Origin of the sequence: Pisciglobus halotolerans, assembly GCF_900113675.1 — a bacterium.
Lineage (GTDB): Bacteria > Bacillota > Bacilli > Lactobacillales > Carnobacteriaceae > Pisciglobus > Pisciglobus halotolerans.
Genome location: NZ_FOQE01000005.1, coordinates 1 through 106,947, shown reverse-complemented (window position 1 = coordinate 106,947; position 106,947 = coordinate 1). Strand labels below are relative to the sequence as shown.

The following is a 106,947-nucleotide window of genomic DNA, read 5'->3' as shown; positions in this document are numbered from 1 at the left end:
TTTAATCAATGCAGGGGTAGTCAGTCCCAGTCGGTTGGCTGTTTCTCGATAGGTCAACTCTGTTCTTGAATACAACTCTACCGCATCTAATTTAAATTGAACAGTATAATCCCTGTTCGTTGTCCGTCTCTGTAACCCTTCTTCACCAAACTCTTGATAAACTTTCACCCAATCACGTACTTGGCCGTAGCTTTTAATGCCATGTTTTTCAGCTAGAGAGGCATATCCGCCAAAACCTTTGATGTACTCCTTCACGACCATTCTTTTAAATTCAAAGCTATATTTAGCCATAAAAAATGACCTCCAAATGTTAGATTTTTGGTCTAACATTTGGGGGTCAGTATACCCCACGCTTTGCTTTTTTGTTCACCGATGAAGAGTTTATTCCTCTTCATCCGCATTATTTTCGTCTTGCTCTTTGTTTTCCTCGGTATTTTCTTTGTGTTCAGATTTTTTAGACGCTTCTTCATCAGCTTGTTCTTCTTTAGAGCTGGCATTGCTGCTTGAGGATGAAGATTCTTCTTTTTCCTCTTCTTCAGAACTGCTTTCTTCATCAGAACTGTTAGAAGACGCTTCTGAACTTGAATCTTCAGAACTTTCTTTTTCTGATTCATTAGAAGAAGATGCCTCGGAGCTATCTTTTTCTTCATCAGAAGTAATGTTGACAGAAGTGGAGACAGATGGACTTGTTTGTCCTTGTGCTTTCACAGCTAAACTGATGGTTAACTTGCCTTCTGCTGGGTTTTGAACAACATATGATCGATCTTTTGTTGTATAGGATTGATTACCAACTTTTAAGAGATAAGTGACTTCTTTGTCACTGTTTGACAAGGTATATTTATTCCATTTTATTTGCACTTCATCTTTCTCTTTGTTGTAACTTGCTGTTAGACCAGATGGTGCTTTTAATTTTTTCGTATAGTGAGTCGATGTTTTGCTTGGCTGATTATCGCGAACAAACAATTCCGTTACGATTCTACTAGACGGAGTATTTGGACCAGGGAGAGCTGCAGGCATAGAGCCTTTTTCAACTTTTACTGGCACAACAGATTTCGGCATCTTCCAGTTGTTATTTTCAACGGATTGAGAAATGTGAGACATGATAGCTTGATAAACTTTTCTAGGGATTTGTCTCGTATTGTCTCCATTTGAAAGCCAATGTCCTTTTTCAAATCGTTTGTCGTAGCCTGCCCAGACAGAAACAGAATAATTGGTTGTGTATCCTACGTATGCAGTAGCAGGGACGGCATCTTTTGGAATGTTGTATTTTCGTTTATCTTCGCTTCGATAGTTTGGTGTACCTGTTTTACCAGCTTGCGGAACACCAGGAATATTGACTAATCGACCAGTGGTTCCAGTATTTGCAACATCTTTTAACATATCAGTGATCATATAAGCTGTGTAATCACTCATTGCTTTGTGTGATTGAGGAGCCAGATCAATTTCTTCTCCAGACTGTAAGACAACTTTAGAAACCGCATAAGGAGCAGTATACGTTCCGCCATTAGCGAATGAAGCATAAGCTGCTGACAAGTCGATCATTGATAATGCACCATTAAAGGCATTGGATTCGTGGAAGTCAGTATCGGATGCATCGCCATTTAAGGATTGGATACCGATATTATGCAAGAATTCTTGAATATCACTTGTGTCAATTTGCTGATTGATTTTGTAAGTTGGTACATTACGAGAGTTTACCAAAGCTCTGCGCATACTGATTTGGCCTTCATAACTGTTGTCGAAGTTATTGATTTTTTGTCCGCTCTTATAAGTCGTCGGTGCATCGATAACTTGTTCGTAAGTTGACATCTTCAAGTATTCAATAGCAGGAGCATAGGTAGCCAAAGGTTTAACTGTTGAACCGACTTCGGCTCTAGCCTTAGCTCTATTTAAAGCTCGAAGTTGATCTTGTTTTCTGCCGCCGCCTAATGCTTTTAATTGACCTGAATTGACATCAATGACTGAAACAGCAGCTTGCATTTCATCATTAGGGAAAATATTATATTCATCTGAGTTTAAAACATCATAAACTTGTTCTTGTGCATCTTTGTCTAAATTAGTATGAATCGTTTTGATATTAGATGTATAAGGGTCTAAATCAGTTTTTTCTTTGATTTCATCTAAAACTTGAGATACATAAGCATCATAAACCAAATCGTTGGTTTCATCATCATCTTTTTCGATCAAACCTTCTTGAACAGAAACAGCTTTTGCTTGTTCCATTTCTTCTTTACTGATTTTTTTATTTTCATACATCAATTGTAGAACAATGTTGCGTCGTTTTGTTGCATCTTCAGGGTTTGTACGAGGGTTATAAGCGTTAGGGGCTTTTGGCATTCCCGCAAGCAGGGCAGCTTCAGAAAGAGTCAATTCACTAATATCTTTGCCATAGTAATGATCTGCTGCTGTACCCATTCCGTATTGATTTTCAGACATGTAGACTTTATTGATATAGAGTGTCAAAATTTGCTGTTTTGATAGTTGACGTTCAAGCTTCAAAGCCAACCAAGCTTCTTGTGCTTTTCTTTCTAAGTTTTTGTCTTCCTCTTTGGTTGAAAATACAGAAAGTTTAACAAGTTGCTGGGTGATCGTACTACCACCGCCAATGATGTGACCTTTTGTTACGTATCCGACTGCTGCTCGAGTAATTCCGATCGGGTCTACTCCAATATGACTATAAAAGCGTTGGTCTTCTACTGAAACGATCGCATCAGCAAGAACTTGCGGAATATTTTCTGTTTTTACAGGTTCTCGTTCTTCAGCACCTAAGGTATAAAAAACCTCTCCCTTAGCATCTACTAAATCTTTAGAAACGATATCTGTTAAATCTTTTTCCGTCATTTCCGGAGCAGAAGAAGCGAAATAAGCAAATAATCCAACTCCGCCTAGAAAGGCGAGCACGATAAGTAAAAGAACACCGAATAACAGTTTCTTCCATAAGGGACTTTTTTGCTTTTTATTTTTCTTCTTACCTTTATTTTGTTTTTCAGCATTCTTTTTTTGAATGCGCGACATTTCTTTATTTTCTGGCATATTTATTTCTCCTTAACTAGTAATCGAAAGGGGTTCTCTTTTTTTTCAGTGACAGATCATCCTATTATCTTCGCTAAAAAACTCTTGCATCAGGCTACTCTATATTATGAACATCATCTTCTATCAATTGATCTACAACCTCCAGATAAGGAATCCGCGGTGAAAAATTATAATACATTTCGTGCGCATTTTTTTCAAGCTCTTTTAGAGAAATGGACTTTTTTTCCTTTTCTTGATACTGCCGATTCCAATAAACCAGCAAGTCAGCTGCCTCCAACAAAAAAAGACGATTCAAAGACGCAAAGCGCAAAATAACAAAACAGATTCCCTTTTGATTTAAGCAGGCACTCATATGATCGATCTGGTGCTGATGAAAGTTTTTTAAGGGGAAAGATTGTTTGTTTTTTGTTTCTTTTGCTTCAAAGTCTAAGTAATAACCGCGATAAACACCATTGTAATCGGTAGTGGAAGCCTGTTTAAAATAAGCTTCTTTGATTACTGCAGCGCTCCTTTTTGGATAATCCACTTGCACGATTTGAATGGGTGTCGGCTTTTTGTGGATAACTGCCCGTCCTTGCGTTAAGTACGTAATGTTGCTATCATTTAAGTCGTCTTCTAAAGACATTCCACGATTGCTAAAAGAAATATCTTTAGGGCGCTTTTTTTTCTGAGCTTGTTTTACCGGCGGAGTATAACTCTTGCCATTTGGATAATGAATAACCATTTTTAATCACACTCCTACGAAGCATTATAGCAAATTTATTGATCGAAAGAAAAGGTGGAGTCCAAACTCTTATGACAAATTTATATATTAGTGGCTATCGGTCATTTGAATTAGGCATTTTTCAAAAAAATGATCCTAAAATAGCGGTGATAAAAAATGCTATTAAAAGAGAATTGATCAGCTTGATCGAAGAAGGGGTAGAATGGATCATTACAAGCGGTCAACTAGGTGTGGAACAGTGGGCAGCAGAAGTTGTAGAAGAGATACGTTTGGATTATCCTGAGATTCAGCAAGCGCTCATTTTGCCTTTTGAAGGATTTGGATCAAATTGGAACGAACAAAATCAACTGTCATTACAGGAGACAAAATTATTGATGGATTTTATAGAATCAACTTCTCATCAAGCTTATGTCGATCCATCTCAACTGAAAAACCACCAACAATTTATTTTGCATCATACTGATGCCGCTTTATTGGTTTATGATCCTGAACACAAAGGGAAAACGGCTTTTTTATATGAAGCAATCAAATCGTATCAAGAACAAGAAGATTATGAATGCCGCTTGATTGATTTTGATCAATTAAATACTTTTGAAGGATGATAAAATTGCAGGAAGGCAAGATTGCTGTATAATATTTCAAAATCAGTTTTATTTTTATTGATTTGTTTGGTATAATGACCGTAGTAACATCCAACAGGTGGAATTTTCAATGTGAAAATGAGGTGACATCATGGCAGACAGAATCTTGACTACAAAAGATATCTTACAAAAAGAGTTTAAAACTGGAATGCGGGGCTATAACCCAACAGAAGTAGATGAATACTTAGATGAAATCATTCGCGACTATGAATCTTTCAGTAAAGAAATCAGCCAGTTAAAAGCTGAGAATGAACGGCTGCATAGCAAAGTAGACGAACTTACAAAACAAACGACTGTACAAAAACCAAGTCAATCCGGACAGTCCGGCAACACAGTGACCAACTTTGATATCTTAAAGCGTTTATCCAATCTTGAAAGACACGTTTTTGGTTCTAAATTGGATGAAGATGACGAGATGGGTCTTTAATCAGTAAAATCAATAACAAAATAGATTTGTAAATTTCGGGTAATCGCGGTCTAGCTAGACTAGGCTGAGGAAAGTCCATGCTCGCACAGGCTGAAACGTCTGTAGTGTTCGTGCTTAGTGAAACCATAAGCTAAGGCCTTCAGTTTATCTGAAGTGACGGCAGAAAAAAGGACTAAGGCGAAAGCTATGTCTGAGTATTCTTGAAAGTGCCACAGTGACGAAGCAATGTTGGAAACATCATTGGTGGAACGGGTAAACCCCTCGAGCGAGCAACCCAAACATTGGTAGGGGCACTTTTCCTAGGGAATAAAACTGATGGAAGAGGCGTAATCGCAGACAGATGATTACCTCCGGATAATGATATTCCTGGTCTTTATCCGAGACAGAACATGGCTTATAGAAATTTACAGATCAGGAAGGGGGCTGGGATATTATATCTTAGCCTCTTATTTTTTATTGCGTTCTTCTAAATAATAGTTCTACAATATTTAACGTTGGCCAATGAAAAATTATTTCTTTTATAGGTTAAATCCGTTAGAACCCCATTTATAGAAATTTCAGTAGCCCATCGACCGGCGGAAATTTCTTTACCAACCAACGTTAGAAGAGGAAGAGCCTTAATAATAGGGTTAAAACAAAAGTATTTTGAAAAAATGAATAAAAAGAAATGATTTTAAAACAAATAAAGATAATGAAAGAATAGAGGAGAAAAGAATGAAGACCTTTCAACTTGTTGCTACGGCTGCTAGCGGTATAGAAGCCTTAGTCGGAAAAGAATTAAGAAACTTAGGGTATGAATGTCAGGTAGAAAATGGGAAAGTCTATTTTAAGGGAGATCTCTCTGACATTGCCAGAACAAACTTATGGCTAAGAACAGCAGACCGCATTAAAATTATCATACGTGAATTTGAAGCGACTACCTTTGATGAACTTTTTGAACAAACAAAAGCATTACCATGGGAAGATTTTTTACCGATGGATGCAGCCTTTCCGGTTGCTGGAAAATCGATCAAATCGAAACTGTATAGCGTTTCTGATTGCCAAGCCATCACCAAAAAAGCAATCGTAGACAGATTAAGCAAAGTTTACCACCGAAGAACCAGATTACCCGAAACGGGTGCTACTTATTCCTTAGAAGTTGCTTTATTGAAAGACAAAGTCACGCTGACTTTAGATACAACGGGACCAAGTTTGTTTAAGCGCGGATATCGAACAGAAAAAGGCGGAGCACCTTTAAAAGAAAATATGGCCGCAGCTTTAGTATTGTTAACCAATTGGAGAAAAGATCGTCCTTTTGTGGATCCAACTTGCGGTTCTGGTACGATTCCAATTGAAGCTGCTTTGATTGGTCATAACATGGCACCTGGATTAAAACGATCTTTTGCTTGTGAAGATTGGGATTGGTTTGATGCATCGATCTGGGAAAACGAACGAACAAAAGCTGAAGCCGAAGCAGACCATACGATCGAGCTAGATATCAGTGGATCCGATGTTGATGGACAAATGATCGAAATTGCAAAAGCAAACGCTATTGCAGCCGGATTATCAGATAGTATTCAATTCAAACAATTGCAGTTAAAAGACTTTACTACAAGCAAAGAATATGGCGTAATCGTTTCAAATCCTCCTTATGGACAACGCCTAGGGGATGAGGAGAAAGTTCATCATCTTTATCGTCAAATGGGAGAAGTGTTTCGGCCAATGGAAACATGGAGCAAGTATATTTTGACGAGTGACTTATCCTTTGAAACTGAATATGGCGAGAAAGCAACGAAAAAACGCAAACTCTATAATGGTGCCATTCGGACTGATCTATTCCAATATTGGGGTAAAAGACCCCCAAGAAAGCAAAGCAATAGCAAACGTTCTTTAACCAAATAATTGAGAAGAAAGGGAAGACGGGACTCTTTCCGTTTTCCGTTTTTAAAATTTAACTAGTTTCGTTATGAAACTAATTTAAAAGCTATAATCTCCAGCTTTTTTCAACAATAAACGGGTAGTATTGCAAAAAAAATATCCGTTAGTTGCTATAGGCAACTTTATAGTTTATCCTTGAAATTTCGTTATCCGCTATACCCTAATTACACCTAGCTTGATTTTAGTCGTGTTCTGTTAATTTTTTTCTTAGTGCTTGCCTGGCCAAATGATCAGCTCCTTTATTTTGTGCTTCTGGTATCCACTCGACTAGGTAAAAAGGAAAGTAAACCAATAATTGTCTGATTTCTTGGAGCAAGGGTTGGAAAGATTTGTTTTTGACATAATTTTTTTGAATAGCAGAAACAACAATTTTACTATCAGAGTAAATGTAGAGGAGAGAATCAATAAGGTTTTCTGCAATGATGTATTCCAGTCCTTTTATCACTGCGATAAACTCTGCTTCATGATTGGAATACTCTTTTTGGAGAGGAATGGCTATTTGTCGATGGAGATCCTGACCGACTAAAAGCAGTCCTACGCCGCTTGGACCAGGGTTATGTTTAGTGGAAGCGTCGGTATAAAGTTTTAGCATTTTTTTGTTCTCCTTAAAAAATTCATTTTTTCTTTACTATTTGATGTTATGATAAGAAGCGATATGAATCAAGCAGAGTGTATAGAAGAAGAAAGGATCTCAAAAGATCTTTTTGTGAGAGGAGCAGGATTTTCTTGAAGGAGAAAAAAAAGGAGATAAAAATTTATCTCTCTTTTGAACCGGCTTACCAAGTGATATATTGGTCATTAATTTGGCTGACATTATTTATTGGATTGATCATTTGGCTGGAGTATACAAGATTTAATTGGATCAGCTTGGTAATGGGCGGAGTCGCTTTGCTGATGATTTTACCCTCTTTTAAGACTTATTTGTCAGTAAAAGATGAAAGCTTATTATTTTTTTATGGAGGAAGAGCAGTAAAAAAAGTTCCATTCGCAAGTATTCAAAAAATTGGCTATTCCACGGGTCGAAAAATCAATGTATATGGTAAAAATAATAGCATGATTTATTATTTTTACTTAAATCAGAAAAATAAAAAGAAGTTGCTTCAATATGTTAATCATTCCTACCCTAAAATTGAGCAACTGGATCTTGAGGATGTTAGAAAATTAGACAACAGTAACTAATAGAAAAACAAGTGCAAAGATCGTAAAAAAGGAAAGAGATGGTCATTTTAATGAGACCATTTTCTTTCCTTTTTTACTGTTTCAATTCATTTGTTCGTTGTTATTTCATTGGATTATTCTGCTGATGAGACGCGTGATGCTTGAGGACCTCTATTACCTTCTACAATATCAAATACGACATGTTGACCAGCTGTAAGTGATTTATATCCTTCAGCTTCAATAGCTGTAAAATGGACGAAGATATCTTCATGATCATTGTATTCAATGAATCCATATCCTTTTTCATTGCTGAACCATTTGACTATTCCATTTTGCATAATAGAATCCCCCTTAGACTTACCTATATCACTATCCAATAGATGCCTTTATTATAGAAATAAATTGGTTGAACGTCAACGAAAAAAGAAGAAAAGGCTTTCGCTATTTTTTTCAAGAGAACATTACGGTATACTGAACAGGAAGAAAAAGATAATTGCGCATGAGAAGAGAGGATGGTCCGCTATATTAACAGATATTCAAATCGCTCAGCAAAGCAAATTGATGGAGATACAATCCATTGCTGATAAAATCCATTTAACGAAAGATGATCTTGAGCTTTATGGAAACTATAAAGCAAAGATCCATCTTGATAAAATCGAACATTTAAAAAATGAAAAAAATGGACATTTGATCCTCGTTACATCCATCAATCCAACCCCTGCAGGTGAAGGAAAGTCGACCGTTTCAGTAGGACTAGCAGATGCACTGACCCATATTGGCAAATCGACGATCCTTGCACTGCGGGAGCCTTCACTCGGTCCTACAATGGGAATGAAAGGCGGAGCAGCGGGCGGCGGGTATGCTCAAGTCGTACCAATGGAAGATATCAATCTTCATTTTACTGGAGATTTACATGCACTGACTACTGCTAATAATGCATTAGCTGCTTTTATTGATAATCATATGTATCAAGGAAATGAACTGCAGATCGATCCGGACAACGTTAGCTGGAAGCGAGCGTTAGACCTGAATGACAGAGCTTTAAGGCAAGTTAAAGTAGGTCTAGGTGGAAAAACCAATGGGATCCCTCGAGAAGATGGCTTTGATATTACTGTAGCTAGTGAAATGATGGCTGTTTTATGTTTATCTGCCAGCATTGAAGACTTAAAGGCTCGATTACGCCAAATCGTTGTAGCTGAAAATACCAAAGGAGAGCCTGTAACTGTTGAAGATTTAAAAGTTGAAGGCGCCCTAGCTTTACTATTAAAAGACGCGCTTCAACCCAATCTCGTGCAAACGATAGAGCACACACCTGTTTTTGTGCATGGCGGTCCCTTCGCTAATATCGCTCATGGTTGCAATAGTTTATTGGCAACCAGCACTGCACTCAAACTGGCAGATTATACTGTTACAGAAGCAGGATTTGGTGCCGATTTAGGTGCTGAGAAATTTCTGGATATTAAAGTTCCTCATTTGAAAAAAGCTCCTGATGCTGTAGTGATCGTTGTCACGATTCGTGCTTTGAAAATGCATGGCGGGGTAGCGTTGAAAGATCTACAAAAAGAAAATGTAGAAGCTGTAAAAAGAGGGTTTGTTCATTTAGAAAAACACCTTCAAAATATGCAGAGGTATGGTTTGCCTGCTATTGTTGCGATCAATGAATTTTCTTCGGATACCAAGAACGAAGAAGCCTTATTGAGCCAATTACTGAAAGAGAAAGGCGTTCCTGCTGCACGGACGTCTGTTTGGCAGAATGGAAGTCAAGGAGGAATTGAGTTGGCTGAAAAAGTTGTCGACTTGATTGAAACCACTGAACCTTCTTTTATGCCCTTATATCCGGCATCCTTTACGATCGAAGAAAAAATCAACAAAATTGTCAAAGAAATATATGGAGGAGCTGGAGTATCTTTTTCAAAAAAAGCACGTCAGCAAATGAACCAATTCGCTAAGAGGGGTTGGGACCATCTTCCAATTTGTATAGCAAAAACGCAATATTCATTATCAGATGATCCTGAAAAATTAGGCTGTCCAAAAGATTTTACTATTTCTGTACGAGAGTTCGTACCTAAACTTGGTGCGGGGTTCATCGTGGCTCTAACTGGTAAGGTACTCACGATGCCTGGATTGCCAAAACAGCCAGCGGCCTTAAAAATGGATATTTTAGAAACTGGAGAAATCACTGGGTTATTTTAACGAATTTCTACCTTTCCTCTATCTGAGATGTTAGAATAAAAGACGGAAAAGTACAGGATTAAAAACTCCATGTATCAAGGAATTAAAGGATGATATCAAATGAAAGAATTAAAAGCTGAACAATTGACAAAAACTTACGGAGAAAAAGTCTTATTTAAAGAGATTGATTTCTCCATTATGGAAGGTGACCGTATTGGTTTGATTGGGGTCAATGGTTCTGGAAAAACCAGCTTGTTAAATGCCATCACTGAAATAGATAAAGCAGAAAAAGGAAACATTACGAAACCAAAAGATTATCGGATCAGTTATCTTACACAAAATCCTGATCTTAATGAGGAGCAAACTGTCTTTGATGCTGTTTTTGAAGGTGAGACGCCCATTTTAAGAGCTGTACGTTATTATGAAAAAGCATTAAGTTCCTTGACAGCAGATCCTGAAAATAAGGATTTTCAGCAAGAATTTGCTAAAGCAGAACAAAAAATGACACAAGAAGACGCTTGGATAGCTGATACAAATGCTAAAATGATCTTGAACAAACTTGGTTTGGAAAATCTGAATGCGTCCATTTCTGCTTTATCAGGCGGGCAAAGAAAGAGAGTGGGCTTGGCACAAGTCCTGATCCAAGAACCGGATCTGCTGATTTTGGATGAACCAACCAATCATTTAGATTTTGAAACCATCACTTGGTTGGAAAAAGAGCTGAGCCGTTATAAAGGAGCTCTTTTGCTTGTTACCCATGACCGGTACTTCTTAGATCGAGTAGTGAATCGAATCGTTGAGCTTTCACATGGGTCATTGAATTTTTATACAGGCAATTATCAACAATATGTTCAAGAAAGAGCACAGCGTCAAGAAGCAGCAGTGCAAGCCGAACATAAAAGAAAACAATTATATAAAAAAGAGCTCGCTTGGATGCGAACTGGAGCAAAAGCACGTTCGACCAAACAGCAAGCACGTATTGACCGCTTCCATGATTTAGAAGACCATTTATATCAAGTTAAAAATGATGATGCAATTGAAATGAACTTAGAAGGAAGCCGGTTAGGAAAACGTGTATTTGAAACGAAACAAGCAAATCTTACACTGAATCATACCGTTATTTTTGATAATTTTGATCTATTGGTTCAAGCCAAAGATCGAATAGGGATCACTGGAGAAAATGGAACGGGAAAGTCAACACTATTAAATGTCTTAGCTGGCCGTTTGCCCCTAGATTCTGGCATTTTGACGGTTGGAGAAACGGTAAAAGTAGCTTATTTTACTCAAACGATCGAAAAAATGGATCCAAACAAACGTATGATCGCTTATTTACAAGAAGCAGGAGAAGAAGTTGAAACAAGCAGCGGTGAAAAGATCAGTGTCACAAACTTGCTCGAACAATTTCTATTTGAGCGCTATATGCACGGGACGTTGATCGGCAAATTATCAGGTGGCGAGAAAAAACGTCTTTATTTACTGAAACTGTTGATGCAAAAGCCGAATGTCCTGCTTTTAGATGAACCTACAAATGACTTAGATATCGATACATTAACAGTTTTAGAAGATTATATCGCTTCTTTTCCAGGAGCAGTTTTAGCTGTTTCTCATGATCGCTATTTCCTAGATAAAATTTCAGAAAAAACATTGTACTTCCAAGGTGATGGCCTCATTGATCTTCACTATGGTTCGATTTCTTCTTACATGGATAGGGAAAAAGAAGATAAGACAGAACCTGCTGTAGATAAAAAAATAACACAAGCAGCTAAATCTGAAGTCGAAGATGTCAAGAAAGAAAAAGTCAAATTAACTTATAAAGAACAAAAAGAGTGGGAAACGATTGAAGATGAGATTGCTGAGATGGAAGAGCATGTTGAACAAATCAAGCAAGAGATGAATGAAACAACGCATCATGATTTTACGGTTTTACAAGAATTACAAGAAAAGTTAACTGAACTCGAAAAAGAATTAGCGCAAAAAATGGATCGCTGGGAGTATTTGGCACAGTTTGCTTAATACACTCCCTAATGAAGGAGGAAGAAAGTTGGAAGAAGCGTATTTAGCTTTAGGTAAGAAAGTGTTGGAAGAAGGAAACTTTAAAAACGATCGAACGGGTACCGGGACAAAAAGTATATTTGGTCATCAGATACGCTTTGATCTGCAAAAAGGGTTTCCGCTTTTAACAACAAAAAAGATACCTTTTCGTTTGATCAAAAGTGAATTGTTATGGTTTATCAAGGGAGATACCAATATTCGTTACTTGCTAGAGCAAAACAATCATATTTGGGATGAGTGGGCATTCGAACGCTATGTTAACAGTGATCGTTATAATGGTCCGGACATGACGGACTTTGGCCGACGTGCATTAAAAGATGAAGCATTTTATCTCACTTATCAAAAGGAGATGCATACTTTCCAAAAACGCATCCTAGAAGAAAAAGAATTTGCTGCTGAATTTGGCGACTTAGGAAACGTTTATGGCGCTCAATGGCGGAGGTGGAAAACTTCCCAAAACGAAACGATCGATCAATTAAAAGATGTGATCGAAAGCATCAAAACGTCTCCAAATTCTAGAAGGCTCATTGTTTCTGCATGGAACCCTGAAGATGTTCCTCATATGGCATTACCGCCTTGTCATACTTTGTTTCAATTCTATATAGCAGATGGGAAATTGAGTTGTCAGTTATACCAACGTAGTGCAGATATCTTCCTAGGCGTTCCGTTTAATATCGCCAGCTATGCTTTGCTCACTCATTTGATTGCACATGAAACAGGACTAGAAGTAGGAGAATTTATCCATACGTTTGGGGATGCTCATTTATATCAAAATCACATCGATCAAATGAATGAACAACTTTTACGACAACCTCGTCCTTTTCCAGCGTTAAGATTAAATTCAGAAAAAACCAGCATCTTTGATTTTGAGATGGAAGATATTCAGCTTGAAGGTTATCAACCACATCCTGGTATCAAAGCACCTGTTGCAGTTTAACAATAAAAAGTATGATAGATGAATGAGGAAGTGAATAAATGATTGCATTTTTATGGGCAGAAGACCGCAATGGCGTTATCGGTCATAATGGTATCCTGCCATGGCGCTTACCGAATGACATGAAATTTTTTAAACAAATGACAACCAATCAAGTTGTTGTAATGGGGCGTAAGACATTTGAAGGAATGGGGAAAAAAGCTCTACCCAATCGAATGAATATCGTCATCACTAGTGATCCTTCTTACGAAGCAGAAGGCGTTGAAGTCATGCACAATCATCAAGCAGTCATGGACTTTATCAATAAAATAGATAAAGATATTTTTATTATCGGCGGAGCGATCGTTTTTGCTTCTTTTATAAAAGAAGTCAACCTTTTATACCGAACCGTTATCGATGAATCTTTTGCTGGCGATACCTATATGATTCCCATTGATTGGGAACAGTGGGAATTAATTGAAGCCACTGAAGGAAAAGTAGATGAACAAAATATTTACTTCCATCGTTTTGAAACGTATGCTAGAAAATAAAGAAAAGGAGCAAAGACAGAAGTGTCCGAGCTCTTTTTCACTACTGTTGCAGGATAGATGCTTGATGCTATAGTCCGTTAGACTATCGTTCAGCATGTTGTAAGTTTTAGTCATGAAAGGAAATAATGAATGAAAAAAGTACGATCTTTTGTCAGCGGCCTTTTGTTTTTATTGATAGGTGTTGTGATCGTCGTGTTTGTTTTGAATCTATTCGTCAAGCAACAACCGCAACCAAAACCGCAATCTGAAAAAGTTGAAGAAAAGCAGGCGATTCATCTTGTAGCCATTGGAGATTCTTTGACAAAAGGCGTTGGAGATAGCCAGCGGAATGGAGGATATGTTTCTCGTATTCGTTCAAAATTGACGACGCTAGATACTGTCAAGAATGTGACTACTGAAAACTTCGGCGTGCCCGGGGAACGAAGTGATGAGATCCTTGACCGCATCAAAACTGATTCAGAGATAAAAAAAGAGGTAACAGCTGCCGATATGGTTATTTTAACAGCAGGCGGAAATGATATTGTACAAACAATAAAAAAAGAAAAGCTTTCCATTTCAGAAAAAAGCTTTGATCATGCTTTAGAAGCTTATCGAGAAAATTTGAAGGAGATGTTGCAGCAAATCAGTGTATATAATCCAAAAGCTCACATTTACGTTTATGGATTGTATAATCCTTATGCAGCTTATTTCCCTGATTTGAAGGAGATGCAGACGTTGTTAATTGAATGGAACACCAGCACAGAAACGATCATCAAACATCAACCGTTAGCAACTTTCTTACCTATTGATATTATTTTTAACGGCACCGATCGATTGAACAACCAGTCAACTACAACTGACGCTGATGACGCTGAAACAGTGGTCGAAAATCCTTATCTCTATGAAGAAGACCTGTTCCATCCTAACGATGCAGGATATGAAAAAATGGCAGAAGTACTTTTTCAAGCGATCCAAAAGAATGAATAAAGTAAAGTAAGGGAAGTGTTATCAATGGAAGAAAAGCAAAGAAGGAATATAAACAATAAACGGCAGCAAACCAATGGATGGAAATGGGCTTTTCTGACACTTTTGGCTGTCGTCCTAGGCATCATGATCTGGTTGATCTTGCAATTATCTGGGCCTTCGCCTGTTCAACAACAAAGCGCAAATCAGGAAGATCTTAATCAAATCAATGATACAGCAACCTTTCAAGTAACTGCAGAAAAAAAACAGATCAATCAATTGATCAATCAATATCTTGCTGAAGAAACACATAATAAAAGCGTTCAGTATCAATTTCAGCTGGCCGACCAAGCGCAATTAGCAGGAACATTTCGTGTTTTTGGAGTAGATGTACCTTTCCAGCTAGATTTAGATCCATTTGTGATGGAAAACGGCAATGTTCAGTTAAAAGCCAAACAAATCTCTTTGGGTAAACTTAACTTACCGATTCCTTTTGCAATGAAACAAATCGGTCAACAGTTAGCTTTACCAAACTGGGTAGAGATCCATCACAAAGAAGAAACCATTATCTTAAGATTAGATACTTTTTCTTTAAAAAGTGGTGTTTTCTTTTCAGCGGATCGGATCGATCTGGCCAATGATGATATTCGTTTGAATGTCTTTGTACCAAATAAAAAAAGTAGTGAAAGAGAGGAAGAAACCAATTGATCGAAACAGCCATATTTGCAGGCGGATGCTTTTGGTGTATGGTTTCGCCGTTTGATCAGCGACCAGGCATCAAAAAGGTCATCTCAGGCTATACTGGTGGGATAACAGAAAATCCAACTTACGAACAAGTAAAGACACAAGCGACTGGGCATACAGAAGCGGTAGAAATTACTTTTGATTCTACCATCATTTCTTATGCAGAATTGGTTGAGATTTATTGGCAACAGACAGACCCGACTGATGCAATGGGACAGTTCCAAGACCGAGGCAGCAACTATCGACCTGTGATTTTTGTTCAAAACAAAGAACAACGCAGTGTAGCAGAAATGTCCAAACGTCAATTGGAGCAAAGCGGAAAATTTAAGCAACCTATTGTCACAATGATCGAAGCAGCTGAGCCTTTTTATCCAGCTGAAGAAGAACACCAAGACTTTCATAGAAAAAATCCTGAACGCTACCAACAGGAAAAAGAAGAAAGAGCTGTCTATCTAAGTAAAGAAAGCCACTCATCTCCTATTCAAGAAATATAATAAGGATAGGAAACAGCTATTTATGCAGAAAGTAAATCAAAAAAGGAGTTGAAAGCAAATGAAACGTTCTTTTTACCATTACTTAATGACCGAAAGAGATCCGCACAAAAAAGATGCGGTGACATTGTTCGCTAATGATGCTTATTTGGACGATAGTTTTCCAAAACAATCAGAAAATTACCAAGAGATCAGTCAGTACCTAGAATTAAATGGCAGCTACCTCAGCAGTATGACAATTTTTGATGAAGCTTGGGAAAGATACCAACAGCAAGAAATATAAGAAAAACTTTTTTCTTGATAGTTGGAAAGGTTTTTCGTCCTTTGGGATCGTCTATGTTATACTACTGAAGAAGGAAAAAGACAATTAGGAGGAAAGAAAGATGAGTACACATATTGGTGCTAAAGAAGGACAGATCGCTGAAACTGTTTTGCTGCCTGGAGATCCATTGCGAGCGAAGTACATTGCTGATACTTTTTTAGAAGATGTAGAGCAGTATAATACAGTGAGAAATATGCTTGGATATACTGGAACTTATAAAGGGCAACGCATCTCAGTCCAAGGAACTGGAATGGGGATTCCTTCCATAATGATCTATGCCGAAGAATTAATACAAGCTTATCAAGTTCAAAACTTGATCCGTGTTGGAACAGCAGGCGGGATGAAGCCGGATATCCACGTCCGCGACGTTGTATTGGCTCAAGCAGCGACAACAGATTCCAGCATTATTGAAAATACCTTTAAAGGCCAAGTCCATTTCGCTCCGATCGCCGACTTTGATCTTTTGAAAGCTGCGTATGAAACAGGTATGGAAAAAGGTATGCACATCCGTGTTGGCAACGTTCTTTCGGCTGACCGCTTTTATAACGAAGAATTGGATAAAAAGAAATTAGCTGATTATGGTGTGATGGCAGTTGAAATGGAAGCCGCTGGATTATATACTCTAGCAGCCAAATATAATCGCAGAGCACTAGCCGTATTAACGATCAGCGATCATTTATTGACAGGAGAAGAAACGACCGCAGAAGAGCGTCAAACAACTTTTAATGATATGATGGTCATTGCTTTAGAAGCAGCTCTAAAGATGAATAAATAACCGAATAATGCTACTGGTTAAACAGGATAAAAATGAAAGGAGAATCTGATGAAAGACGAGCCTGAAAAAAAGCAGCAAAAAAAAGTCCCGATTTCTCTTTATCTTCTTTCGCTTATTGTAGTGGCTTTACTTTCTATCGGAGGTACGATTTGGCTATCTTCTAATGGAAAGGCAAAAGTAGATGAAGCAGCTATTCAGCAAGAAAATGCTACCTCTCAAACTAAAAATGACGAGTTTGCTAAGCTTGAATCAGTTTATCAAACCATTTTGTCAAGGTACTACCAAAAAGTTGACGGAGATCAGTTGATCGAAGGTGCATTGAGTGGAATGACAAAAGCTTTGGGAGATCCTTATACAGATTATATGAACGTTTCTGAAACAAGTGACTTAAACGAAAGCATCAACGCTTCGTTTGAAGGCATCGGTGCAGAAGTGATGAAACAGGGTGACTTTGTTCAAATCGTTTCGCCAATCGCTGGTTCTCCAGCTGAAAAAGCTGGTTTACAACCGAATGATATTATTTTGAAGGTAGATGATACAGAGCTGACTGGGATGACGTTGAACGAAGCTGTTTCACATATCAGGGGTGAGAAAGGCACGAGCGTTACTTTAACCATTCAAAGAAACGGTCAAACCTTTGAAGTTAAAGTAGTTCGAGATACCATTCCGATCGAAACAGTCAATGGAACATTAGATAAAAAAGACGCAACAATCGGTCATATTACGATTACGAATTTTTCTGATCCAACTTATGATGAACTTGTTCAGACAGTAACCGACTTAAGAAGCCAAGGCGCAAAAGCTTTTGTTTTTGATGTACGTTCCAATCCAGGCGGGTTATTGCAAACAGCTCTCATGATCTCTAACATGTTCTTAGAAGATGGAGATACCATTGTTCAGACACAAGAAAAAGGTGAAAAGCCAGTTGCAACCCTTGCAGATGATGAAACTTATGGCGACTTCAAAATCAACGAACCTTCTGTTTTGCTTGTCAATGAAGGTAGTGCCAGCGCATCTGAGATTTTAGCAGGAGCTTTAAAAGAATCTGCGGGAATCCCGATCATCGGAACCAAAACTTTTGGTAAAGGAACTGTCCAATCTGTTTTGAGCTTTGAAGATGAAAGTGAATTAAAACTGACCATTGGTAAGTGGCTGACACCAAAAGGCGAATGGATCAACGAAAAAGGCGTTGAACCAGATCAGACAGTGAAATTGCCTGATTATGCAGAATTGATGGTCATCAACCCTGCTGAAACCTACCAAAAAGGTGATCTATCTGATGAAGTCAAGAATCTCGAATCTGTCATGAAGGCTTTGGGATATACTACTACGGCAGATGGCAGCTATGATGGAGAAACTGTTGCTGCTGTAAAACAATTCCAAAGTGATCATAAATTGAAAGAAGACGGTATCGTAACGGGGGAAACAGCTTCTGCTCTAGTGAATGACTTGCGCAAGAAGATCGAAGAAAATGATACGCAATACGAAGCAGCGATGCTTTACCTCCAAGAACATTAATAAAAACCGTCATTAGAAATGGACTGGAAGAGACTTTCTGCACAGGATGGATGTGAAAGAAAGTCTCTTTTTTCGTCTATTGATAGGCGTACAGGTTGTCAAAAAGTGGTTCTTCCTCTTTTAACGTTGGTAAAGAAATTTCTTACGGTCGATGGGCTAGTGATGGAAAGCCATGAGAACACATTGAGCCGAAAATCGCGTCTCAATGCTTGCAAGCTTCAAACTTAGTGTTAACGGCTAAAGCCTAACACTAAGTGATTCACATTGCATCTTTTTCCATGGCTATCAGTAGCCCTATGCGCCTCCTGAAATTTCTAGAAATTGGTTTCTAACGAGCTTAGCATTAAAAAAATGATTTTTTACAGACCAACGTTAAATATTGTAGAACCCAAAAAGTCCTAAAAAACGGTATCAAAAAATAAAAAAATAGTTATTCTGATCATTTTTTAGTATGATAAATAAAAAGATGTGTTTGGAGAGATCAGAATGCAGGAGAAATGGAAGGAAAAGTTAAAAGTTTGGCTGAAAGCGGCTATCATCGCTGGATTGCTGACACTGATTTTGAGAAATTTTATCTTCCTACCAATTTCTGTTAGTGGTTCATCAATGATTCCGACCATTGATGAAAGCGATCAGCTGATCGTAGAGACCGTTTCTTCTATTGAACGGTTTGATGTCGTGGTTTTCCGTGATGAAACAGGTCGTCCGCTTGTAAAAAGGGTGATCGGTCTTCCAGGAGAACATCTGCGGTTTGAAAATGACCAGCTTTATATTGATGAGCGGCCGATAGACGAGCCATTTTTGGATAATGCTTTTGTGAAAGAAGCGGGAGGAATCTGGACCTCAGATTTTACTCTTGAAAGTTTGACGGGCAAAATGACCATTCCAAAAGGAGAATACTTTGTTATGGGAGACAATCGACGACTGAGCAATGATAGTCGTTATTTTGGTCCCATCAAAGCCGATGCAATCATTGGAGAAGTGATCATGGTTTATTATCCATTCGATCAAATCCGAATCATAAAATAGATGGGAAGAAAGCAGGGAAATCAATTGAATGAGACAAATGAAGCAAAGAAAAACACTTATGAACCTAGAAGAGATAAACACGATCCAAAAAATAAGCAGCCGCAAAGTTCAAGGGGAAATGAGTGGTTAAGTACCCTTTTGTATATTGGTGCTGCTGTCCTTGTTTTTTTTCTTATTCGTCATTTTGTATTTGCACCAGTTAGCGTAGATGGCGATTCTATGGTTCCTACTCTGCATCATCAAGATCGCTTGATCCTAAATAAGATGTCTTCGATCGATCGCTTTGATATCGTAGTATTTGATGCACCAGATGATCCTGGTAAACAGTACATCAAACGAGTCATTGGACTTCCAGGAGACACAGTAGAAGTTCGTGATGATGTCTTATATATTAATGGAAAAGCCTATTCTGAAGATTACTTAGATCCTAGTCAGTATCATTTAGAAGAATGGGAAAATTTCACAGAAGATTTTTCCTTGAGTTTGCTGACGGGCATTCAAGAAGTTCCAAAAGATGACTATTTTGTAATGGGAGACAACCGTTTGAATTCTAAAGATAGTCGTTCATTTGGTTTTGTTTCCGCAGATGAATTAGTTGGTACGACTAACTTTCGCATTTGGCCATTAGGTGATTTTGGGAAGATCGATCAATAAAAAATGAAAAGTTTAAATAGAAAAAGGACGTGAACAAATGCCGATTCAATGGTACCCGGGACATATGGCGAAAGCCCGGAGAGAAGTAACAGAAAAATTAAAAATGGTGGATATTGTATTTGAACTGGTAGATGCTCGTATTCCAGCTTCAAGCAGAAATCCTATATTGGATGAGATCATTCAACAAAAGCCTCGCATATTGATTTTAAATAAAAGTGATCTAGCAGATAGCTATAAAACAAAACAATGGGTAACTTATTTTGAACAACAAGGAATTCCAGCTGTGCCTATCGTTGCTCAAGAGGGAAAAGGAATCAAAGAGATCACTCAAGTTGCAAAAAAATTAATGGAGCCTAAGTTTGAGCGTATGGCGGAAAAAGGAATGAAACCACGTGCGATTCGAGCGATGAGTATAGGTATCCCGAATGTCGGCAAATCTACCGTGATCAACCGATTGGTCAAAAAAAATATTGCAAAAACAGGGAACAAACCTGGCGTAACAAAAGCACAACAATGGTTAAAATTTGGCAAAGAAATCGAATTGCTAGATACCCCAGGAATCTTATGGCCAAAATTTGAAGATCCTTTAGTCGGAGAAAAATTAGCCTTAACTGGCGCAATCAAAGATTCGCTGCTCCATATGGATAATATCGCCCTGTATGGTATTAAAGAGCTCAAAGCGTCTTATCCTCATGCATTGATCGAGCGTTATGGATTATCAGAAGAGGACCTGACTTTAGACGATCCATCATTGTTGATGCTAATTTCTGAGAAACGTGGTTTTAAAGATGATTATGACCGTGCTAGTGAAATGATCGTCAATGAAATACGCAGTGGAAAATTGGGACGATTTACATTAGATGATGTACCAGCAAAAGAAGGGGCTTTAGATGACGAACGAACAACAAAAGAAAATGACAATAGCTGAAGTGAAGCAATTATTAGGAACTTTGACGGATCCATCAGATGCACATTTTTCACTCCTACGTTCGGATACGCGTAAAGGTGTGATCCAAGCTATTTCACAATGGGAAAAAAAACTGCAAAGAAAACAATTGGCTGAAGAACAGTTTCAAGAAAGATTACAGTATGAAAAAAAGATCTGGGATACTGGCAAAATGCATGTTGCTGGTATAGATGAAGTTGGGCGCGGTCCACTTGCTGGACCAGTTGTTGCGGCAGCTATCGTTTTACCGTCTGATTTTCATGTCCTTGGTGTGAATGACTCTAAACAGTTGTCAGCGGTCAAACGAGAGGAATTATTCCAAGAAATAAAAGAAGCAGCAATTGCTATCGGAATCGGAGTTGTCTCGGCAGGGGTTATTGACCAAATCAATATCTATGAAGCTTCTAAAAAAGCAATGATCCAAGCCGTTGAAGAGCTAACCATTACGCCAGATCATTTGCTCATTGATGCTATGCGTTTACCGCTGTCTATTCCTCAAGAAAAAATCATTAAAGGGGATGCACATAGCATTTCTATTGGTGCTGCCAGTATCATTGCAAAAGTCACGCGAGACAGAATGATGATGGATTATGACAAAGCTTATCCTGGTTATGGTTTTACCAAAAATGCCGGTTATGGAACAAAAGAACATTTAGCTGGATTAAAGCAACAAGGACCTTCTCCTATCCATCGCCTAAGTTTTGCTCCTGTGCGTGAAGCTCAGCACTCCTTATTGTTTTAGCCATTCCTATCAAAGACAAAAAAGAGTTGAGAGGATGTTCTCGACTCTTTTTTGTGATGGCTTTTTCTTTTTTGCACACATTTTTTATGCTAACAGCATCAAAACAGATTTGAAGACAATGTAAAGCAAAAGACAATCATTTAAAAAATGAAAATCCTTTTTCTTGCGTAAACTATTCTTTAGAAGAATATGTTTAAGAAAGAGGGCTTAATATGTTATTAGAAAATTTAAGAGAAGACATTTTTCACTTGGCGATGTGCAAAGGTGTACGCTCAGGCCAGCTTCTTCAGATGGTAGCGATTAAAATAGATGATCCTTACTGTTCATTGACAGATCTTTGTCAAAAAGCTGGTTTAACAAGGAAAAACCGTGAATTATTTATAAACAGTTATCAAATCTTTCCGCTTGAAGAGAAACTAAAAGAACATCAAGAAAAGCGCATTGGATGGCTAACGATTTTAGACCCAGCATATCCTCAGTATCTAAAACAGATCTATGATCCGCCAGTTATTTTATTTTATCAAGGACAGCTCTCTTTACTCCAAAATGATTTACTTTCTGTTGTCGGAGCAAGAGAGCATAGCACTTATGGGACCTCAGTTGTAAAAGCATTAGTCCCTGAGTTGGTCCAGAATCATCTGACGCTTGTCAGCGGATTAGCAAAAGGAATTGATCAACTCGTCCATCAGCAAACGATCGTTCATGCTGGTCATACGATTGCTGTGATCGGTACAGGATTGGATTGCTACTATCCATTTGAAAATCGTTCACTTCAAAAAGAAATCGCCCAACATCAGCTACTGCTTTCAGAATATCCAGCAGGAACCAAACCTAGAAGAGCGCATTTCCCAATGCGAAACCGAATTATTGCCGGTCTGTCTTTAGGCACACTTGTCATTGAAGCAAAGTACCGCAGCGGCAGTTTGATTACTGCTCAATCTGCTTTAAATGAGGGAAGAGAAGTATTTGCCATTCCAGGAGATATTTTCAATCCTTTTGCTGTTGGAACAAATGATCTCATTCAACATGGTGCAGTTTGTGTAACAACTGTAAATGACATTCTTCAAAATCTTTCAAAAGAAAGTTAAATCTACGAAAAAATAAAAAACTTTCGTTTGCTTAAATCATACACTCAGCGAACATGTGAGATAGCAAACAAACGTGCATTTTATCAGCTTCGGCACCGAATAAAGCGGCCTGTTTTTCAGTTCTTTTTCTAGCCATCAATAAAAAAAGAGAAAACAGAGCGGTTGACAAACCCTATTCAAATGGCATAATATGATTTACGATTCCGTCATTGAAAGAAAGAAGGACCAAAAAGCTCATTTGAAAGGGGCACTTTTTATTGGCTTATAAATATTTAGTAATTGTAGAATCTCCAGCCAAAGCAAAAACGATTGAAAAGTATTTAGGTAGAAATTACAAAGTAGTCGCAAGTTTAGGGCACATTCGTGATTTGCCAAAAAGTCGCATGGCAATCGATACAGAAAATGACTACCAACCAGACTATATCTCGATTAGAGGAAAAGGTCCATTAATTAAAGAATTAAAAAAATATGCAAAAAAAGCGGATAAAGTTTATTTGGCAGCCGACCCGGATAGAGAAGGGGAAGCCATCGCTTGGCATTTATGTTACTTGCTTGGACTCGATACCCAAGATAAAAATCGAGTTGTTTTTAATGAAATTACAAAAGAGGCTGTCAAAGGAGCCTTTAAAGAACCGCGTACGATCAACATGGATCTTGTTGATGCGCAACAAGCTAGACGGATTCTTGATCGATTGGTAGGATATACCATCAGTCCTATTTTATGGAAGAAAGTAAAAAAAGGTCTAAGTGCAGGTCGTGTACAATCAACTGCACTTAAGCTCGTTTGTGACCGTGAACAAGAAATCAAAGCTTTCAAACCAGAAGAATACTGGACGATCGACGGTAATTTCAAAAAAGGAACGAAAAAATTTAAAGCTTCATTTTACAAATTGAATGGAAAGAAAGCATCATTAAAAGATGCTCAGGCTGCTCAGCAAGTGCTGCAACAATTAGATGGTGATGAATTTGATGTCGTGAAAGTTTCTAAAAAAGAAAGAAAACGAAATCCTTCCCTGCCGTTCACCACAAGTTCTATGCAACAGGAAGCAGCACGCAAAATCAACTTTAAAACCCGTAAAACGATGATGATCGCTCAACAATTGTATGAAGGGATCTCACTTGGACGCGGTGGGTCAGTAGGTTTGATCACCTATATGAGAACGGACTCTACGCGAATCGCAGACAGTGCTAAAAAAGATGTGCATCAATATATTACCGATACATTTGGAGAAAATTTTGCAAATGCTGCTCCACGCAAAGGTAAAAAAGCTGAAAATGCGCAAGATGCCCATGAAGCGATACGGCCGTCCAGTGTGTTTAGAACGCCAGAAGAGATCAAACAATATTTGAGCAAAGATCAGTTTAAGCTATACCAATTGATTTGGTCCCGTTTTGTTGCCAGCCAAATGAAGCCGGCTGTTTTTGACACGATGACGGTTGACTTAGAACGAAACCAAGTTTTGTTTAGAGCAAATGGACAGAAATTAAAATTTGCCGGCTATCAAAAAGTTTATATAGAAGGAACAGATAACGGAAAAACAGAAAAAGAAAATATGCTGCCAGAAATGGAAAAAGGAGATACAGTAAAATCTGTTGACATTGAACCTAAACAGCACTTTACGCAGCCTCCAGCTCGTTTTTCAGAAGCCACGCTGATCCGTACGTTAGAAGAAAATGGTGTTGGAAGACCTTCAACGTATGCACCAACGATCGATACCATCCAAAGAAGATATTATGTCAAACTTCAAAGCAAGCGTTTTGAACCAACTGAATTGGGTGAGATCGTTAACCAAATGGTCAGTGATTTCTTCCCACAAATCGTTGATGTTCACTTTACTGCCGAAATGGAAAAAGACTTAGATGAAGTTGAAGCAGGTAAAGAAGATTGGGTCAAAGTTATCGACGAGTTTTACAAACCTTTTGAAAAAACGGTAGCCATCGCAGAAGAAAAAATGGAAAAAATCCAGATCAAAGATGAGCCAGCTGGTTTTGATTGTGATGTTTGCGGGCATCCAATGGTGATCAAAATGGGAAGATACGGTAAATTTTATGCTTGCAGCAATTTCCCTGAATGTCGTAATACTAAAGCAATCGTCAAAGAAATCGGCGTAACTTGCCCAACTTGCGGCAAAGGACAAGTGATTGAACGAAAATCTAAAAAGGGCCGAATTTTCTATGGCTGTGACCGCTATCCTGAATGTGAGTTCATTTCATGGGACAAACCAATTGGCCGTAACTGTCCTAAATGTGATCACTATTTGGTAGAGAAAAAAGCAAAAGGCGGAAAACAAGTGGTTTGCAGCAACTGTGAATATAAGGAAGCTGTTCAGAAATAAATAGAGTCAAACCCTTGAAGTGATGCACCTTTTAAGAATTGGTTAAACTTGGTCAAATGATTGTAATCCCTTTGCTGATATGATAAAGTTATTTTGTCGTATGAGTGGAGGGGTTTTTTTGAACAATCAAGAGTTGATGACTTTTTTCTTAAACTATCTTATTTCTGAACGTGATTATTCAATATTGACCAAAAAAGCATATGAAGAAGACATCTTATATTTTGCCTCTTTTTTAAAGCGCACAGGGGAAGAATCTTTTACAGCTGTTACTGTCCAAGATGTCCGTATTTATTTAGGAGAGCTGAATGAACAACAATTGAGCCGCAACTCTGTTTCTAGAAAAATTTCAAGTTTGCGGGCTTTTTATCAATTTTTATTAAGAAACCAAATCGTCGAAAGCAATCCATTTTCTTATGTCCAAATGAAAAAGAAAACGCTTCGTCTACCGAAGTTTTTCTATGAAAAAGAACTTGATGCATTATTTGAAGCTGTCGAGGGTGATTCTCCTTTAGACCATCGTAATGCTGCTTTGCTTGAGATTTTATATGGTACGGGTATTCGCGTTAGTGAATGTCGTAACATAGAAATGAATGATATTGATTTTGATATGAGTGTCCTGTTGATTCACGGTAAGGGAAATAAAGAACGCTATGTGCCATTTGGTCATTATGCAACAGAAGCGTTAAGAACTTACCTAGAAAAAGGACGTACACTATTGATGAAAAAGCACCATAAAGAACATCCTTTTTTATTTGTCAATCATTATGGTGATCCTATCACTTCTGCTGGTATTGAATATGTTTTGAATCAGATCATTAAGAAAAGCAGTTTGACTTCTGATATCCATCCTCATATGCTGCGGCACACGTTCGCTACGCACTTGTTGAATAATGGGGCTGATATGCGAACGGTACAAGAACTGCTTGGACATGCTAGTTTGTCTTCCACACAGATTTATGCGCATGTCACGAAAGAACATTTACAAAAAGATTACCGGCATTTTCATCCCCGTGCTTGAAACGGGAAAGACAAATAGCCGAATGGAGGAAAGAACATGACAGAATTTCATTCTACAACAATATTTGCTATCCAACATAATGGAAAAAGTGCAATGGCTGGAGACGGTCAAGTCACGATGGGTGAACAAGTGATTATGAAAGGCACCGCTAAGAAAGTACGCCGCATCTATAATGATGAAGTCATCGTAGGCTTTGCCGGTAGCGTGGCTGATGCTTTTACATTGGAAGAAAAATTTGAAGGTAAATTGAATCAATATAAAGGTAATTTGACACGAGCTGCAGTTGAACTCGCTCAAGAATGGCGCACAGACAGAGCCATGCAGAAGTTAGAAGCGTTATTGATCGTTATGAATAAAGACGAAATGTTGCTCGTTTCTGGTAATGGTGAGGTCATTCAACCAGATGATGGCATCCTCGCAATTGGTTCAGGCGGAAACTTCGCCTTATCAGCAGGTCGTGCCCTTAAAAGACATGGTGAAAATTTGTCAGCAACTCAAATTGCTAGAGAAAGTTTAGAAATTGCTGCTGATATTTGCGTATTCACTAACCACAACATCATCGTAGAGGAATTTTAAAAGATTTATTGGAAAGTTTTTCTCAAAGTATAAACAAGGACGTGAAAAGATGAAAACTCAAGGAAATATGAAACCAAGAGAAATCGTTTCGGAATTAGACAAATATATCATCGGACAGGACGCAGCTAAAAAATCTGTTGCCGTGGCCCTTAGAAATCGGTATCGCCGGTTGCAGCTCGATGATGAAATGCAAGAAGAGATCACACCAAAAAATATTTTGATGATTGGACCAACTGGTGTAGGGAAAACAGAAATTGCGCGTCGTTTGGCAACGATCGTTCACTCACCTTTTATAAAGGTCGAAGCAACAAAATTTACTGAAGTTGGTTACATCGGTCGTGATGTAGAATCCATGGTCAGAGACCTAGTAGAATCTGCCATTCAATTGGTTAAAAAACAGCAATACGCTCGTGTTTATACACAAGCTGAGAAAAAAGCGATCGATCGCGTCGCTAAGATTTTAATACCAGGCATCAAAAAAGAAAAAAGACAAAGTAATGCGGCAAATAACCCATTTGGCGCAATGTTCCAAAATATGGGGATCAACCCTAATCAATTGTCGGGCGAAGAACCAGAAGAGGAAGAAGAAGTGACAGCTGAAATTTCAGCTGACCGTGATCGAATCAAACAACAGATTCGTGATGGACTTCTAGATAACCGGGAAGTAACGATCAAAGTCGTTGAACAGAAGAAACCTGTAAACACTCCTATGAATGCGGGTATGGAACAGATGGGAATCGATTTATCTGAAACATTAGGGGCTTTGTCTCCTAAGAAAAAAGTTGAGCGGAACGTTACAGTCAGAGAAGCGATTGATGTGTTTGTCCAAGAAGAATCTGAAAAATTAGTAAATAACGAAGACATTCATGCAGAAGCTCTTGATCTAGCTCAAAGTGCCGGCATTATTTTTATCGACGAAATCGACAAAATCACTTCTAAAGGACAAAATGATGGGACAGTTTCTCGTGAAGGGGTACAAAGAGATATCTTGCCAATCGTTGAAGGTTCTCAAGTCAATACAAAATATGGTTCAATCCATACAGATCATATCTTATTCATTGCCTCAGGAGCTTTCCATGTGTCTAAACCAAGCGACTTGATTCCAGAGCTGCAAGGACGGTTCCCGATTCGTGTTGAATTAGAAGATTTGACAAAAGATGACTTTGTCAAGATCTTAACTGAGCCAAATAACGCCTTGATCAAACAATACCGTGAAATGCTCAAAACTGAAAACATTGATATGACCTTTACGTATGAATCGATTGAACGAATCGCAGAGATTGCGTATGAAGTGAATAGCGAGACAGATAACATTGGTGCTCGACGCTTACACACGATCTTAGAAAAAGTTCTAGAAGATCTGCTATTCGAAGCACCTGATATGCAAATGGGTGAAATCACCATTACAGAAAATTATGTAGACGACAAATTGAAGCACATTGCTTCTGATAAAGACTTAAGTCGCTATATTCTTTAGGAATAAGCAGGTTGGAGGAAAAAGATGAATGAAGGTTTGCTTGAAAAAATAAGAAAAATGAATCGAGTACTACAAACCTCTGGCGGGATCGTTGAAACAAATCTTGAAGTGGAAGATTTGCCTTTCACAGAAATGATGAATATCTTAGGAGATATTTTGAATGCCAATACCTATTTGATTGATGCGACTGGCAAGTTGCTTGGTTATTACGAAAAGCATCATATCAATAATGAACGAGTCAAGCAAATGCTGAACAATAAACAATTTCCTGCTGCTTATGCTTCTAGTATGCTGGAGATTACTCGTACTTCTTCAAATATCGGTATTGAAAGTGAATATACAGTTTTCCCAACTGAATCACGCGACTTATTTGCCAATGGATTGACGACGATTATTCCGATATTCGCAGCTGGTGACAGACTGGGTACATTGTTGCTGGCTCGAATGGAACCTGAATTCAATAATGATGACTTGATCTTAGCAGAACACGCTTCTGCTTTGACTGGCATCGAAGTATTAAATAAGAAAAATAATGAGATCGAAAAAGCGACTCGAGATGAAGCTATGATCAATATGGCTTTAAATACCCTCTCCTATAGTGAATTAAAGGCTTTAAAAGCTGTTTTTGAACAATTAGACGGGTTAGAAGGCAGGTTAACGGCCTCTAATGTAGCTGATCGTATAGGTGTCACTCGTTCTGTCATTGTAAATGCTTTAAGAAAAATAGAATCAGCCGGTATTGTTGAATCGCGTTCTTTAGGAATGAAAGGAACCTTTATTCATATCAATAATCCTAACATCTTAAAAGCTTTAGGGATCGACAGATAACAACACGCTTATTTTCCCAAAATGGGTTTCACAAGCAATTTAAAATTTTTGTGGAGCCTGTTTTTTTATTTGAACGCTCAAAGGAGGATCATGATGGCAATTTATCTTAAATCAGACCAATTAACTGTGACCATTACGGAACAAGGTGCTTAATTGACTAGTATCAAGCATCGTAAAACAGGAATAGAGTACTTATGGCAAGGAGACCCTGACTATTGGGGCCGACATGCTCCTGTTTTATTCCCCATTGTGGGTCGTTTAAAAAATAACCAATATACTTATCAAGGAAAGACCTATTCACTCAATCAGCATGGTTTTGCTCGCGATCAAGTCTTTCAAGTCGTATCGCAAAATGAAAATGAAGCCACGCTCCAACTAACAGCGACAGAAGAAACAAAAAGCCGTTATCCATTTGATTTTTCTTTGCTGATTCGATATGTTGTGTCTGAAAATTCAGTACAAGTAACCTATGCAGTGGAAAATCGTGACACAGAAGAAAAGATGTACTTCTCGATCGGAGCGCATCCAGGATTCAATGTGCCATTAACTGATACGACTTCTTTTGAAGATTATTACCTTAGTTTCCTGCCAAGAGAAACTAGAAAGTTGATTCCATTAGAAGGTCTCTTTGTTGATACAGCTAATAAAACCATCGGACAAACAAATACACCGATGGCCTTATCCAGAAAACTTTTTGAACACGATGCTTTGATTTACGAAACAGCTGGCACAAATACATTCTCGATCGAGTCAGATAAGACAACACACAAAGTAAGTGTCACATTCGAAGATTTTCCTTATACCGGAATTTGGTCTGTTGCCCAAAAAGAAGCTCCTTTTGTATGTATCGAGCCTTGGTTCGGCATTGCAGATACCACCGATGCAAGCGGGAAATTAGAAGAGAAAACCGGGATTCAGAGTTTAGAGCCTCAACAAAATTTTGAAGCTCATTATCAAATTACTGTTGATTGATGGAAGTGAATGATTGAATTGCTGATCAATTATGGGTAAACAAAAACACTTTAAAGGTTTGAACCCTTAAAGTGTTTTTTCATTGTTCTTTTTATTTATTCTCTTTTTTATAACCGTATCCGAAAGGCACTTTGCTTTCTGTTCCATTTTTGATGCGCTGAATATTGGCTCGATGACGATAAATGATAAAGATAGCCAAAACAAAGGCAATCAGCGTGAGGATCCAATCATGGATAAACAATGTCGTGATCGCAATTAAAACAAGGGATAACATGCTTGAAAAGCTCACCATTCTAGAAAAGTATAAAATCACCAAAAATAAGGCTGCACAGAACAGGAAAAATGGCGGGTTATAAGCCAACAGAACACCTGCACTAGTTGCAACAGCTTTTCCACCCTTAAACTGAGCAAAGATAGGATAAGTATGTCCTAAAATAGCGCCTAATCCAACCACCATTGGATTTAGACTAGAATGAAAAAAATAAGGCAAACTAGCTGCTAAAGTTCCTTTTAAAACATCGGCTAATAGTACAGCAATCCCTGCTTTGACACCAAGGACGCGAAAGGTGTTCGTCGTACCTGTATTTCCGCTACCATGTTTACGAATGTCTGTATGGTAGAATTTTTTTCCGATCCATACACCTGAAGGGATCGAACCGAGAAAATAAGAAAGAACAAATAGAATAATCGATGTCACGAAATCTTTTCTCTCCTTCATTGAACCGTTTCTTTTGACGTCTTATTTTAACACTTATTTGTTGTAATTGCTATCTTCTCAGGGAAATATAGTGTAATTCATTGGATTGTTTGCTATAATAAAGGGAACACTTATTCGCATCGCCAGACTGATTTTTAGAGGAAAGTCCTTTTTGATTCAATTGTTTGTCACCTCATCATTCTTTAAAGCAGTCTGCGACTGTTTTATTTTTCTTTTTTTTTAAAAGAGATTAGCGTATGATAGAATAGGTGTTTCTCGGGAAAGATGACAGAAACGATAATACAGTAAAATGGTATAAGGAGTTTTGCAAGTATGCCAAAGAAAAAATATGAATATAATGATGCTTCTATCCAAGTTCTAGAAGGATTAGAAGCAGTGAGAAAAAGACCTGGTATGTATATTGGGTCTACAGATACACGTGGTTTGCATCACCTTGTTTATGAAATCGTCGATAACTCAGTAGATGAAATTTTATCCGGTTTCGGTAATGAGATCACTGTGACGATCCACAAAGACAATAGCATCTCTGTCCGCGACAATGGGCGAGGAATGCCAGTTGGTATGCATGCTTCAGGAATTCCAACGATTCAAGTTATTTTTACCGTTTTGCATGCCGGTGGTAAATTCGGTCAAGGCGGATATAAAACATCAGGCGGACTGCATGGTGTAGGAGCCAGTGTGGTTAATGCCTTGTCTGAAAAGCTGTCCGTTTCCGTTATTCGAGACGGTTTTAAATATACTCAGCAATTTATAAATGGCGGAAAACCAAAAGGCGGTTTAAAAAAAGAAAAGACAAGCAGTAAGAAAAATGGTACGCTCGTTCACTTTAAACCTGACCAAACCATCTTCTCTACCTCTCAATTCTCTTATGATACGTTATCTGAACGTTTAAGAGAATCTGCTTTTCTATTAAAAGATGTTCGAATCGAGTTGATCGATGAACGAACAGACAAATCGGATGTTTTTCACTATGAAGAAGGAATCAAAGAATTTGTTGACTATTTGAATGAAGACAAAGATACGTTAATACCTGTTGCCTATTTTTCAGGATCCAACAATGGCATCGAAGTTGAATTTGCTTTTCAATATAATGACGGCTATTCAGAAAATGTGTTGTCATTTGTGAATAATGTGCGGACAAAAGATGGCGGGACACATGAGGCAGGGATGAAAACCTCTATGACGAAATCTTTTAACGAATATGCCCGTAAAGTCAATTTGTTGAAAGAAAAAGATAAAAACCTAGAAGGCAGCGATGTACGTGAAGGGCTGACGGCTATCATCTCTGTGCGGATCCCTGAAGATCAATTGCAATTTGAAGGCCAAACGAAAAGTAAATTAGGGACTCCTCAAGCTCGCTCAGCAGTAGATAATGTGCTAGGAGAAAAACTGAGCTATTATTTAATTGAAAATGGCGATCAGAGCCGGCAACTGGTACGTAAATCGATCAAAGCGAGAGAAGCTAGAAATGCTGCGCGAAAAGCACGCGATGAAAGCCGTAACGGCAAGAAACGCCGCAAAGGAGAATCTTTGTTGTCAGGAAAGCTAACACCTGCTCAAAGTAAAAATGCAAAGAAAAATGAATTATATCTGGTAGAAGGAGATTCTGCTGGCGGTTCAGCAAAACAAGGACGAGACCGCAAGTTTCAAGCCATCTTGCCTTTGCGAGGGAAAGTCATCAATACGGAAAAAGCCAATATTCAAGACATTTTAAAAAATGAAGAAATCAACACCATGATCTATACGATCGGTGCCGGTGTGGGACCTGAATTTGACTTGAATGATTGCAACTATGACAAAATCATTATTATGACTGATGCAGATACAGACGGTGCTCATATTCAAGTTCTACTCTTAACTTTCTTTTATCGGTATATGAAACCATTGATTGAAGCTGGCAAAATTTATTTAGCTTTGCCGCCTTTATATAAACTATCAAGAGGCAGCGGAAAAAAAGAAAAAATCACCTATGCTTGGACCGATGAAGAATTAGCAAAAGTGTCTAAAACGTTTGGGAAAAATTATACGTTGCAACGCTATAAAGGGTTAGGGGAAATGAATGCAGAACAATTATGGGAAACAACGATGGACCCAGAGACAAGAACATTGATCCGTGTGCGCATCGATGATGCAGCTCAAGCAGAACGCCGTGTTTCTGTTTTGATGGGGAACAAAGTTGAACCTAGAAGAAAGTGGATCGAATCTCATGTAGAATTCTCGCTTGAAGAAGATGGTAGTATTTTAGAAAACAGCCAAATCATGAACGATTCTGAATTAGTGAACGAAGGAAGTGCAATCAGTGGAGAATAGAGCTGAAATTCAAGAATTAACATTAGAAGAAGTGATGGGGGATCGCTTTGGACGTTATTCGAAATATATTATCCAAGAGCGAGCACTCCCAGATATCCGCGATGGTTTGAAACCAGTTCAAAGACGTATTTTATTCGCCATGAACCAAGATGGAAATACGGCAGACAAGGGATTTCGTAAATCAGCTAAAACAGTCGGAAATGTCATCGGGAATTATCACCCACATGGCGATTCAAGTGTGTACGAAGCGATGGTCCGTTTAAGCCAAGACTGGAAACAACGTGAAGCGCTGATTGAAATGCATGGAAACAACGGAAGTATGGATGGAGATCCACCAGCAGCCATGCGTTATACAGAAGCCAGATTATCGCCAATTTCAGCAGAGTTGTTAAAAGATATTGAAAAAGAAACGGTCGACTTCGTTCTAAACTTCGATGATACGACAGAAGAGCCTATGGTTTTACCAGCCGGTTATCCCAATCTTTTGGTAAATGGTGCCACAGGCATCTCGGCTGGTTATGCAACAGATATCCCGACACACAACCTTGGGGAAGTGATTGATGCGACTGTGTACTTAGTTGACCACCCTGAGGCTGAATTGCCCAAATTGATGCAGTTTATCAAAGGACCGGATTTTCCTACAGGTGGGATTATTCAAGGTCTAGAAGGCATCAAAAAAGCTTATCGATCAGGAAAAGGAAAAATTATTGTTCGTTCGAAAACAGAGATCGAAGACTTGCGCGGCGGGAAACAGCAAATTGCTATTTCTGAGATTCCGTATGAAGTGAATAAAGCTGCATTGGTACGTAAGATGGATGAAGTCCGCTTAAACAAGAAAATTGAAGGTATTGCTGAAGTAAGAGATGAAACAGACCGCAATGGACTTCGCATCGTGATTGAACTGAAAAAAGAAGTGAATGCAGAAGGAATTTTAACGTATTTACTAAAAAATACTGATCTGCAGATCACTTACAACTTCAATATGGTTGCGATCGATGATAAGCGTCCTACATTAGTAGGTTTAAAACAGATGATCACCGCTTATTTAGAACATAAAACAGATATCGTCACAAGAAGAACCAAATATAATTTGCGTAAAGCCAATCATAGACAAGAAATCGTAGATGGTTTGATCAAAGCAATCTCTATATTAGATGATGTGATCAAAACGATCAGAGAAAGCAAAGATAAAAAGAATGCTAAGCAAAATATTATGACTGCCTTTGGTTTTACTGAAATTCAAGCGGAAGCGATCGTCTCTTTACAACTGTATCGTTTGACCAATACCGATATTACTGCTTTACAGAAAGAAGCAGAAGAGTTGAAAAAGCAGATCAAGAAGTACCATAAGATTCTAACTGATCCTTCTGAAATGGGGAAAGTCATTAAAAAAGAATTGAATGACGTGAAAAAAAGATATGCTAAACCCAGAATGACAGTGATCGAAGAAGAAATCGAGGAATTAAAAGTAGAAAAAGAAGTTTTAGTTCCAGAGGAAGATACAGTGGTATCTGTAACGAGTGAAGGCTATATCAAACGGACGAGTCTAAGATCTTACAGCGCCTCGCCTGCTGAAGAAATTGGATTAAAAGAAGGCGACTATCAAATTTTTGTACAGCAGATGACGACATTGGAACATGTCTTGATGTTTACAAACAAAGGGAATTTGATTTATCGGCCTGTTCATGAAATCACCGACTTAAGATGGAAAGATATGGGTGAACACTTATCTCAAACTGTGCGCTTAGAGACAGATGAAAGAGTATTGAAAGTATTTGGATTAGCAGAGTTTTCAGACAATGATGCTTTTGTGTTGATGACCCAAGAAGGGTATATCAAACAATCAGCTGCCGACCAATTTACTCCCACAAGAAGTTATAAAACCAAAAGCTCTGTCGCCATTAAATTAAAGACAGATACCGACCGAGTGCTCAATGTCATCAAAACTAATCCAAATGAAAAACAAGATATTTTCCTTGTATCTTATTTAGGTTTCGGGCTTAGATATGCTCTAGAGGAAGTACCAGTAGTTGGCGCTAAAGCTGCAGGTGTAAAGGCAATGAATTTGAAAAAAGAGGACCGTGTGATCAACGGCGCATTATTCAATACGTCTTCTGAAAAAGCTGAAGTGATGCTGCTGACTGAACGCGGAACCATTAAAAAAATGGATCTTAAAGCGTTTGATGTCTTGAGCAGAGCCAAACGAGGTTTACAAGTCTTAAGAGAACTGAAAAAGAATGCCCACCGTGTAGCTGATTTGATCGATGTACAGGAAAGCAATGAAAATACTTTTACGATCATGACCGATCAACAAAAAGAAATTTCTTTTGTGCCGAAAAAATTTGCGATTAGTGATCGCTACAGTAATGGATCCTTTATCCTAGATGAAAAAACAGATGGAAAACCAGTAAATATTAGAAAAGACGATCTTGTCTACATTGATCAAGAGGAAGAACATTAGTCAAAAAAAGAAGCTGACGCTTAATAGCGAACTCAGCTTCTTTTTTTGTCTTTTGATACCAAAGAAAGGATCAACTAGTTTCGTTATCAAAAAAGTTTTATTGTTCACAAGTGTTTCCTTATATTCTTTATTTAATTTTTTTATACTTAAATGTAATCGCAAACAAATTGATTATAAAAAGCTTTTAGATAAATGTAATGAAAGGATTGTCTTTAAAAAAATATGTGCTATAATGAGCATGTGAAAGCAATTACAATCAGCTTGATTCGATGGAGGGAAAAGCATGAAAGCATGGCAAGGATTTAAAGGAAGTAAATGGAAAGACAATGTAGACGTTCGGGATTTTATTCAACAAAACTATCAACCTTATAATGGCGATCAATCTTTTCTAGAAGGACCAACAGAACGCACTTCAGCGCTATGGGACCAAGTTTCAGCTTTAAACAAAGAAGAACGTGAAGCTGGCGGCGTACTAGATATGGACACAAAAATCGTTTCAACGATCACTTCTCATGAAGCTGGCTATTTGAATAAAGAATTAGAACAAATTGTCGGTTTCCAAACAGACAAACCATTTAAACGCAGCTTGCAGCCTTTTGGCGGAATCCGCATGAGCGAACAATCAGCTGAAGCTTACGGTTATGAAATCGACCCTGAAATTTCTCATATTTTCCGTCAATATCGTAAAACACATAATGATGGTGTATTCGACGTTTATACGCCAGAAATGAGAGCTGCACGTCGAACTGGAGTTATCACAGGGCTTCCAGATGCTTACGGTAGAGGCCGGATCATCGGAGACTATCGTCGAGTCGCACTTTATGGCCTCGATGCTTTGATCAAAGAAAAAGAAGCAGACAAAGCAAATAAAGGCTATGGCACTATGTCAAATGACGTTATTCGCGACCGTGAAGAAATCAGCGAACAAATTCGTGCCTTAAATGAATTAAAAGAACTTGGAACGATATATGGATTTGACTTAGCTAGACCTGCTGAAAATGCTAAAGAAGCTTTCCAATGGCTATACTTAGGTTACTTGGCAGCCGTTAAAGAACAAAACGGTGCCGCAATGTCACTTGGAAGAACATCAACTTTCTTAGATATCTATATTGAAAGAGATTTGAAAAATGGTCTATTAACTGAAACAGAAGCACAAGAAATTGTTGATCACTTTATTATGAAATTGCGTTTGGTTAAATTTGCGCGTACACCTGAATATAATGACCTATTTTCAGGCGACCCAACATGGGTAACAGAAGCAATCGGCGGTGTGGGAGAAGATGGCCGTCACATGGTAACAAAAAGCAGCTACCGTTTCTTGCACACTCTTTCAAACTTAGGACCAGCACCAGAACCAAACTTAACAGTTCTTTGGTCCACTCGTTTGCCAGAAAACTTTAAACGTTACTGCGCAGATGTTTCCATCCAGTCTAGTGCTGTTCAATACGAAAATGATGATATTATGCGTCCAGAGTGGGGAGACGACTATGGTATCGCTTGTTGTGTGTCTGCTATGCGGATCGGTAAGCAAATGCAGTTCTTTGGTGCGCGTGCAAATTTGGCGAAAGCTCTTTTATATGCAATCAATGGCGGAATAGATGAAAAAACCAAAGTTCAAACTGGACCAAAATTCCAACCGATCACTGCTGAATATTTAGATTATGATGAAGTGCTTGCTAAGTATGATGATATGCTTGAATGGCTAGCTGGTTTATATCTAAACACATTAAACGTGATTCATTATATGCATGATAAATACGCTTATGAAAGAATTGAAATGGCCTTACATGATTCAGAAATCATGCGGACAATGGCGACAGGAATTGCTGGATTCTCCGTTGCGATCGACTCTTTATCTGCGATCAAATATGCCAAAGTAAAAGTATTGCGGGATGAAGATGGATTAGCAGTAGATTATGAGATTGAAGGAGATTATCCAAAATACGGAAACAATGATGATCGTGCCGATCAAATCGGTGTCAACTTATTGAAATCCTTCATGACAAAAGTGAAAAAACATCCAGCTTATCGTGATGCACGTCATACTACTTCTATTTTGACGATTACATCAAATGTAGTATACGGTAAGAAAACAGGGAATACGCCTGATGGAAGAAGAGCTGGTGAACCATTTGCCCCAGGAGCAAACCCAATGCACGGACGCGACACTCATGGTGCTCTAGCAAGCTTGAGTTCTGTAGCTAAGATCCCTTATGAATACTCTTTAGATGGTATTTCAAATACTTTCTCAATTATTCCTAAAGCATTAGGAAAAGAAGACCAAGTTCAACAAGAAAACTTATCCAGCATGTTAGATGGATATGCTACGAAAGGCGGACACCATGTCAATATCAACGTGTTCAACAGAGAAACGTTGATCGATGCAATGGATCATCCAGAAAACTATCCTCAATTGACGATTCGTGTATCAGGATATGCTGTCAACTTTATTAAACTAACGCGTGAACAACAATTAGAAGTCATCAATCGTACAATGCACGAAAGCTTCTAAGCGACGTTTACACATCAAACACATAGGTAGGTAGAAAAAGGAGAGCAGAAATAAAATGTCAAAGCCAGTGATCGGATATGTTCATTCAACTGAAAGCTTTGGTTCAGTCGACGGGCCGGGCATTCGTTTTATCACTTTTATGCAAGGTTGCCGCATGCGGTGTGAGTTCTGCCATAACCCAGATACATGGAATATGGGCGGAGGCACGCCTTATACAGCTGATGAGTTGTTAGACGAGGCTTTGCAGTATCGTGACTTTTGGGGAGCGAAAGGCGGCATTACAGTCAGCGGAGGCGAACCACTACTGCATATTGATTTTTTGATCGAGTATTTCAAAAAAGCTAAAGAAGAAGGTGTTCATACAACTTTAGATACGTGTGGCCAACCATTCACTTATGACGAACCTTTCTTTAGCCGTTTTGAAGAATTGATGCAGTATACTGACTTATTGTTGTTTGATATCAAACATATTGATGCTGAAAAACACAAACAACTGACCATGCACTCTAATGAAAATATCCTTAACATGGCACGCTACTTGTCAGAAATTAAGAAGCCGGTATGGATCCGACATGTTTTGGTTCCAGAAAGAAGCGACTTTGATGAAGATTTGATTCGACTTGATGCTTTCATCCAATCACTTGATAATGTAGATAAGGTTGAAATCCTTCCTTATCATAAATTAGGCGTTTACAAATATGCTGCTCTGAATATCCCTTATAAGTTAGAAGGAATTGAACCGCCGACACAAGAAAGAGTAGAAAATGCGCAACGTTTATTGCACATTGATCGATATCAAAATTTTCAACGATCTTAAATGTTCATACAGATTAAGAAAAAAGAGCAATTTTCAGTTGCTCTTTTTTTTCTGTTTAGATATGATGATAAGTATATATAAGGGATAGGTTATCTTATTGTCAAAAGAGGTTGCTTTTCCCTTATAAAATAATACTGCAAAGAGGAGGAGAAGAATGGTAAAAGAAAAAAAGAATTTATTTTCTTCCAAAACTTTAGATTATTTTCTTTGTTTAACAGAAACCATGAACTACACCAAGTCTGCTCAAAAACTGGGAATTTCCCAGCCAGCTTTGACGCAGCAAATCAAAAAAATCGAAAAAACAATCGGAACACCTTTATTCTATACAGTTGGAAAGAAACTGCATTTGACAGAAGCCGGACAAACGATGATTCGCTTGACACATGGGGTATATGATCTCTTGAGCGACGCGAATGATGAAATTCAACAAATCACGAAATCTAATGAAGGTACCATTAGCATCGGCTTTCTTTCTTCCATAGAAGATAAAGTTTTTATCGATTTTATAAGTCATTATTATTTACTATATCCTGGAATAAAAGTTGCGTTAGCTATGCTTTCACGTGAAGAAATCTGGGAACAATTGGAGAATAATGAAATTGATCTAGCCATTATGTATCTTCCGGATGATCGCATCAAGAACTGGAAAATCTATGAAAAAAGAGAAATTGTTACTGAAGAACTGCTATTTCTCCATCAAAATGAACAATTGAAAAATAAGCCAGCTGTTAGTTTGAAAGAAACGACTGATCATCGCTGGACAATGTATCCTAATCATTACTACATTACTGATATTTTAAAAAACGAATTTAGTTCTCAACTATTAGATTCCCCAGCTGTTGCAGGCTATTTCTCAACACCTCAGCAGTTACACAGATTCAGCGGGAGCACTGGAAGCTATACTGCGCTGCCTAAGTCATACGTAGAAGCCAATCCGTTACAGAAAGGTCACTTTGCTGTTCCATTCGATCCGCAGATTCATTACCAGTTGGCTTTTGTTTACCGTAAAGATAAAGAATTGATTCCACGTATGAAAAACTTTTTAGATGATTTTGATGCTTATTTAAAAGAGCAGAATTATGCTGAAAGGTTAAAAAGGTAGGGCATAGAACTTTTTCTTTAAAGTAGAACAGAAACGGTTGATTTAAAATTCAATATATCCTACTATTATAAATGAAAGTTAAAAATAAAGGGGCGTTTTAAATGAGTAAAATTTTAGTATTCGGACATAAAAATCCTGATACAGATGCCATTACATCAGCAATTTCTTTTTCTTACTTAAAAAATCAATTGGGTGAAAAAACAGAAGCTGTTGCATTAGGAGAATTAAACGAAGAAACAGCTTACGCTTTAAACTACTTTAATGTTGCTGCACCACGTGTGGTTGAAACCGTTGCTAATGAAACGGACACAGTTTATTTAGTAGACCACAATGAAGCACAACAAAGTGTAGCAGATATCGCAGAGGTGGAAGTGGCTTCCGTTGTAGATCACCACCGTATCGCAAATTTTGAAACAACAAATCCATTGTATTACCGTGCAGAACCAGTGGGCTGTACAAACACCATTATTTTGAAGCTGTTTAAAGAGAATGATGTCGTGATTCCTAAAAACATCGCCGGATTAATGTTATCTGCTATTGTATCTGATACTTTATTGTTTAAATCACCAACATGTACTTCTGAAGATGAAGCTGCAGCAAAAGAACTTGCTGAACTAGCAGAAGTTGACTTGGAATCATATGGTCTAGATCTGTTGAAAGCAGGAACGAATATGGGAGATAAATCAGCTGAAGAACTAATCGATTTAGACGCAAAGAGCTTCTCAATGGGAGATAAAAACGTAAGGATCGCTCAAATCAATGTAGTTGATGTCGATGACGTTTTCTCTAAGCAAGAAGCTATCGTTGAAGCGATTGAACAAACAAACTTAAATAACAACTATGATTTGTTCTTACTAGTTGTCACAAATATCTTAGATAGCGACTCAATTGTCTTAGCATACGGTAATCCAGTACAAGCAGTTGAAAATGCATTTGGAATAGAATTGAAAGATCACAAGGCTTTATTAAAAGGCGTTGTATCACGTAAAAAACAAGTGGTGCCACAATTGACAGAAGAATTAACGAAATAAGAAATAGACATACGATAAAAAATCATCCATAAACGAATGGGTGTTTTTTTATGTTTAAAAATTGAAAGAAGCCAAATCAATAACAAGCACAATCAAAGCCAATCATCATTAAAATCAAACAGATCAAGAATAAAAATCAACAAACACCAAATACCGAACTGTATAAAAATAACTCAAAAAAGAATCAGCAAAAAGAAAAAATCATCTGTCTTAAGAGATTTTACAAATAAGACAATAAACACAGGCAAAAGTTAAGCACAAAGGAACAGAGAAATAAAAAGTTCTGGCCGAGAGATAGCATAAAAAGGTAAAGAGAAAAAAATCGGTTTAAATAAGATAAAAAATCCTATTTTTTGATATTAACTACTTTGTATAATATATATTATGTAAACTAGAAAAAAAGAACAAATCATAGATTGCTCCATTATTCATCGCCTCTTCTTTTAACAGCTTAAAAAAGTTTTTTAGGCATTGTTATTTGTTACTTAACAATTTCTGTTTAAGACAGGTTTTATATATTTTTTAGCTGTTTTTATCTTTCAGATAGATTAACAAGAATATATTCCTTTTGGCTTTCTGATTAATTTAAGAATGATTCTATTCGCAAATGATTTAACTGTTTCTACGTCGCTTCCTATAGTGATTAAAATTGTTTATTTTACGTCCATATAGCCACTTAAAAAGCTTTAGTTAACAACTCTTTATAGTTTAGCTGATAAACACGTTACAGCAAGCATTTATTCAAATTTTGAGACCATTTTGGCATATCTATGACTGTTTCATCTGATTTTTTCTTGTCATTGCTCAAAATTCTCAATAAATGGCTTAATAAATAAACTATAATGTCATAAAAAAAGTCTTTATTGAAGTTTGTTTCAGCGTTTTTTGCCATGAAATTCCTACCAGTGATCAATATCCGTTTACGACATGCTGAAGCCACGGTAGACATTTTGAATGAATGCTAGTCCAGATACATCGATGCAAACCATATTTTTTTGAATATTACCCATCTTCTTCCTCTTTGCAAAACCTCTTGTCTCCTCCTCTTCTTCACTTCTCTTTCAGAAAACTATCTTATACCCAAGAAGTTTCAGGAACGAGGGACTTTTTTATTTGTTGAAGTACGGTTTAATGGACAACAATTCTGTGTAAGTCAAAGGGCGGTATTCTCCTATAGATAATTTTTTATCTAAAAAAAGAGGTCCCATAGAAATTCTTTTTAAATAGACGACTTTTTTTCCGACAGCTAGGAACATCTTTTTTACTTGGTGCAATTGACCTTCAGTAATGGAAACTTCTACGATGCTATTTCCCTCTTGGTAGCCTTTGATGATCAGTTTTGCTGGTTTACAGATGAAACCACCTTCAAATATGATTCCTTCAGAAAATATTTTTTGGTCTTCTTCAGTAACGATTTCATTCACGATAGCTTCATAGCACTTCATTACCTTCTTCTGGGGTTGCAGCAACTGATGAGCCAACTGTCCATTATTTGTTAACAGCTGCAGCCCTTCTGTATCTCTATCTAGCCGCCCAACTGGAAAAAGACCAGCTGCCTGATCTTTTTGTTTGATCAAATCAGTAACCGTTTGAAAGGTTGAATCTCGCACAGCACTAACTGCCCCGTTTGGTTTATTGAGCATATAGTAAACGTGTGCTGGTTCTTTGAGTTCTTTTCCTGCAATTAATACCTGTTGTATAGCTGGTTCAACATTGTATCCTTCATTCAAAATCACTTGGCTATCAATGATTACTTTCTTTTGCTGAACCAACCGTTTAACTTGTTTTCTAGAACCGTAACCATTTATTGACATCAGTTTATCTAAACGCATTTAAAATCTCCTATTTTTTAATTCAAAAACAGTATACCAGATTTTTGTCTATTGATAGATGTTTTATTTTATTTCGTTGTTTGCACGCGTCTAGTTTTTAAAAAATGTTATTTTCAAATGATAAGTACAATAAATCATCCCGCTCGTATCGCTTAATATAAGTTTATATTTAAATAACAAAAGTGATTCTTTCTTTATAAAAAAACCATGTTCTTATCAACATGGTTTTTTGTTTTTAGATTTTTATTGATATGCCACTGCTTTGACTGCAACGTCAATATTGTTTCGAGTAGCTTTTGAGTAAGGACAAAATGCATGAGCTTCATCTGCCAACTTTTGTGTTTCTTCTAAGTCTTTTCCTTCAATAGCAACTTCCATGACAACTGAGATTTTAAACCCGTCGTCTGTTGGGTCTGTATTTAAAGTAACTTCTGCTGATACTTGAGATTTCGCTTCAATTTTTGCTTGTTGCATTTTAATTTCTAGAGCTGAATTGAAACATGCGCTATACCCAAGAGCAAATAGTTGTTCAGGATTGCTCCCTTGTCCCACTCCACCCATACTTTTTGGTGTAGAGACTCTGACTGAAAACGAACCATCTGCTAATTTGCTTTCTCCATCGCGTCCACCTGTGTTAACAGCTTTTGTTTGATACATTACTTTTGATTCTGCCATCATTCATTCCTCCTAAGCTTTTTGTTAAATGATCGATCCTTGCAAGTAAATCAAAGTACTCTTTTTCTTCGATATCGAGAAGGTCCAGACATCCAGAAACTTTTTCCAGCAGCTCTTGCTTGATTCCGTTTGCTTTATCAGTTACTTGGATCATTACTTTTCGTTCGTCATCCGGATTGCGAACACGAGTAACATATCCCGCCGCTTCCATGCGTTTCAGCATAGGCGTTAAAGTACCACTGTCTAAATTCAATTGTTTCCCCAATTCTTGAACATTCATATGAGCGTTTTCCCACAGGACTAGCAATGTGACACATTGCGGATAATTTAGTTAACTCGCTTACTAATGCGATAACAAGCCTAAAAAAGCTCTTTTTTATTCCCCTTTTTTATATACCCTATAAAAAAAGTGAAAATGTGAATAGATTAACGATCCATTTTCTGGTATGCTATAGGTGTCAGAAATAAGTAAAACTAGATACTTTCATCTTAAATTGACGCAAGAAAGAATAGAAAGGATGTTTCATTTGAATAGCCGCATGATGAGATATTTTATTGCTCTTTGTGAAGAAATGAACTATAATTTAGCTGCTGATCGTTTAGGTATCAGTCAACCTTCTTTAAGCTATAATATCCATTCCTTAGAGAAAGAATTAAATGTCAAGTTGTTTACCACTATTAAGCAACGTATCCACTTAACGAAACAAGGGGAATTCTTTTTAGAATACTGTTACCACATTATGCATCAATTAGAGGAAGCAAAAACTAAAATCCAGTATATTAACGAAGATGAGAAAAAAAATCTGCGAATCGGTACTTCCGGACTTTATTTGGTCTCAACAGCTTTAGAAGAGACCGTTCATGAACACCCATCCTTAAACTTTTCTATTGAAGCTTCTGCGCCTTGTAAAATTGCGGATATGATTCGTTCAGAAGAGATAGACATGGGCATCGTGCATGGTGATCATTTTGGGAAAGGAATCGATGAACACTTTTTATTTCACGATGAATGGGTCTTGGTCAGCCAGGAATCAAATGAGCTTGGGAATAAAAAACAAGTTACTTTCGATTCTTTGCACCAACAAAAGCTCATTGTAAGTAAAAAAGAAGACTCGATTCGGGAACAGCTAGAAAAAATGTTTCGCGAGCATAAAAAGATTTTTTCACCCTTTATTGAAGTAGCTTCTTTAGAGCAGTGTATTTTTCTAGTAAAACAAGGACTAGGCGTTTCGGTTCTGCCTAAATCTTTTGTTGAACAACAACCTTTTGATGGATTACAAATGACTAAGCTCGACATTCTGCCGCCTCAAAGCGTTTCTATTATTTACCAAACAAATGCTTCATTGGAACAACCAGCATCTGACTTTAAAGAAAATTTAAGCACTCATTACAAAACAAAAGCTAAAAAAAGAAAATTTAACACCATTTAGGCTTTATCATCTTCCTATTTGTTTCTAATTCAGAACAACTGATTTTCTTTCAAAAATAAGCTCAATTGAGAGGTAAAAGAAGCTGTATACCCCCAAAGAAAGTGATCTTTGAGCTCATAAAATGGAATGAGATGCTGAGCTTTTCTCCAAGGGTATTGTTTCCCATTTGGGATTTGGTCAAAAGGAAAATCTTGTGGATGGCGTATGGATAGATCAAGCGAATGATAGACGGGCTCGTGTTGTAAGATGTAACGAAGAGGGATTGTAAATAATTGATCCACCTCTTCGTTAACATCAATATCTTCTATAGCGACATGTGGCAAATAAGCAACGAAGGAACGGATCAAAACTTGCTCAGTTGCAATATAATCCAATTCTCCTAAAACTTTTATCGATTGACGCGAAAGATTCAGTTCTTCCATCGTTTCTCGAACTGCTGCTTGCCGAAAAGTCTCTCCTTTTTCTACTGCACCACCAGGAAAAGATGTGTCACCAGGTTGCGAGATATTTTGACTTCTTACCTCATATAGCAAATGAGGTTCTTGATCAATTAGAATGATCGGGATCAATACTGAAAAGTGGCGTTGTTGTCCAATAAGCTGAGGTACATAACTTGAAAGTGCATGTTCAATCGATTCAAACACAGTATTCCGTCTCCTTTTTTTACAATTGATTTTGCAAATCTTTTTGTAAAACAGGAAGGTAAGCTAGCCTTCCGTTTACTCTAGTCGATTCGAACAAAGTGATATTTTCTGCTGTAAAATGATGAGCGGATTGCTCCAATATTTTAGTATGTTGTGCTTCTTCTTTTAAAACGATCCCTCTTCCTAATGTTATATGAGGAATATAAGATTTATTTTCTATGAGTCTATTTGTTTGCTTTGCTATTTCTTTGATTACCAAATCATGGAGTTGAAACAAAGCAGGTTGCATCTTTAAGCCAATCCACATGACCTTTTTCCCTTTTTTATCAAACTGTCCCATTTGATCGAATTGAAGATCAAATGGGTCTATTTTTTTTGAAACCATCGTAATATTTTCTTTCAGCTGTCGCACTTCTTCTGAACTTACCTCGCCGATAAATTGAAGGGTCAAATGAAAATTATTTAAATCTGTAAAGCGTCCCTTTTCTGTTTTTTGTTTCAATTGGTTTTGCAATTGAAACAGTTTTTCTTTCTCTTTTTCTTTTAGCGCGATCCCAACAAAGACACGCATGGTTCTCACTCCTTGTCCTGCCTCTTTCGTTGCCACCATTTTCTTTTATTCTCAGAAGTTTTTTCTGTTTTACTTTCTTCCATAAGTTCTTCATTAGATTTAGATATCTTGCCTTTTTTTAAACGTTCTTCAAGCTTTTCTCTCATCAAGAATTCAATATTTTTTAAATCAGGATATTTTCCTTCTTTCTCACCTTTTGCAATGATCGATAACACTTCTATATAACTCATAGCAAGCGCACTTGTCATAACGGAAGCAGTTGCCCCGCTAATGACTCCTCCTGCTATGGTCCCTGCTCCCGGAATCAGTTTGATCATATTAGAGACAATGTAACGTCCAAGATAAGTCGCTCCTCCAGTGCCGCCCACTGCTGCTACAATACTAGCAACTGTAGCTTTATCGATCGATATGCCAAAAATGGCTGTAATATGTGCTAATAACCCTATCTGCATCGGAACCAATACCGAAGCATCAGAAAAGGGGATGGGCGCGAAGCCAACGCCAAACGATGTTGCAATATACTTTGTCGCCCAGCTGCGAGCTGATTGTACTTTTCGTTGGATATCTGCCTGCTGGGCATTGTTAAAAGCTTGATGGGTTGCTTCTGGAAGAACAGCGAAAGTCAGCTCGATGAGTTCCTTTAATCCATAAGCTGGAATCGTATAATCAGCAGTAATCACAAACGGTGCTGCCATCACATTGATTATTCCTTGAACGGATAAGTTAAGGTCTTCAATATATGCTTTTAAGGCAAGTGCAGGTTCGCCAATAGATTGAGTTAAGACAATAATCACCGGAAGCTTTTCGCTTAAAGCTTTGATCATCTCTATTTCCATTTGTTCAATGCGAGAAGAATTCGCATTGATACAGTAATAGGCAATATGAATCGCCTCTTCTTCTCCTAAACTTGCTTGTTTTTGTAATGTATCAAAAATTTCTTTTTTAACAGCTGTTTGAGTAGCAGACTCAAGCTCTAACCCCTTTGTATCATACAATACCAAAGGGATGCTTTCTTTTGATATTTTACGCAAATGCTCAGTGATGGGTTTTCCAATCCCTGTAGCTGCCAGATTTTCTCTAAAGAGGTTGTTGATCAATGTACTCTTACCTACACCTGTTTTACCTGCAACTAATATATTAACAGGGTGAATGTTGGCAATTTCTTCTTTTGTTTTATTTAAAACTTCCTCAACGATATTCAAATGGTCTGTTGTTTTTTTCATTATATCCTCCGATCAAAAATGATAGGCTTTTTTCAATCATCATTCAGCTTTATTTTATCACGTCTACCGGCCAAGCCAAAAGAAATCGATTAATAGCTAATGTTCCTCTTGGTTTTCAAAAAGGAACGTTAACTGAAATAAATCACAAAAAAAACATGCAAGTTTTTTTGCAACCTGCATGTCTCTCGTTAACTAATTTAATTATAAGGATTGTTGGATAATGTCTCAACTAAAACTGGCTGCCAGCCTTTGCCGTCTACCCATTTTAGAGAAACACGGTAGGTTTTTGTTTGTTCTTTATTGGAAACAGTAGCTTGTACTTGTTGTTTTCCATCATTACCGACCCACCATTCGATCATGTCGCTTTCGCTCAAACCAGTAGCTGTCGAAACGGCTTTTTTGATTTCTTTTCTGTCTTTTGAGCCATCAGAGTAATCTGTTGTGTGCTTACCTTCTTGATCCGTTCCAGAAGGTTCCCAGTCACCTGTATAGGCTTCTTCAACATTTTCATCATTTGTTTCGGCTGGTTCTTTTTCTGCAGATGACGAACTTTCGCTTGATTCTTCAGAAGAACTCTCACTTGATGCTTCTTTTGAAGAAGATGATTCTTCATCATTCGAACTACTGTCATTCGTGTTGCTGCTTTGGCTAGATGACATTGAACTAGTTTGGGATTGACCTAAAAACTGTTCCTCATCATTATTGCCTCCGTTGCCTCCAAATAGGGTATAAGCTAGAAAAAGAAGTGATAAAATCAAAATCACTACTAAAACAAGTGTGATATTTTTTGTCATATTCTTTTCTTTATTTTTATCCGATCTCGTAGGATGTTGATTCGGGTTCTTCATTACCTTTATCTCTCCATTCTTTTCTTTCTTCATGAAGAAGGAACTTTTTTCATGAACAAGGTTTATTATAGCACTTTTTTATTTGTCACAATTAACGATGTTTTTACTTTTAAATGTCGGACGTTAAGTTTCGATTAAAGAACATTTGATCTTAATAGATTTTTTATTGTCGCTTAGTCATTTTTAACAATGGACGAGAAATCAGAGGTGCTAGAATTCCAGCTGCAACAGCTTCAGCTATACCGTTCGTCAATACTACTCCGCCTAACACTAACAGTAAATTAGAAATATCAACATCGATCGCAGCCGCATATGCTTCTCCATAAAATAAATAAATAAAGCTCAAAACAAGCACAGTATTCGTCAAGGAAGCAAAGACAGCACCTAAGACCATACCCAAAGTACGTCTTTTTCTAAAGGCAGTAAACAACACTCCCGCTACTAAACCAACCAAAATCCGTGGAACGACGGAAATGAGAGGGTTTGTAAAAATCAAAGGATCAAGTGGAGATGCAGGTGCTGTAAAAGCTCTTATCAGGCGAATCACTCCCCATATTCCACCGATGACCATTCCTTCTTTTGTTCCAAGTGTATAAGCAGCAACAATTACAGTAATATGGATAATGGTCGGGTTAAGTGGCGGTATCGGGATATTGCCTAAAAAGGGAACAAAACTTTGAATAAAAATAATAGCGGTAAAAATACCCATAATTGCTATGCGATAAGCTTTTCGGTTATCTTTTTTCATTATTATGACCTTCTTTCATCATGAACAGAAACGTTTACTATTTTTTAAACTTTACCTTAATTTTGCGTAAAACTCAATGACTTTTAGATGGCAGCATTCTTTTTCTAACGGTAAAAACAAATCCTGTTTTTTGTGATCCGTTTTAGAAGTTTAAATAAACATAAACGATCTTGTTGTTTTTTCCAGCTATGTCGTTCCTTTTTATTTAAATATGGTCATCCATGTAGGCATCTAATAATGAAATAACTGCTTCTCGGCCATAATCTTGAACAAAATCATTGAATAGTCCTAAAAAAATACTACCTTTTTTAGCTGTTCCTTGGCTTTCATCTTCAAAATATCGAATAAAATAGGCAGAGTAATCCTGATAACCTTCCACAAAACCTAAGCTTTTTAAAAACCGATTTTCTTCAAGCTCAGCATCAACCTGATTTTCTAATTTTTTGATTTCTTGAGATTGAGACAATAAAAGCCGAATGAGATCCTCTTTTGATAAATGAGCCAAACTGTTCTCATCCATTTTTTTGTTCCTCTCCTTTCTTTTGCTCTTCGTAAGTGCGCATACTTCTACCCACTCTGCCCAATAAAACAAGCAGTAGTTGTTTTTCTTCATCAGGCCATCCTCTTAGAATAAACTCAATTGTTTCTTCTAATTCTTCCAAGATTTGATTGGTCAAAGCCAGCGTTTCTTTCGAGAGACTCAAATTGTAATACCGCTTATCTTTTCCAGGTTCTTTAATAATTTGCTTTTTCTTTTCAAGCGCATTAACTTGTCGACTCAATGTCGACTTATCCAATGAAGATAAAGCTGTCAATTCTTTTAGCGTCATTTTAGAATCTAAAATGATTTTCATAATGAAAAAAGCTGATCGATTGACATGATGTTTTTTTAATACGTTATTTTGCAAGCCCTGATATAATTTTTGAAACTCTTCCATTCTCTCAACCAAATCATGACTTGAAACATAGTTCCCCATCTTTGATTCATTCTCTCCTTTTAATCTAAAGCTTAATAGCTATATAATTAGTTGTGTAAAACAACTATAACGAAAAACGAATGTTTCTGCAACAAGCACCCTCTTTTTCATTTATTAAAAGAACCTTGAGTTAGAAGGGACTCTATGCGATCCCTCTTTAAGATGAAAGATCAAAACCTAAAGAATGTTGTTGAAACAAAAGAATCAACGATTCAGCGGTCAAGCTTTCTTTTTCCTCCTGAGAGAGATCCATTACTATTTTTCCGCTGTCCAACATCAATAATCGATTGCCGTATGTCAAAGCATCTTGCATATTGTGAGTGATCATTAAGGCGGTCAGTTTTTCCTCTTTGATACGCTGGCTTGTCAAACTTAAGATCGTTTGAGCAGTTTTGGGATCTAGAGCAGCTGTATGTTCATCCAATAAAAGAATAGCAGGCTTTTTCATTGTCGCCATTAGTAAGGTGATAGCTTGTCTTTGGCCGCCCGACAGTAAACCCATTTCTGAATCTAAGCGTCTCTCAAGACCTAACCCCAGCTTCGCCAATAAATCCATATAAAGTTCCTTTTCATTCGCTGTTATGCCTCGTCTAAATCTCCTTTTCTTTCCTCTGCGAAATGCAATAGCCAAATTTTCTGCTACGGTCATTCTTGGCGCTGTGCCCATTAAGGGATCCTGAAAGACTCTTCCAATTTGATCTGCTCGCTGTTCTTCTTTTAAGCGCGTGATGTCTTTTCCAGAAAGTAGGATTTTGCCTTTATCGGGTATGCTGCTGCCGGCTATTGCGTTCAATAAAGATGACTTTCCCGAACCATTACCGCCAATGACAGTAATGAAGTCTCCTTTGTTTACTTGAAAAGATAGTTCTTTTAATACTTGATGTTCATTTAATGTTTTCTGTTGATAAGTTTTCGATAACCCTTGGATATCTAAAATCGTATTTACACTCATCGCTCATTTTGCTCCTTTCTGTCAAAAAAATGGAGGTGCATTGATTTGCGCAAAGATGGTAAAGCTAAACAAAAAGCTAAAATAACGGCTGAAATCAATTTTAAATCATTTGGCTCCAATCCAATGAGAAGGACAAATAAAATAATCAAGCGATAAATGATCGCGCCTAAAATGACACAGATCAGACGATGAGTAAAACTTAAGTTTCCAAAAACTACTTCACCGATAATCACTGCTGCCAGACCGATCACAATTGTACCGATCCCCATACTGATATCAGCATAGCCATTATCTTGGGCAATCATAGCCCCAGCCATTGCTACTAAACCATTGGAAAGCATTAGTCCTACTGCTTTCATTCTGCTTGTGGAGATCCCCATTGATCGCGCCATTCTTTCATTATCTCCTGTAGCAATAACGGCTTGTCCAATCTCAGTTTTAAAAAATGAGACTAGCAGAAAAATAAGTACCGTGCAAATCATGAACCCTGTAAACAAAGTATCAAATGAGCTGGGAAGATGAAGACCACTGAGAAAATCAGTCAGCCTCTCTTCTCCTAATAGACTAAGGTTTGCCCTTGTCAAGATGCGAAGATTGATTGAATAGAGTCCTGTCATGGTCAATATACCTGCCAGCAAGTCTGGAACGTTTCCTTTAGTGATCAGCCATGCGGTTATTGCACCTGCTAACATCCCTATAACAAAACTGATAGCTGTCGCCAAGACGGGGGAAACCCCATGTAAAATCAGCTGAGCAGCCACAGCTCCCCCTAATGGAAAAGCACCTTCAGCTGTCATATCTGGTAAGTTCAAAATACGATACGTCATAAAGATTCCTAAAGCCATGATCCCCCATAAAAAACCTTGCGAGGTAGCCGTTACAATCAAATCCATCTCATGTCCTCCTTTATTTAATGAAAAAGTACAGCTTGTTCTTTTAGCTCACTGGGTATATGGATACCCAGCTGTTTTGCTTTTTGCTGATTCATATAAATGTTTGTGTGTATCGGTGATTGAATAGGTGTATTTGCTGGAATTTCTTCTCCATCAAGAATGGCAGCTGCCATCTTTCCAGCTTGCTTACCCATTTCATATTGGTTGACCCCTACTGTTGCAAGACCACCTTGCTTGACCATGGTATCAACAGGCGGAAAAACAGGTATTCCCTTCTCGTCCGTTACTTGCAATAACGTATTCAATGCACTGGCAATCGTATTGTCTGATGGTACCCAAATCGCATCTACTTGATCAGCAAGAGCTGATCCAGCCTGTGCAACATCGTTTGTAGAAGACACCGTCATTGTTTTGACTTTAAACCCTGACTGTTCCGCGATTTTTTCAGCTTCTTTTGCGTTTATGATGGAATTGTCTTCACTCGATGAATATAGAATGCCGATATTTTTTGCAGCGGGCATCAGTTCTTTCATTAGTGAAATTTGTTCTTTTATTGGCAGCTGATCCGCTACTCCTGTGATATTTCCCCCAGGTTCCTTATTGGACTTCACTAGATTTGAGCTTTCAGGATCTGTAACGCCTGCCAAAATGATAGGAATATCCTCCGTTGCATTTGCTAAAGCTTGAGCTGATGGTGTAGCAATGGCTGCTAGAATATCGACATCTTTGCTGACAAGACGCTGACTCATCGTATTCAAATTGCTTTGATCCCCTTGTGGATTCTGATCTTCAACTTTGATCGTCTCTCCATTCTGATACCCTTCCTCGCTCAGCCCATCTATGATGCCTTTATGAATGGCGTCCAAAGCAGGATGACTGGTGATCTGCAATATGCCGATGACAGGTACATCATGGTTTCTTTCTTCATTTGTTTCTTTTTTTGCAGAAACAAATGCAATGATCAACAAGACTGTTAACAGGGCAATGAAACCATACATCTTTTTCATTATTTTCTCCTCCCTTATGTAAATGCGTTATGAAAATAAAAAGAGCCGCCTGATCAACACCAGCGACTTTTTTTTTGGAATACAAAAAAGCCGCACAGAACAAGGGATGTCCCCTTTTATTCTATGCGGCTGCAACATGTTTATAGGATAATAAAGCCAACATAGAAACGTTCTCAGTAAACACACTGAGGGTCGTTTCTATGAGCTGGACTCATCAAACAACCCTTCTATGTCGGCTTTGCCAACGATGATTCATTTTTACTTGAATGGAATAGAAAAGTTGTATCATGTGTCTTCGCTCCTTCTTACGTCAAATATTGATTTTTATCATACCTGTTGCATAAATATCTGTCAAGCTTTTTATTCAGTGTCCGAGTAAAGATGCACCGAGCGATCTTGAATCGGCTGCAAAGGGCGATTGGTTTTGCCAAGCTGTTGTTGCATGTCGTTTAACAAGGATGCATCTAAAGAAATAGGCTCTTTAAAAACCAACCAGTTAACGGGTCCCTTGGTGGGCGGTGTCGTTAATGAGCCGCTATAATAAAAAAAGGAACTACTTTGAGGCGTCCAATCAGGTAAAACCAATGTACACTGCGTTTGGTCTTTGATGTGATCAAGAGAAAAAGTCTGATTTGATTTCTCCTGCATTGATTTTTCTGCCATAACAGCTACTACTAGAATCTCTTGCTGCGCTGAGCGATGAACGAAATGAATCTCCATTGCAAAGGTATGTTCATCAATTTGATGTTCACTCGGTAAATGCACATGAATATCATCTAAAAAGAAAGGTGTATCATCAAATAAAATCTTATTTTGTTTCTCTTTTTCTAATGGTGCCAAGTGAACCGTATGATTATAAAAAGAAGTTGAAAAACGTGTAGTCTCATAAAAAAATCGTGCCTTTTTTTGCTGGTCCGCTTTAGTTGCTGTCTTTTCACTTAGCATAATAGGAGACTGCAAAGAACCTTCTTCTGCCTCAAAAAATGCAGGACACAACTGTTTCCAGTGTTCAGGTCCTCTTTCTCCATCGTAATCCCAATCCATAAAAAAACTCCTTTTTATTTGAGGCCCATAAAAAGATTCCAACTATTGATAAGTCATCTGACCCACTTATTGCCTCTCTCTTATTTTTTTGCTTTTTTATTTTAGCGCTTTTTCTTGGTCAACTCAACTATGAAGAAATTGACTTTCCCTTTTTTAAAGAGAAAAGTATGATACAATGTAAAGCGCAGAAAGAGAAAGAAATCAGTAAATGCTTTAAAGGAAAGAAGGGATATTGATGTCTTTTGATGGTATTTTTACTCATGCTATGGTCAATGAACTGGCCACATTGCTCAATAACGGACGCGTGTCCAAAATCCATCAGCCTTATCAAAATGAAATCGTGATCGTCATGAGAGCAAATGGAAAAAATCATCGACTGCTGTTATCGGCTCACCCTAGTTACGCACGCATTCAGTTGACGGAAATTCCATATGAGAATCCTTCAACTCCTCCAAATTTTTGTATGGTAATGCGAAAACAATTAGAAGGCGCCATTTTAGAAGATATCCAGCAAACTGGGAATGACCGCATTGTTCATTTCCTATTCAAAAGCAGAGATGAACTTGGCGACGTTCAAAATGTCATATTGATCGTTGAGTTAATGGGACGCCATAGCAATATTTTCTTAGTAGAACAAGATTCGCTTCGAATTCTGGACGCTATCAAACATGTACCGACCAGTCAGAACTCCTATCGTTCGATTATGCCAGGTGCGCAATATATCGTACCGCCGCATCAAAATAAATGGAATCCATTTGATTTTCCAAAAAACAAGCTTTTTGAAGCCATGATTGATTTAACAGATAAATCGCTTCAAAAAAGAATCCAAACTGTTTTTCAAGGTATTGGGAGCGATACAGCTAAAGAACTGCAGTTTCAAGCTGACAATCAATCAGAGCGGCTAGCAGAAGTCATGGTTGCTTTCACAGATCAAGTTTCTTTACGCGTACGCCCTACCTTGACGAAAACAGGTAAAAAAGAACTATTTACTCCTGTTCCTTATCAAAGTTTGGATGGAGAATTGACCCATTATAATACCTTGAGTCAGCTTTTAGATGCCTTTTACATCAACAAAGCTGAGAAAGACCGCGTCAAACAGCAAGCAGCCTCTTTGATCCACCTGATTCAGACAGAACAGCAGCGGAACAAAAAAAAGCTGAAAAAATTGCAACGTACTTTAGAAGAAACCGAGCAAGCTGATGATTATCGCATTCAAGGTGAAATTTTAACAGCTTATTTGCATGAAGTGCAAAAAGGTCAACATGCTGTAACCTTACCTAATTTCTATGATGATAATAAATCTTTATCTATCACCTTAGACCCAAGAAAAACACCTTCTCAAAATGCTCAAAGTTTCTTTTCAAAATATCAAAAACTTAAAAATGCTGTAGCTTATGTCAACGAACAAATAGCTATTACAAAAGATGAACTGACCTATTTAGATTCTGTGTCAACTCAATTATCGCTAGCTAAACCAAAAGATGTTGAAGACATTAAAGAAGAGCTGATCCAGGAAGGTTATATTAAAAAGAAAAAGACAACGAAAAAAAGCAAAAAAAGAAAAACTGCCAGTCCGGATCGTTATACTGCTTCTGACGGCACATCGATCTTAGTGGGAAAAAATAATATCCAAAATGACCAATTAACCATGAAAACAGCTCGTAAATCAGATATTTGGCTCCATACAAAAAATATTCCCGGTTCGCATGTCATCATCGAAAGTCCAGATCCTTCAGATGAGACTCTCTTAGAAGCGGCAAATATTGCAGCTTACTATTCAAAATCACGTCTTTCTGCTCAAGTACCGGTCGACTATGTCGAAGTGAAAAAAGTAAAAAAACCAAACGGAGCAAAGCCAGGGTTTGTGATTTATGAAGGACAGCAAACCGTATACGTCACTCCAGACCAAGCACTTGTGGAAAGATTAAAACATTCCGATTAAGCTGATCAAACAAAAAAGACTTCAGAAAGTATGCTGAAGTCTTTTTTTCGGTTCTACAATATTTAACGTTGGTCTGTAAAAAATCAATTTTTTTAATGCTAAACTCTTTAGAATCCTATTTCTAGAAATTTCCTACGGTTGATGGGCTACTGAAATTTCTTTACCAACGTTAAAAGAGGAAGAACCTTTTTTTTGTGCAAAGATTGTTTCTGAAGTCATTATTTCAACTTTTGAATCAATACATGATCCATTCCATCCACTTCAGACACAGCTACTTTGATTTGTTCTTCAAAAGAGGTTGGGATATTCTTACCTACGTAATCTGCACGGATCGGCAATTCACGATGACCGCGATCAATCAACACCGCAAGAGAGATCTTGCTTGGTCGTCCAAGGTCCATCAAAGCATCTAAAGCGGCACGAACAGTTCGGCCAGTGAAAAGAACATCATCAATCAAAATCACTTGTTTACCTTCGATCTCAGTTGGCAAATCAGAACCTTTGACTTCTGGATCATCATGCACATTTGTATGCACATCATCTCGGTAAAGCGAGATATCCAACTCGCCAACTGGTACGTTGATCCCTTCTAATTGTTCTAATCTTTCTGCAATGCGGTTTGCCAGATAAATCCCTCTCGTTTTGATCCCTACTAAAACGATATTTTTGATTCCCTTATTGCGTTCGATGATTTCGTAAGAAATACGGGTCAATGCTCTCTTCATTGCTGCTGCATCTACAACCTCTACTTCAGATTGAATAGTCAATGTCAATTCCTCCTTATTGAATTTCTTCTCCTAACAAAAAATGAATGTCCTAAACAGATTGGCTGATCAACTGATTTCATTAGGAATTTTTTTCCATTTATTATTTTAATGCTGATGTTTTAGTTTTTCGATTGTTTGTTCAAAGATCTCTGGTAATGGCGCTTCAAACATCATCCATTCATTCGTTGTTGGATGAACAAATCCTAATTTACCTGCATGCAGAAATTGCCCTTTGCCTTTTAATGTTTTTCTTGGCCCGTAGACAGGATCACCTGCAATTGGATAACCGATATATTTCATATGTGTTCGTATTTGATGTGTCCGCCCTGTTTCCAACTGTAAAGAAAGCAATGTAAATTTCGGAAAACGTTCCAACACTTGAAAATGAGTCACGGCCTGTCTTCCTTCTTCCACGATTGCCATCATTTTGCGGTTCGTTTTTGACCGCCCAATCGGTGCATCAACTGTTCCTTTTTCATGTGGAATGACGCCGTGGACAAGTGCAGTATATTCTCGAAAAGAAGATTTATCTTTCAGTTGAGCTGCTAATTTTTCATGAGCATGATCATTTTTAGCAATCATCAATAATCCTGAAGTATCTTTATCGATCCGGTGAACAATGCCTGGACGAATCACCCCATTGATCCCTGACAAATCATCGATATGAAAAAGTAGTGCATTCACTAATGTTCCATCAGGATGTCCTGCAGATGGATGAACAACCATCCCTTGTGGCTTGTTAATAACAGCTACATCTTTATCTTCATAGACGATTTCAAGCGGAATCTCTTCTGCTTGGACATCTAACGGAACAGCTTCAGGTTCTGCTAGATAAATTTTGTCCCCTTTTTGAACCATATAGTTGCTTTTTACAGTTTGTTCATTGACAAGAAGATTTCTTTCTTTGATCCATTGCTGAACAGCTGAACGTGACTTCTCAGGCATCAACTCAGTCATTACCTTATCGATTCGTCCCTTTTGCTGTTCGATTGTGAAATGATATTCTTTAGCCATTTTTGTGCTCCTTTTTTCTTAACCTGTTAATCAATTTTTCTTTTTTGACTTTTTTTCTTCTTTTTCATCTAAAAATACATACAGAAGCAATAATAGAACGCCAATCGTTAAAGCAGAATCCGCGACATTAAAAATAGGAAAATGAACAAAATCTAACCGGATCATATCTACTACATATTGCAAGTGCAATCGATCAATAAAATTTCCTAAAGTACCCCCTAGTATAAAAGCCAATGAAATGGCAAATAGAGGTTCTCCTTTTGCATATTGATGCAAGTAATAAATGACGACTCCTGTAACGATAGCGGTAATGATATAAAAGAAGACCATCTTCCCTTCTAAGATACTCCAAGCTGCGCCATCATTTTGAATATAGGTCCATGAAACAACACCAGGAATAAATTCGATCGTTTCATATAAAGGGATATGCTGAACAGTCAAATACTTTGTGATCTGGTCGATTCCCACGATGACTGCTGCTATCAAGTAATAAACAAACATTTTTTTCCTCTCTCTCTTTCCGTTTCGTTCTCTATTTATTTTACACGATTCGTTCCTCAATAAACAGGGAAAGTTCATTTCCTGTTTTATCCTTGATTTTGCTATTCAAAACGAAATTGATTTAAAACAACTAAAAAGTAAAATTTCTATGTGAAAAGAGTGTTGTATTTGAGCCTGTTTATACATCTTTGTTATACTGATAGCAGTTTATGAATTATTGTTATTCATTAAACAATCAAAAATATGAACAAAAAAAGGAGTTTGTTTATGAAAAAAATAAGCGTTCCTCTAAGTTTGCTTGGTGTTTCCTTCCTGTTGGCTGGATGTGACACAAGCGCAAAAGATACTTTAGCTGTAACCGATACATTAGAGGAGAAAGAAAAAGGCATCGTTGAACAAATCAATGCTGTCACTGCTCAAGAAAGTCAGCTGCAAAAACAGTTTTCAGAAACATTGAAAAATGATAAAGAACTGAAAACTTTTAAAGATGATAGTTCAAAAGTCTTTGAGAATATCCAAAATCGTAAAGATGCTCTTGACACAATAGAAGAAGATGCTTCTGAGCTGTCGGATCAATCAGATAAGCTTAAAGACATCAAAGGCGAAGAACTTCCTAAACAAGACATGACCAATTTAGAAGAGAAATTAGATTCTGCTTCTGGCACATTAGATGAATGGTTGAAAACCTATAAAAAAGACTTGGATCAAGAAGAAAAATATTTCAAGTCCTTATCTAAAGAGGATGCTACTTACGAAACATTCACAAATGGTATTGATACACTGAATGGACAACACCAAAAATCAAACGAAACGTTAACACAACTCGACAAGCAGTTATCTGAATTAACAACTGCACGTTCTACTGTTGCAGAGAAAGTCCAAGAACAGGAAAACAAAAAATAGGAGTGAACAGTAATGAGAAAAATGATTTATGGCATGGCTTTATTTAGCACGGTTTTATTAGCTGGCTGCCAAACTTCTGATCAAGATGCTGCAGAACAATCAGCTTCAACGAAAAGCGAAACAGCCATGGAAACCAGTGCGTCAGACGCCTCTTCTGAAAATCAAGCAGATAGCTCTTCGGAAGAAGCAAAAGAACAAACTTTTCTTTATGAAGTAAACCCTGACAATAACCATTGATGATGCACCAGATAAACATGCAGTTGAAATGGCACAAAAATTAAAAGATATCAATGCACCAGCTGTTTTCTTTATCAACGGAATGTACATAGAGTCTGATGAAGGAAAAGAAGATTTAAAGAAAATTTATGACATGGGATTCGAAATCGGAAACCATACGCAAACCCATGCGAATTTAAAAGAAATTTCTGAAGAAAAGCAAAAAGAAGAAATCTTAAGAACGAGTGAATTGATTGAAGAAGTGACGGATGAAAAACCTCGCTTTTTCCGCGCACCTTTTGGAAGTAACACAGACTTTTCTCGCTCTCTAGCCAAACAAGAAAAAATGACATTGATGAATTGGACTTATGGCTATGACTGGGAGAAAAAATATCAAGATAGCGCAGCACTGAAAGACATCATGCTAAACACCGAATACTTGCGTGATGGTGCCAATCTTTTGATGCATGACCGGGATTGGACAAACGATGCTATCGTAGACATTGCTGAAGGACTTCGTGACAAAGGTTATACCCTTGTCGATCCAGCAACGATCATTTCTGAAGGAAGCGAGGACGGCCAAAATGAATAAAACTTTCAAACAACTTTCTTTCTTTGCAGCTGCTGCCTTTTTTATGCTGCCACTTCATGCGAATGCTGAAGAAAATGAAAAAGGAACCTTGCTGCAACTTCATCAAGGCGATTTACTAGAAACACCAGAAAAATTCCCTTCACAATTTACTTATGATAGTGGAATCAATATTGAATACCCTAAAGACGGAGTAAAAGGAATTTATGTCACTGGGCATTCAGCTGGTGGCGCAAAAATGAACCAATTAACAGATTTTGTTAATAAAACTTCTCTAAATGCAATGGTCGTCGATATCAAAGATGATTTTGGTGATTTAACATTTGATCTTCAGTCTGATGATCCATTGGTTCAAAAAAATACCAAAGATTATGTAAAAGACCCGAAAAAAATGATGAAATCATTCGAAGACAATCAAATCTATCCTATTGCTCGAATCGTTGTATTCAAAGATACACGTTTAGCGGAAGCAAAACCTGAGCTCACTTACACAAACAGTGATGGGTCTATCTGGAAAAATGGACGCGGCGAAGCTTTTGTCAACCCCTTCTCCGAAGAAGTATGGACGTACAATGTCGAAGTAGCGAAACAAGCTGCTAAATTAGGGTTCAAAGAGATCCAATTTGACTATGTCCGCTTCCCTGAAGGTTTTGAAACACGTTCAGATAATCTGCAATACACACAAGGAAAATATAAAGATATGGATTTAGATGACGTTCAAAAACGAGTAGAAGCTGTTACGGACTTTGTCAAATATGCACGCAAAGAATTAAAACCTTACGGCGTTGATGTCGGCGTTGATATTTTTGGCTACTCAGCAACGGTACCTGAAGCTCCAGGAATCGGCCAAAACTTTTCTAAAATCTCTGACAATGTAGATGTTATTTCTTCTATGATCTATCCAAGTCACTGGGGTTCTTACTTTGGCATTGCTAAACCAGATTTAGAACCATACAAATTAGTCACAGAGTATATGAAAGCTGAAAATAAAGTATTAGACGGCTTGAAAACACCACCTCAATCACGTCCATGGTTGCAAGACTTTACCGCTTCTTATCTAGGTGCTGGAAATTACCAACAATATGGTGCTCCGCAAGTTGAAGCACAAATCAAAGCACTGTCTGAAGCAGGTGTCAATGAATTCTTGTTATGGGACGCAGCGAATACCTATTCAACTGGCGTAAACTATGATATAAAATAAAACAAAAAAGCTGAGATGATAGCATTTTGCAACGCTTGCTCGTTAGATTCGTTTATCTAATAAGCAAGCGTTGTTTTGTCATCTCAACTCTTTTATATTGTTCATAAGATTCTTCATCTTTTAACGTTGGTAAAAAACATTTCTAACCAATAGGGTTTCAAATGGAAAGTCAAATATGTTGCCAGCGGTGAAAAAAGCTTATCTAACCTTCCAACAGTTTCTAATCATTTCTTTTAGTCCAACATCAAGATAAAAAGCATCTATTTATCTTATTCTACAGTAACGATTTCTCCATTATCTAATAAACATAGATAAGTATGTGTAACGGGCTTATTTAAAATTCTTTCTAAAGCTGTTCGATAAAGGCCCATTTGTCCTCGATACTTTTCAAGCATCTTCTCTCTTGCCTGTTCTCCGAGGTGTTGAACACGATCCGTTTTGTAATCAAACAAAATAGCATCCTCTTTATATTCAATAAATCCATCCATTATCCCATGGATCAAAATTTTATCTCCAGCCTTCTCTTCCATATCTGTGAAAATCAAACCAGCATCCATTAACAAAGAAAAAGGACGTTCTCGATAAACCAATTCATGGTCGCGCAAAATTTGTTGACCAAAAGTTGTATCAAAGAAGCGCTGAATCGTCTCTCTCCTGATTCTTTTTGCCACATCTTTTGTTAAGAGTCCTTTTTGGACCAGTGTCTGTATAGTTTTTTCAATTTGTTCTTCTGTCTGCTCTTGAGATAGGTCAATGGATTGCATAACCAAGTGAGTAGCTGTTCCGACCTCTGCACTGGTTGGTGCAGTGATCTGAGTCATGAAAGCAGGTCGTTCCAATCGATCTTGTGTATACCGATTTGAAAGCCGTGGCGCATTGATGTCGATTTTTGCCATTCGACCAGAATCATCCGGTTCTTCAAATAGACGTTTGACTTCAGAAACCGATTGATAACTTGTCGTACGTGTTGCTGCTTCATAATCGTATGTTGCTTCGATGAGGTGCATCGCTTCGTTTAAGGAACGAATATGAGCGTCATCTGTTAATTTGACCGTCTCCGTTTGATCTAATCTTTCTAACCATTGCTCATCGTCTACCGTTGATTCTTCTTTCATATTTGCTTTGAGTTCTTCTTCATTAACAAACGTGATCGAGAACGTTGCTTGATGATGACGGATCTCACCGTTGACAGCAGTTGCTGGCAGGTAATCATTTTTTGCTTGCGGATGTCTAACCATTGCTTGTCCGATCCACTGCATCAAACTATTAGCCGTCAAACGCATATCAGCGGGAAGAACGGTTGGCTGATGACTAGAGACAAGCCCCCATTCTTTCCAAGCAGCTGCTTCATTTTTATAGGAGCCTACTAAGAAGAGTTTTTCTTCTGCACGAGTCAACGCAACATAAAGCTTACGCATCTCTTCTGCCAGTAACAGCTTCTTCTTTTCTGCCTTTAATGCAATCTCTGGTAAAGTGGTATAACGTAATCGATAACGCAAATCTTTAAAATCTGTTCCCACGCCATAGCGTTCATTAAAAACATAAGCTTGCTGGGTATCTTGCAAATTAAAACGTTTTGAAAGATCTAAAACAAAAACGACAGGAAATTCCAATCCTTTGCTGGCATGGATCGTCATCACTCTTACAGCATTCTCATCTTCAGAGATCGCAGTAGGCTCTGCCAAATCCTTGTCTTTCTTTTGCATACGCTCAATAAAACGAACAAACTGAAACAAACCTTTAAAACTGGTTTTTTCATAGCTAGATGCCCGTTCATATAGCGCATGCAAATTGGCTTTTCGTTGGCGACCAGAACTCATCCCTCCGACATAATCCAAAAATCCAGTGTCTTCGTAGATTGTCCAGATCAGCTCGACGATTGATTCTCGACGGGCTTCTTCACGCCATTTTGTCAATTGACTCAAAAACTGTTCAATCTTAAGATAAAGCTGCTGATTGAAACGACCTCCCCGCTGCTCATTTCGATATTCATCATAAAAAGCTTTCACAGCATCAAAATAATCGCCCGTTTTTTTAGTGATGCGAATAGCGGCCAATTCATTTTCATCCAAGCCTACGAGTGGTGAACGCAGTACGCTGGCCAATGGAATATCTTGATACGGGTTGTCAATCACTTTGAGCAATGACATCATGATCGTGATTTCAGTTGTCTGGAAATAGTTTTGCGTATCGTTTACCAATAACGGAATGTCAAGTTGTTTAAATAGGCTTTGAATATCTGCATTATTTTTTTTCGTCGGCGTCAATAAAACAATATCGGCATAACGAATCGCTCGATTCCGTTTTAGCTGCTTATCATAAACTTGAAAGCCGGACTGTATCAGCTCATTGATTTTCTGTCCAACCATTGTTAATTCGCCTTCTGTTTTTGTATCGATCGAAAAATCTATCGGATCTTCCTCATCTATATCTTCCACTTCTTTTTCATAGATAAGGATTTCTGGTTGGTGGTCATCCGTTTTAGGGAAAGCAGTAAAGCCTTGAACGAGTTGAGCTGCATCGTCATAAGCCATTTGTCCCACCGAACGATCCATCAATTGAATAAAGAGCAAATTAATGAAATCTAAGACTTCTCCTCTGGAACGAAAATTGTCTGCTAAAATGATACGTTCACCTTTGTGATGATCACGATACTGTTCATACTTTTGCAAAAACAAACCAGGATCAGCTAAACGAAAAGAATAAATAGATTGCTTCACATCTCCAACCATAAATAAGTTGCCATCTTCCTCATTAGGGTGAGTCAACCAAAACAAAATATTTTCCTGCAATTGATTGATATCTTGGTATTCATCTACCATCACTTCTTTAAATTTTTCGCGGTAATGAAGACTAGCTTCTGTCCCTTGCCATTTTTCATCTTGGAATTGCGCCAGAATATTTAATGTCAAATGCTCTAAATCGTTAAAATCTAATACATGGCGTTCTCTTTTTCTTTCTGTATAAGCTTGGGTGAAAAGTCTTGTTACCCGAGCCATCTCTTGAATAAGCGGCAAGGTCTTTTTCATTCGTTCAACTTGATCAGCGGCAGAAGCTGAAAAATAATGTTCTTTCATTTCTTGGAAACGATTTTTGTATTGATCACGAAAAACTTTCATTTCGCCTGCTGCTTCTTTTATATCTTCATCTGCAGATCGCTTTGCTGCCTTCCATCTGTCAAAAACAAAAGAGCGGCACTGTTCAAAAACTTGTTCATATTGATCGGCTCGTATTCCTTCCAGTAACTGATTAAATAAGCTTGCTTCCTGAGTAGCGATTTCTCGTTGCTTATCAAGTTCGTCACTGCTTTCACCGATCTTTACTGCCGCAAGTGCTAACTCTGCTAAATTTTCTAAAATATCTATCAGCTGAGGCTTCAGTAAGTGCTGATATAATGTTCCATGTGTCAGTTGATCATCTTCCACCATATACAAATCGCCCAACTGGTTCAACCATGTGTCAGGATGTGGATTAGCACGTGCAAAATCATATAACGAAAAGATCAAGTCTGTTAAACCTGCATCAGAACGATCATTTGAATAAGAAGCGGTCAATTCTTTAAACAGACTGTTTTCTTCTCCATAAAGCTCTTCTCTCACTTCATTCCAAACATCTTCTTGAAGTAATGCAATCTCAGTATCATCTGTCAAAAGTCGAAAAACTGGATCAAGATCAATGAGATAGTAATACCGACGAATCACTTGCAGACAGAAAGAATGAATCGTGCTGATCGACGCCTGTGGCAGCAAAGCGATTTGTCTGATCAAGTGTCGTTTTTGTTCGAGATTATTTTCCTGTGTAATGGCCTGCTGAAGAGCAGACTGGATGCGTTCTTTCATTTCTCGAGCAGCTGCATCGGTATATGTCACGATCAGTAATTCATCAACATTTGTTCCTCGTTTGATTTTTTCAATGACCCGCTCGACTAAGACCGTTGTTTTCCCAGAACCGGCAGAGGCAGAAACAAGCAAATTATGACCTGACTCATACACTGCTAACCACTGGTCATCTGTGAAGCGGCTATTTTCTGGTTTTAAAGGAATCTTCATTCTTCCACCTCATTTTCGTCTTCTTTCATTTTTTCAAGAAACTGTTTATTCGGTAATTTTTCTAAACGATAGTAATTATTTTCCGGCAACATGGCATCAAATAACGAAACAGCTCGTAAAGGTCCATTAACAGAGGCAATAAATTGTCGTTTTTCATAAACAGGACGCAGCGTTGTTTCCCCATTCAAAATGCGATTTCCTGCATCTACAATGAGTTTTTCATTATGCCGACGCAAAGTCTGCATTTCGTCTAAAGTAACAAAATGTGCTGATTTGACATCGCCATTTTTATTTTGTCTAAAAGGAAAGAGCAATGAAGATTGACTTGGTTCAATTGACTTATCCAGCGCCAGCAAGACATCTGGATCATCCAACAGCAATCCTTCCATTTTATACAACTTCAGCAATGCTTCCCGATAAGCCTCTTCATTTTCCACATCAGCTGCCTTGAGGAAAGGATTTTTGACATGCAGATAAAAAGCTCCTGCCGGTAAAGATTCGTAACCTGTCAGATCTTTTGCGTGTCTTAGCGCAATATCGAGATATGTCAGCATCTGCATGGCTAATCCATAGTATGCTTCCTGATAATTGAAGGTGTGTTTACTAGATTTGTAGTCGATGATGTTTAGATAATGCTGATCTTTTACAGTCATTTGATCGACCCGATCGATTTTTCCTCTTACATATAAGTGGTTGCCATTGTTTAGAGCATAGTCTAATCCCGGCACCCCCTTCTGCATGCCGATACGACCAAACAAGACTTCTGTTTGGACATTTTGCATGTTAGAACGTCGACTTTGATTGGATAGCGCCCAAGCCATTTGTTTCACCGTTTCTTCAAGTTGTTCGCGGATGTAGGCCATCCGATGAGAAGCTGTTAAGATAAGGTACTTGTCTTTTCCTTTTAACGTTTCAAAGAGGTTATCCGTGAGCTGGTCTAATGTTCGCTGATCAAGCTGTTCCAAAGAAAGATCTTGATTGATCAACGACTTAAACAGCAAATCCAATGCATCATGGAAAAACTCTCCTGTTCCTGCAGAAGTTAATTCAAACTGATCTCTTTCCTGCAGTTTTAATCCGTAACGAAGAAAATGTGCATAAGGATCTTGATAGAATGATTCCAGTTGAGATACAGACAAATACAAGTCTTTTCCGTATAGCTTTTCAGCAATCTCTGTCTTAAGCGGCTTGGGGATGTTCTTTCTAGTTAAGCTATCCAACAAACGATAGAATTTTTTTGAAGTCTCTTTATTTCGTTTAAAATATTGGTATAAGGATACCCAGACAGGATGCAACTGCCCTTTTTCATCTTGTTCTTTCCTCATCACCATTAATAACTGTCCCATAGTACTGTCTTTTGAACCAATAAAAGAAAAAATATCCTTTTTATTAGGTGCAGGTAATGAGACGATATCAGCAGCTTTCGTTTCGATAGGCAATCCAAAGTAACGAACAATACGTTCAATATAAGGAGAGATTTTTGGTCCTTCTTTTGCATCATCGCTGGTTGGATAAGTGAGATAGAGCTGATCTGAAGAATCTAATAATGCCTGATATGCAATAAACGGCTCTGAAGCCATCTGAGATTCAGCAGAAGGCCTTAAGTACTTATCATCTTCCAGCTGACGATCTAACAACATACGGTCTTCTTCTGTTAAAATACTCGTGTTTTCAATTTGAGCGGGCATTTTTGTATTGGTTACGCCTAGTAAAAAGGTTACTTTGGCCGTTCCCACACGTGTACCCGTAAAACTTGAATAAATCACTTGATCGATGCTTGGCGGAACGATGCTATAGGAAGCATTTTCAAATCCGGCTTGGATAATATCTTGAAAACTCGTTATTTCAAAAGATTGATCACCTAAAACCTCTACAAATTCATCTACAAGCTGAATAAAAACTTGCCAAATCTGTTCGTGTCTCCTTGCTGTCTCTAAGTCATCTTGTTCAATCGACTCATCGCGCCAAAACAAAAGCTGATCTGGAACACCATTTTTTTCTAAAAATTGATACAGTACTTTTGCTGCTTCTAATCCATTTTTTGCTTTATCTAGCTTATTAAAAAAAGGCGTCAATAAATGATTGAGAAAATCCTTTACTTGATTAGCTGTTTCTTGAATCACAAGATCAGCGTCTGATTGAAAATCATCTTCATCATAATGAAAACGCGTGTAATGCCAAGGTTCTTTTTTCGTCCAATGATATCCCTCATAGCCGTAAGCCAATACGACATTCTCAGTTTGATCGATTTTTTCACGAAAATTGGCTGCCTGTTGCTGCTGAAGACGAATGCGTTCCCCACGCTCGATCGGCAAATCAGCAGAAGCTTGAGGGATCAGCAATTCTGTTCTTAACAGGCGCAGTACATCGCCATAGCGCCAATTGTTTTTTTTGATCAAAAATAACGCTTCAAGCAGTTCACTAAAAGGATGATTCGACATCACATCTGCACTGTCAATAAAGGTCGGGATTTGATTTTGACTAAAAGTGGGCTGTAAAAGAGTCAGGTACTCTTGAGGATCACGAGTCAAAACTAAAATGTCTTTATATCGATAAGTTCCGCTTGTAACCAATCGATGGATTTCATTTGCAACATGGGTAACTTCGGCCTGTTTGTTTTCGGCAGCCCAAACATGAATACATCCATTCATCTGATCCGCTTGTTCTTTGTCAAAAGCTGAAACAGGTGACAAGGCGTTGCTCTTTACCCAATATTCTTCCAATAAATTCAATTCTAAACAGTAATCGGTGTCTATTGCTTGGATGACCCGATCTGTGTGCACCTTGATTTGATGCTGACGTGCTAAGTGATAGAGTTTGTAGTAAGTTTCCCCTGTCATTTGAAATAATTCATACATTTCAGGTCTTTCATGAACATAACCTTTATCTAACGTCAGCGAAATGGTTACTTTTTTCGTCTGATTCATTAATGCAAGGATCAAATCTTGTTCTTGAGCAGTAAATTGGACAAAGTTGTCAATATAAACGGTTGTATGTGACAAATCTAATGTGTAAATTTTTTCTGTCAAAGCTTCCAAAATATCTTCTGTCTCAATAAACTTACCTGTTAAAGCTTCTTCAAACGCATGATAAATCAAAGCAATATCTTTTAGCTTCAATTTAAAGTCTGTTTCTTGAGGACTCTCTCCCAACATTTGGATAGTTTGGTATAAGTCGTCTTCTTGTACTCGTCCGCTGCGCAGCTCCAAAAAGAGGTCTGTCAGTTTCTGAATAAAACCATTTTTTTGTGCTTCTCCTCTAAAAATCGTTAATTCTTCTTCATAATCGATCAACAATTTTCGGACAAGCATGGCTAATCCTGTATTTGTCAGCTGAGGCTTCGCATACAGATCACTATCTTTTAACAAATACCAAGCCAGCCGGCTGAAGCTGAATACTTGCAACCGCATCATTCCAATGATCGATTGTTGTTGCTGGTTTTCTTGCCCACCAACTTTTTCGATCACATTCATTTCTGCTTGGAATTTGATATGTTCAGGAACTAAGTAAAAGATTTCTGCTGTTGTATCATTTTTTAATTCATCTGCAATTTCATCTAACATCGTTTGTCGTTTATTTGTGTTTGCTCTTCCTAGTACAAACTGTAATCCCATAATGCTCCCACCTACTTTTCATGGTTTAAACATGCTACGTCTATTTTATCATACTCCTTCTAAAAGAAGAGCTGAATGAGCAAAAAAGCCTTGGCCTGAAAAGAAACTTGATCAGGCTAAGACTTCCTTATAAGAAAGAGGTTAACTTTTTTATTTATTCGTTATCAAAAGAATGACAAGCAAGAAACAGCCTATCCAAAAAGAAAAGTGAAATATTTTCTTTCGTGTTTTATGGTGAAACAACTTCATGGCCAATAGCCCACCGAAGCCGCCGCCAGCTATTCCTGCTCCCAAAAGATACTTTTCAGGAATCCGCCATGCTCCTTTTCTAGCTCTTTTTTTATCACTGCCCATTAAACAAAAAAGCAATACATTGATAAAAAGTGCATAACTTACTTGCAGCATCAGAATTATCCTTCTTTTTCAGCATTTAAACGTGCAATTTCGACAATAACCGCTGTTGCTTTTTCCATACTTTCAACAGCTACAAACTCGTACCGTCCATGGAAGTTTTCTCCGCCGGCAAAAATATTCGGCGTAGGCAGACCCATAAATGAAATTTTTGATCCATCTGTACCGCCGCGGATAGGTTCAATGATTGGCTTGATCGCCAAGTTTTCCATTGCCTCTTTGGCTATGTTTATTGGACGCATATCTTTTTCAATGATTTCGCCCATATTATAATATTGATCTTTCAATATCACTTTAACGCGTTCTTCTCCAAGTTCCTTATTCATTTTTTCAGCGATCGATAACATTTTTTCCTTGCGTGCTTCAAATGTATCACGGTCATGATCGCGAATAATATAGGACATTTTAGCTTCCTCTACTTCTCCGCTTAAGCCTAGCAAATGATAGAAACCTTCTCTGCCTTCCGTTTTTTCCGGAACTTCGCCTTCAGGTAATTGTCCATCGAATTGCATGGCTAAGGACAAAGCATTTACCATAGTATTTTTGGCCGTTCCAGGATGAACATTTTTCCCTTGAATGAAAATATTTGCTGAAGCTGCATTAAAACTTTCATATTCAAGCTCTCCTACAGGTCCTCCGTCCATTGTATATGCATAGTCTGCGGCAAATTCTTTTACATCAAAAAGATCAGCACCGATCCCGATTTCTTCATCTGGTCCGAAACCAACTCGAATGTCACCATGAGGAATAGTTTGGTCTTTTAAAAGGATTTCCATCGCTGTCATGATTTCTGCAATACCTGCTTTATCATCGGCTCCCAACAAAGTTGTTCCATCAGTTGTAATCAATGTTTGACCGATATATTGCTTCAAATTGGGAAAATCAGTTGGAGATAAAATGACCGAACCATCTTTATTCAAAGAAATATCAGAGCCGTCATAATTTTCATGAAATTGCGGCTGAACATTTTCAGCATTGAAATCAGCTGTATCCATATGAGAAATAAAACCGATTGTAGGCACTTTTTTATCGGTATTGCTAGGAAGCGTTGCGGTCACATATCCATTCGTTGTATTATAATGAATATCTTTTAAACCAATTTCTTCCAGTTCTTTCATCAGCGATTTAGCAAAGTCTACTTGACTTTGTGTTGATGGAACGGTGGTGCTTGTCTCATCTGAACGTGTTTCTGTTTTGACATAACGGACAAAACGAGGGACTAAATTTTGGTATTTACTTTCTGACATTTTCTACTCTTCCTTCCATTATCTTGAATAAATGCATAGTTTTTCTATCATTTTTTTCCAATCATTTTACTAAGCGAATAAATATTAAATGAATTTATTTTTTTTGAAACGGTCATCATCTAATGAAAAATTGGTTATGAAAACCGGAAAGGATCTGTATTTAGTTCAGATGAAACGATATCCAGATGCCAATTGTTTTCCGTACACCATTGTTCAAATAACTCTTTCAGTTTTGGCTTACAAATCTGTTCAATATGATGTCCTGGGTCGATTACTGACAACCCATCCGCCAGCATATCATGTCCGGTATGATAATAAACATCCCCTGTAATATAGACATCTGCACCTTTCTTTAAGGCATCTTGATAAAACTTTCCACCGTCGCCTCCGCAAACAGCAACACGTTGAATCAGTTTATCTGGATTTGTTGTGATGTAACGCAAACCCGATACGCCAAACGTTTCCTTTAGTTGTGTCACAAAATCTTGCAGTTTTATTGGTTCCGCTAAGTCCCCAACTCTTCCTAGTCCGAACTCTTCAGACAAGTTTTCAATTGTATATACGTCATAAACGGGCACTTCGTATGGATGAGCTTCAAGCAAAGCATGAACGACTTTTGGCAAATCTTGCTCAGAAACGGCGAATTCTATTTTAACTTCATGTGTTTCTTCACTTTTTCCGATGTCACCGATCGTTGGGTGAGCTCCTTCTACAGGTTTGAATCTTCCTATTCCTTCCAGCGTATAGCTGCAATCTTTGTATGTTGATCCCATATTTCCTGCGCCTGCCTGAGTCAAAGCTTCTCGTACTTCTGTTTCATTTTCTTTAGGAACCATCACAGCTAGTTTTTTATAAGGACGGCTTTTCGTCACTGTCATCGTTTCTGCATGGTGCAAATCGATAAGATCTGCTAGCCAATCATTCATACCTCCAGGAGCAACGTCTAGGTTCGTATGCGCTGCATAAACAGCGATGTCATGCTTAATAAGCTCAAAATACATTTCATTCTGAGGATCATCACTGATTAAGTTTTTTGCTGGTTTAAACATTGGCGGATGATGAGCAAAAATAAAATCAATCTGCTTTTCAATGGCTTCTTGAACGACTTCTGGTCTAACGTCTAACGTAACCATGACCCGTTGGATCGGTTTATTTAACGTACCGATCGCTAAACCGATCGGGTCTCCTGTTTCTGCTAATGTTGGAGGTGCAAATTGTTCAAAACGTTCAATCAAATCATAACCAGTCACATTCATTTCTTCAACAACTCCTTGATTTCAGAAATTTGGATATTAAATGAAACAATTTTTTCTGATTGAGGAATAGCCGCTTTTTTTAGATTTTCAACGACTTGTTCCCTTTTTTTGAGTTCTTTCTCCCATTTTTTCCTAAAAATAGGATCTTGTTGTTCTTTTAAAAAAAAGCCATACGTTAAATCTTTTTCTGTCACCGCGATAGGCAACGCTTCTTCTTTTTCTGCTACAATGATCTCGTAAAATTTTCCTTTTTCTTCAAGAATTTCTTCCGCTGTTACAGCATATTGATTTTCAACCAGCCATTTTCGCAAAATGTATTCATCGACGTTCGGCTGCAAGATCAAACGTTCTTGCCCATTAAGTTTCTTTTGCTGTGTAGCTCTTTCTAAGATCGATGCGATCAAATGGCCGCCCATTCCGCAAATCGTGATCACTGTTAGTTGGTCCTCTTCAGAAACGACATCTAATCCATCACCCAATCTTACTTGAATGTTTTCTTTCAAGTTTAAGCTTTCTACTTGTTTTTTAGCCGATTGAAACGGACCGGGAACCACTTCACCTGCTACAGCAAAAGAAATAACATGGTCTAGGACTAAAGCGCAGGGCAAATAGGCGTGATCTGAACCAATATCAGCTAAACGATCTCCTGGCCGAACATAAGCAGCTGCACGAGCCAAACGCTTTGAAAGGTGTTTTTCATCCATCTTTTTTTCTCCTTCTCACCGTTTTATTTGATTGCAGCTTCAAAAAAACCTTCATCCATTAAGTAACCTTCTGCTGCCTCTTTTGTTTTAAAAACAGTTTCGATTTGATTGTTTTCTAAAACAATCAGCCACATTGGATTATCATATCGCAAAAAAAGTTTTTCTCCTTTTTCACTGATCCAAAGCTCTTGATAACCCTCTTCATATCCATCTTTTGTTTTTCTTAAATGAGCAATTGCTTTATCAACTAACTGTTTGATTTCTTCTGCTGAAGCTTCCCTCACTGATACATAACCGTCTTTCGTTTCTTCTTTCGGCAAGTAACCAGCATAAACAAAAGCATTTCCATTTGGGTGTAAGTACCGAACGACGATTGTTTTTTCAACAGCACTTTCATCGAAATGATAATTGATACGTTGTAACGATACGGGCACAGCTCTTAATTCAGAGAATCCATCAAATACAGCTTTCTTTTCTTCAAATGTTAACATTATTCTCTCCTTTCAAAACGTTCTATTTTATTATAACAGTTTTTGGCTTGCTTGAAATCTTTCTCAGACTAAAAAGCTGATTTCTATATTTTTTTCCTGCTCATTTATAACTTTTCATCTTCGGTTCTACAAGATTTAAAGTTGGCTAGCAAACAATCAATTCTTTTTCATGCTAAGGTCTTTAGAAACAGCTGTCTAGAAATTTCATGAGGCGTATAGGGCTACTGATAGCCATGAAAAAAGATGTAATGTGAATGAACTTAGTGTTAGGCTTTAGCCGTTACACTAAGTTTGAAACTTACAAACCTTGAGATACGGCTTTGGCTCAAGGCGTTCTCATGAGTTTCCATCAGTAGCAACACCGCTCAGATTAAATTTCATTACCAACGTTAGAAGATGAAGAACTCATATTCAATAACAAAAAGCCGAAACAAGGGGAATTGTTTCGGCTTTTTGATCTTTATCTCAACATTATTTTAATGGGAAAGCTTTGACTATTTATTCTAAAAAGTCTTTTAATTGTTTTGATCTGCTTGGATGACGTAATTTCCGCAAAGCTTTTGCTTCGATTTGACGAATCCGTTCGCGTGTAACGCCAAACACTTTTCCAACTTCTTCTAAAGTGCGTGTCCGTCCATCATCAAGACCGAAACGCAAACGCAGAACGTTTTCTTCACGGTCTGTCAATGTATCCAACACATCTTCCAATTGTTCTTTCAGCAATTCATAGGCAGCATTATCAGCTGGACTCGTTGCTTCATGATCTTCAATAAAGTCCCCAAGATGAGAATCATCTTCTTCGCCGATCGGTGTTTCTAAAGAAACCGGCTCTTGAGAAATTTTTAAAATTTCACGTACTTTTTCTGTCGGCAAGTCCATTTCTGCTCCAATTTCTTCTGGTGTCGGTTCTCTACCTAAGTCTTGCAGCAACTGACGTTGAATCCGGACGAGTTTATTAATGGTTTCTACCATGTGAACCGGTATACGAATCGTTCTTGCTTGGTCAGCAATGGCACGAGTGATGGCTTGACGAATCCACCAAGTAGCATAAGTTGAAAACTTAAAACCTTTTTTATAATCGAATTTTTCAACAGCTTTCATTAAGCCCATATTCCCTTCTTGGATAAGATCCAAGAACTGCATGCCTCGACCGACATAACGTTTAGCGATACTAACCACCAAACGTAAATTAGCCTCAGCTAAGCGTTGTTTAGCCTCTTGGCTGCCTTCTTCGATTTGATGTGCAAGTTGAACTTCTTCTTCTGCAGTTAATAAATCGACTCTTCCGATTTCTTTAAGATACATGCGAACAGGGTCATTGATTTTAACACCTGGAGGAGCTGTCAAATCTTCTGGCTTTTCAACTTTTTCTTCTTTTTCTTCTCTTTCCATCTGTTTAGCAGTTGGGTCGCCATCGTCTCCAACAACACCAATACCTGCATCTTCTACTTCTTGGATCAGACTATCCATTTGATCAGCATCTAACGCATAGGGCGTTGCAATTTGTTTTGTTAATTCATCATAATTGACGGTACCCTTTTGTTTATAATCTTGAATTAGCTGTTTAACGGCTGTTTCATATGATGATGCTTCTTGTGTTTGTTTGTTAGCCATAAAAATGCCTCCCCTTTTCTTTCAACTACTTAAACCTTTTTATCATTCTTACACTGGTTTTGTTTTCAACTCGCGCGAGAGCTCTACGATTTCAGCCATCAATGAACGAAGCTGCTCTTGATCGCCATGATGGGATGCTTCTTTTATCGCCTGTTGTTTCTCTTTAATTTTTTCTTCTAACACAGACTTGCGAGAAATAACATCCATACAATCTTGAATTTCTCGAATAGAAAAATCTTCACTCATGGTCATCAATTCGATTTCCACTAAGATGTTCTTCAAGTCCGGTTCTTTAACAAAGTCAATAAATGCATCCATCGTACCTTGATGATCCGTTTGCTCTAAAAAGCTTTCGTATAATAGATACAGCATTTGATACTCGTCATGAACAAAATGAAAGATGTCCGAAAAGTTTTTCACTTCAAGTCGGGCTTCATCAAAATGAAACACACGATTTAATAATTGCCGTTCTGTTCTTTCAACAGACGAAAGCTTTCTGCGTTGTTGTTGAACTTGCGGAAAAAATATTTCTTTACGAGGCTCAACCTTTTTCTCTTGATGTCTTCTATCTGACTGACTTTTTCGGGAATGAAAGATTTGCTGGAACTGTTCTTCCAGAGCGGCCAAAGAAAGATCAAACTCCTCAGAAAGTTGTTTAAAATAGTGTTCTCTTTCAATGGCAGAAGGGACATTCAGCATTTCTGTCAAAATCTTATCAATATAATTGAGCCGCTCGTTTTCATTATTTAAATGAATGTTTCGACGATAATATTGCATGATAAAATTAAAGTGTGTTGCTCTGCCATGACGAATCAGTTCATTAAAAGATGCTTCACCCTTTTTCTTAATGAACTCATCTGGATCCATTCCGTCGGCAAATTGAACAATTTCAATATCAAAATGGGTCTCTTCGGCAAAAGTATCTGCTGCACGTTTTGTCGCTTCTATACCAGCTTGGTCTCCATCATAAGCGATGACGACTTTATCTACCACCTTGTCTAACAAATGAATATGCTCGTTTGTCAAACTTGTTCCCATCGAAGCGACGCCATGTTGAACACCTGCTTGGTAAGCTGCGATCACATCCATAAAACCTTCAAATAAAATGACCTCAGATTCTTTTCGAATCGTTGGACGAGCGCGATGAAAATTAAACAATACTCTCCTTTTATTGAATAAATAAGTTTCAGGGCTATTCAAATATTTAGGTTCATGTCGTCCAGTAGAAAGCTCTGGTTGTTCTTCAAACAATCTTCCTGAAAAAGCAATGATTTTTCCTTGATGATCTTCTATCGGGAACAAGATCCGGCCATGAAAACGATCTTGCAGTTCACCGCTCTCTCTTTTAATGAATAATCCAGATTCTTCCAGTTGTTCATCTGTATAGCCTTTCCCCTGAAGATACTGAACCAAAACTGTTCTCTCTTTAGGCGCAAAGCCAATGCTGAAGGCTTCAATCGTTTCTTTTGATAAGCCTCTATTTTGCAAATAGCTTAAAGCTGCTTCACCTGTCTGTGTGTTCATTAAGATGTGTTGGAATAGTTCAGCACTTTCTTCATGGAGTTTCAACAATGTTGCTTTTTTTGTGTCTTTTTCTGTACCGGCCCCTTGTTGAAGCTGAGTAAAACGACTGTCGATTGGTATATCACTTAATTCAGCTGTTTTAATAACTGCTTCTGGAAAAGATAAACCTTCTATCTCCATTAGAAAAGAATAGACATTTCCACCACGTCCGCAACTAAAACAATGGAAGATTTGTTTTTCTTCCGTGACGGAAAATGAAGGCGTTCGCTCATCATGAAAAGGACAGAAACCAAATAGGTTTTTACCGCTTTTTTTCAGCTGCACATATTGACTGACAACATCTGCAATATTGGTACGTTCGCGGATCTCATTAACGGTTTCTTCCGGAATTCTAACGGCCAAATTGGTCACCTCACTACATCATTCAGACCAAAAGTATCTAAGAGTCGCACTCAAAAATAAAGTGCGACTCGGTTTTCATTTACTATTTATCTACACAAAAGTACATAGTGTATTATAGCATGAGACTATGATAAAGACAAACTTTAGCGCCAAACTGATAGTGTCAATTAATTGTTGGAAAAAAGTTTTCGCACTTATGCCGACAATGTTTTCTATTTTTGATTCTTTTTTATTTTTTTAAAGCAAGCATTGATACATGCAGGGCAGACACTTCGCTTTCCGCGGGCGAACCGCGAGCCTCCTCGAACGGCACTGCGTTTCGTTCTGTGGGGTCTCACTTGGTCCGCTGTTCCCGCAGTAGTCTACATGTCGTGCACCTGCTTATTTAGAGAGGCTATTTTAATGAGTGCCACGAAAAATCACCTCTAATCCAGTTCTTTATGCGCCACATTCATAACGGTTGACCTGCTAGAAGTCCCGCTATGCAGGAAGCTGTCGATCGTTTTTTGATACGATACATCTTTCGCTTTTTCCAGAAGAGCTGCCTTGAACCCCAGATCCATACGAGTATGAGGCGCCAGTTTCAAAACACCATCCAGCAGATAGGCGAAGGTTCGATTTTCTTTATGATAATAATGGCGGGCCAAACGGATATCGCCTAAAGTTGTAGAAATTACTTTTTCATCTGCTTTCCTTTGTACATGCCAATCATTCTTGCGCTGTGTACTTTCATTGATCGTCTCATCTAAAAGAGAAAACAAGTCTTCTGCCAGTTCTACACCTGATTTTCTTATCAACTCTTGGATATCGAAAATAACATCATTAAAAGCTGATTCTCCTGACACCGCTTGATCAAAATAAGTTTCATTTCTTTCGTGATTGTTTCCATCATTTCTTGTATAATAGACATAAGGGCAGCTCCTTCTTGATGGGTTTGGGTTAACATCATCATAACATAAGGAGCTGTCCCTTTTTTGGGTTCTACAATATTTAACGTTGGTCTGTAAAAAATCAATTTTTTTAATGCTAAGCTCGTTAGAATCCTATTTCTAGAAATTTCAGTAGCCCATCGATCGGAGGAAATTTCTTTACCAACGTTAAAAGAGAAAGAACCTTTTTTTGTACTTTCCAACAATAATTTTACACTAACCATCAAACTGACAAAAAAGAACCCGTTTCAAAGAAAAAGGTTCTAAATCGTATTTTCGCAAAAAATAGGGTGCGTTAAAAGCTAATCAAAGAGAATACGATCTCTTTTTTCTTTTACATTTTTCTTTAAGGATTCCCAAAGCACTTGAGAGATAAAAAAATCAACCATGCTGTGAATGATTGTTCCCACTCCCACTAGAATGAAAACAGTCGTAAGGAAGCCTTTTGCATAATAAGCAGATGTCATCTCGCCGCCAAAGTAAAACAGAGAGACTACAGCTACTTCTCCAATTGCATGAACCACTCCGATCAACAGCGCGAAAAGAAAAGAAGTTTTTTTATTTTCTATCCATTGCGGCTTTTTTTCGAGCATCCATCCGCCAAGAAAAGCGAATGCCGCATGTGTGAAAGCTCGTAGCACAATAATAAGCGGAAAACCGCCGATAAAAAAACCGGCAGTTGTTCCTAACGCGACAGCCAATCCTACAGTAGGAGAAATAAACATACCAATAAATATTGGGACATGACTAGCTAGTGTAAAGGAAGCCGGTTCTAAAATAATTTTCAACGGAGAAAGAACTGGAATCAACAGGCCAATAGCAATTAAAACAGCCGATAAAGTCACTTGTTGGGTAGATCGTCTTACTTTCATATTGCACACCTCATAAACTATTATTTACAGGTGTCTTGACACCTGTAAATAATAGTTTAAAGAGAATGAAAAAATAAGTCAAGAAACTTTTACTCTTGATATAAAATGTTTCTTTGTTTTAAAGCCGATTTGATTCGTTCAAAAGACAACTGGTCCTCACACGCTATGGTATGCAAGTGGATTCCTTTTGTTAATTCAGATAATAATCCAGCTTTTGTTTCGGATGTTTTTTTCAAGAAAACATCCGCTTCTGCTTTATTTGAAATATTTAATCTGCCAGTCAATTCTCCATAAAATGGATGGTCTATAATAACATCCATTAGTTCTCCTCCATTTTCAAGAATCGTATAAATTTCTTCTTTTGTTTGATCTAAAGTGTGTTGGCAAACGACTTTTCCAATATAATGATTCCCTGACAGATTCAGTTGTTTCATGTAGCCTTTCGGGGTTGATAAGATATCAATACCTGCCGCTCGAATCAATGCAATATCCCCCACGATTACTTGTCGACTAACCCCAAACTGATTAGCCAGTGTCGAGGCACTAATGGGATGGTTTTCCTTACCTAGTTGTTCCAAGACTTTTTCTCTTCTTTCAGCGGCTTGCATATCCGTTCCTCCTTGTTTCTCATTCTAAGCTGTCATTCCAAATTGATAGAGAGATTTGACGATCAACCCTTCATTTTCTCTTTTACATAATCAATCAAAATGACGACATGATTGTACTCTTTATCTTTAGCTGCATAAACAAACGTAACCGTCTCTTTACTCAATTGCTGTGAAACCTTTTTTATAAAAGCATCTGTTTCCTCGTTTTGATCCAGTTCATCAATATATTCCCGTTTAAATGTATCAAATCTTTCAGGTTTATGATCAAAAGCTTTTCGTATCTTAGTAGAAGGTGTGATTTCTTTATACCATTCATCAATTGCTGCCTTTTCTTTAGCCACTCCTCTAGGCCAGATACGATCTACTAAAATTCGATAGCCGTCGTCTTTTTCCGCTTCTTCATAAACTCTCTTCATCTTTAACTCTTTCTTCATCGTGTTTCTCCTCCACTCCTGATCGTAATTTCAAAAGTTGATTTATTTGCGACTCTATTTGATCGCGATGCTTCAAGTGAATGCTTTAAAAGAAAATCTATTAGAATATTGAAAGAACCCCATTAGAGGAAAAAGCTCTAACGGAGTTCTAATCAAGATACATCATGATAAAGATACAGTATTCAGGGGGGATAAAGTAATGTATCTTGGGTAAATGTTATTTTACCACTAAGTCTTTTACGTTTGCAAAAGATAAGACTAGTTGCGAGATAGCTGCTAACATTGCTAAACGATTAGAGCGAATAGCTGCATCGTCAGCCATTACCATATTTTCATCAAAGAAAGTATCGATCGTTGGCCGCAACGCTGTCAAAGCATGGAATTTTTCTTCTGTAGATAAAGTAGGGAATGCTTCTTCCAATTCTTTAAATTTTTCATATAGTGCCCATTCAGATGGTTTTTCAAACAAATCTGTATGAATTGGTTTTTCTCCTACATTTGCATCCTCTTCATTTGCCTTAATAGCAAGATTTAGAATTCGAGAAACGGATTCTATCGTTGACTTGAACACACTGTCACTGAGATGCTTTTCTAACGTTTGAGCCGTATCGATAATGGTTAAGACATCTTGTTGGGTAGAACCTAAGGCAGCATCCATTGTATCGTAACGTAATTGTTTGTTGCTCAAGAGTTGACGAATACGACCTTTCATAAATCCTAAAATATCTTCTTGGCGCTCTTGATATTTTTCCAAAAGATTTGTATCTGTGCTTGGAAGCGAAGAAATAATCTCTGAAAAGATTGTTCTTAACTGGAACGACCAGTTTTTATCGACGATCATCCGAATCACACCAAATGCTTGGCGACGCAAAGCAAAAGGATCATTTGAACCAGTAGGAATCAAGCCAGCTGCAAACAAACTAAAAATGCTGTCTAACTTGTCAGCAATTGCTAGCACTGTCCCTACAGAAGATTCTGGCAATTCTCCGTCACTTGATGTCGGCATATAATGCTCACGAATAGCTTGTGCAACTGCTGGTTTTTCTCCTTGTAAAAGAGCATATTTTTCGCCCATGATCCCTTGGAGTTCCGGAAACTCATCAACCATGTTGGTAACAAGGTCAAACTTATAAATTTGAGCAGCACGGTCTAGATCAGCCATTTCTTCTGCTGAAAGACCAACTTTTTCTCCAATCACTTGACTGGCTCTTTGCACTCGTTGCATCTTTTCATACATGCTTCCGATTTTTTCATGGAATGTGACTTGTTTCAATCGCTCAACACAACTATTGATGGTTAGATTTTTGTCTTCATTGTAAAAGAACATTGCGTCGTCCAGTCTTGCAACCAACACTTTTTCGTTCCCTTTAGCCACATTTTCAATAAACTGACTATTCCCATTTCGAACTGAAATAAAATAAGGAAGCAGTTGATCTTGTTGATCTTTCACATAGAAATAACGTTGATGGTCACGCATCGAAGTGATGAGCACTTCTTTTGGAATCGTTAGGTATTGTGCATCAAAATTTCCGTAAAAAGCAGTTGGGTATTCGATTAAGTTGGCTACTTCTTCTAAAAGATCTGCATCAATATCAACGACCCAGTTATTTTCAGAAGCAATAGCATGAATTTGTGACACGATCATTTTTTTTCGCTCTGTTTCATCAGCAATAACATATTCGCCTTTAAGCGCTTCTTCATAATTTAAAGCGTGATCGATCGTTACTTCATGTCCAAGGAAGCGGTGTCCTCTGCTTTGGTTTCCAGTTTGAATATCCAGCACACTAAACGGAATAATTTGGTTATCCATCAAAGCTACGATCCAATGAATCGGACGGATATATTTAAATGTATAATCAGCCCAATGCATGCTGACTGGGAAAGTCATTGCTGTAATGACTTCATTTAGCCCTTTCAATACTTCCATAGCTGTTTTTCCTGGAACAAATTTTTCAACGTGCACATACTCCGCGCCTTTAATATCTTTGAAAAAGATATCCTCTGTCGTCATTCCTTGTCCCCTGACAAATCCTTGTGCAGCTTTTGTCCATTCGCCATTCTCATTCATTGCAATCCGTTTAGCCGGTCCTTTAGCGATCACTTTTTCATCTTCTTGCTTATCAGCAACTTCTCTTATCAAAACAGCCAATCTTCTAGGCGTTGAAAAAGCTTGTACTTCTCCAAAAGACAAGTGATTTTTTTGCAAAAAGTCCTTTGTCCTTTCTGCCAATTGCTGTTGGCTTGGCGACACGATATGAGCTGGCATTTCTTCTAGTCCAATTTCTAATAAAATATGATGGGTCACCTTATTTTCCCTCCTCAGCTGTAGTTTCCTTATCTTTTAAAAGAGGGAAACCAAGTTTTTCACGTTCTGCTACAAACGTTTTTGCAAGTGCACGAGCCATATTTCGAATACGTGCTAGGAAACCTGCTCGTTCCGTAACAGAAACAGCTCCGCGAGCATCTAGTAAATTAAACGTATGACTACATTTTAAAACATAATCGTAGGCTGGATGAACTAGACCAGCTGCAATTTGAGCTTTAGCTTCTTTTTCATAGGCATCAAACAACATCAATAGCATATCTTGATTGCTTTGATTGAAGGAATACTCTGAATGTTCATATTCAGGTTGTTTGAAAATATCGCCATATTTGACACCGTTCGTCCATTCAATATCAAATACATTATCTACTTCTTGAATATAGGAAGCTAAGCGTTCTAAACCATAAGTCAGCTCACTTGTTACTGGTTTGCATTCTAAACCGCCCACTTGTTGGAAATACGTAAATTGTGTGACTTCCATTCCATCAAGCCATACTTCCCATCCTAAACCAGCACAACCCATAGAAGGATTTTCCCAGTTATCCTCAACAAAACGAATGTCATGTTCCAAAGCATTGATACCTAAAGCTTTTAAGCTATCTAAATAAAGTTCTTGAATGTTCTCAGGAGAAGGTTTCATAACGACTTGAAATTGATGATGTTGATATAAACGGTTTGGATTTTCACCAAAACGTCCATCTGCAGGTCTTCTCGATGGTTCTACATAAGCTGCATTCCAAGGTTCAGGACCGATAGCTCTTAAAAAGGTATACGGACTCATCGTTCCAGCACCTTTTTCAGTATCATAAGATTGCATCAGCATGCATCCTTGTTCAGACCAGTAATGCTGTAAAGTTTGGATAATTTCTTGAAACGTTAACTGTTTCTTTTCCATAAATGTCACTCCTTATTTCAATGGGCTATGAAAAACGTTGCGAATAGATCAATGGATCAAAAAAGACGCTGGTCTGTCATGTAAGGTTGTCACTTTGACTGCTTACGAAAACAAACAAAAAAAAGCCCCTATGCAGACTAAAAAGCCAGCATAGGGACGATAAATTACCGCGGTTCCACCCTAATTCTGATCACATTTGACCAGCATCTTTTATTAAATTGAGCTCCAGACGCCTTCGATACCCGTTCTGCATTTGGCTTTCACTATCCCAAACTCGCTAGACAGCAACTAAAGTACCTACTCCTTCTTTCATCGCCATTGTTTGATTCGTTATTATCATAGCCTTTAACAGTATCAGCTGTCAATCTTTTCTTTCAGCAAGATAGTGCCAATGAATGGTTGGAAAAAAGTTTTTGCACTTATGCCGACGATGTTTGCTATTTTTACTTTTTTAAAAAGCCATACTATTCGCTGGGTATACATTACGCTTTTGCCATTAACCTTGATTGATACCATAAATCCTTAACAAAATGGTACAAAGCAAGCAGCGCGAGACTTTGCGACGGAATTTTTTTATTTTATACAAAACTACATTTCCTTAATAAGCTTCAGCAATCTCACTTGGTCCACTGTTCCCGCAGGAGTCTGCTTGTCTGATACCTGCTTGGTTAGATAAACTATTTTAATGAATGTCATGAAAAATCAGTGTCTTGATTCACGCCATATAAAGAATAGTTGCACTTCTTCTTATCGTATTTATTGTTTCACAAAACTTAACAACTGCAAAAAAGTATAAGAGGAACTATTTTTTATGTTCTTTGAGGATGGTCGGAAAAATAATTATCTATATAGGTCTTTATTTTTTCAAAATCCTTTTCCATAAATAAAATTGCTGGCACTTCGATGATGGGAAGATTATTTTCATTATCAAAAGCCATAAATGGTTTAGGGACTACCAAATAATCAATTGAGTTTTTGTCCTTAAAATAATTAATTGAAACGTCATAATACTTAGAAAAATACTCTTTCAAATCATCATGATTCCTGATAATTGGTGCAGAAAATATGGATCCATAATTTATCCCAGTGCTGACAGTTAATACAAAGCATATTTTCTTCATCATCCCCTCCTTGATGCAATGAATAGTAAATACAGAGCTTGTTTGGCGAAGCGCTTTCAACTGATTAATTTTATGATATAACAACTACCGATCTTTAGCAATGATGAAACAAAAATAAGTTTCATTTCTTTAGGAATTGTTTCCATCACTTCTTGTATAATAGACATCAGGACAGCGCCTTATTGATATGTTTGTAGTAACATCATCATAATACAAGGAGCTGTCCTTTTTTTGTGTTTTCCAACAATAATTTTTACACTAACTTTCAGCAACCGTTAATGTTAAGAATTTCTGGGCTTTCTTAAAGAATTGCGGCTCTTCTTTCTTGTAAATATTCAGCAAAAATTTCTGTTTTGCTAATTTTTCTTTCATCATAAAAAGCTTCACTTATTTTCTATCTTTCATGGCTAACGGGAAATGGAACAATGTTTTCTTCTGGAATCTTGTTTTGCTGCAAATCCATTACTCTTTTGAGTTCGCAAGGCTTATGCCCTTTACAAAACCAGCACCGGGTATCGTTCGACAGCTTTTTGTAATAAAAACTAAATTTATTCATAAAAGTATTATTTGTTGGGTCCAGTAATCCATCTAGCACCAATTCTGTCGTCACTTCTTTATCAAGGAAACCAACACGGACAAAATTCAATACGTCTGACAAGATTTCTTTTGATTGGTTAGCAGGTATCCATCTTCTGACATACTTTTCCAGCTGATGATATATTACAGTATCTTGCGTTTTCTTATACGCTAGTGGCCAGATTTCTTCCGGTTTTGGCCTATAATAAGGCAGCTCAGATACCTCATTCGATAATCCCAGTGCAGATTCTGAATTAAACTCATCTGCGGCATAAATGAGTCTCCCTTCGCTTACAAAAACCGGTTGGCGCTTATTCGCTCCTCTAACATAATTTTCTAGTTTTTCTATCGTAAACAAATCTTTTGGATGATGTTGATTCCAAATATCAAGCAAATAATCTTTTTCAAAAACACCATATAAATGAACAAAAGCTTCAATGTATTCTGACAATTCGTAGAACTTTTGTTGCTCTGAGAAAGTGTCATCTTCAAAAAAGGTGTCTGCTACAATCCGCTTTAACTCATCCGGTAAAACAAAACACATTTCTTCCCCTATCTCGAACCAATAAATCCATCCTACATCGATCAAAGAGAAAATCGTTTCAAATCCAAAAGCTTCTGAGAGATGGTTGATGTACGGTTTTTGTGTACATTCTAGTAAGAAATAAGCTTGTCTCCTCGTCAAATACAAAAGTTGCCGCTTCATATCTTGTTGGATAGCAGCTTCTAATTGTCTCATTCGTTCTTGCTTTCCTTCTAGTTTTGATCTCTCGATTCCAAAAGTACGTTCAAGTTGTTGCCACATTCTTTCGTCATAGCTTCCTAAACACTCTCTCAATGAGTAAACGGGGCTCTTTTTCAAAGCCAACCTATCCCCCAGTCCGTTAAAGTCTTTCATTATTTCTCTTTCTCTCATCATCTATAGACCTTCTTTCATAGTTAGTGTCTATAATATACGCAAAATATTCTTATCCCTTTTTATTTTTTAAATCGTATCCGCAAATCTTTGCGTTCTTACAGCTGCAGCGTATTGAGACCGCCTGTTTTTGTGTATGAAAAAAGAGAACTGCATGTTAGCAATTCTCTTTTGAGGATATATATAATAGTCTTAACGCTTTGAAAACTGACTAATATTGCGAGCTTTTTAAAACCTGGTTAGGTTTGTCAGAATTCGAATAAGCTTCAAAACATTTTATTATCAACATTTTTAATGCGATTTAGAATAAAAAATTTTATTGACTTTCAAAATATTTGAAGGCAATGGTGTCAACTTTTATAAAATACTGCGAGCCGAAACTATACTTTGAATTTTGTTAGTTTAAGAATAATGCACAATTTATGAAAGTATTCTTGTTTTCTTACTCAAGAAACCTGCTATCGCATTTAAGATGTTTTCGTAACATGTTTTTCGGTCGTTAATTATTCTTAAGACCTTATGGTTTAATGATTTCTAGTGTTGCTTAATGGTAATTGTATCAAGGGATTTTCCTCGTTTGTAAAACTAGAAAAGCACTGTTTTTTTCTAATTTTTTATTGGTGGGAATTGAGATTGAACCTCTTGGCGAATATTCTCTACATTATTTTTAAACTCAACCATCTTTTGAATTATTTGTTGAACGATTTCTTTTTCAATTGGATTCTTAATCTCTTCAAGTTCTTCCAATTGAGGAATTTCAATACTGTCAGTTTCATCTTCATATATTTTATTTAAAATGTATAATAAATCCTCTCTAGACAAAGCTTCTGGTGCGATATGTTTCTCATCAATCAAAAAACTTGATTTTCCATTATTTAGTTCTAAGACTTTCATATATTTCTCCCTTTTTAATATAAGTTGTTATGCCAGCTTCCATTGCTTCAACAAATTTTTCATAGCTATTCTCAGCCATCTCTGAATTAACCGAAATAGTCTGTGATGAAAATTCACCTGTTAAAACAGAGTATTCCTTTGCATCATTTTTGGTTGTCACTACTAGGTAATCAGGTTCTAACAAAGTTCCCAAAGTAGAATTATGAGTAACTACAAATACTGTACTTTCTTTGCTTAGTCCTTTAATTGCTTTAATCAATTCTCCACGTATATAAGCATTATCTAATGACGCTTCTGGTTCATCTACTAAAACTATGGGTTTGTTCTTTGCCTCTTCTAATCTCATCATTAAAGCAAACCCAACAGCTTGTCCCCCAGAAGCAGGCGTTCCATCTGAATCAAGTAGTTCAACTTCTATATGAAGAAAATAATAGGATAGCTGCCCAATTTTAAAGAATCTTTTTTTCTTTAAATTTTTTAAAAAATCGATATACTTTTCATCTTTATAAGGACTAATCAGATCGTGAAGGACTCCTTCTTTTGTTACAATATCACTTCTAAACTCATCTGCGCTTTTAAACGGACTGAGTTTAACAATAATTTGATAACCATGTATATTTTCCCTTTTCAATTCCGTTTCACAGATTATTTTCTTCATAAATCCTTGAATTTCATTTTCAATCTGATATTTTTGAATTATTTTTGAAAATTCACACCCAACTACCGGTGTAATTCCAGTTTTTGACTGAACAAACTGTTTTACAGAATTTATAATATCATTAGCTTTTTCTTGCATGATATTCTTTGTTTGTTTTTCAATGTATATTTCACGCAACTCACTATAAGTTTCAACAAATACACGTTTCTTTATTTCAGGATCATTTACTAAACTCCATAAATCTCGACTGTTAATGAGTTCTTTCAAATTCGTTAAATATTGTTCGATGTTTCTTGTTGTTATATTTTCAAAGTTAGATTCTTTTACCATCTTATATTTTGAAGTGGATTTACTTTCTGTAATATCTTTTGCAAATTTTTTTACACTTTCCAAATACAAATCAATATCTTTTCCATAATCTTCGTCTGCATAGCTCAAGTATTCTTGAATAGCTAAAAACTGAGTTTGATATTTTTCATTCCAAAGCCTTACTGCAACTTGTCCTTGATTTCTCCGTTGCTTTTCAATAAAGTCATCAGCTTTCGCCGTTTCAAATTGCGCAATTTCATAAATATCATCGGACTCATATTGCTTCTTTATAGTCTTTAAAAAATTAGTTTTTCCTGTTCCTCTTTTCCCAACTATTAAATTTAATCCTGTTGAAACCCTATGATTTTGAATATCAATCACATCTTGAAGATAGCTTCTATTAACACCAATTTTTGTCTTATCTGATAAACTATTTTTTATTTCTCGAAACGAACAATTGTCGATTTGCAAATAGGTATTTTTATTTTTCAAAGAATCAATGTCTCTTCTTCGCTCTTCACTGTCATTTTCATCTGCGTGAGCATCGCTAAATAGTACAGGGAACAAACCATCATCCATTCCATGATAAATTTGAAATTTAAGCTGATTAGAAACGCCTCCAACGTAACAGACCTCGTTAAGTTTTTCCGGTACTTTTAACGAATTGCTCTTACCTAATTCAAAAATATAAATTCCATTTTCCCAATTTATCATATTATCACAATAATCATTGATAGATATTTTTCCATTTGTTCCTAAATTCTGCTTCTGAATCCATTCTGAAAAATTAACAAGGTGAGAAATTTCATCTTCTGAAAAAATAATATTAACGTGTCCTTCTTCTAAGCTTAACTCCATTCCAGGGAAAACTTGAGTATCTGGCAAATCTTCTTTAACTCTGTAAAAATTTTCCAAATCAAACAAATCATGATTTGTAATTGCAATTGCGTCTAATTCCGCCTTTTCAACATATTCTTTTATCCAATTAGATGAATATGAAAACGGATAGTCTTTTTCTGTAGCAATAGTATGAATATGAAAATCAATCTTCTTAACCATTTTACAACTCCTATACGTTACTTTAAATTACTGACAACCCTTCAAATTCTTTATCCAATGCTACCTGTGCCAATTGTTTCATCGTACCTCTACCATCATTCATGGTGTAGAATTTCAATCCTTTTATTTTCACGTCAGCCACTTCATCTTCAAAAACAAGCTCACCCTCATTTTCGTTGATATATTGCAACAGATCTTCTTTCCATTGTTCACGTTCCAATAAGTTACCACCTTTTGGCTCAATGAAGACTTGCATGAAATATTCCGCATTTTTCAGATATAAGATAAAATCAGGTTGGAATCCTTCTAAACGAACAACTTGTGGATGTGCTTCAAATTGATGTAGTTTTAACACTTCATTTTTAGCGGATTCACGGTGCATATTCTCATCCATTCGAATCAGATAGACATCATCATATTGTTCCCGTAATTCTCCAATACGTTCAAGAATTCGATCAACTAATTGCTTTTCTGTCATGTTGATAATTGCCGAATCATAGACAAAAGAAGCATCATCAATTACATAACGGTCAACAGTCTGCGGTTTGCCATCTAACATCATTTTACCAGTATCGTAATTGGGTTTTCGCTTACGATAATCAGAAATATATTCCTTAATCGGATAACCAATAAAGTTGTTTGTACCCTTCGCTTTGTTATACCCACTTTTGATTTTCAGTGCAACTTCTTGTAAATACAATTCCAATATTTCCAGTTTTTCATCTGCTGTTAAATCTTTTCGCATAAAAGTCATTGGTACGGTCGCATACAATGCTCTTCCACTCACGTTCAACCAATTTTCACCATAAAACTCTTCTCTTGATGTCAGGTTAGGAAGGAACTGTTTCAAGTGATTAAAATGGAAAAAACTTAATCGATTCATTGCTTTATTCAAAAATCGTTCATCTAGTTGAACAGGTATTTGATGCGTATCTGTATAATCTTCTTGCACGATATTATCCTTATACTCAACTTCTTGTGAAGCAAATCGCCATTTGATGACAATATCGCTTTGATTATCTACGCCATATTTATCTAGCCCGTCATAGTAAGAATCACTCACGACAATCGTTTGATTGTAATAAATTTTCCCATTCTTCCATACGTTCGTCCGCTTAAACGATGGCTTCACTAAAACATCAAGTAGCGGATTTTTTGTATCTTCACCAGATGGCAAATTCATTTCATCCAATGCTTCAACTAAATTCTTCAAATATTGCGGTTCGTTGATTGTGTGATAATGAAGCGTTTCTAACACTAAACTAGGTGTGGCATTTGAATTTTCGTCAAAGCGACGCTGATAGCTTCTTTCACCATCTAATTTAAACGGATTATACCTTGCTCCTCGCCCAATCAACTGAGCCTCTGCCATTGTCGTTTTCTTATCACCTTTCGTATCTTTGAAGTTACTAATGCGAACAATGTCATACAAGTTTAACACATCCCAGCCTTCTGTTAATTTCGCCACTGCAAACACCACACGATACAAATTAGCTGGGCTTTCCAACGTATTCAGTGCCTCGTATTGCCCTTTTTCCAGCATTCCAGCGCCACGATCACTATCATTGGCATTAATAATACGATTAGACGAAAATTCTCGTTTTATCTCTCGGACAATTTGTGGAAGCTCTTCTTCATTTTTCCGATAATAGTCAAAGGCAATAGACAGTGTTTCACTTTCATCTTCTGACTTCAAGGCTTTTTGTCTTTCTAGAAATCCTCGTACAGTTTCAGGTGTTAAAGTTTCAATCAGTTCATTGAATTTTTGATTGGCTTCATTTGAGGCATTGATTTTTTGAGATTTAAACATAATAACCGGTTTGATTTGTGTGTGATACAATTCCAGTGCATAACGACGACGAAATTCACTCAACAAGACAACACTTAGCATATTTTCTTCATCAGAGTTTCCAGATTGGATTCGTTTGACGTTCTTTGAGTACCGATCCAAGATAAATTGATCTAATGCGTAACGGTACAACACTTTATCTTTATACTTTTCATAGATATTTTTGTTTTCAAGGTCAATCGTAGCGGTAAATTCCAACAACCGATTATCATCTCGGGCATTCAAAATAATATCAATCGCTTTTTCCCATGATTGCTCGTATTCTTTTTGCTTATCAGATAGTTTAGTTGAAGCAGAATAGTGATGCGCTTCATCTCCTAAAATCGCTATTCTATGTCTTGCATAATCATCTTTACCCATTGAATTTTCGCTTTGTGTGAAAATATCTGTCGTGACCATTTGAACAGAAGACAATTTGATATAAATCGTGTTCTTGCTTTGTACTCTTGGAAAAATTTTTACCCGTTCGATTCTAATACGTTCACCATCAATTTCAATTGTGGGTTGATAAAGATATTTAGGTGACTGCGGGTTGGTTAAATTATCAATGGTCTTGTTTAAAACACTATTGGTATTTACGATAAACAAAAAGTTTTGATAGCCTAATTCTTGATACATATACAAAATTAGCCCAGCCATGACATCGGTTTTCCCGCTACCCGTTGCCATGTTAAACAGTACGTGTTTTATATTTCTATATTGAAACGTTTCCGATGCTTGCGAATAATGAAAATATCGCAAAGCATCGGATTGATAACTACGAAATTTATGAACCATGTTTTGTTCTAGGTAAACAGGTGTTTCCCACCCTGATTCACTATTCATAAAACTTTTATCTAATGTTTTTAATTCCTCTAATAACGGAAGGGATAATTTATTCTTAACGGCTTTTTTCTTTGCCATTTTTATTCACCTCGATCCCTGTAAAAGTTTTTATTAAACTTATAGTCATTACTAGAAATCAAATCTAGGACGTTTTTATCATCAATTTCTGAATAATTATAGTAAAGTTGGTTCTTGTCAATCACCTTAATTAAAAGACGTTTTTGGTCGTCAATAGCTTGCTGCCACAATTCATCCTTTTGAATTTCTTCCAAATCTACACGAAAATCAAAATCAGCAGTTTCCAACATTCGTTTGAAGATAGCTTGTAATTCTGTCATGCTTTTTGCATTAACTATCTCTTTGATGAATCCAGTATTTTTCTCCATTAGTTCAGCATAAACAAATGAACCTCCACCTTGCCAATTTACTTCTTTTGAAATTCCTCCTTGCTCACCTTCAATAACTTTTTGAAGTCGTGGTACTGAGACAGTATTGATGTAATCCATTTGTTCAATACCAATAAAACGACGATTCATCTTCATGGCGGCGGCTTGGGTTGTTGCTGAACCCATAAAAAAGTCTAGAACGAAATCATTTTCTTTAGTTGCTACTTCAATGATTGCTTTTAATAAGCCCTCAGGCTTAGCATAATCAAATTCATCTCTACCAAATAAAGCATCAATTTCATCATTGCCACTCTTATTTTTGGCTTTTGTTAAAACTGTAGTAACAAATTCTTTCAATAATAAATCACTATATACAGCCGTTGGTTTGTCTTTCGCATCATCTTCATCTTTAAAGACTCGCCTAAACGGTTTCTCACCACGCATAAAATCATAATCATCTGGGAATCCGATTCCACCTTTGTCATACCAACTTTGAAAAGTATCTTTAGTAACGGCCCATGAGCGTTTAGGATTAGCTGGATATTCTTTACCGGTTTTAGGATTAACCATAGTAAAATTTGAATTTTCCCTTTCTTTTGCAGTAGTCTGTTTTGTTAAATCAGCACTACGCCATGGTCTATCTGGGAAATCTTCGGTCACGATATATTTTCGTTCAATTTTTCTCCCAACAATTGCGTCAGATTCCACCCCTTTTGTATAGACGAGCAACCAGTCAAAATCCTGAGAAAAATTAAAGGGAACATCTGATTTTCCATCCCTTGTTTTTCTAGGAATCGTTCCTACAAACGATTCACTACCAAAAACAGAATCAACTAGCACCTTTAAGTAGTGCATCCCATCATCGCTGATATTTATCCATATTGAACCATCTTCAGAAAGTAATTCTCTTGCAATCTCTATACGATTTTTGAGAAATACAAGCCATGTGGACATTCTAAAGTTGGAATTATACTTAAATGAATCTTCTGCTATTTTCTTTTTAAAGAAATAAGGAACATCCAAGTAAATCATCTTTACCTTATTTGTAAAACGTTCACGAATTGAATATAGCCCAAGAAGATTATTTCCTTTCAAAATCAAGTTGTCTTCATCCGAAATCACTCTTACTTCGCTAGAACCTTCACTGGTATATTTCTTCGCACTCACTAAAATTTTTTCTGATAACAAAGTATCAATTTCCTCTCGTGCGATAACTTCATTCAAAAATGGTTCATTTGGTCTCAGATCATCTTGATCAGTATCTTCCTTTGACATACTCGCTTTCAAAACGGTATCTTTGTACGGAAAATCCAACACAACTTCACTTGTTTCATCCAAAAATTTTCCATTTATAGTCAGTCCGATTTTCTTAGAATATTTTGTATAGGAATCTTGCCAGTATTCATCCTGCTCAAATACGTCAATTAGATCATTCACTTTTATAACTGTTGCATCAGCAATTTCCATCGTGAACCGTTCTTTCAATTCATCGTTTAGTAATAGTGCTTTTACTAAATCAGTATCGTAACTATCTAAGTCACGAATCACTTTGTTTTTGTTAACAATACCCTCAATAAAATATTTATCGTCGAACTTTTCCAATACAGTTCGTATCTCTTGATTCAGCTTTGTTTCCATAACTACCTCCAGAACCTTGTATTTACTACTCAGAAGAATTATACCGTAAAAATGGTCAAAGAGAATGGCAATCCTAATTTTGGGAATGTCCTTTTTCTTCAGCAATCTCTTATTGTAGTTTCTCTCGCATTACAACGGATTCTTGTTCATCCTATTCTTCTATATTAGCTTGTTCTATTCCTACTCACTCATTAAACTCTTAAACCGCTTCATTGAAAAATATTTTTCTCTCTGACGCAATAAAAAGACCTCGCTGTTGAAATATTCAAATTCAATATCACCATACATTTGAATTTGAACATTGTGTAGCTCATCAACATATTTGCCACTTGCATCAACTAAATTCTGCATTACATCCATCTCGTGCTCTTCTCCGATTGTTAAATGATAATCATGTGCTTCTGGACTAATACTCATATCCAAATACAACAAGCGTGAATTCATATGAAGTAAATCAGCGACAAGAATATCATGCACTCTTTTCCCTAAAGAAGATGATTGGTCTGTCTCTTCTATTAAAGGTAATACATTCTCCTTAACGAATTGATCAAAAATTTTTTCAAACACCGAGAAACCAGTGTCTGTTTCTTTTTTTATATACCGCCCATCGGAATCTTTTGACTCATATTCAAATTTGGTATGAATTAATTCAACGAACTTTTCCATCAACTCTTCTAAGTAACCAATTTTACAAAAATAATAAACAGCTTCTGCGAATACATCCACATTTTCATCAAACGAATAATTTGTATAGTAGATTAAATCTTTATTTTTTTTCAATCCTGTTTCATAAGCGCTATGTGTAGCAAATGGAATGTAATCAATTAAATATTGTTCAATTTTTTCTCCATAATCAGGAGATTGAAGTAAATCATTAAAGAGATAAAAGAAAAAAGAAAACTGCCCTTCCTGGCTTAAAAGATACTCATCATTCCCCCAATATAATTCTGACATATTGACAAACTCAAGGTTTTCCATTCGCATTTTTTTCTGAAGTTCACTATCTGCTGAATTTGTATGACGTTCTGGTATCAGCTTTATATTTTCTAGAATTGCCGTTGCGATAGACGGCGAAAGAAAATGACCTATATTCTCTCCCCCACCATTTAAAATATCTTTTATCAGTTTTGGCTTATTAGGATAAATATGTGTTGGCTTTAGTAGTTTAAGATTCTTATATTGCATTTTACCTGATTGCCTTAGTATTCTTCTTTTTTCATTTATCTGTTCCACCCGATTTTTAATTCTTCGTTGCGCAGACGTAAAAAAAAATTTTTTGATGCTTTCATACATATTCAAACTACCCTTCCTAAAAAAACGGATTATTTCATTTTTTATTATACAATTCACTCCGGAACAATTCCATTTAAATGCTATATACTTGTATTGTACCAAAAAGATATGTATCAACTGCCAGAAAAATAGAAGGGAGTGATTACGGTGAAAAATGCTCAAATCGAAAAGATTATCAATGAGAAGTTAGAGGTAATTTGGGAAAAACCATCTTTAAAAAATTCAATGGTACTTCATCTAGATACCTATCTACAAATTTTAAATCTCATTAATTCTAATAATAAAGAATTAAAATCCAAGATTGAACAGTTAATTGACAAATCGTATCGGTCGCAACTCAAAACAATGAAGTAACTCTGTATGACCGATGCCGGTGATGTCGCTAAACTATACCAGCTTAAATGATTATTACTAAAGTCTTTAAAAAGAATTGAGGTGAAGAAAATGGCTCAACCGAATTGGAACCCTCGCCTGAAAGATGTGTTAGGTCATGACACAAAGGAAGTCCCAATGATTAGTCCCAGAACAGGAAACGAATATCGCGCAGAAATTATTCCTGAACTTAAAGTTATTTCTACAGGTTCTATCGAAGAGGTCGACGGTAAGTATCGTTACTCTATTGTAGATACGACAAAAAGTCTTGAGTATGCAATCAAAGTTGAAACCAAAGTAGATGTCAAATTTGGTATGGTTTTAGTTTTTAAAAACGTACGTGGTGGTGCAACTGCTCGTGGTGGTTGGTATTCAGCTGATAGTGTTCAAGTGGTGCCACGCAATGCGTAGGTATCGCCGAATCAACCGTAGCTCAACAAGTATTCTGCAAGCCTATCAGATAGCTCTGATGGCTTGTGGAATTTCTTTAGTTTTTTTGCTGCTAGCTATTGTTATCAGTTATCTTATATCATCAACTGAATTGTTTACTTCCACAGTTAGTTTCTTCCACTTACTTATTAAGTTGTTTGTATGTACTAGTTTTGTGTCGCTGGCTTTGTCCATTATTTTTAACAGTCAGCGTGAACAGGTATCTACATTTGAAATCCCCAAAATGTCAGCTTCAGCTAAGAAGTTATCCAAGAAGATTCTGCGATTATTTAATGATAAACAGGTAACCGACGTTTTAAAGTTAAGCAATCCAACACGTTTTGGTGATGAAATGCCTTTGATATATGTATGGCTTGATGATGATTGCTTCAACGGTTACATTGCTATTGAAAATATCGGCAATTTTGAACGAATGGATCGTGAAAAATATGAACAACGTCTTTCAGGGATTTTAAGTGGTAAGTATAAACGTTTTGCTGTAGGTTCTTCTGAATTAAGCGCTGGTGATGTGTATATGCTTTTTTACATTGAAGATACATTGACTTCCCAGCGAATTTATATTAACGGTTCTAATCGACTGGATGAATTTGTTTGCGCAGATGTTCATGCCATCTGTTTATCAAGGGACTTAGTATGGCATACAGACATTTCCCCTCATTTAAGCTGTATCGCTCGAACCAGAAGCGGAAAAAGTGTATTTGTCGGTTCATATATGATTCCTTTAATGAAAAAGCAAGGATGGATAGTAGAATACAACTCTGCTAAGTTAGACCGTTATGTTAAAGAGTTCAACGGACAATCTGAAGCAGTAGAAATTGTGAAGCGTTCAGAATATTGGGTTTCAGTCATGAAAGAGCGTCTCGCTAAAATCAATGAAGTTGGAAAAGACAAGTATCTTGATATGGATGATATGCCGGACATTGCAATTGTATTTGATGAATTAGGTAACTTGAACGCGGAACTTGAGCTAAATAAGGATCTTAAGAAGCGTTGGGAATCTGCTATTAACAAACTCACTGCCACTGGTGGTAGTTCAGGAATTCATGTAATCGCAGTCAGCCAATTTGCAACAAAAGAAGGGTTTCTTCCTTCACTTGCTCGTGTTAATTGCTCTGATGCAGTCGTTATGTTAGGCGGTGCAGCTGATAGTGGTGATGAACGTCGCTATTTGATGCCTGGTTTTGCTGATTTTCCAAAACGGTCATATGGCAAAGGCCAAGGAATCGCACGTATCGTCGGTAGTGGGCGCAAATGGGAAAATTCTCCTCATTTTTATGAAACACCTTGGTTCGATTAATACTATCGTCTTTCTTTTTGACTTTGCGATGCTTGCATCGCAAAGTCCTATCAGTTTATAACTTTTAACTATTAAACGCCTGTACGGCACAGGGCTTGTCGATGTGCCGTAAAACTTGAAATGACAAGGAAAAACCGTGAAAAGTACAGTTACAATTCAACAAATTTGTGATGGAATAATTAACTGAATAATAAGGAAGTGAAACAATTCGTATGAAAAAGCAAGCAACTTTGACTTGCGTGATGATTGTACAGCAATTAAAAAAGAAATTCTGGATTCAATGGGAAGACTCAATTATTACGGAAGCTGAAAATGGTAATATCAAACCCTTATTGGAAGAACTAAAAGAACGATTTGATCAAAAAGGTTATGAAGTTAGCGAACTATACGGAATTATTCATGATAAAGATGAGCGTTCTGTATGGAGCCAAGAGCAAATGAAAAATGTTATTGAACCAAAAGAACAACACGTTCATCTCTTGGTTAAATTCGTTAAAGGAGATACTTTAAATAGTTTAGCTGTTATTGCTGGTGTAGAACCACAGTATGTAGAAAAAGCAAAATCAGGACGTTATGGATATGACAATTTACTTGCCTATTTAGTCCACGCGAAAGATCAAGAAAAGTTTCAGTATCATCCAAAACAAGTAGTAACAGTTATAGGAGAAGATTATGTCAGTGTATACAATCGCCGAATGGAGACATGGAACCGAGGACGTGCTACCAAACAAGCACAAGCGACTGTTTTAAACGTTGACTTCCTAATTTCAGAAATTCTAGCTGGTAAATTGACAAAAAGTCAGGTTTTATTGACTGATGAATATTACAAAACTTACGCCCTTCATAAACGTAAATTCAACGATGCCTTTGAGTCGGCTGGTGAAAGTAAAAGCTATCGTGCTATCGCTGATATCGAAGACGGAAAATTCAAGAAAACAGTTATCTTTGTCTTTGGTGAGTCAGGATCAGGGAAAACGGTATTAAGCAAAGAAATGATTAGAATTAACCAATCTGTTGCTTTAAAGTATTGCGGCTCAAATTGGACATATTGTTTAACCGCTTCACGGAATGCGTTTGATGAATTTAATGGACAAGATATTCTTCTGCTAGACGACATTAGAGGAGATAGCTTGACCGCTTCAGATTGGTTAAAATTATTAGACCCTTATACCATTAGTCCAATTAGCGCACGATATCACAACAAGATGGGATCCGCTAAAACCATCATCATTACAAGTACAAAGCATCCAACTGAGTTTTTTGCTACAGCTAAGAGGAATTTTAATGAGGATTTGGGGCAATTCTTCCGTCGTGTTGATTTATTAGTTGGAATTGAAAATGGCAACTTCACACTTTCAAAACCGATTAAAACGCAAAAAAATAAATTCAACTTTCTGGTAAAGCAAGCATCACATCAATTTGAATTAATTGGAACATTTAAAAAGAACAAAGCCTTAGACAAAATCATTAAAACTACTATCAAGAATATGCAATGGAACAAAAAGAAGCCTGTCACCCAAGCCCCATGAAAAGCAAAAAAGTGACAGACCATCAAAATAAGTAGCAAGCCCAAAAACTTGCCATCTACATTATACACAAGAGGTGATACAAATGCCCACTGTTGAAATTGTGCTCAGCGATGAGCAGCTTGAAAAGATTCGTTCCCAATTACACGAACTGATCTTAAATGAAATCACAAAAACACGAAATCAAACAGAAAAAAATCAGCGCTATATGAATAAAAAACAAACATGCAACTATCTTCAAATTACCAATAACACTCTAGATAGTTGGATTAAGCAAGGATTACCCAAAATCGTAATTAGCGGCTCCACTCGTTTTGACAAACTCGCTATTGACGAATGGTTGGCAAACCTAGCAAAAATTCACCAGAGCTAATATAATGAAGCCATAGTATTTGGTTTCGGCTCGCATTCGGAGGTAAATACTATGGCTATTACAAAGACAGAAAACAACACTTATCGATTAAGGCTCTACTACCCTCAAGATGTACAAAACATTTTAGGAGTAGCAAAGCTTTACTCGAAAACGTTTAAAACAAAAAAGGAGGCAAAGGAAGCCGAGATTGATTTTTACGCCAAGATTAAAGAGCTACGGGAAAACAAAGAAAAGAACGCTTTTGAACTAGGTGGTGAATCACTGCTCAAAGATTTCTACAAAGATATCTGGCTAGATGCTTATACGGCTGGTTTAACTTCTAGAAATACGAAGTCCCCCACAGCCGTTACGATTGCAAATACAAAAGATATTTTCCGACTTCATATCTTACCAATGTTTGGGAAATACACGTTGAACTACCTTAATCAAAACAAAGCCTTTGTTCTAAAAATCATGACACAAAAGGCTGCCGAATATGCAAACTTTAAGACATTGCGTAGCTACGTTAATTCTATTTTTGATTGGGCGGAAGAGCTTGAATACATTGAACGAAACAGACTGGAAAAATCGCTTAAACGGATTAACGCTACCAAGAAAAACCAATTACAAGAAGCCAAGAAAGAAGAAGATTTATACCTCTCCTTTGAGCAACTTCAAGAATGGTTAACCGCCGTCCAAAGCGATTACGAAAATGGGCAACTGACTTTACAGGACTATGTATTATTTCTGACTACCTTCTTTTTATCTGATCGCAAATCAGAAACCTATGCTATCAAATGGAAAGACGTGAATTTCACTACTTCCCAGATCACAATTGGTAAAGCCTTAGATAAATTTGGCAATGAAAAAAGCACAAAAGGAAATAAAACGACAATTTTCCATATTCCAAATGAACTAAAGCAATTACTTCAACAGTGGAAAGTCCAACAAAAAGAAGAATTAGCTCAGTTTGAAATCGAACAAACCGAAGAACAGCTACTCTTTACTTTCTTTGATGATAAAGGGAATATCAATCAACGTCTTCATACAGATTATTTGAACTACCGCATGAAATCCATTGAGCGACGACATAAACACCTTACCCATGCGACTCCACACAAGTTACGGCATACTGGAGCAACTTTAGCAAAACAATCTGGTGTAGCTCTGGAGCAAATTTCTGAGGCATTAACACATAGCGATACCAACATCACTAGAACCTATGTGAATACACCGAACGTGATTCAAATGCCCATTGGTGAAATAGCCTATCGCAAATTGTCTCAAAAAGAGTCAGACCGGAATGGTGTCAACTCAAAAAAAGACGCTTCGCAAAATGAATTGCGAAACGCCTGAAAGTACTGATATGAAGCTGTTTTTAACGTTTTGAGAATTGTGATGCTTTACGGGCTTTTTTAAGACCTGGTTTCTTACGTTCACGTTTTTTTCTTTCACGCATGCTTACTTACAGCTTGTCTTCATCTGTTTGGGAAACTTCATTCTTCTGCTTGTTGTCTGGGTTACGGCTTTCTTTTAATACGTCTCCCCATTGACCCATTTTCTGAATAAAAGATTTACTTTTTAATTTGATTCCTACTGTTTCATTATAAATCATATCAATCAAGTGTTGGATTTCTTTTTTTGTTTCTTCTTTCACACTGATTATTCCTAACTGATCGATAGAGACTCTAGAAAACAACCGTAAAAAATAAATGGCTCGTTGGGAAGCATGATAACGGTGTTTATCAAGCTGCCAATGGTTGCGGCATAATAATCCGCCATAGCGGTCAGAGTAGTCGAAGGGGCCTTCTGTGTTTCCGCAAACACTGCAACCTCTTAACTCGGGCGCTACACCAAAATAAGGCAACAATTGAATTTCAAAAATATTTACGATGATTTGCGGGTCGCTGCCCTCGTCGATTTCTCTTAGGCTTGCTGCCAGCTTGTGATAAAGTGTTCCATTGGGCACACGGTCTTCCAGTGCTGCGTCTGTTAAGTTCAATAAATAAGTTGCATAAGCATTCAAAAAGATATCTGTCTGCATACTTTGATACTGTTCTCTATCTTTTGCATCGTTCAAAAAGCTTAGGCCCGTCTGATTGATAGTGCCAATATAAGTCGCTTTCGTAAAAGGCAGAATGGCTGTTTTCATTTTGCTGTTTCGCTTGGCTGTGCCACGAGAAAAAAACATCAGTTTACCAAATCGATCAGTAAAAATCTTAACCAAATGATCATTTTCATGATGATGGCGCACCGATAAAATAATGCCTTCAAATTCTTCGACTTTCCCCATTTTCTTGCCCCCAACCTTTTAAAAAAGCATATTGTTAGTAATCTTCTTTCCGATACCCATAGTCTTGAAGATAAGTTTGTCGATCACGCCAGTCTTTTTGAACTTTGACCCAAAGATCTAAGAAGATTTTATCTCCTAACAACAATTCAATATCGCGTCTGGCTCGGATACCGATTTCTTTCAGCATCTTCCCGCCTTTACCGATAATGATTCCTTTTTGACTTGAACGTTCCACGATAATAGCAGCATGAACTTGAACTTTATTGTTTTCATTTCGTTGCATGCTTTCGACAACGACAGCAACAGAATGCGGCACTTCTTCACGTGTCAATTCCAGCACTTTTTCACGAATCAGCTCAGAGACAATAAAGTATTCCGGATGGTCTGTAACCTGTTCTTCTGGATAGTATTGCGGACCTTCTGGCATATACTGGACAATCGTTTCTAAAAGGCGTTCCACATTATTGCCTTCTGTTGCAGAGATTGGTACGATTTCTGCAAAATCCATTTCCGTTTTGTAGTCTTCGATAATCGCCAATAATTTATCGGGATGAATTTGATCGATTTTATTGATGACAAGAAAAACAGGTTTGTTAGCTTCTTTTAATTTTTCTATAATAAAATTATCTCCAGGACCTCTTTTTTGGATTGCGCTCACCATAAAGAGAATAGCTTCTACTCCGCTGATCGAACTCAAAGCGGTGTCGACCATAAAATCTCCTAAGCGATGTTTAGGTTTGTGAATACCTGGAGTATCAATAAAAATAATTTGTGCTTCTTTTGTGGTATAGATTCCTTGAATTTTGTTTCTAGTTGTTTGAGCTTTGTCGCTCATGATTGCAATTTTTTGTCCTACTACACGATTGAGCAAGGTTGACTTTCCTACATTCGGACGCCCTACAATAGAAACAAACCCAGATTTATGTTCTTTTTTAACCATTCGTTTTTCCCCCGATTCATTTTCTCACTTGATAGGTTTCTGTTTTTTCTTAAGTTGTTCGTTTCAACTTTTACACTCTTTGGATTTGCTGCTTCGTTAAAAGTTTATCAAAAAAAGAGATGAAAAACTTTAGGAAAAATAATGACTGCTCCTACGATAGTAGAAAACAGAGATGTTAGAAGAACAGCCGCAGCAGCCATATCTTTAGCTTTTTTTGCTAATTGATGGAATCGTTGTCCAGTCACTAAATCCACCACATTTTCAATGACTGTATTCCAAATTTCCGTCACTAGCACCTGAAAAATACATAATAAGATCCAAAACCACTCATACAAAGAGAGGTTTAAAAATAAACAACATAAAACAGTGACCAGGCCAAGTATCAGATGGGTCCGCATATTTCTTTCTTCTTGAAAAGCAGTTTTTATACCAAAAAAAGCATACTTAAAAGAATCTCCATAGCCTCTATTTTTTGTTGTTTTCTTATTCTCTTCCAAGTCCATACTCCTTTAATAATCGCTTCTGCAAATCAAACATCTCTTTTTCATCTTCTGGCTCCATATGGTCATAGCCATTTAAATGAAGAAATCCGTGTAAAGCTAAAAAACCAAGTTCGCGTTCAAAAGAATGACCATATTCTTTAGCTTGTTCTTCTGTTCGATCAACAGAAATCAAAATATCACCAATATTAAGCGGCAATGCATCTGCAAATTCTTCTAGATGAACCTCAATTTCATCTTCAGTTTCATCTTCTAACGCAAAACTGATAACATCAGTTGGCTGGTCTTTGTGACGATAATCGCGGTTGATTTCTTGGATACGATCATTCGTCACAAAAGTAACAGACATTTCTGCAGTAGATGGCAATCCTAACTGTTCGGCTGCAAAAGTCAAAAGAGAATATACTAATTGTTCTTGATCCTTTGTAATCTTTTTTGTTTCATCGAAAATATCTAATTCCATATTTTCATACGCTCCTATTCATTCACTAAACTCATTTATTTTTCTCTATCTTCTTTTTTTAATTCTGGATACTCAATACGCGAATGAAACGTTCCTATCAAATTGTTAACAAGGGAAGTTTCAATTTTTTTCAATTCTTTGATCGTCAAAGGACACTCATCAAATTGTCCGTCTTCTATTCTATCATTAATCAAATGATGAACGAAATGTTTGATTTTGTCTTTTGTTGGGCCGGCCATCGATCGACAAGCAGCCTCTGCACTATCAGCAATATGAATAATAGCGGCTGTTTTTGTTTGTGGTTTTGGTCCTGCGTAACGAAAATCCACTTCTTTCACATCTTCGTTTTCTTTTTTTGCTTCAATATAAAAGTATTTCATTAAAGTCGTTCCATGGTGCTGAGCACAAATGTCTATTAAGTCAGTAGGAAAATCTGCTTCTTCTAACATACGAACCCCTTCCGTCACATGGCTGAAGATCATGTCTCTGCTTTCTTCGGGTGAAAGCAGATCATGTGGATTTTTCATCCCTGTTGGTACATTCTCTACAAAAAACAAAGGATGCGCCAATTTTCCCACATCGTGATAATAACAAGCTACGCGAGCAAATAAGGGATCTAGCCCGATCGCTCCTACAGCAGCTGAACTCAAATTGGCTACCATCAGACTGTGATGATAAGTACCTGGAGCTTGTGTCAATAGCAGCTGAAGAAGAGGCTGGTTTGGGTTTGACAGTTCAAGCAATTTAAGCGCTGAACTGTCTGTCTGAAGTACTTCTGCATAGGGAAAGAACAACAAAGCCAGCAGATACGCTAACATACCGCCGATCATGGCGAAAAGAACCATGATCCCTGTATCAAATGAAACAAAAGGTTGATTCATATAAAAAACTAAAGCGATCATCAAAAGCGCATCAGCAAAAATAAACCTCCATAATTTTTTATTAGAAAAAGAAAGCCTTTGTTTATTTGAATGTAGTGTACCTAACAAGCCGCTTAAAAAATAAAATAATAGGATAGTCAAACCTGAATTTACACCATTTGTTTCATGGAAAAGATAAATAGACAAAGCGGCTAAGTAGCTATTTGCTAAAAATCCATATCGGCGTGAAGAAAGCGTCGTGATCAATATAGGAGCTAATGCAGCAGGATATAGCCATTCAACGTATTGAACGTCTGCTTTGCTGATCAGCTGCAATCCTTTCATCAATATTAAACCAAATACCACCAAAATATAATAAAAAGTAACCTCTCTTTTTCGTTTTAAAAAAAGGTCGTTTTCAGATCTGGTCACAAAAAGCAAATGAACAGACTGAACGAACAATAATACCAGTAAACTGATCAGCAATTGATAAGATGCTTTATTTTCTAACATACCTAATAACTTTAATTGATGCATATCCCCGCTATCAATCACATGACCTTCTTGCACCACTACTTGCCCTTGCAGAATCATCACCGGCTGAACACGTTTTATAGCTGCTTGACGTTGCTGTTCGGTTTCTTGCTCATCATACAGTTGATTTTCAACAATGGCATGATCCAGCAGCAAATTAGCAATGCGTTCATATGTACCGTTTAGTGCAGTATATTGGATATTGTTTTTTGCTTCATCAATCGTCGTTTCTAACTGCTCTTTTTTGATCGGCTGAGACATTTTTTCTGAGACAATCTCAATCAAAGAATGTTCTAGCAGCTCTAAATCATCTAAAGAGGCACTTAGCAAATCACTGATGGCCCATTCTGGCAGACGAGAGATAAAGTCTTGAGTCGGCTCATCCAGATGATGCAGCTTTTCAGCAAATAACTGTATTCTTTCTTCTGCTGCTTTTTGGTCTGGATCACCCTTAGTGCCAGGTACTGTAATTTCTGAATTTTTTTTAGTTTGTTTGACTTCATTGACTGCAGCAAATAACAGCTCAATTTTAGTTGTTTGATTTTTTTCTAGCTCAGAATTAAACGTGTAAACGGGTTCTACACTATCTGCCGCAATTTTTTGATTGGCTTCTGTACGTTCTTTGTCTTCAACAGTCGTGTTTGCTCGAATCGTCTGCTCCGCAACTTGATACAATTGAACATCCAGCACATGAGGCTTTACACTAGGGTAAAGAATCAGCAAAAGAAGGAGTGAAAAGAATACAAAAACGACTGGAAGGTAACTCTTTCCCAGTTTATTCTGCAATTGCACGAATTTTTTCTGCATCTCTTCACTCCTCTTTTGCTATTCATTTTTCAAGTCGTTCTCTGCTTGCTGGTTTAATTGTGCATGCGTCGTTTCTTCATTGTAGGCTAAGATGATATCGGCTACCACTGGATGACGAACCACATCTGTAGCATCAAAGGAAATAAATTTGATTTTTTTGACTTCCCTTAAAACCCGTTCAGCATTGATCAGGCCGCTAGTTGTTCCTCTAGGCAGGTCGATCTGCGTGACATCTCCATTGATAATCATTTTTGAACCAAAACCTAAACGAGTCAAAAACATTCTCATTTGTGGAATCGTTGTATTCTGAGCTTCGTCTAAAATAACGAAGGCATCATCCAATGTGCGCCCTCTCATATAGGCTAGAGGAGCAATTTCGATCACACCGCGGTCCATTAAACGAGTGGTGTGTTCTAGACCAAAAATATTATACAATGCATCATAGATAGGTCTCAGATAAGGATCTACTTTTTCTTTTAAGTCACCTGGCAAAAAGCCTAGATTTTCTCCAGCTTCAACAGCAGGACGTGTCAAAATGATTCTTTTTACTTCGCCTTTACGCAAAGCTGCTACTGCCATCACTACTGCTAGATAAGTCTTTCCTGTTCCAGCAGGACCAATTCCAAATACCACATCATTTTTTTTAATGGCTTGTACGTATTGTCGCTGACCAAACGTTTTTACGCGAATCGCTCTTCCATTAAAATCTCGTCCAAGTTCTTCTTCGTACATGCTCACAAAACGGGAAAGCGTACCTCTATTAGCCATTTTGATTGCTGTAACAACATCCGCTTGTCCGATCTGAATACCGCTGTGCAGTAATTCTTGCAATTGGATCAAAATATCTGCAGTTTGGTCAATTTTTTCTTTGCTTCCAACAATGAGCAGTTGATCTCCTCTGCTATTGATGACGACTTCCATATTGTCTTCAAGCAGCTTCAGGTGTTTATCCTGAGCGCCGTAAAGAGATTGAGCCAAAGCTGGATCTTTTAATTGCAGTTCGCGTGTTTCATTTGCTAATTCAGCCAAACAATCAACACTTCCTTTTCTTATTTATTCAATTCGAATCATAGTCTATTTTATCACAAAAGGTAAGGAGAACCAAACCTCTCGATAGTTTCCATTAAGGGTTGGACAAAGTTTTTGCACTGATCTTATATAGAAACAAAAAGATGACCTCGAGTAAACGAGATCATCTTTTATGCAGGTTTTGATTTAACGAATCAGCTCAATTGTTCTTTAACCAAACGGTTGACTTCGTTTCCATCCGCTTGTCCTTTAATTTCAGACATCACGGCACCCATTACTTTTCCAAAATCTTTCATTGAAGAAGCTTGCACACGATCGGCTGTCTTTTTAACGATCGCTCTCAATTCATCTTCTGATAATTGTTTTGGCAGGTAACGTTCAACAATAGCTATTTCTTTTTCAAGCTTTTCAACTAAATCGTCGCGTCCAGCTGATTTAAACTCTGTCAAAGATTCACGTCTTTGTTTCATCTCACGAGAAAGAACGGTTAATTCTTCTTCTTCGTTTAATGCAGAACCTTTTTTAATTTCTTCGTTTTGTAATGAAGATTTAATCATTCTTAAAACAGCCAGCGTTTCTTTATCTCTCGCTTTCATTGCTGTTTTAATGTCTTCGTTAACGGTTGTTAATAGCGACATGTTGATTCCACCTCTCATTTAAACGAACGTCTTGATTAACGTTTGCGTTTTCTAGCTGCTTCAGATTTTTTCTTACGTTTTACGCTGGGTTTTTCATAAAATTCCCGTTTGCGAGCTTCTTGTAAAGTACCTGTTTTAGAAACGGAACGTTTAAAGCGACGAAGAGCATCATCAAGAGATTCATTTTTCTTAACGACTGTTTTTGACATATTTCTTTACCCCCCTCCGTGCTAAATAAGTAACCGTTATTTCGTATGTTTTTCATAACATAGATAATTAACTGTCCAAAGTTATTATATCTAATGTCAGTTACCTAGTCAATACGACCTTAAAGTTTATTCAAAAAAAGTGTATTTTTTTCTTACATCTTTTTCACACTAAAAAGGGCTTCTTTAACCTACTAAGCAGATCATCTACAGTTGTTTTGCCAGACACTTCTCACATTTTCCAAAAATTTCAAATCGATGCGATTCAATTTCACAGTCTTTTAATTGATTTTTAAAAAAATCCATCGGGCACATCTCAATGGTTTTGGTTCTGCCGCATACAACACAGATAAAGTGGTGGTGGTGGCCATGATGAGCACAATTAAAACGGAACAGCTTTTCTCCATTCAACTCCGTTTCCTCTAAAATATCTAATTCAACAAAGGTATACAGGTTACGGTAAATGGTATCATAACTAATGGTTGGATAATCTTCTTTTAACTGATTTTGTACGTCCTTAGCAGTTAAATAACGGTTCTCATGGTCAAACACAGCTAAAATATTTTTTCTTTTATCTGTATATTTATAGCCATTTTTCTTTAAGACCGATATGGCATTGTCGACATTTATCATTACACAGCCTCCTTTTTAACTGACTTGAACGGTTTATATTATAACTACATTCTTTGTGGTAATCAAGGTGCCTGGTTTTCTTGATAGTGTCAATTAATTGTTGGAAAAAAGTTTTCGCACTTATGCCGACAATGTTTTCTATTTTTGATTCTTTTTTATTTTTTTAAAGCAAGCAT

Annotated in this window: 96 protein-coding genes, 1 other RNA gene and 2 pseudogenes; 44 read left to right on the top strand and 55 right to left on the bottom strand. The window is 37.2% G+C overall.

All coding sequences use genetic code 11. The annotated features are described in order from the left end of the window. The 3 genes from BM057_RS03220 to recU form a co-directional block, all read right to left on the bottom strand. Window positions 1–291: helix-turn-helix domain-containing protein (locus BM057_RS03220; protein WP_177186152.1), on the bottom strand; the 291-nt coding region annotated here is incomplete at its 3' end. Between the two features lie 90 nt (window positions 292–381). Beyond that, the gene (locus BM057_RS03215; RefSeq protein WP_092091436.1) at window positions 382–3,033 is read right to left on the bottom strand and encodes a transglycosylase domain-containing protein; all 2,652 of its coding nucleotides are present in this window, start codon (window positions 3,031–3,033) and stop codon (window positions 382–384) included. Window positions 3,034–3,127: 94 nt separating this feature from the next. Beyond that, window positions 3,128–3,757, bottom strand: a complete 630-nt coding sequence (recU, locus tag BM057_RS03210) for a Holliday junction resolvase RecU (RefSeq protein WP_092091434.1) — start codon at window positions 3,755–3,757, stop codon at window positions 3,128–3,130. Between the two features lie 71 nt (window positions 3,758–3,828). Between recU and BM057_RS03205 the strand changes: the two genes are divergently transcribed. The 4 genes from BM057_RS03205 (at window position 3,829) to BM057_RS03190 (ending at window position 6,706) form a co-directional block, all read left to right on the top strand. Then, window positions 3,829–4,359 carry an SLOG family protein gene (locus BM057_RS03205; RefSeq protein WP_092091432.1) on the top strand — a complete coding sequence of 177 codons (531 nt, stop codon included), beginning with the start codon at window positions 3,829–3,831 and terminating at the stop codon, window positions 4,357–4,359. 130 nt (window positions 4,360–4,489) lie between these two features. Then, window positions 4,490–4,825 carry a cell division regulator GpsB gene (gene gpsB, locus BM057_RS03200; protein WP_047393394.1) on the top strand — a complete coding sequence of 112 codons (336 nt, stop codon included), beginning with the start codon at window positions 4,490–4,492 and terminating at the stop codon, window positions 4,823–4,825. Window positions 4,826–4,856: 31 nt separating this feature from the next. Continuing rightward, window positions 4,857–5,227, top strand: an RNA gene (gene rnpB, locus BM057_RS03195) — RNase P RNA component class B. A 312-nt stretch (window positions 5,228–5,539) separates the two neighbouring features. Beyond that, window positions 5,540–6,706, top strand: a complete 1,167-nt coding sequence (locus BM057_RS03190; RefSeq protein ID WP_092091430.1) for a THUMP domain-containing class I SAM-dependent RNA methyltransferase — start codon at window positions 5,540–5,542, stop codon at window positions 6,704–6,706. Between the two features lie 217 nt (window positions 6,707–6,923). Here the strand turns inward: BM057_RS03190 and BM057_RS03185 are convergent, their stop codons facing one another. Next, entirely contained in the window at window positions 6,924–7,334 is a 411-nt protein-coding gene (locus BM057_RS03185; protein ID WP_047393399.1) for a ribonuclease HI family protein, read from the bottom strand. A gap of 134 nt (window positions 7,335–7,468) precedes the next feature. On the opposite strand from BM057_RS03185, the gene BM057_RS03180 reads away from it, so the two are divergent. After that, window positions 7,469–7,921: an EbsA family protein gene (locus tag BM057_RS03180; RefSeq protein ID WP_092091428.1), complete on the top strand. Its 453-nt coding sequence runs from the start codon at window positions 7,469–7,471 to the stop codon at window positions 7,919–7,921. Between the two features lie 113 nt (window positions 7,922–8,034). Here the strand turns inward: BM057_RS03180 and BM057_RS03175 are convergent, their stop codons facing one another. Then, the gene (locus BM057_RS03175; RefSeq protein ID WP_047393405.1) at window positions 8,035–8,238 is read right to left on the bottom strand and encodes a cold-shock protein; all 204 of its coding nucleotides are present in this window, start codon (window positions 8,236–8,238) and stop codon (window positions 8,035–8,037) included. Window positions 8,239–8,422: 184 nt separating this feature from the next. Here BM057_RS03175 and BM057_RS03170 point away from each other — a divergent pair, with 184 nt between their 5' ends. The 21 genes from BM057_RS03170 (at window position 8,423) to BM057_RS03070 (ending at window position 30,046) form a co-directional block, all read left to right on the top strand. Further along, window positions 8,423–10,093, top strand: coding sequence for a formate--tetrahydrofolate ligase (locus BM057_RS03170; RefSeq protein WP_177186159.1), 1,671 nt, complete (start codon window positions 8,423–8,425; stop codon window positions 10,091–10,093). 99 nt (window positions 10,094–10,192) lie between these two features. Next, complete coding sequence (locus BM057_RS03165; protein ID WP_092091424.1) at window positions 10,193–12,085, top strand: ABC-F family ATP-binding cassette domain-containing protein; 1,893 nt, start codon at window positions 10,193–10,195, stop codon at window positions 12,083–12,085. Window positions 12,086–12,113: 28 nt separating this feature from the next. Continuing rightward, the gene (locus BM057_RS03160) at window positions 12,114–13,061 is read left to right on the top strand and encodes a thymidylate synthase (protein ID WP_092091422.1); all 948 of its coding nucleotides are present in this window, start codon (window positions 12,114–12,116) and stop codon (window positions 13,059–13,061) included. A 38-nt stretch (window positions 13,062–13,099) separates the two neighbouring features. Next, a complete protein-coding gene (locus BM057_RS03155) occupies window positions 13,100–13,588 on the top strand; it encodes a dihydrofolate reductase (RefSeq protein ID WP_092091420.1) in 489 nt (162 codons plus the stop codon). 129 nt (window positions 13,589–13,717) lie between these two features. Then, a complete protein-coding gene (locus BM057_RS03150; protein WP_092091418.1) occupies window positions 13,718–14,554 on the top strand; it encodes a GDSL-type esterase/lipase family protein in 837 nt (278 codons plus the stop codon). Window positions 14,555–14,578: 24 nt separating this feature from the next. Beyond that, on the top strand, window positions 14,579–15,238 hold the full coding sequence (locus BM057_RS03145; protein WP_047393418.1) for a YpmS family protein: 660 nt from the start codon (window positions 14,579–14,581) through the stop codon (window positions 15,236–15,238). Next, window positions 15,235–15,768 carry a peptide-methionine (S)-S-oxide reductase MsrA gene (gene msrA / locus BM057_RS03140; RefSeq protein ID WP_092091416.1) on the top strand — a complete coding sequence of 178 codons (534 nt, stop codon included), beginning with the start codon at window positions 15,235–15,237 and terminating at the stop codon, window positions 15,766–15,768. The genes BM057_RS03145 and msrA overlap by 4 nt, the downstream gene beginning before the upstream one ends. A gap of 58 nt (window positions 15,769–15,826) precedes the next feature. Next, window positions 15,827–16,048, top strand: coding sequence for a YozE family protein (locus BM057_RS03135; RefSeq protein WP_047393422.1), 222 nt, complete (start codon window positions 15,827–15,829; stop codon window positions 16,046–16,048). A gap of 100 nt (window positions 16,049–16,148) precedes the next feature. After that, complete coding sequence (gene deoD / locus BM057_RS03130; protein ID WP_092091414.1) at window positions 16,149–16,862, top strand: purine-nucleoside phosphorylase; 714 nt, start codon at window positions 16,149–16,151, stop codon at window positions 16,860–16,862. A gap of 48 nt (window positions 16,863–16,910) precedes the next feature. Beyond that, a complete protein-coding gene (locus BM057_RS03125) occupies window positions 16,911–18,380 on the top strand; it encodes a S41 family peptidase (RefSeq protein ID WP_092091412.1) in 1,470 nt (489 codons plus the stop codon). A gap of 486 nt (window positions 18,381–18,866) precedes the next feature. Beyond that, complete coding sequence (gene lepB / locus BM057_RS03120) at window positions 18,867–19,409, top strand: signal peptidase I (RefSeq protein WP_047389847.1); 543 nt, start codon at window positions 18,867–18,869, stop codon at window positions 19,407–19,409. Between the two features lie 24 nt (window positions 19,410–19,433). Further along, complete coding sequence (lepB, locus tag BM057_RS03115; protein ID WP_245741785.1) at window positions 19,434–20,063, top strand: signal peptidase I; 630 nt, start codon at window positions 19,434–19,436, stop codon at window positions 20,061–20,063. A 37-nt stretch (window positions 20,064–20,100) separates the two neighbouring features. After that, the gene (gene ylqF, locus BM057_RS03110; protein WP_047389850.1) at window positions 20,101–20,991 is read left to right on the top strand and encodes a ribosome biogenesis GTPase YlqF; all 891 of its coding nucleotides are present in this window, start codon (window positions 20,101–20,103) and stop codon (window positions 20,989–20,991) included. Continuing rightward, window positions 20,954–21,751: a ribonuclease HII gene (locus BM057_RS03105; RefSeq protein WP_245741784.1), complete on the top strand. Its 798-nt coding sequence runs from the start codon at window positions 20,954–20,956 to the stop codon at window positions 21,749–21,751. The genes ylqF and BM057_RS03105 overlap by 38 nt, the downstream gene beginning before the upstream one ends. Before the next feature lie 212 nt (window positions 21,752–21,963). Continuing rightward, window positions 21,964–22,839, top strand: a complete 876-nt coding sequence (gene dprA, locus BM057_RS03100) for a DNA-processing protein DprA (protein ID WP_092091409.1) — start codon at window positions 21,964–21,966, stop codon at window positions 22,837–22,839. 257 nt (window positions 22,840–23,096) lie between these two features. Further along, window positions 23,097–25,175 (top strand): type I DNA topoisomerase, encoded by a 2,079-nt coding sequence (topA, locus tag BM057_RS03095; protein WP_092091406.1) that lies wholly within the window; start codon window positions 23,097–23,099, stop codon window positions 25,173–25,175. 100 nt (window positions 25,176–25,275) lie between these two features. Then, window positions 25,276–26,193, top strand: coding sequence for a tyrosine recombinase XerC (xerC, locus tag BM057_RS03090; protein ID WP_425439012.1), 918 nt, complete (start codon window positions 25,276–25,278; stop codon window positions 26,191–26,193). 36 nt (window positions 26,194–26,229) lie between these two features. Then, window positions 26,230–26,769: an ATP-dependent protease subunit HslV gene (gene hslV, locus BM057_RS03085; protein WP_047389856.1), complete on the top strand. Its 540-nt coding sequence runs from the start codon at window positions 26,230–26,232 to the stop codon at window positions 26,767–26,769. A 49-nt stretch (window positions 26,770–26,818) separates the two neighbouring features. Continuing rightward, complete coding sequence (gene hslU, locus BM057_RS03080; RefSeq protein ID WP_092091404.1) at window positions 26,819–28,246, top strand: ATP-dependent protease ATPase subunit HslU; 1,428 nt, start codon at window positions 26,819–26,821, stop codon at window positions 28,244–28,246. Between the two features lie 24 nt (window positions 28,247–28,270). Continuing rightward, on the top strand, window positions 28,271–29,074 hold the full coding sequence (gene codY / locus BM057_RS03075) for a GTP-sensing pleiotropic transcriptional regulator CodY (RefSeq protein ID WP_047389858.1): 804 nt from the start codon (window positions 28,271–28,273) through the stop codon (window positions 29,072–29,074). Between the two features lie 153 nt (window positions 29,075–29,227). Next, window positions 29,228–30,046, top strand: a complete 819-nt coding sequence (locus tag BM057_RS03070) for an aldose 1-epimerase family protein (protein WP_245741783.1) — start codon at window positions 29,228–29,230, stop codon at window positions 30,044–30,046. Between the two features lie 91 nt (window positions 30,047–30,137). Here the strand turns inward: BM057_RS03070 and plsY are convergent, their stop codons facing one another. Further along, window positions 30,138–30,764, bottom strand: coding sequence for a glycerol-3-phosphate 1-O-acyltransferase PlsY (plsY, locus tag BM057_RS03065; RefSeq protein WP_047389861.1), 627 nt, complete (start codon window positions 30,762–30,764; stop codon window positions 30,138–30,140). A gap of 312 nt (window positions 30,765–31,076) precedes the next feature. Between plsY and parE the strand changes: the two genes are divergently transcribed. The 6 genes from parE to BM057_RS03035 all read left to right on the top strand — a co-directional run bounded on the left by parE (window position 31,077) and on the right by BM057_RS03035 (window position 40,997). Next, a complete protein-coding gene (gene parE / locus BM057_RS03060; RefSeq protein ID WP_092091402.1) occupies window positions 31,077–33,074 on the top strand; it encodes a DNA topoisomerase IV subunit B in 1,998 nt (665 codons plus the stop codon). Further along, complete coding sequence (gene parC / locus BM057_RS03055) at window positions 33,064–35,535, top strand: DNA topoisomerase IV subunit A (RefSeq protein ID WP_092091399.1); 2,472 nt, start codon at window positions 33,064–33,066, stop codon at window positions 35,533–35,535. Before parE ends, parC begins: the two co-directional genes overlap by 11 nt. A 283-nt stretch (window positions 35,536–35,818) precedes the next feature. After that, window positions 35,819–38,047: a formate C-acetyltransferase gene (gene pflB, locus BM057_RS03050; protein ID WP_047389864.1), complete on the top strand. Its 2,229-nt coding sequence runs from the start codon at window positions 35,819–35,821 to the stop codon at window positions 38,045–38,047. Window positions 38,048–38,102: 55 nt separating this feature from the next. Then, window positions 38,103–38,864, top strand: a complete 762-nt coding sequence (gene pflA / locus BM057_RS03045; protein WP_047389865.1) for a pyruvate formate-lyase-activating protein — start codon at window positions 38,103–38,105, stop codon at window positions 38,862–38,864. Window positions 38,865–39,018: 154 nt separating this feature from the next. After that, on the top strand, window positions 39,019–39,966 hold the full coding sequence (locus BM057_RS03040) for a LysR family transcriptional regulator (protein ID WP_092091397.1): 948 nt from the start codon (window positions 39,019–39,021) through the stop codon (window positions 39,964–39,966). 101 nt (window positions 39,967–40,067) lie between these two features. After that, a complete protein-coding gene (locus BM057_RS03035; protein ID WP_092091394.1) occupies window positions 40,068–40,997 on the top strand; it encodes a manganese-dependent inorganic pyrophosphatase in 930 nt (309 codons plus the stop codon). Between the two features lie 1,109 nt (window positions 40,998–42,106). Here BM057_RS03035 and BM057_RS03030 read toward each other — a convergent pair. The 3 genes and pseudogenes from BM057_RS03030 to BM057_RS03020 form a co-directional block, all read right to left on the bottom strand. Then, the gene (locus BM057_RS03030) at window positions 42,107–42,829 is read right to left on the bottom strand and encodes a pseudouridine synthase (RefSeq protein WP_092091393.1); all 723 of its coding nucleotides are present in this window, start codon (window positions 42,827–42,829) and stop codon (window positions 42,107–42,109) included. 243 nt (window positions 42,830–43,072) lie between these two features. Then, on the bottom strand, window positions 43,073–43,504 hold the full coding sequence (locus tag BM057_RS03025) for an organic hydroperoxide resistance protein (RefSeq protein WP_047389870.1): 432 nt from the start codon (window positions 43,502–43,504) through the stop codon (window positions 43,073–43,075). After that, window positions 43,464–43,823 (bottom strand): annotated as a pseudogene (locus BM057_RS03020) (MarR family transcriptional regulator); the annotation flags it as partial. The gene BM057_RS03025 and the pseudogene BM057_RS03020, both read right to left, overlap by 41 nt. A 208-nt stretch (window positions 43,824–44,031) precedes the next feature. Between BM057_RS03020 and BM057_RS03015 the strand changes: the two are divergent. Continuing rightward, entirely contained in the window at window positions 44,032–44,934 is a 903-nt protein-coding gene (locus tag BM057_RS03015; protein WP_047389873.1) for a LysR family transcriptional regulator, read from the top strand. Window positions 44,935–44,963: 29 nt separating this feature from the next. On the opposite strand, the gene BM057_RS03010 is transcribed toward BM057_RS03015, so the two are convergent. From BM057_RS03010 to BM057_RS02960, 11 genes are all read right to left on the bottom strand, one after another. Then, window positions 44,964–45,578 carry an NUDIX hydrolase gene (locus BM057_RS03010; protein WP_245741781.1) on the bottom strand — a complete coding sequence of 205 codons (615 nt, stop codon included), beginning with the start codon at window positions 45,576–45,578 and terminating at the stop codon, window positions 44,964–44,966. Between the two features lie 19 nt (window positions 45,579–45,597). Beyond that, window positions 45,598–46,149, bottom strand: coding sequence for an RNA 2',3'-cyclic phosphodiesterase (thpR, locus tag BM057_RS03005; RefSeq protein ID WP_177186156.1), 552 nt, complete (start codon window positions 46,147–46,149; stop codon window positions 45,598–45,600). A 5-nt stretch (window positions 46,150–46,154) separates the two neighbouring features. Then, on the bottom strand, window positions 46,155–47,372 hold the full coding sequence (locus BM057_RS03000) for a YcjF family protein (RefSeq protein ID WP_092091387.1): 1,218 nt from the start codon (window positions 47,370–47,372) through the stop codon (window positions 46,155–46,157). A 197-nt stretch (window positions 47,373–47,569) separates the two neighbouring features. Continuing rightward, window positions 47,570–48,220, bottom strand: coding sequence for a YrrS family protein (locus tag BM057_RS02995; protein ID WP_092091384.1), 651 nt, complete (start codon window positions 48,218–48,220; stop codon window positions 47,570–47,572). 163 nt (window positions 48,221–48,383) lie between these two features. Beyond that, window positions 48,384–48,968 (bottom strand): ECF transporter S component, encoded by a 585-nt coding sequence (locus BM057_RS02990; RefSeq protein WP_092091382.1) that lies wholly within the window; start codon window positions 48,966–48,968, stop codon window positions 48,384–48,386. Window positions 48,969–49,173: 205 nt separating this feature from the next. After that, window positions 49,174–49,488, bottom strand: a complete 315-nt coding sequence (locus BM057_RS02985) for a hypothetical protein (protein ID WP_047389882.1) — start codon at window positions 49,486–49,488, stop codon at window positions 49,174–49,176. Continuing rightward, a complete protein-coding gene (locus BM057_RS02980; RefSeq protein ID WP_092091380.1) occupies window positions 49,481–49,945 on the bottom strand; it encodes a MarR family winged helix-turn-helix transcriptional regulator in 465 nt (154 codons plus the stop codon). Before BM057_RS02980 ends, BM057_RS02985 begins: the two co-directional genes overlap by 8 nt. 157 nt (window positions 49,946–50,102) lie before the next feature. Further along, complete coding sequence (locus BM057_RS02975; RefSeq protein WP_092091378.1) at window positions 50,103–50,897, bottom strand: ABC transporter ATP-binding protein; 795 nt, start codon at window positions 50,895–50,897, stop codon at window positions 50,103–50,105. After that, the gene (locus tag BM057_RS02970; RefSeq protein WP_047389886.1) at window positions 50,894–51,790 is read right to left on the bottom strand and encodes an ABC transporter permease; all 897 of its coding nucleotides are present in this window, start codon (window positions 51,788–51,790) and stop codon (window positions 50,894–50,896) included. The genes BM057_RS02975 and BM057_RS02970 overlap by 4 nt, the downstream gene beginning before the upstream one ends. A gap of 17 nt (window positions 51,791–51,807) precedes the next feature. Next, window positions 51,808–52,797, bottom strand: coding sequence for a tryptophan ABC transporter substrate-binding protein (trpX, locus tag BM057_RS02965; protein ID WP_092091376.1), 990 nt, complete (start codon window positions 52,795–52,797; stop codon window positions 51,808–51,810). 360 nt (window positions 52,798–53,157) lie between these two features. Beyond that, complete coding sequence (locus tag BM057_RS02960; protein ID WP_092091375.1) at window positions 53,158–53,841, bottom strand: carbonic anhydrase family protein; 684 nt, start codon at window positions 53,839–53,841, stop codon at window positions 53,158–53,160. A 235-nt stretch (window positions 53,842–54,076) separates the two neighbouring features. Between BM057_RS02960 and BM057_RS02955 the strand changes: the two genes are divergently transcribed. Further along, window positions 54,077–55,783 carry an NFACT RNA binding domain-containing protein gene (locus tag BM057_RS02955; RefSeq protein ID WP_092091373.1) on the top strand — a complete coding sequence of 569 codons (1,707 nt, stop codon included), beginning with the start codon at window positions 54,077–54,079 and terminating at the stop codon, window positions 55,781–55,783. A gap of 218 nt (window positions 55,784–56,001) precedes the next feature. Here the strand turns inward: BM057_RS02955 and pyrR are convergent, their stop codons facing one another. From pyrR to lspA, 3 genes are all read right to left on the bottom strand, one after another. Next, window positions 56,002–56,550 (bottom strand): bifunctional pyr operon transcriptional regulator/uracil phosphoribosyltransferase PyrR, encoded by a 549-nt coding sequence (pyrR, locus tag BM057_RS02950; RefSeq protein WP_092091371.1) that lies wholly within the window; start codon window positions 56,548–56,550, stop codon window positions 56,002–56,004. A 105-nt stretch (window positions 56,551–56,655) separates the two neighbouring features. Further along, complete coding sequence (locus tag BM057_RS02945) at window positions 56,656–57,564, bottom strand: RluA family pseudouridine synthase (protein WP_092091369.1); 909 nt, start codon at window positions 57,562–57,564, stop codon at window positions 56,656–56,658. Between the two features lie 30 nt (window positions 57,565–57,594). Continuing rightward, window positions 57,595–58,065 carry a signal peptidase II gene (lspA, locus tag BM057_RS02940; protein WP_047389892.1) on the bottom strand — a complete coding sequence of 157 codons (471 nt, stop codon included), beginning with the start codon at window positions 58,063–58,065 and terminating at the stop codon, window positions 57,595–57,597. 267 nt (window positions 58,066–58,332) lie between these two features. Between lspA and BM057_RS02935 the strand changes: the two genes are divergently transcribed. From BM057_RS02935 to BM057_RS02920, 4 genes are read left to right on the top strand one after another with little or no spacing between them, the layout of a single operon-like run. Next, window positions 58,333–58,968, top strand: coding sequence for a YkyA family protein (locus BM057_RS02935; RefSeq protein ID WP_047389893.1), 636 nt, complete (start codon window positions 58,333–58,335; stop codon window positions 58,966–58,968). Window positions 58,969–58,980: 12 nt separating this feature from the next. Then, entirely contained in the window at window positions 58,981–59,205 is a 225-nt protein-coding gene (locus BM057_RS11905; protein ID WP_092091367.1) for a hypothetical protein, read from the top strand. A 28-nt stretch (window positions 59,206–59,233) separates the two neighbouring features. Then, window positions 59,234–59,776 carry a polysaccharide deacetylase family protein gene (locus BM057_RS02925; protein ID WP_092091365.1) on the top strand — a complete coding sequence of 181 codons (543 nt, stop codon included), beginning with the start codon at window positions 59,234–59,236 and terminating at the stop codon, window positions 59,774–59,776. Next, window positions 59,769–60,974: a putative glycoside hydrolase gene (locus BM057_RS02920; protein ID WP_218147443.1), complete on the top strand. Its 1,206-nt coding sequence runs from the start codon at window positions 59,769–59,771 to the stop codon at window positions 60,972–60,974. The genes BM057_RS02925 and BM057_RS02920 overlap by 8 nt, the downstream gene beginning before the upstream one ends. A 269-nt stretch (window positions 60,975–61,243) precedes the next feature. Here the strand turns inward: BM057_RS02920 and addA are convergent, their stop codons facing one another. The 22 genes from addA to BM057_RS02810 form a co-directional block, all read right to left on the bottom strand. Continuing rightward, window positions 61,244–65,023 (bottom strand): helicase-exonuclease AddAB subunit AddA, encoded by a 3,780-nt coding sequence (addA, locus tag BM057_RS02915; RefSeq protein ID WP_092091363.1) that lies wholly within the window; start codon window positions 65,021–65,023, stop codon window positions 61,244–61,246. Beyond that, window positions 65,020–68,637, bottom strand: a complete 3,618-nt coding sequence (gene addB, locus BM057_RS02910; RefSeq protein WP_092091361.1) for a helicase-exonuclease AddAB subunit AddB — start codon at window positions 68,635–68,637, stop codon at window positions 65,020–65,022. The genes addA and addB overlap by 4 nt, the downstream gene beginning before the upstream one ends. 150 nt (window positions 68,638–68,787) lie before the next feature. Next, window positions 68,788–69,042, bottom strand: a complete 255-nt coding sequence (locus BM057_RS02905) for a DUF1294 domain-containing protein (protein ID WP_092091359.1) — start codon at window positions 69,040–69,042, stop codon at window positions 68,788–68,790. Window positions 69,043–69,047: 5 nt separating this feature from the next. Further along, the gene (gene pepT, locus BM057_RS02900) at window positions 69,048–70,295 is read right to left on the bottom strand and encodes a peptidase T (protein ID WP_092091357.1); all 1,248 of its coding nucleotides are present in this window, start codon (window positions 70,293–70,295) and stop codon (window positions 69,048–69,050) included. 134 nt (window positions 70,296–70,429) lie between these two features. Then, window positions 70,430–71,551 carry a Nif3-like dinuclear metal center hexameric protein gene (locus tag BM057_RS02895; protein ID WP_092091355.1) on the bottom strand — a complete coding sequence of 374 codons (1,122 nt, stop codon included), beginning with the start codon at window positions 71,549–71,551 and terminating at the stop codon, window positions 70,430–70,432. Then, on the bottom strand, window positions 71,548–72,255 hold the full coding sequence (locus tag BM057_RS02890) for a tRNA (adenine(22)-N(1))-methyltransferase (RefSeq protein ID WP_092091353.1): 708 nt from the start codon (window positions 72,253–72,255) through the stop codon (window positions 71,548–71,550). The genes BM057_RS02895 and BM057_RS02890 overlap by 4 nt, the downstream gene beginning before the upstream one ends. 23 nt (window positions 72,256–72,278) lie before the next feature. Continuing rightward, window positions 72,279–72,746, bottom strand: a complete 468-nt coding sequence (locus BM057_RS02885; protein ID WP_092091351.1) for a hypothetical protein — start codon at window positions 72,744–72,746, stop codon at window positions 72,279–72,281. 498 nt (window positions 72,747–73,244) lie between these two features. Beyond that, the gene (rpoD, locus tag BM057_RS02880; RefSeq protein WP_047389905.1) at window positions 73,245–74,360 is read right to left on the bottom strand and encodes an RNA polymerase sigma factor RpoD; all 1,116 of its coding nucleotides are present in this window, start codon (window positions 74,358–74,360) and stop codon (window positions 73,245–73,247) included. Window positions 74,361–74,408: 48 nt separating this feature from the next. After that, the gene (gene dnaG / locus BM057_RS02875; protein ID WP_092091349.1) at window positions 74,409–76,286 is read right to left on the bottom strand and encodes a DNA primase; all 1,878 of its coding nucleotides are present in this window, start codon (window positions 76,284–76,286) and stop codon (window positions 74,409–74,411) included. A gap of 425 nt (window positions 76,287–76,711) precedes the next feature. Beyond that, window positions 76,712–77,131, bottom strand: coding sequence for a UPF0236 family transposase-like protein (locus tag BM057_RS02870; RefSeq protein ID WP_177186155.1), 420 nt, complete (start codon window positions 77,129–77,131; stop codon window positions 76,712–76,714). A 386-nt stretch (window positions 77,132–77,517) separates the two neighbouring features. Continuing rightward, entirely contained in the window at window positions 77,518–78,087 is a 570-nt protein-coding gene (locus tag BM057_RS02865; RefSeq protein ID WP_092091345.1) for a hypothetical protein, read from the bottom strand. Between the two features lie 89 nt (window positions 78,088–78,176). Next, a complete protein-coding gene (locus tag BM057_RS02860; RefSeq protein WP_092091343.1) occupies window positions 78,177–78,695 on the bottom strand; it encodes a transcription repressor NadR in 519 nt (172 codons plus the stop codon). 62 nt (window positions 78,696–78,757) lie between these two features. Next, window positions 78,758–79,129, bottom strand: coding sequence for a DUF488 domain-containing protein (locus BM057_RS02855; protein WP_245741780.1), 372 nt, complete (start codon window positions 79,127–79,129; stop codon window positions 78,758–78,760). A gap of 217 nt (window positions 79,130–79,346) precedes the next feature. Further along, complete coding sequence (gene glyS, locus BM057_RS02850; protein WP_092091341.1) at window positions 79,347–81,434, bottom strand: glycine--tRNA ligase subunit beta; 2,088 nt, start codon at window positions 81,432–81,434, stop codon at window positions 79,347–79,349. A gap of 1 nt (window position 81,435) precedes the next feature. Further along, window positions 81,436–82,347, bottom strand: coding sequence for a glycine--tRNA ligase subunit alpha (gene glyQ, locus BM057_RS02845; protein WP_047389912.1), 912 nt, complete (start codon window positions 82,345–82,347; stop codon window positions 81,436–81,438). An 809-nt stretch (window positions 82,348–83,156) separates the two neighbouring features. Further along, complete coding sequence (locus tag BM057_RS02840) at window positions 83,157–83,468, bottom strand: hypothetical protein (protein ID WP_092091339.1); 312 nt, start codon at window positions 83,466–83,468, stop codon at window positions 83,157–83,159. Between the two features lie 394 nt (window positions 83,469–83,862). Then, entirely contained in the window at window positions 83,863–84,963 is a 1,101-nt protein-coding gene (locus BM057_RS02835) for a hypothetical protein (RefSeq protein ID WP_143074468.1), read from the bottom strand. A 603-nt stretch (window positions 84,964–85,566) separates the two neighbouring features. Continuing rightward, the gene (locus tag BM057_RS02830) at window positions 85,567–85,854 is read right to left on the bottom strand and encodes a hypothetical protein (RefSeq protein ID WP_092091335.1); all 288 of its coding nucleotides are present in this window, start codon (window positions 85,852–85,854) and stop codon (window positions 85,567–85,569) included. After that, the gene (locus BM057_RS02825; RefSeq protein ID WP_092091333.1) at window positions 85,832–87,880 is read right to left on the bottom strand and encodes an AAA family ATPase; all 2,049 of its coding nucleotides are present in this window, start codon (window positions 87,878–87,880) and stop codon (window positions 85,832–85,834) included. The genes BM057_RS02830 and BM057_RS02825 overlap by 23 nt, the downstream gene beginning before the upstream one ends. 22 nt (window positions 87,881–87,902) lie before the next feature. Beyond that, a complete protein-coding gene (locus BM057_RS02820; RefSeq protein WP_092091331.1) occupies window positions 87,903–90,632 on the bottom strand; it encodes a DEAD/DEAH box helicase family protein in 2,730 nt (909 codons plus the stop codon). Between the two features lie 2 nt (window positions 90,633–90,634). After that, window positions 90,635–92,578 (bottom strand): site-specific DNA-methyltransferase, encoded by a 1,944-nt coding sequence (locus BM057_RS02815; RefSeq protein WP_092091330.1) that lies wholly within the window; start codon window positions 92,576–92,578, stop codon window positions 90,635–90,637. Window positions 92,579–92,758: 180 nt separating this feature from the next. After that, the gene (locus BM057_RS02810; protein WP_092091329.1) at window positions 92,759–93,877 is read right to left on the bottom strand and encodes a hypothetical protein; all 1,119 of its coding nucleotides are present in this window, start codon (window positions 93,875–93,877) and stop codon (window positions 92,759–92,761) included. 141 nt (window positions 93,878–94,018) lie between these two features. Between BM057_RS02810 and BM057_RS02805 the strand changes: the two genes are divergently transcribed. The 6 genes from BM057_RS02805 (at window position 94,019) to BM057_RS02780 (ending at window position 99,224) form a co-directional block, all read left to right on the top strand. After that, window positions 94,019–94,225: a hypothetical protein gene (locus tag BM057_RS02805; protein ID WP_092091328.1), complete on the top strand. Its 207-nt coding sequence runs from the start codon at window positions 94,019–94,021 to the stop codon at window positions 94,223–94,225. A gap of 156 nt (window positions 94,226–94,381) precedes the next feature. After that, window positions 94,382–94,654, top strand: a complete 273-nt coding sequence (locus tag BM057_RS02800) for a hypothetical protein (RefSeq protein WP_342708083.1) — start codon at window positions 94,382–94,384, stop codon at window positions 94,652–94,654. Between the two features lie 58 nt (window positions 94,655–94,712). Then, window positions 94,713–95,990 (top strand): cell division protein FtsK, encoded by a 1,278-nt coding sequence (locus BM057_RS02795; protein WP_245741779.1) that lies wholly within the window; start codon window positions 94,713–94,715, stop codon window positions 95,988–95,990. Between the two features lie 212 nt (window positions 95,991–96,202). Further along, window positions 96,203–97,519 (top strand): Rep family protein, encoded by a 1,317-nt coding sequence (locus BM057_RS02790; RefSeq protein ID WP_245741778.1) that lies wholly within the window; start codon window positions 96,203–96,205, stop codon window positions 97,517–97,519. A gap of 82 nt (window positions 97,520–97,601) precedes the next feature. Further along, window positions 97,602–97,889 carry a helix-turn-helix transcriptional regulator gene (locus BM057_RS02785; protein ID WP_092091326.1) on the top strand — a complete coding sequence of 96 codons (288 nt, stop codon included), beginning with the start codon at window positions 97,602–97,604 and terminating at the stop codon, window positions 97,887–97,889. 51 nt (window positions 97,890–97,940) lie between these two features. Beyond that, a complete protein-coding gene (locus tag BM057_RS02780) occupies window positions 97,941–99,224 on the top strand; it encodes a site-specific integrase (RefSeq protein ID WP_092091325.1) in 1,284 nt (427 codons plus the stop codon). 22 nt (window positions 99,225–99,246) lie between these two features. Here BM057_RS02780 and rpsI read toward each other — a convergent pair. From rpsI to BM057_RS02735, 10 genes and pseudogenes are all read right to left on the bottom strand, one after another. Then, window positions 99,247–99,324: pseudogene (rpsI, locus tag BM057_RS11525) on the bottom strand (30S ribosomal protein S9); the annotation flags it as partial. A gap of 9 nt (window positions 99,325–99,333) precedes the next feature. After that, complete coding sequence (recO, locus tag BM057_RS02775) at window positions 99,334–100,161, bottom strand: DNA repair protein RecO (protein WP_092091324.1); 828 nt, start codon at window positions 100,159–100,161, stop codon at window positions 99,334–99,336. Between the two features lie 34 nt (window positions 100,162–100,195). Then, the gene (gene era / locus BM057_RS02770; protein WP_092091323.1) at window positions 100,196–101,101 is read right to left on the bottom strand and encodes a GTPase Era; all 906 of its coding nucleotides are present in this window, start codon (window positions 101,099–101,101) and stop codon (window positions 100,196–100,198) included. Between the two features lie 107 nt (window positions 101,102–101,208). After that, complete coding sequence (locus tag BM057_RS02765) at window positions 101,209–101,604, bottom strand: diacylglycerol kinase family protein (RefSeq protein ID WP_092091322.1); 396 nt, start codon at window positions 101,602–101,604, stop codon at window positions 101,209–101,211. Continuing rightward, window positions 101,585–102,064 carry an rRNA maturation RNase YbeY gene (gene ybeY / locus BM057_RS02760; protein WP_047389921.1) on the bottom strand — a complete coding sequence of 160 codons (480 nt, stop codon included), beginning with the start codon at window positions 102,062–102,064 and terminating at the stop codon, window positions 101,585–101,587. The genes BM057_RS02765 and ybeY overlap by 20 nt, the downstream gene beginning before the upstream one ends. Before the next feature lie 35 nt (window positions 102,065–102,099). Next, on the bottom strand, window positions 102,100–104,265 hold the full coding sequence (locus BM057_RS02755) for an HD family phosphohydrolase (RefSeq protein WP_092091321.1): 2,166 nt from the start codon (window positions 104,263–104,265) through the stop codon (window positions 102,100–102,102). 18 nt (window positions 104,266–104,283) lie between these two features. Further along, a complete protein-coding gene (locus BM057_RS02750; RefSeq protein ID WP_425439010.1) occupies window positions 104,284–105,294 on the bottom strand; it encodes a PhoH family protein in 1,011 nt (336 codons plus the stop codon). A 194-nt stretch (window positions 105,295–105,488) separates the two neighbouring features. After that, window positions 105,489–105,932: a GatB/YqeY domain-containing protein gene (locus BM057_RS02745; RefSeq protein ID WP_047389925.1), complete on the bottom strand. Its 444-nt coding sequence runs from the start codon at window positions 105,930–105,932 to the stop codon at window positions 105,489–105,491. Between the two features lie 35 nt (window positions 105,933–105,967). After that, on the bottom strand, window positions 105,968–106,141 hold the full coding sequence (gene rpsU / locus BM057_RS02740; RefSeq protein WP_047389927.1) for a 30S ribosomal protein S21: 174 nt from the start codon (window positions 106,139–106,141) through the stop codon (window positions 105,968–105,970). Window positions 106,142–106,345: 204 nt separating this feature from the next. Next, a complete protein-coding gene (locus BM057_RS02735) occupies window positions 106,346–106,771 on the bottom strand; it encodes a Fur family transcriptional regulator (RefSeq protein ID WP_047389928.1) in 426 nt (141 codons plus the stop codon). Window positions 106,772–106,947: the final 176 nt, after the last annotated feature.

Excerpts from the sequence above, each read along its gene's own strand:
- ybeY (WP_047389921.1), bottom strand. The coding sequence starts at position 102,064 with ATGGAATTAGATATTTTCGATGAAACAAAAAAGATTACAAAGGATCAA.
- BM057_RS02890 (WP_092091353.1), bottom strand. The coding sequence starts at position 72,255 with ATGGATGAAAAACACCTTTCAAAGCGTTTGGCTCGTGCAGCTGCTTAT.
- pepT (WP_092091357.1), bottom strand. The coding sequence starts at position 70,295 with ATGTCAGAAAGTAAATACCAAAATTTAGTCCCTCGTTTTGTCCGTTAT.
- BM057_RS02985 (WP_047389882.1), bottom strand. The coding sequence starts at position 49,488 with ATGGATGAGAACAGTTTGGCTCATTTATCAAAAGAGGATCTCATTCGG.
- BM057_RS02865 (WP_092091345.1), bottom strand. The coding sequence starts at position 78,087 with ATGAAAGTAAGACGATCTACCCAACAAGTGACTTTATCGGCTGTTTTA.
- BM057_RS02895 (WP_092091355.1), bottom strand. The coding sequence starts at position 71,551 with ATGAATGTGACTGGTTATGATTTGATTGAACGTTTTGAACAATTTGCA.
- ylqF (WP_047389850.1), top strand. The coding sequence starts at position 20,101 with ATGCCGATTCAATGGTACCCGGGACATATGGCGAAAGCCCGGAGAGAA.
- parE (WP_092091402.1), top strand. The coding sequence starts at position 31,077 with ATGCCAAAGAAAAAATATGAATATAATGATGCTTCTATCCAAGTTCTA.
- BM057_RS02790 (WP_245741778.1), top strand. The coding sequence starts at position 96,203 with ATGAAAAAGCAAGCAACTTTGACTTGCGTGATGATTGTACAGCAATTA.
- BM057_RS02840 (WP_092091339.1), bottom strand. The coding sequence starts at position 83,468 with ATGAAGAAAATATGCTTTGTATTAACTGTCAGCACTGGGATAAATTAT.
- codY (WP_047389858.1), top strand. The coding sequence starts at position 28,271 with ATGAATGAAGGTTTGCTTGAAAAAATAAGAAAAATGAATCGAGTACTA.
- rpsU (WP_047389927.1), bottom strand. The coding sequence starts at position 106,141 with ATGTCAAAAACAGTCGTTAAGAAAAATGAATCTCTTGATGATGCTCTT.
- BM057_RS03155 (WP_092091420.1), top strand. The coding sequence starts at position 13,100 with ATGATTGCATTTTTATGGGCAGAAGACCGCAATGGCGTTATCGGTCAT.
- BM057_RS03185 (WP_047393399.1), bottom strand. The coding sequence starts at position 7,334 with ATGCTAAAACTTTATACCGACGCTTCCACTAAACATAACCCTGGTCCA.
- trpX (WP_092091376.1), bottom strand. The coding sequence starts at position 52,797 with ATGAAAAAGATGTATGGTTTCATTGCCCTGTTAACAGTCTTGTTGATC.
- BM057_RS03145 (WP_047393418.1), top strand. The coding sequence starts at position 14,579 with ATGGAAGAAAAGCAAAGAAGGAATATAAACAATAAACGGCAGCAAACC.
- BM057_RS03190 (WP_092091430.1), top strand. The coding sequence starts at position 5,540 with ATGAAGACCTTTCAACTTGTTGCTACGGCTGCTAGCGGTATAGAAGCC.
- BM057_RS02995 (WP_092091384.1), bottom strand. The coding sequence starts at position 48,220 with ATGAAGAACCCGAATCAACATCCTACGAGATCGGATAAAAATAAAGAA.
- BM057_RS02795 (WP_245741779.1), top strand. The coding sequence starts at position 94,713 with ATGGCTTGTGGAATTTCTTTAGTTTTTTTGCTGCTAGCTATTGTTATC.
- gpsB (WP_047393394.1), top strand. The coding sequence starts at position 4,490 with ATGGCAGACAGAATCTTGACTACAAAAGATATCTTACAAAAAGAGTTT.
- BM057_RS02735 (WP_047389928.1), bottom strand. The coding sequence starts at position 106,771 with ATGATAAATGTCGACAATGCCATATCGGTCTTAAAGAAAAATGGCTAT.
- thpR (WP_177186156.1), bottom strand. The coding sequence starts at position 46,149 with ATGCGTGTCTTTGTTGGGATCGCGCTAAAAGAAAAAGAGAAAGAAAAA.
- addB (WP_092091361.1), bottom strand. The coding sequence starts at position 68,637 with ATGGGATTACAGTTTGTACTAGGAAGAGCAAACACAAATAAACGACAA.
- BM057_RS02800 (WP_342708083.1), top strand. The coding sequence starts at position 94,382 with ATGATTAGTCCCAGAACAGGAAACGAATATCGCGCAGAAATTATTCCT.
- BM057_RS02925 (WP_092091365.1), top strand. The coding sequence starts at position 59,234 with ATGGCACAAAAATTAAAAGATATCAATGCACCAGCTGTTTTCTTTATC.
- BM057_RS03105 (WP_245741784.1), top strand. The coding sequence starts at position 20,954 with ATGACGAACGAACAACAAAAGAAAATGACAATAGCTGAAGTGAAGCAA.
- BM057_RS02960 (WP_092091375.1), bottom strand. The coding sequence starts at position 53,841 with ATGGATTGGGATTACGATGGAGAAAGAGGACCTGAACACTGGAAACAG.
- BM057_RS02835 (WP_143074468.1), bottom strand. The coding sequence starts at position 84,963 with ATGATGAGAGAAAGAGAAATAATGAAAGACTTTAACGGACTGGGGGAT.
- BM057_RS03165 (WP_092091424.1), top strand. The coding sequence starts at position 10,193 with ATGAAAGAATTAAAAGCTGAACAATTGACAAAAACTTACGGAGAAAAA.
- hslV (WP_047389856.1), top strand. The coding sequence starts at position 26,230 with ATGACAGAATTTCATTCTACAACAATATTTGCTATCCAACATAATGGA.
- xerC (WP_425439012.1), top strand. The coding sequence starts at position 25,276 with ATGAGTGGAGGGGTTTTTTTGAACAATCAAGAGTTGATGACTTTTTTC.
- BM057_RS03175 (WP_047393405.1), bottom strand. The coding sequence starts at position 8,238 with ATGCAAAATGGAATAGTCAAATGGTTCAGCAATGAAAAAGGATATGGA.
- BM057_RS02815 (WP_092091330.1), bottom strand. The coding sequence starts at position 92,578 with ATGGAAACAAAGCTGAATCAAGAGATACGAACTGTATTGGAAAAGTTC.
- BM057_RS03035 (WP_092091394.1), top strand. The coding sequence starts at position 40,068 with ATGAGTAAAATTTTAGTATTCGGACATAAAAATCCTGATACAGATGCC.
- BM057_RS03025 (WP_047389870.1), bottom strand. The coding sequence starts at position 43,504 with ATGGCAGAATCAAAAGTAATGTATCAAACAAAAGCTGTTAACACAGGT.
- BM057_RS03215 (WP_092091436.1), bottom strand. The coding sequence starts at position 3,033 with ATGCCAGAAAATAAAGAAATGTCGCGCATTCAAAAAAAGAATGCTGAA.
- BM057_RS03030 (WP_092091393.1), bottom strand. The coding sequence starts at position 42,829 with ATGCGTTTAGATAAACTGATGTCAATAAATGGTTACGGTTCTAGAAAA.
- BM057_RS03125 (WP_092091412.1), top strand. The coding sequence starts at position 16,911 with ATGAAAGACGAGCCTGAAAAAAAGCAGCAAAAAAAAGTCCCGATTTCT.
- BM057_RS02765 (WP_092091322.1), bottom strand. The coding sequence starts at position 101,604 with ATGGACTTGGAAGAGAATAAGAAAACAACAAAAAATAGAGGCTATGGA.
- BM057_RS03000 (WP_092091387.1), bottom strand. The coding sequence starts at position 47,372 with ATGAAAAAAACAACAGACCATTTGAATATCGTTGAGGAAGTTTTAAAT.
- deoD (WP_092091414.1), top strand. The coding sequence starts at position 16,149 with ATGAGTACACATATTGGTGCTAAAGAAGGACAGATCGCTGAAACTGTT.
- BM057_RS02920 (WP_218147443.1), top strand. The coding sequence starts at position 59,769 with ATGAATAAAACTTTCAAACAACTTTCTTTCTTTGCAGCTGCTGCCTTT.
- pflA (WP_047389865.1), top strand. The coding sequence starts at position 38,103 with ATGTCAAAGCCAGTGATCGGATATGTTCATTCAACTGAAAGCTTTGGT.
- pflB (WP_047389864.1), top strand. The coding sequence starts at position 35,819 with ATGAAAGCATGGCAAGGATTTAAAGGAAGTAAATGGAAAGACAATGTA.
- BM057_RS02945 (WP_092091369.1), bottom strand. The coding sequence starts at position 57,564 with ATGGCTAAAGAATATCATTTCACAATCGAACAGCAAAAGGGACGAATC.
- hslU (WP_092091404.1), top strand. The coding sequence starts at position 26,819 with ATGAAAACTCAAGGAAATATGAAACCAAGAGAAATCGTTTCGGAATTA.
- recO (WP_092091324.1), bottom strand. The coding sequence starts at position 100,161 with ATGGGGAAAGTCGAAGAATTTGAAGGCATTATTTTATCGGTGCGCCAT.
- BM057_RS03205 (WP_092091432.1), top strand. The coding sequence starts at position 3,829 with ATGACAAATTTATATATTAGTGGCTATCGGTCATTTGAATTAGGCATT.
- recU (WP_092091434.1), bottom strand. The coding sequence starts at position 3,757 with ATGGTTATTCATTATCCAAATGGCAAGAGTTATACTCCGCCGGTAAAA.
- BM057_RS02970 (WP_047389886.1), bottom strand. The coding sequence starts at position 51,790 with ATGGATTTGATTGTAACGGCTACCTCGCAAGGTTTTTTATGGGGGATC.
- BM057_RS02905 (WP_092091359.1), bottom strand. The coding sequence starts at position 69,042 with ATGCTGCAAGTAAGTTATGCACTTTTTATCAATGTATTGCTTTTTTGT.
- BM057_RS02935 (WP_047389893.1), top strand. The coding sequence starts at position 58,333 with ATGAAAAAAATAAGCGTTCCTCTAAGTTTGCTTGGTGTTTCCTTCCTG.
- BM057_RS02825 (WP_092091333.1), bottom strand. The coding sequence starts at position 87,880 with ATGGTTAAGAAGATTGATTTTCATATTCATACTATTGCTACAGAAAAA.
- addA (WP_092091363.1), bottom strand. The coding sequence starts at position 65,023 with ATGAAGATTCCTTTAAAACCAGAAAATAGCCGCTTCACAGATGACCAG.
- BM057_RS02860 (WP_092091343.1), bottom strand. The coding sequence starts at position 78,695 with ATGCAAGCCGCTGAAAGAAGAGAAAAAGTCTTGGAACAACTAGGTAAG.
- BM057_RS02785 (WP_092091326.1), top strand. The coding sequence starts at position 97,602 with ATGCCCACTGTTGAAATTGTGCTCAGCGATGAGCAGCTTGAAAAGATT.
- plsY (WP_047389861.1), bottom strand. The coding sequence starts at position 30,764 with ATGAAGGAGAGAAAAGATTTCGTGACATCGATTATTCTATTTGTTCTT.
- BM057_RS02745 (WP_047389925.1), bottom strand. The coding sequence starts at position 105,932 with ATGTCGCTATTAACAACCGTTAACGAAGACATTAAAACAGCAATGAAA.
- lspA (WP_047389892.1), bottom strand. The coding sequence starts at position 58,065 with ATGTTTGTTTATTACTTGATAGCAGCAGTCATCGTGGGAATCGACCAG.
- BM057_RS02820 (WP_092091331.1), bottom strand. The coding sequence starts at position 90,632 with ATGGCAAAGAAAAAAGCCGTTAAGAATAAATTATCCCTTCCGTTATTA.
- BM057_RS03135 (WP_047393422.1), top strand. The coding sequence starts at position 15,827 with ATGAAACGTTCTTTTTACCATTACTTAATGACCGAAAGAGATCCGCAC.
- glyQ (WP_047389912.1), bottom strand. The coding sequence starts at position 82,347 with ATGGAAAAGAAACAGTTAACGTTTCAAGAAATTATCCAAACTTTACAG.
- BM057_RS03150 (WP_092091418.1), top strand. The coding sequence starts at position 13,718 with ATGAAAAAAGTACGATCTTTTGTCAGCGGCCTTTTGTTTTTATTGATA.
- BM057_RS11905 (WP_092091367.1), top strand. The coding sequence starts at position 58,981 with ATGAGAAAAATGATTTATGGCATGGCTTTATTTAGCACGGTTTTATTA.
- BM057_RS02830 (WP_092091335.1), bottom strand. The coding sequence starts at position 85,854 with ATGAAAGTCTTAGAACTAAATAATGGAAAATCAAGTTTTTTGATTGAT.
- BM057_RS02955 (WP_092091373.1), top strand. The coding sequence starts at position 54,077 with ATGTCTTTTGATGGTATTTTTACTCATGCTATGGTCAATGAACTGGCC.
- BM057_RS02975 (WP_092091378.1), bottom strand. The coding sequence starts at position 50,897 with ATGAGTGTAAATACGATTTTAGATATCCAAGGGTTATCGAAAACTTAT.
- BM057_RS02755 (WP_092091321.1), bottom strand. The coding sequence starts at position 104,265 with ATGCAGAAAAAATTCGTGCAATTGCAGAATAAACTGGGAAAGAGTTAC.
- BM057_RS02780 (WP_092091325.1), top strand. The coding sequence starts at position 97,941 with ATGGCTATTACAAAGACAGAAAACAACACTTATCGATTAAGGCTCTAC.
- dprA (WP_092091409.1), top strand. The coding sequence starts at position 21,964 with ATGTTATTAGAAAATTTAAGAGAAGACATTTTTCACTTGGCGATGTGC.
- BM057_RS02990 (WP_092091382.1), bottom strand. The coding sequence starts at position 48,968 with ATGAAAAAAGATAACCGAAAAGCTTATCGCATAGCAATTATGGGTATT.
- rpoD (WP_047389905.1), bottom strand. The coding sequence starts at position 74,360 with ATGGCTAACAAACAAACACAAGAAGCATCATCATATGAAACAGCCGTT.
- era (WP_092091323.1), bottom strand. The coding sequence starts at position 101,101 with ATGGTTAAAAAAGAACATAAATCTGGGTTTGTTTCTATTGTAGGGCGT.
- BM057_RS02980 (WP_092091380.1), bottom strand. The coding sequence starts at position 49,945 with ATGGGGAACTATGTTTCAAGTCATGATTTGGTTGAGAGAATGGAAGAG.
- lepB (WP_047389847.1), top strand. The coding sequence starts at position 18,867 with ATGCAGGAGAAATGGAAGGAAAAGTTAAAAGTTTGGCTGAAAGCGGCT.
- BM057_RS02855 (WP_245741780.1), bottom strand. The coding sequence starts at position 79,129 with ATGAAGAAAGAGTTAAAGATGAAGAGAGTTTATGAAGAAGCGGAAAAA.
- BM057_RS02885 (WP_092091351.1), bottom strand. The coding sequence starts at position 72,746 with ATGTTAACATTTGAAGAAAAGAAAGCTGTATTTGATGGATTCTCTGAA.
- BM057_RS03040 (WP_092091397.1), top strand. The coding sequence starts at position 39,019 with ATGGTAAAAGAAAAAAAGAATTTATTTTCTTCCAAAACTTTAGATTAT.